Origin of the sequence: Lentzea sp. NEAU-D7 (assembly GCF_026242055.1) — a bacterium.
Lineage (GTDB): Bacteria > Actinomycetota > Actinomycetes > Mycobacteriales > Pseudonocardiaceae > Lentzea.
Map to the genome: position 1 here is coordinate 112,038 of NZ_JAPJDL010000019.1, position 106,968 is coordinate 219,005.

Annotated in this window: 106 protein-coding genes and 2 pseudogenes (1 of these 108 cut by a window edge); 62 read left to right on the forward strand and 46 right to left on the reverse strand. The window is 69.7% G+C overall.

What is annotated here, in order from left to right:
* The 3 genes from uvrB to ORI60_RS32220 all read left to right on the forward strand — a co-directional run.
* Positions 1 to 1,649: the 3' portion of an excinuclease ABC subunit UvrB gene (gene uvrB / locus ORI60_RS32210; RefSeq protein ID WP_323055964.1), read on the forward strand. The gene continues 514 nt to the left of window position 1, outside the view; only the last 1,649 of its 2,163 coding nucleotides appear in the window; its start codon lies beyond the left edge, outside the window; it ends in the stop codon at positions 1,647 to 1,649.
* Positions 1,650 to 1,882: 233 nt separating this feature from the next.
* A complete protein-coding gene (locus tag ORI60_RS32215; RefSeq protein WP_266041768.1) occupies positions 1,883 to 2,335 on the forward strand; it encodes a MarR family winged helix-turn-helix transcriptional regulator in 453 nt (150 codons plus the stop codon).
* A 7-nt stretch (positions 2,336 to 2,342) separates the two neighbouring features.
* A complete protein-coding gene (locus ORI60_RS32220; RefSeq protein ID WP_266041769.1) occupies positions 2,343 to 2,693 on the forward strand; it encodes an MmcQ/YjbR family DNA-binding protein in 351 nt (116 codons plus the stop codon).
* Here ORI60_RS32220 and ORI60_RS32225 read toward each other — a convergent pair.
* Complete coding sequence (locus tag ORI60_RS32225) at positions 2,690 to 3,070, reverse strand: VOC family protein (protein WP_266041770.1); 381 nt, start codon at positions 3,068 to 3,070, stop codon at positions 2,690 to 2,692. The two genes, ORI60_RS32220 and ORI60_RS32225, sit on opposite strands and share 4 nt — an antisense overlap.
* 56 nt (positions 3,071 to 3,126) lie before the next feature.
* On the opposite strand from ORI60_RS32225, the gene ORI60_RS32230 reads away from it, so the two are divergent.
* Positions 3,127 to 3,519, forward strand: a complete 393-nt coding sequence (locus tag ORI60_RS32230; RefSeq protein WP_266041771.1) for a VOC family protein — start codon at positions 3,127 to 3,129, stop codon at positions 3,517 to 3,519.
* On the opposite strand, the gene ORI60_RS32235 is transcribed toward ORI60_RS32230, so the two are convergent.
* The 3 genes from ORI60_RS32235 to ORI60_RS32245 are packed head-to-tail and all read right to left on the reverse strand — an operon-like array spanning position 3,512 to position 7,462.
* Positions 3,512 to 4,438, reverse strand: a complete 927-nt coding sequence (locus ORI60_RS32235; protein WP_266041772.1) for an ABC transporter permease — start codon at positions 4,436 to 4,438, stop codon at positions 3,512 to 3,514. The genes ORI60_RS32230 and ORI60_RS32235 overlap by 8 nt on opposite strands.
* Positions 4,435 to 4,623, reverse strand: coding sequence for a hypothetical protein (locus ORI60_RS32240; RefSeq protein ID WP_266041773.1), 189 nt, complete (start codon positions 4,621 to 4,623; stop codon positions 4,435 to 4,437). The genes ORI60_RS32235 and ORI60_RS32240 overlap by 4 nt, the downstream gene beginning before the upstream one ends.
* Positions 4,616 to 7,462 carry an alpha/beta fold hydrolase gene (locus tag ORI60_RS32245; RefSeq protein ID WP_266041774.1) on the reverse strand — a complete coding sequence of 949 codons (2,847 nt, stop codon included), beginning with the start codon at positions 7,460 to 7,462 and terminating at the stop codon, positions 4,616 to 4,618. Before ORI60_RS32245 ends, ORI60_RS32240 begins: the two co-directional genes overlap by 8 nt.
* Positions 7,463 to 7,819: 357 nt before the next feature.
* Between ORI60_RS32245 and ORI60_RS32250 the strand changes: the two genes are divergently transcribed.
* Positions 7,820 to 8,824 (forward strand): TerC family protein, encoded by a 1,005-nt coding sequence (locus ORI60_RS32250; RefSeq protein WP_266041775.1) that lies wholly within the window; start codon positions 7,820 to 7,822, stop codon positions 8,822 to 8,824.
* Here the strand turns inward: ORI60_RS32250 and ORI60_RS32255 are convergent, their stop codons facing one another.
* Entirely contained in the window at positions 8,825 to 10,027 is a 1,203-nt protein-coding gene (locus ORI60_RS32255; protein ID WP_266041776.1) for a metal-dependent hydrolase family protein, read from the reverse strand.
* A gap of 89 nt (positions 10,028 to 10,116) precedes the next feature.
* On the opposite strand from ORI60_RS32255, the gene ORI60_RS32260 reads away from it, so the two are divergent.
* Together ORI60_RS32260 and ORI60_RS32265 are read left to right on the forward strand one after the other, a co-directional pair.
* Complete coding sequence (locus tag ORI60_RS32260; protein WP_266041777.1) at positions 10,117 to 11,976, forward strand: alpha/beta hydrolase family protein; 1,860 nt, start codon at positions 10,117 to 10,119, stop codon at positions 11,974 to 11,976.
* 130 nt (positions 11,977 to 12,106) lie between these two features.
* Positions 12,107 to 14,098, forward strand: coding sequence for an ATP-binding protein (locus ORI60_RS32265; protein ID WP_266041778.1), 1,992 nt, complete (start codon positions 12,107 to 12,109; stop codon positions 14,096 to 14,098).
* Here the strand turns inward: ORI60_RS32265 and ORI60_RS32270 are convergent.
* Entirely contained in the window at positions 14,076 to 14,732 is a 657-nt protein-coding gene (locus ORI60_RS32270; RefSeq protein WP_030466547.1) for an RES family NAD+ phosphorylase, read from the reverse strand. The two genes, ORI60_RS32265 and ORI60_RS32270, sit on opposite strands and share 23 nt — an antisense overlap.
* A 28-nt stretch (positions 14,733 to 14,760) precedes the next feature.
* Positions 14,761 to 15,345 (reverse strand): DNA-binding protein, encoded by a 585-nt coding sequence (locus ORI60_RS32275; protein ID WP_266041779.1) that lies wholly within the window; start codon positions 15,343 to 15,345, stop codon positions 14,761 to 14,763.
* A 156-nt stretch (positions 15,346 to 15,501) separates the two neighbouring features.
* On the opposite strand from ORI60_RS32275, the gene ORI60_RS32280 reads away from it, so the two are divergent.
* Positions 15,502 to 16,671: a glycosyltransferase 87 family protein gene (locus ORI60_RS32280; protein WP_266041780.1), complete on the forward strand. Its 1,170-nt coding sequence runs from the start codon at positions 15,502 to 15,504 to the stop codon at positions 16,669 to 16,671.
* On the opposite strand, the gene ORI60_RS32285 is transcribed toward ORI60_RS32280, so the two are convergent.
* The 7 genes from ORI60_RS32285 to ORI60_RS32315 all read right to left on the reverse strand — a co-directional run bounded on the left by ORI60_RS32285 (position 16,613) and on the right by ORI60_RS32315 (position 25,197).
* Positions 16,613 to 17,158 (reverse strand): HdeD family acid-resistance protein, encoded by a 546-nt coding sequence (locus ORI60_RS32285; protein WP_266041781.1) that lies wholly within the window; start codon positions 17,156 to 17,158, stop codon positions 16,613 to 16,615. The genes ORI60_RS32280 and ORI60_RS32285 overlap by 59 nt on opposite strands.
* 290 nt (positions 17,159 to 17,448) lie before the next feature.
* Positions 17,449 to 18,351, reverse strand: a complete 903-nt coding sequence (locus ORI60_RS32290) for a hypothetical protein (RefSeq protein ID WP_266041782.1) — start codon at positions 18,349 to 18,351, stop codon at positions 17,449 to 17,451.
* Positions 18,352 to 18,613: 262 nt separating this feature from the next.
* Positions 18,614 to 19,474 carry an immunity 49 family protein gene (locus ORI60_RS32295; RefSeq protein WP_266041783.1) on the reverse strand — a complete coding sequence of 287 codons (861 nt, stop codon included), beginning with the start codon at positions 19,472 to 19,474 and terminating at the stop codon, positions 18,614 to 18,616.
* A 21-nt stretch (positions 19,475 to 19,495) separates the two neighbouring features.
* Complete coding sequence (locus tag ORI60_RS32300) at positions 19,496 to 23,749, reverse strand: hypothetical protein (protein ID WP_266041784.1); 4,254 nt, start codon at positions 23,747 to 23,749, stop codon at positions 19,496 to 19,498.
* Complete coding sequence (locus ORI60_RS32305; protein WP_266041785.1) at positions 23,749 to 24,057, reverse strand: type VII secretion target; 309 nt, start codon at positions 24,055 to 24,057, stop codon at positions 23,749 to 23,751. Before ORI60_RS32305 ends, ORI60_RS32300 begins: the two co-directional genes overlap by 1 nt.
* A 35-nt stretch (positions 24,058 to 24,092) precedes the next feature.
* Entirely contained in the window at positions 24,093 to 24,626 is a 534-nt protein-coding gene (locus tag ORI60_RS32310) for a YbaB/EbfC family nucleoid-associated protein (protein ID WP_266041786.1), read from the reverse strand.
* Positions 24,627 to 24,822: 196 nt separating this feature from the next.
* Positions 24,823 to 25,197, reverse strand: coding sequence for an FKBP-type peptidyl-prolyl cis-trans isomerase (locus ORI60_RS32315; RefSeq protein WP_266041787.1), 375 nt, complete (start codon positions 25,195 to 25,197; stop codon positions 24,823 to 24,825).
* A 169-nt stretch (positions 25,198 to 25,366) separates the two neighbouring features.
* Here ORI60_RS32315 and ORI60_RS32320 point away from each other — a divergent pair, with 169 nt between their 5' ends.
* Both ORI60_RS32320 and ORI60_RS32325 read left to right on the forward strand, forming a co-directional pair.
* Positions 25,367 to 26,173 (forward strand): S1 family peptidase, encoded by an 807-nt coding sequence (locus ORI60_RS32320; RefSeq protein WP_266041788.1) that lies wholly within the window; start codon positions 25,367 to 25,369, stop codon positions 26,171 to 26,173.
* Between the two features lie 55 nt (positions 26,174 to 26,228).
* The gene (locus ORI60_RS32325) at positions 26,229 to 28,193 is read left to right on the forward strand and encodes a beta-propeller domain-containing protein (protein WP_266041789.1); all 1,965 of its coding nucleotides are present in this window, start codon (positions 26,229 to 26,231) and stop codon (positions 28,191 to 28,193) included.
* Here the strand turns inward: ORI60_RS32325 and ORI60_RS32330 are convergent.
* On the reverse strand, positions 28,183 to 28,938 hold the full coding sequence (locus ORI60_RS32330) for an EI24 domain-containing protein (protein ID WP_266041790.1): 756 nt from the start codon (positions 28,936 to 28,938) through the stop codon (positions 28,183 to 28,185). The two genes, ORI60_RS32325 and ORI60_RS32330, sit on opposite strands and share 11 nt — an antisense overlap.
* A gap of 98 nt (positions 28,939 to 29,036) precedes the next feature.
* Between ORI60_RS32330 and ORI60_RS32335 the strand changes: the two genes are divergently transcribed.
* The 4 genes from ORI60_RS32335 to ORI60_RS32350 all read left to right on the forward strand — a co-directional run bounded on the left by ORI60_RS32335 (position 29,037) and on the right by ORI60_RS32350 (position 31,244).
* Positions 29,037 to 30,296 carry a helix-turn-helix domain-containing protein gene (locus tag ORI60_RS32335; RefSeq protein ID WP_266041791.1) on the forward strand — a complete coding sequence of 420 codons (1,260 nt, stop codon included), beginning with the start codon at positions 29,037 to 29,039 and terminating at the stop codon, positions 30,294 to 30,296.
* 84 nt (positions 30,297 to 30,380) lie between these two features.
* Positions 30,381 to 30,542 (forward strand): hypothetical protein, encoded by a 162-nt coding sequence (locus ORI60_RS32340; protein ID WP_266041792.1) that lies wholly within the window; start codon positions 30,381 to 30,383, stop codon positions 30,540 to 30,542.
* The gene (locus tag ORI60_RS32345; RefSeq protein WP_266041793.1) at positions 30,539 to 30,793 is read left to right on the forward strand and encodes a hypothetical protein; all 255 of its coding nucleotides are present in this window, start codon (positions 30,539 to 30,541) and stop codon (positions 30,791 to 30,793) included. Before ORI60_RS32340 ends, ORI60_RS32345 begins: the two co-directional genes overlap by 4 nt.
* Positions 30,794 to 30,878: 85 nt before the next feature.
* Entirely contained in the window at positions 30,879 to 31,244 is a 366-nt protein-coding gene (locus ORI60_RS32350; protein ID WP_266041794.1) for a hypothetical protein, read from the forward strand.
* Here the strand turns inward: ORI60_RS32350 and ORI60_RS32355 are convergent.
* Both ORI60_RS32355 and ORI60_RS32360 read right to left on the reverse strand, forming a co-directional pair.
* A complete protein-coding gene (locus ORI60_RS32355) occupies positions 31,215 to 32,135 on the reverse strand; it encodes a YihY/virulence factor BrkB family protein (RefSeq protein WP_266041795.1) in 921 nt (306 codons plus the stop codon). The two genes, ORI60_RS32350 and ORI60_RS32355, sit on opposite strands and share 30 nt — an antisense overlap.
* Positions 32,122 to 32,307, reverse strand: coding sequence for a hypothetical protein (locus ORI60_RS32360; protein WP_030476799.1), 186 nt, complete (start codon positions 32,305 to 32,307; stop codon positions 32,122 to 32,124). Before ORI60_RS32360 ends, ORI60_RS32355 begins: the two co-directional genes overlap by 14 nt.
* A gap of 81 nt (positions 32,308 to 32,388) precedes the next feature.
* On the opposite strand from ORI60_RS32360, the gene ORI60_RS32365 reads away from it, so the two are divergent.
* Entirely contained in the window at positions 32,389 to 34,002 is a 1,614-nt protein-coding gene (locus tag ORI60_RS32365) for a hypothetical protein (protein ID WP_266041796.1), read from the forward strand.
* Here the strand turns inward: ORI60_RS32365 and ORI60_RS32370 are convergent.
* Genes ORI60_RS32370 through ORI60_RS32385 form a run of 4 tightly spaced genes read right to left on the reverse strand, consistent with a single transcriptional unit; the run spans position 33,995 to position 37,572 of the window.
* Positions 33,995 to 35,137 (reverse strand): cysteine desulfurase-like protein, encoded by a 1,143-nt coding sequence (locus ORI60_RS32370; RefSeq protein ID WP_266041797.1) that lies wholly within the window; start codon positions 35,135 to 35,137, stop codon positions 33,995 to 33,997. The genes ORI60_RS32365 and ORI60_RS32370 overlap by 8 nt on opposite strands.
* Before the next feature lie 4 nt (positions 35,138 to 35,141).
* Entirely contained in the window at positions 35,142 to 35,738 is a 597-nt protein-coding gene (locus ORI60_RS32375) for a TetR/AcrR family transcriptional regulator (protein ID WP_266041798.1), read from the reverse strand.
* A complete protein-coding gene (locus ORI60_RS32380) occupies positions 35,726 to 36,391 on the reverse strand; it encodes a hypothetical protein (RefSeq protein ID WP_266041799.1) in 666 nt (221 codons plus the stop codon). The genes ORI60_RS32375 and ORI60_RS32380 overlap by 13 nt, the downstream gene beginning before the upstream one ends.
* 38 nt (positions 36,392 to 36,429) lie before the next feature.
* Positions 36,430 to 37,572: a GNAT family N-acetyltransferase gene (locus ORI60_RS32385; protein ID WP_266041800.1), complete on the reverse strand. Its 1,143-nt coding sequence runs from the start codon at positions 37,570 to 37,572 to the stop codon at positions 36,430 to 36,432.
* Between the two features lie 54 nt (positions 37,573 to 37,626).
* Between ORI60_RS32385 and ORI60_RS32390 the strand changes: the two genes are divergently transcribed.
* From ORI60_RS32390 to ORI60_RS44645, 3 genes are all read left to right on the forward strand, one after another.
* The gene (locus tag ORI60_RS32390) at positions 37,627 to 38,130 is read left to right on the forward strand and encodes a DinB family protein (protein WP_266041801.1); all 504 of its coding nucleotides are present in this window, start codon (positions 37,627 to 37,629) and stop codon (positions 38,128 to 38,130) included.
* A 79-nt stretch (positions 38,131 to 38,209) separates the two neighbouring features.
* The gene (locus ORI60_RS32395; RefSeq protein ID WP_266041802.1) at positions 38,210 to 39,115 is read left to right on the forward strand and encodes an NADP-dependent oxidoreductase; all 906 of its coding nucleotides are present in this window, start codon (positions 38,210 to 38,212) and stop codon (positions 39,113 to 39,115) included.
* Positions 39,116 to 39,186: 71 nt separating this feature from the next.
* Positions 39,187 to 40,338 (forward strand): endonuclease, encoded by a 1,152-nt coding sequence (locus ORI60_RS44645; protein WP_323055965.1) that lies wholly within the window; start codon positions 39,187 to 39,189, stop codon positions 40,336 to 40,338.
* On the opposite strand, the gene ORI60_RS32410 is transcribed toward ORI60_RS44645, so the two are convergent.
* Positions 40,319 to 40,771 (reverse strand): NUDIX domain-containing protein, encoded by a 453-nt coding sequence (locus ORI60_RS32410; RefSeq protein WP_416234525.1) that lies wholly within the window; start codon positions 40,769 to 40,771, stop codon positions 40,319 to 40,321. The genes ORI60_RS44645 and ORI60_RS32410 overlap by 20 nt on opposite strands.
* A gap of 26 nt (positions 40,772 to 40,797) precedes the next feature.
* On the opposite strand from ORI60_RS32410, the gene ORI60_RS32415 reads away from it, so the two are divergent.
* Positions 40,798 to 41,859 (forward strand): DNA polymerase IV, encoded by a 1,062-nt coding sequence (locus tag ORI60_RS32415; RefSeq protein ID WP_266041804.1) that lies wholly within the window; start codon positions 40,798 to 40,800, stop codon positions 41,857 to 41,859.
* A gap of 28 nt (positions 41,860 to 41,887) precedes the next feature.
* The gene (locus ORI60_RS32420; RefSeq protein WP_266041805.1) at positions 41,888 to 42,100 is read left to right on the forward strand and encodes a hypothetical protein; all 213 of its coding nucleotides are present in this window, start codon (positions 41,888 to 41,890) and stop codon (positions 42,098 to 42,100) included.
* Here the strand turns inward: ORI60_RS32420 and ORI60_RS32425 are convergent.
* A complete protein-coding gene (locus ORI60_RS32425; protein ID WP_266041806.1) occupies positions 42,079 to 42,819 on the reverse strand; it encodes a class I SAM-dependent methyltransferase in 741 nt (246 codons plus the stop codon). The genes ORI60_RS32420 and ORI60_RS32425 overlap by 22 nt on opposite strands.
* A 250-nt stretch (positions 42,820 to 43,069) precedes the next feature.
* On the opposite strand from ORI60_RS32425, the gene ORI60_RS32430 reads away from it, so the two are divergent.
* The 3 genes from ORI60_RS32430 (at position 43,070) to ORI60_RS32440 (ending at position 46,157) form a co-directional block, all read left to right on the forward strand.
* Positions 43,070 to 43,249 (forward strand): DUF397 domain-containing protein, encoded by a 180-nt coding sequence (locus ORI60_RS32430; RefSeq protein WP_266041807.1) that lies wholly within the window; start codon positions 43,070 to 43,072, stop codon positions 43,247 to 43,249.
* A gap of 171 nt (positions 43,250 to 43,420) precedes the next feature.
* Positions 43,421 to 44,275, forward strand: coding sequence for a helix-turn-helix domain-containing protein (locus tag ORI60_RS32435; protein WP_266041808.1), 855 nt, complete (start codon positions 43,421 to 43,423; stop codon positions 44,273 to 44,275).
* A 412-nt stretch (positions 44,276 to 44,687) separates the two neighbouring features.
* Positions 44,688 to 46,157, forward strand: a complete 1,470-nt coding sequence (locus tag ORI60_RS32440; RefSeq protein ID WP_266041809.1) for a hypothetical protein — start codon at positions 44,688 to 44,690, stop codon at positions 46,155 to 46,157.
* A gap of 54 nt (positions 46,158 to 46,211) precedes the next feature.
* On the opposite strand, the gene ORI60_RS32445 is transcribed toward ORI60_RS32440, so the two are convergent.
* From ORI60_RS32445 to ORI60_RS32455, 3 genes are read right to left on the reverse strand one after another with little or no spacing between them, the layout of a single operon-like run.
* The gene (locus tag ORI60_RS32445; protein WP_266041810.1) at positions 46,212 to 47,093 is read right to left on the reverse strand and encodes an SRPBCC domain-containing protein; all 882 of its coding nucleotides are present in this window, start codon (positions 47,091 to 47,093) and stop codon (positions 46,212 to 46,214) included.
* 2 nt (positions 47,094 to 47,095) lie between these two features.
* Positions 47,096 to 47,407, reverse strand: coding sequence for an ArsR/SmtB family transcription factor (locus tag ORI60_RS32450; protein ID WP_266041811.1), 312 nt, complete (start codon positions 47,405 to 47,407; stop codon positions 47,096 to 47,098).
* The gene (locus ORI60_RS32455; RefSeq protein ID WP_266041812.1) at positions 47,343 to 47,816 is read right to left on the reverse strand and encodes a GyrI-like domain-containing protein; all 474 of its coding nucleotides are present in this window, start codon (positions 47,814 to 47,816) and stop codon (positions 47,343 to 47,345) included. The genes ORI60_RS32450 and ORI60_RS32455 overlap by 65 nt, the downstream gene beginning before the upstream one ends.
* Between ORI60_RS32455 and ORI60_RS32460 the strand changes: the two genes are divergently transcribed.
* Positions 47,815 to 48,951 carry a PLP-dependent aminotransferase family protein gene (locus tag ORI60_RS32460; protein WP_266041813.1) on the forward strand — a complete coding sequence of 379 codons (1,137 nt, stop codon included), beginning with the start codon at positions 47,815 to 47,817 and terminating at the stop codon, positions 48,949 to 48,951. The genes ORI60_RS32455 and ORI60_RS32460 overlap by 2 nt on opposite strands.
* A gap of 734 nt (positions 48,952 to 49,685) precedes the next feature.
* Here ORI60_RS32460 and rnhA read toward each other — a convergent pair.
* The 4 genes and pseudogenes from rnhA to ORI60_RS44790 form a co-directional block, all read right to left on the reverse strand.
* A pseudogene (gene rnhA, locus ORI60_RS32465) lies at positions 49,686 to 50,129 on the reverse strand (ribonuclease HI); the annotation flags it as partial.
* Between the two features lie 11 nt (positions 50,130 to 50,140).
* Entirely contained in the window at positions 50,141 to 50,518 is a 378-nt protein-coding gene (locus tag ORI60_RS32470; protein ID WP_266041814.1) for a DUF1801 domain-containing protein, read from the reverse strand.
* 44 nt (positions 50,519 to 50,562) lie between these two features.
* Positions 50,563 to 51,216 (reverse strand): hypothetical protein, encoded by a 654-nt coding sequence (locus ORI60_RS32475; RefSeq protein WP_266041815.1) that lies wholly within the window; start codon positions 51,214 to 51,216, stop codon positions 50,563 to 50,565.
* A 44-nt stretch (positions 51,217 to 51,260) separates the two neighbouring features.
* Complete coding sequence (locus tag ORI60_RS44790) at positions 51,261 to 52,223, reverse strand: amidase family protein (RefSeq protein WP_416234526.1); 963 nt, start codon at positions 52,221 to 52,223, stop codon at positions 51,261 to 51,263.
* A gap of 10 nt (positions 52,224 to 52,233) precedes the next feature.
* Between ORI60_RS44790 and ORI60_RS32490 the strand changes: the two genes are divergently transcribed.
* Both ORI60_RS32490 and ORI60_RS32495 read left to right on the forward strand, forming a co-directional pair.
* Positions 52,234 to 52,815, forward strand: coding sequence for a hypothetical protein (locus ORI60_RS32490; protein ID WP_266041816.1), 582 nt, complete (start codon positions 52,234 to 52,236; stop codon positions 52,813 to 52,815).
* 48 nt (positions 52,816 to 52,863) lie between these two features.
* On the forward strand, positions 52,864 to 54,156 hold the full coding sequence (locus ORI60_RS32495) for a hypothetical protein (RefSeq protein WP_266041817.1): 1,293 nt from the start codon (positions 52,864 to 52,866) through the stop codon (positions 54,154 to 54,156).
* Here ORI60_RS32495 and ORI60_RS32500 read toward each other — a convergent pair.
* The gene (locus ORI60_RS32500) at positions 54,087 to 54,764 is read right to left on the reverse strand and encodes an MBL fold metallo-hydrolase (protein WP_266041818.1); all 678 of its coding nucleotides are present in this window, start codon (positions 54,762 to 54,764) and stop codon (positions 54,087 to 54,089) included. The genes ORI60_RS32495 and ORI60_RS32500 overlap by 70 nt on opposite strands.
* Positions 54,765 to 54,902: 138 nt before the next feature.
* Here ORI60_RS32500 and ORI60_RS32505 point away from each other — a divergent pair.
* Positions 54,903 to 55,862, forward strand: a pseudogene (locus ORI60_RS32505) (acyltransferase family protein); the annotation flags it as partial.
* A gap of 47 nt (positions 55,863 to 55,909) precedes the next feature.
* Here ORI60_RS32505 and ORI60_RS32510 read toward each other — a convergent pair.
* Positions 55,910 to 56,662 (reverse strand): maleylpyruvate isomerase family mycothiol-dependent enzyme, encoded by a 753-nt coding sequence (locus tag ORI60_RS32510; RefSeq protein WP_266041819.1) that lies wholly within the window; start codon positions 56,660 to 56,662, stop codon positions 55,910 to 55,912.
* Positions 56,663 to 56,886: 224 nt separating this feature from the next.
* Between ORI60_RS32510 and uvrA the strand changes: the two genes are divergently transcribed.
* The 3 genes from uvrA (at position 56,887) to ORI60_RS32525 (ending at position 60,542) form a co-directional block, all read left to right on the forward strand.
* Positions 56,887 to 59,766: an excinuclease ABC subunit UvrA gene (gene uvrA / locus ORI60_RS32515; RefSeq protein WP_266041820.1), complete on the forward strand. Its 2,880-nt coding sequence runs from the start codon at positions 56,887 to 56,889 to the stop codon at positions 59,764 to 59,766.
* Positions 59,766 to 59,948: a hypothetical protein gene (locus ORI60_RS32520; RefSeq protein WP_143027994.1), complete on the forward strand. Its 183-nt coding sequence runs from the start codon at positions 59,766 to 59,768 to the stop codon at positions 59,946 to 59,948. The genes uvrA and ORI60_RS32520 overlap by 1 nt, the downstream gene beginning before the upstream one ends.
* 129 nt (positions 59,949 to 60,077) lie before the next feature.
* Entirely contained in the window at positions 60,078 to 60,542 is a 465-nt protein-coding gene (locus ORI60_RS32525; RefSeq protein ID WP_266041821.1) for an SRPBCC family protein, read from the forward strand.
* On the opposite strand, the gene ORI60_RS32530 is transcribed toward ORI60_RS32525, so the two are convergent.
* Complete coding sequence (locus ORI60_RS32530) at positions 60,543 to 61,139, reverse strand: TetR/AcrR family transcriptional regulator (protein ID WP_266041822.1); 597 nt, start codon at positions 61,137 to 61,139, stop codon at positions 60,543 to 60,545.
* A gap of 75 nt (positions 61,140 to 61,214) precedes the next feature.
* Between ORI60_RS32530 and ORI60_RS32535 the strand changes: the two genes are divergently transcribed.
* Complete coding sequence (locus ORI60_RS32535) at positions 61,215 to 62,372, forward strand: FAD-dependent oxidoreductase (protein ID WP_266041823.1); 1,158 nt, start codon at positions 61,215 to 61,217, stop codon at positions 62,370 to 62,372.
* A 71-nt stretch (positions 62,373 to 62,443) separates the two neighbouring features.
* Positions 62,444 to 63,607, forward strand: a complete 1,164-nt coding sequence (locus ORI60_RS32540; protein WP_266041824.1) for a hypothetical protein — start codon at positions 62,444 to 62,446, stop codon at positions 63,605 to 63,607.
* A 49-nt stretch (positions 63,608 to 63,656) separates the two neighbouring features.
* On the opposite strand, the gene ORI60_RS32545 is transcribed toward ORI60_RS32540, so the two are convergent.
* The 4 genes from ORI60_RS32545 to ORI60_RS32560 form a co-directional block, all read right to left on the reverse strand.
* Positions 63,657 to 65,747, reverse strand: a complete 2,091-nt coding sequence (locus ORI60_RS32545) for an alpha-galactosidase (RefSeq protein ID WP_266041825.1) — start codon at positions 65,745 to 65,747, stop codon at positions 63,657 to 63,659.
* 98 nt (positions 65,748 to 65,845) lie between these two features.
* Positions 65,846 to 67,243, reverse strand: a complete 1,398-nt coding sequence (locus ORI60_RS32550) for a GntP family permease (protein WP_266041826.1) — start codon at positions 67,241 to 67,243, stop codon at positions 65,846 to 65,848.
* Positions 67,240 to 68,823 carry an N-acyl-D-amino-acid deacylase family protein gene (locus ORI60_RS32555; protein ID WP_266041827.1) on the reverse strand — a complete coding sequence of 528 codons (1,584 nt, stop codon included), beginning with the start codon at positions 68,821 to 68,823 and terminating at the stop codon, positions 67,240 to 67,242. Before ORI60_RS32555 ends, ORI60_RS32550 begins: the two co-directional genes overlap by 4 nt.
* A gap of 13 nt (positions 68,824 to 68,836) precedes the next feature.
* Positions 68,837 to 70,117, reverse strand: a complete 1,281-nt coding sequence (locus tag ORI60_RS32560) for an amino acid deaminase (protein ID WP_266041828.1) — start codon at positions 70,115 to 70,117, stop codon at positions 68,837 to 68,839.
* 97 nt (positions 70,118 to 70,214) lie between these two features.
* Between ORI60_RS32560 and ORI60_RS32565 the strand changes: the two genes are divergently transcribed.
* The 5 genes from ORI60_RS32565 (at position 70,215) to ORI60_RS32585 (ending at position 73,780) form a co-directional block, all read left to right on the forward strand.
* A complete protein-coding gene (locus ORI60_RS32565) occupies positions 70,215 to 71,180 on the forward strand; it encodes a sugar kinase (RefSeq protein ID WP_266041829.1) in 966 nt (321 codons plus the stop codon).
* A complete protein-coding gene (locus tag ORI60_RS32570) occupies positions 71,181 to 71,927 on the forward strand; it encodes an IclR family transcriptional regulator (protein WP_266041830.1) in 747 nt (248 codons plus the stop codon).
* Between the two features lie 12 nt (positions 71,928 to 71,939).
* On the forward strand, positions 71,940 to 72,320 hold the full coding sequence (locus tag ORI60_RS32575; RefSeq protein ID WP_030481733.1) for a RidA family protein: 381 nt from the start codon (positions 71,940 to 71,942) through the stop codon (positions 72,318 to 72,320).
* A gap of 219 nt (positions 72,321 to 72,539) precedes the next feature.
* Positions 72,540 to 73,130: a hypothetical protein gene (locus ORI60_RS32580; protein WP_266041831.1), complete on the forward strand. Its 591-nt coding sequence runs from the start codon at positions 72,540 to 72,542 to the stop codon at positions 73,128 to 73,130.
* The gene (locus ORI60_RS32585; protein WP_266041832.1) at positions 73,127 to 73,780 is read left to right on the forward strand and encodes a hypothetical protein; all 654 of its coding nucleotides are present in this window, start codon (positions 73,127 to 73,129) and stop codon (positions 73,778 to 73,780) included. The genes ORI60_RS32580 and ORI60_RS32585 overlap by 4 nt, the downstream gene beginning before the upstream one ends.
* 234 nt (positions 73,781 to 74,014) lie before the next feature.
* On the opposite strand, the gene ORI60_RS32590 is transcribed toward ORI60_RS32585, so the two are convergent.
* Entirely contained in the window at positions 74,015 to 74,356 is a 342-nt protein-coding gene (locus tag ORI60_RS32590) for a DUF1844 domain-containing protein (protein ID WP_090012317.1), read from the reverse strand.
* A gap of 298 nt (positions 74,357 to 74,654) precedes the next feature.
* Between ORI60_RS32590 and infC the strand changes: the two genes are divergently transcribed.
* The 5 genes from infC to ORI60_RS32615 all read left to right on the forward strand — a co-directional run bounded on the left by infC (position 74,655) and on the right by ORI60_RS32615 (position 77,740).
* Positions 74,655 to 75,266 carry a translation initiation factor IF-3 gene (gene infC, locus ORI60_RS32595; RefSeq protein ID WP_266041833.1) on the forward strand — a complete coding sequence of 204 codons (612 nt, stop codon included), beginning with the start codon at positions 74,655 to 74,657 and terminating at the stop codon, positions 75,264 to 75,266.
* Positions 75,267 to 75,315: 49 nt separating this feature from the next.
* Entirely contained in the window at positions 75,316 to 75,510 is a 195-nt protein-coding gene (gene rpmI / locus ORI60_RS32600) for a 50S ribosomal protein L35 (protein ID WP_089950337.1), read from the forward strand.
* A 76-nt stretch (positions 75,511 to 75,586) separates the two neighbouring features.
* Complete coding sequence (gene rplT, locus ORI60_RS32605) at positions 75,587 to 75,976, forward strand: 50S ribosomal protein L20 (RefSeq protein ID WP_266041834.1); 390 nt, start codon at positions 75,587 to 75,589, stop codon at positions 75,974 to 75,976.
* Positions 75,973 to 76,815 (forward strand): TrmH family RNA methyltransferase, encoded by an 843-nt coding sequence (locus tag ORI60_RS32610; RefSeq protein WP_266041869.1) that lies wholly within the window; start codon positions 75,973 to 75,975, stop codon positions 76,813 to 76,815. Before rplT ends, ORI60_RS32610 begins: the two co-directional genes overlap by 4 nt.
* Positions 76,816 to 76,852: 37 nt before the next feature.
* Positions 76,853 to 77,740: a S41 family peptidase gene (locus ORI60_RS32615; protein WP_266041835.1), complete on the forward strand. Its 888-nt coding sequence runs from the start codon at positions 76,853 to 76,855 to the stop codon at positions 77,738 to 77,740.
* Here ORI60_RS32615 and ORI60_RS32620 read toward each other — a convergent pair.
* Together ORI60_RS32620 and ORI60_RS32625 are read right to left on the reverse strand one after the other, a co-directional pair.
* Entirely contained in the window at positions 77,737 to 80,439 is a 2,703-nt protein-coding gene (locus tag ORI60_RS32620; RefSeq protein ID WP_266041836.1) for a hypothetical protein, read from the reverse strand. The two genes, ORI60_RS32615 and ORI60_RS32620, sit on opposite strands and share 4 nt — an antisense overlap.
* Positions 80,440 to 80,441: 2 nt before the next feature.
* Positions 80,442 to 82,199, reverse strand: coding sequence for an HSP90 family protein (locus ORI60_RS32625; RefSeq protein ID WP_266041837.1), 1,758 nt, complete (start codon positions 82,197 to 82,199; stop codon positions 80,442 to 80,444).
* 93 nt (positions 82,200 to 82,292) lie between these two features.
* Here ORI60_RS32625 and ORI60_RS32630 point away from each other — a divergent pair, with 93 nt between their 5' ends.
* The 8 genes from ORI60_RS32630 to ORI60_RS32665 all read left to right on the forward strand — a co-directional run bounded on the left by ORI60_RS32630 (position 82,293) and on the right by ORI60_RS32665 (position 88,739).
* Entirely contained in the window at positions 82,293 to 82,472 is a 180-nt protein-coding gene (locus tag ORI60_RS32630; RefSeq protein WP_266041838.1) for a hypothetical protein, read from the forward strand.
* 62 nt (positions 82,473 to 82,534) lie between these two features.
* Positions 82,535 to 83,602, forward strand: coding sequence for a phenylalanine--tRNA ligase subunit alpha (pheS, locus tag ORI60_RS32635; protein ID WP_266041839.1), 1,068 nt, complete (start codon positions 82,535 to 82,537; stop codon positions 83,600 to 83,602).
* A gap of 5 nt (positions 83,603 to 83,607) precedes the next feature.
* Positions 83,608 to 86,085, forward strand: a complete 2,478-nt coding sequence (gene pheT, locus ORI60_RS32640; RefSeq protein ID WP_266041840.1) for a phenylalanine--tRNA ligase subunit beta — start codon at positions 83,608 to 83,610, stop codon at positions 86,083 to 86,085.
* A gap of 222 nt (positions 86,086 to 86,307) precedes the next feature.
* The gene (locus ORI60_RS32645; protein ID WP_266041841.1) at positions 86,308 to 86,748 is read left to right on the forward strand and encodes a hypothetical protein; all 441 of its coding nucleotides are present in this window, start codon (positions 86,308 to 86,310) and stop codon (positions 86,746 to 86,748) included.
* A gap of 3 nt (positions 86,749 to 86,751) precedes the next feature.
* The gene (locus ORI60_RS32650) at positions 86,752 to 87,141 is read left to right on the forward strand and encodes a hypothetical protein (RefSeq protein ID WP_266041842.1); all 390 of its coding nucleotides are present in this window, start codon (positions 86,752 to 86,754) and stop codon (positions 87,139 to 87,141) included.
* Positions 87,138 to 87,602 carry a hypothetical protein gene (locus tag ORI60_RS32655; protein ID WP_266041843.1) on the forward strand — a complete coding sequence of 155 codons (465 nt, stop codon included), beginning with the start codon at positions 87,138 to 87,140 and terminating at the stop codon, positions 87,600 to 87,602. The genes ORI60_RS32650 and ORI60_RS32655 overlap by 4 nt, the downstream gene beginning before the upstream one ends.
* Complete coding sequence (locus tag ORI60_RS32660) at positions 87,599 to 87,958, forward strand: hypothetical protein (RefSeq protein ID WP_266041844.1); 360 nt, start codon at positions 87,599 to 87,601, stop codon at positions 87,956 to 87,958. Before ORI60_RS32655 ends, ORI60_RS32660 begins: the two co-directional genes overlap by 4 nt.
* Before the next feature lie 283 nt (positions 87,959 to 88,241).
* Positions 88,242 to 88,739 carry a hypothetical protein gene (locus ORI60_RS32665; RefSeq protein ID WP_266041845.1) on the forward strand — a complete coding sequence of 166 codons (498 nt, stop codon included), beginning with the start codon at positions 88,242 to 88,244 and terminating at the stop codon, positions 88,737 to 88,739.
* Here ORI60_RS32665 and ORI60_RS32670 read toward each other — a convergent pair.
* Positions 88,736 to 89,410 (reverse strand): DNA alkylation repair protein, encoded by a 675-nt coding sequence (locus ORI60_RS32670; RefSeq protein ID WP_266041846.1) that lies wholly within the window; start codon positions 89,408 to 89,410, stop codon positions 88,736 to 88,738. The genes ORI60_RS32665 and ORI60_RS32670 overlap by 4 nt on opposite strands.
* 146 nt (positions 89,411 to 89,556) lie before the next feature.
* Between ORI60_RS32670 and ORI60_RS32675 the strand changes: the two genes are divergently transcribed.
* On the forward strand, positions 89,557 to 90,561 hold the full coding sequence (locus tag ORI60_RS32675) for a hypothetical protein (RefSeq protein WP_266041847.1): 1,005 nt from the start codon (positions 89,557 to 89,559) through the stop codon (positions 90,559 to 90,561).
* 10 nt (positions 90,562 to 90,571) lie between these two features.
* Positions 90,572 to 91,987 carry a Si-specific NAD(P)(+) transhydrogenase gene (gene sthA, locus ORI60_RS32680; RefSeq protein WP_266041848.1) on the forward strand — a complete coding sequence of 472 codons (1,416 nt, stop codon included), beginning with the start codon at positions 90,572 to 90,574 and terminating at the stop codon, positions 91,985 to 91,987.
* Here sthA and ORI60_RS32685 read toward each other — a convergent pair.
* Genes ORI60_RS32685 through ORI60_RS32695 form a run of 3 tightly spaced genes read right to left on the reverse strand, consistent with a single transcriptional unit; the run spans position 91,974 to position 95,591 of the window.
* Positions 91,974 to 92,615, reverse strand: coding sequence for a response regulator (locus ORI60_RS32685; protein ID WP_266041849.1), 642 nt, complete (start codon positions 92,613 to 92,615; stop codon positions 91,974 to 91,976). The two genes, sthA and ORI60_RS32685, sit on opposite strands and share 14 nt — an antisense overlap.
* Positions 92,616 to 92,625: 10 nt before the next feature.
* Positions 92,626 to 94,098 carry a sensor histidine kinase gene (locus ORI60_RS32690; RefSeq protein ID WP_266041850.1) on the reverse strand — a complete coding sequence of 491 codons (1,473 nt, stop codon included), beginning with the start codon at positions 94,096 to 94,098 and terminating at the stop codon, positions 92,626 to 92,628.
* Positions 94,095 to 95,591, reverse strand: coding sequence for a sensor histidine kinase (locus tag ORI60_RS32695; protein ID WP_266041851.1), 1,497 nt, complete (start codon positions 95,589 to 95,591; stop codon positions 94,095 to 94,097). Before ORI60_RS32695 ends, ORI60_RS32690 begins: the two co-directional genes overlap by 4 nt.
* Before the next feature lie 117 nt (positions 95,592 to 95,708).
* On the opposite strand from ORI60_RS32695, the gene argC reads away from it, so the two are divergent.
* Genes argC through ORI60_RS32740 form a run of 9 tightly spaced genes read left to right on the forward strand, consistent with a single transcriptional unit; the run spans position 95,709 to position 103,580 of the window.
* Positions 95,709 to 96,725, forward strand: coding sequence for an N-acetyl-gamma-glutamyl-phosphate reductase (gene argC, locus ORI60_RS32700; RefSeq protein ID WP_266041852.1), 1,017 nt, complete (start codon positions 95,709 to 95,711; stop codon positions 96,723 to 96,725).
* Positions 96,722 to 97,894: a bifunctional glutamate N-acetyltransferase/amino-acid acetyltransferase ArgJ gene (gene argJ, locus ORI60_RS32705; protein ID WP_266041853.1), complete on the forward strand. Its 1,173-nt coding sequence runs from the start codon at positions 96,722 to 96,724 to the stop codon at positions 97,892 to 97,894. The genes argC and argJ overlap by 4 nt, the downstream gene beginning before the upstream one ends.
* Complete coding sequence (gene argB, locus ORI60_RS32710; protein ID WP_266041854.1) at positions 97,891 to 98,760, forward strand: acetylglutamate kinase; 870 nt, start codon at positions 97,891 to 97,893, stop codon at positions 98,758 to 98,760. Before argJ ends, argB begins: the two co-directional genes overlap by 4 nt.
* A gap of 20 nt (positions 98,761 to 98,780) precedes the next feature.
* Positions 98,781 to 99,914, forward strand: coding sequence for an acetylornithine transaminase (locus ORI60_RS32715; protein WP_266041855.1), 1,134 nt, complete (start codon positions 98,781 to 98,783; stop codon positions 99,912 to 99,914).
* Positions 99,911 to 100,843 (forward strand): ornithine carbamoyltransferase, encoded by a 933-nt coding sequence (gene argF, locus ORI60_RS32720; RefSeq protein ID WP_266041856.1) that lies wholly within the window; start codon positions 99,911 to 99,913, stop codon positions 100,841 to 100,843. Before ORI60_RS32715 ends, argF begins: the two co-directional genes overlap by 4 nt.
* Positions 100,840 to 101,325 (forward strand): arginine repressor, encoded by a 486-nt coding sequence (locus ORI60_RS32725; protein ID WP_266041857.1) that lies wholly within the window; start codon positions 100,840 to 100,842, stop codon positions 101,323 to 101,325. The genes argF and ORI60_RS32725 overlap by 4 nt, the downstream gene beginning before the upstream one ends.
* Positions 101,318 to 101,584, forward strand: a complete 267-nt coding sequence (locus ORI60_RS44795; protein WP_402904957.1) for an argininosuccinate synthase — start codon at positions 101,318 to 101,320, stop codon at positions 101,582 to 101,584. Before ORI60_RS32725 ends, ORI60_RS44795 begins: the two co-directional genes overlap by 8 nt.
* A 12-nt stretch (positions 101,585 to 101,596) precedes the next feature.
* The gene (gene argH / locus ORI60_RS32735; RefSeq protein WP_266041858.1) at positions 101,597 to 102,988 is read left to right on the forward strand and encodes an argininosuccinate lyase; all 1,392 of its coding nucleotides are present in this window, start codon (positions 101,597 to 101,599) and stop codon (positions 102,986 to 102,988) included.
* The gene (locus ORI60_RS32740; RefSeq protein WP_266041859.1) at positions 102,978 to 103,580 is read left to right on the forward strand and encodes a DNA-3-methyladenine glycosylase; all 603 of its coding nucleotides are present in this window, start codon (positions 102,978 to 102,980) and stop codon (positions 103,578 to 103,580) included. The genes argH and ORI60_RS32740 overlap by 11 nt, the downstream gene beginning before the upstream one ends.
* On the opposite strand, the gene ORI60_RS32745 is transcribed toward ORI60_RS32740, so the two are convergent.
* On the reverse strand, positions 103,572 to 104,615 hold the full coding sequence (locus ORI60_RS32745; protein WP_266041860.1) for a toll/interleukin-1 receptor domain-containing protein: 1,044 nt from the start codon (positions 104,613 to 104,615) through the stop codon (positions 103,572 to 103,574). The two genes, ORI60_RS32740 and ORI60_RS32745, sit on opposite strands and share 9 nt — an antisense overlap.
* Positions 104,616 to 104,627: 12 nt before the next feature.
* The gene (locus ORI60_RS32750; protein WP_266041870.1) at positions 104,628 to 105,020 is read right to left on the reverse strand and encodes a hypothetical protein; all 393 of its coding nucleotides are present in this window, start codon (positions 105,018 to 105,020) and stop codon (positions 104,628 to 104,630) included.
* A gap of 112 nt (positions 105,021 to 105,132) precedes the next feature.
* Between ORI60_RS32750 and tyrS the strand changes: the two genes are divergently transcribed.
* Positions 105,133 to 106,407, forward strand: a complete 1,275-nt coding sequence (tyrS, locus tag ORI60_RS32755; RefSeq protein ID WP_266041861.1) for a tyrosine--tRNA ligase — start codon at positions 105,133 to 105,135, stop codon at positions 106,405 to 106,407.
* Positions 106,408 to 106,968: the final 561 nt, after the last annotated feature.

Consider the following 106,968-nt stretch of genomic DNA (forward strand, 5'->3'; position numbering starts at 1 on the left):
GCATCTACGGCCTGGGCACGCCCCAGTCGTACCTCGACCGCTCGATCCCGCTGGAGACGGGCGTGGAGGTCGACCGTGACGCGTTCCTGCGCCTGCTGGTCGACGTCCAGTACACCCGCAACGACATGTCGTTCACCCGCGGCTCGTTCCGCGTGCGCGGCGACACGGTCGAGATCATCCCGTCCTACGAGGAGCTCGCCGTCCGCGTCGAGTTCTTCGGCGACGAGATCGACAAGCTCTACTACCTCCACCCGCTCACCGGCGACGTGGTGAAGGAGGTCTCCGAGCTCCGGATCTTCCCCGCGACGCACTACGTGGCGGGCCCGGAGCGCATGGAGCGCGCGATCCGCGACATCGAGGCCGAGCTGGAGACGACGCTCGCGCAGATGGAGCGCCAGGGCAAGCTGCTCGAGGCCCAGCGCCTGCGCATGCGCACCCAGTACGACCTGGAGATGATGAAGCAGGTCGGCTTCTGCAACGGCATCGAGAACTACTCGCGCCACATCGACGGCCGCGGGCCGGGGACGGCGCCGGCGACGCTGCTCGACTACTTCCCGGACGACTTCCTGATGGTCATCGACGAGTCGCACGTGACCGTGCCGCAGATCGGTGGCATGTACGAGGGCGACGCGTCCCGCAAGCGCAACCTCGTGGAGCACGGCTTCCGCCTGCCCTCCGCGCTGGACAACCGCCCGCTGACCTGGGAGGAGTTCGCCGACCGGATCGGCCAGGTCGTGTACCTGTCGGCGACCCCGGGCCCGTACGAGATGGGGCAGACCGGCGGGGAGTTCGTCGAGCAGGTCATCCGCCCCACCGGCTTGGTCGACCCCGAGGTCGTCGTCAAGCCGACCGAGGGCCAGATCGACGACCTGGTGCACTCCATCCGCGAGCGGGCCGAACGCGACGAGCGGGTCCTGGTCACGACGCTGACCAAGAAGATGGCGGAGGACCTGACGGACTACCTGCTGGAGCTGGGGATCCGGGTCCGGTACCTGCACTCCGAGGTCGACACCCTGCGCCGGGTGGAGCTGCTGCGCCAGCTCCGTCTCGGCGAGTACGACGTGCTGATCGGCATCAACCTGCTGCGGGAGGGCCTCGACCTCCCCGAGGTGTCGCTGGTGGCGATCCTCGACGCCGACAAGGAGGGGTTCCTGCGGTCCGGGACGTCTCTGGTGCAGACGATCGGCCGTGCCGCTCGCAACGTGTCCGGTGAGGTCCACATGTACGCGGACCGGATCACCGACTCGATGCGGCACGCGATCGAGGAGACCAACAGGCGGCGTGAGAAGCAGGTCGCGTACAACGTCGAGCGCGGCATCGACCCGCAGCCGTTGCGGAAGAAGATCACCGACATCCTGGAGGCGGTCTACTCCGAGATCGAGGACGAGGTTCCGGTCGGCGGGTCCGGGCGCAACCAGTCCCGGGGCAAGCGGGCCGCGGGGGAGAGCGGGCGGTCCTCCGGCGTGGTGGCTTCGGCCGAGCGGGCCGGGATGGCCCGGTCCGAGCTGGCCGATCTGGTGCAGTCGCTGACCGACCAGATGATGAACGCCGCCCGGGATCTGCAGTTCGAGCTGGCCGCCCGGCTGCGGGACGAGATCCAGGACCTGAAGAAGGAGTTGCGGGGGATGGACGCGGCCGGGGTCAAGTGACCCCAAGGCCGGTCTGCGTGCGATGGGTTCGCGTTGGCTGAGGGCTTTGCCCTCAGCCTCCCGGCTCTCTCGCGGCGCCGCGCGTGGTCGGCGTGTCCACTGTGGAGGCGCGTTGCGTGCGGTGGGTTAGATCGCCGTCTCGGTGCGTAATCTCGTGCGCTTGTAACGATTTGCGCGCTTCCCGTAAATCGCCCTCTGGGGTGAGATGTGCGCGGACTGCTTTCGTCAGGGCCGTGGCCCGCCATGATCTCGGGGTGGATGTGGACTCCCACCTCGCCGCGGTGGAGCAGGCGCTGATCGCTGTGCGGCGCAGTCAGTCTCGTCGGGCCTTGGCCGAGTTGGCTGTGCCTGCCTTCGACGTGCTCGATGTCGTGGAAACAGCTGAGCGGACCGGTGCTCAGGCCACGGTTTCCAGTGTGGCCTTGGCTTTGCACGTTGATCAGCCCCGGGCCAGCAAGCTCGTCACGAGTGCGGTCGAGGCCGGGCTGGTGGCCCGTGTCGCCGACAAGGCCGATGGACGGCGGGTGTTGCTCGTGCGGACGCCTCGGGGGCGGGCCACGTCCGCTGAGCTGCACCGGGCCCGTCAGAGTGCCTGTGCTGTCGCCATGGCGGACTGGACCGAGGAGGAGCGGGTGGTGTTCGCCCGGCTGCTCACTCGTTTCGTCGCGGTGTTCGGCGCGCGATAATCCTGTTGTGACACTGGATGAGTTGATCGTCTACTGCGCCGGCAAGCCCGGTGCCGAGGAGACGTATCCGTGGGGCGAGGCCGAGCTGGTGTGCAAGGTCGGTGGCAAGGCGTTCGCCTTCATCGGGCTCGACGCGCACACCGTCGGGTTGAAGTGCGGTGCCGACGCCGAGGCCGCCTCGGTGTGGCGAGAGCGCTTTCCCGGTGACGTCACGGTGAGCGGGTACGTCGGCCGGTACGGCTGGAACACCATCTCGCTCAAGGGGTCCGTGCCCGACGACGACCTGCTGGAGCTGGTCGACGGCTCCTACGAGGCCGTCGTCGCGCGGTTGCCCAAGGGGAGGCGGCCCGCCGTCTAGCGTTCTTCCGGCTGGAGGATGCCGAAGATGTTGTTCTCGGTGTCCTTGTAGTACGCGAGCAGGCCGACGCCGGGCATCTTGTCCTTGGGCAGGGCCACGGTGCCGCCGTTGACCTCGATGGCGGCGATGGTCACGTCGATGTCGGGCACGCTGATCGTCATGACGTAGCCGTGGACCGGTGCGTCCGGGGCCGGGTCCGGGCCGCGGCGGGGGAGCAGGCCGCCGTTCACGCCGGGCTGGTCGTCGTCGCCGGTCACGATGGTCCAGTAGGGGATGTCGCCCCACTGCTCGATCTTCCAGCCGAAGACCGAGGAGTAGAAGTTCCGCGCCCGCTCGGGATCTGCGGCGTGGATCTCGAAGTGCACAGGACGTGACATGAGAGGGCACGCTACTCCGGACAGTGGTTGTCCGCATTGGTCTCTACGGTGTCCGCATGGCAACCGAAATCCAGATCTCGTTCGACGCCGGTGACCCGCCCAAGCTCGCGGACTTCTGGGCGCAGGCGCTCGGGTACGTCCAGCAGCCGCCGCCTCCCGGCTTCGCCACGTGGGAGGAGTTCGCGGTGAAGAACAACATCCCGTTCGACTCGGTGGACGACTACGCGGCGATCATCGACCCGGAAGGCAAGGGACCGCGGTTCCTGTTCCAGCGGGTGCCCGAGGGCAAGACCGCGAAGAACCGCGTCCACCTCGACATCCGGCCGGGTCTCGACGCAGTGGCCCGCCTGGTTTCGCTGGGCGCCACGCGGGTGCGTGAGCACAACGACCAGACGGGCCACTGGGTCGTGATGCTCGACCCGGAGGGCAACGAGTTCTGCGTCAGCTAGTGATGTCCTTCGTCTTGAACCGCCGTGCCGCGAGCAGCGTGAAGATGCCGCCGAAGGCGAGCGCCGAGAACGTGCCGCGTGCCATCTCCGACCAGTCGATGTCGGTCGAGAGCAGGTCGGCCCACGCCATCGCGTAGTGCGTCGGCAGGTAGTTGCGCAGGTCCCCGAGCGGCTCGATCTGGTCGAGGATCTGCGACACGATCGAGACGAGCACCGTGCCGCCGACCGCGCCGAGAGGCGCGTCGGTGGACACGGACAGGAACATCGCGAGGCCCGCGACCCAGAACAGGTTGATCGAGATGTAGACGACCGCGAACGCCATGGCGAGCACGCCGTCGCCGAACGGGGCCGCCTCGCCGGTCGGGCTCACGACCTCGCCCGTGCCGTACCAGGCCACGCCGACGCCCAGTGCCACGGCGGGCAGCAGGGCGAGGGCGAAGACGCTGAGCAGGCCGCTGCTGATGGCCTTCTGGCGCAGCAGGCGGTGTCGCGGGATCGGCGCGGCGAGCAGGTACTTGAGGCTCGACCACGACGCTTCGGACGCGATCGTGTCGCCGAAGAACAGCGCCACGATCATCGGCAGCAGGAAGCTGCTGCTCACGAACAGCGTGAGCACCACGAAGTTGATGCCGCTGGCGGTCGCGAGGTCCACGAAGCCGCCGGAGCGGCGGTTCGGGTCGGACTGCCCGATCTCGAAGCTCGCCGCGAGGATGAACGGCAGCAGCACCAGGAAACCCAGCACGAGCTGGGTCCTGCGGCGGCGGATCTGCCGTTGCAGCTCCACGTGGATGCGGAGGGTGCGGCGCGCCTTGTAGCCGACCGACGAACCGTCCGGAGCCACCTTGGTGTGCTGCTGGGCGGCCGCGTCGGTGAGGTCCTCGAGCGCGCCCGGATCGGTGTGGACGCTGTTGTCGTTCATCGGTCCACCTCCTGCGGGACTGGTGCCTTCGTGCGGTTCGGGTTCGCGGTCCGCACGGGGGCGAACGCGGGCGTGACCGCGATCTCGTCCGCCACGTCGAGGCCGGCCTCGGCCAGCACCTCGACGGCGGCGGGGTTCGGGGCGTCCGCCGTGGCGGACGCCGCTGCCATCAGGAAGTCATTCACCGACCAGCTCCAAGAACGCGTCTTCCAGCCTGCGCCGCGGGCCCGCCTGGTCCACCGCCACGCCGGCCGCCACGAGGGCGGACAGGGCGGCGGCGCGCGGGACGCCGTTCATCGACGCGTGCACGGCACCCTCGTCCTCGTGCACGTCGTGCACGCCTTCGAGGCCCCGCAGGACATCGGCTGCCTTCGAGGGGGAGTCGACGCGGAACGTCGCCTCGCCGCCTCCCGCCGCGATGTCGGCCACTTCGCCGGCGGCGACGAGCTGGCCCTTGTGCATCACGACCACGTGCGAACAGGTCTGCTCGACCTCGGCCAGCAGGTGCGAGGACACGACCACCGTGCGTCCCGCCGCCGCGTAACGGCGCAGGACCTCGCGCATCTGGTGGATCTGGGGCGGGTCGAGCCCGTTGGCCGGCTCGTCCAGGATCAGCAGGTCCGGGAGGCCGAGCATCGCCTGGGCGATCGCCAGCCGCTGGCGCATGCCCTGGCTGTACGTGCGCACGCGGCGGTGCACCGCGTTGCCGAGGCCCGCGATCTCCAGCGCCGCCTCGACGTGCGCCTCCTCCTCGGGCCGGCCCGTCGCCGCCCAGTACAGGCGCAGGTTCGCGGCGCCGGAGAGGTGCGGCAGGAAGCCGGAGCCCTCGACGAACGAACCGATCCGCGACAGCACCGGGGCGCCCGGCGTGACCTTGTGGCCGAAGACCCGGATGTGGCCCTCGGACGGGTGAATCAGGCCCATCACCATGCGCAGCGTCGTGGTCTTGCCGGCGCCGTTGGGGCCGAGCAGGCCGAGGACCATGCCGTGCTCGACGCGGAACGACAGGTCCTTCACGGCGGTCACGCCACCGGGGTAGGCCTTCGTCAGGTTCGAGATGACCAGCGGCACGCCGGCGAGGTCGGGATCGGAGTCCTGGGCCATGCGGCGGCGGAACATCGCGATGACGCCGGAGCCGATCAGCACGAGGAGCGCGATCGCGATGCCCCACAGGGCTCCCGTCGGGAAGCCCTCGGTGACGTTGCGGCCGGGCACGACGGGCACCGAGATCTCGTCGGAGGCCAGCGAGATCCGGTACGCGGCGGGCTGCTCGGCGTTCGCGAACGCCTGGTCCGTCGTCGACACCACGAGAGCCAGCTTGTGCTCGCTCTCGACGGGACGGACCGTGCCGGGCAGCGTCACGGTCACCTCGGCCGCGGAACCGTCCGGCGGCAGCGCCACGCGGAACGGCGCGACGATCGAGCCGGGCAGCGTGCGGGTGCCGTCCCCGGAGACGTCGTAGAGCTTCGCGAACAGGATCGCCTCACCGGAGGTCTGGTCAGCGCGCGCGACGCGCAGCTTCACCGTGGACGAACCGGTCAGCAGCACCTGCGAGTCCAGGACGTCCGAGGTGAACACCGCGGCCTGGCCCGGCATGTCGAGCGAGAGCCGCGACGAGATCGCCGACGACCGCGACAGCGCCGAACCCAGGCCCGGCAGGTTGCTGATCGACGCCGGGTTGCCGCCCGCCGGGTTCACCACGACCTGCTCGCGTCCGCTGAGCTTCAGCGTCTTGCGCTCGGTCGAGGAGCCCGGGGCGAGGCCGGGGTACGACGGCGCCACGACCGTGCGCAGCGACGGCTGGCCGGACGAGCGGAACGCGCCCTGCACCGTGTACTCGAAGCCCGTGCCGGGGTCGGTGCCCTTGCCGCGCAGGTGGAAGTCCATCCAGTCGGCGATCTCGCCGCGCAGCGCGGTGCCGGGGTTGCCGCCGTCGTGGCCGCCCGCGTACCAGACCATCTTGACCTGGGCGCCGGCCGCGGCGATCTGACGCGCGGTGGCGTCGGACTGGTCGAGGCCGAACAGGGTGTCCTGCTCGCCCTGCACCAGCATCGTCGGCTGCTTGATCTTGTCGGTCACGGCGACGGGGGACGACTTGCGCAGCAGGTCGAGCGTCTGCTGCGAGGCGCGGCCCGTCGTGGCGACCTCGGTGTAGGCGGCGCAGACCTCGGGCGTGAAGCGGCCGCACGCGCCCAGGGACGGCGTGGGCGGCTGCAGGCCCTGGGCGCCGGAGTTGCCGCCCGGCTGCTGCTGAGGTGCCTGGACGGAGTTCTGGCTCGGCTCCCGCTGGCCCTGCTCGGGCGCGTCACCCGTGGGCGACGAGAGGTCGATCGACGTCATGCCCGCGGAGAAGAAGATGCCCGCCCACGAACGCTTGAAGACGCCGTCCTCGCCGAACGCCGTGGCGGACGGGGTGGCGTCCGCGCGCGGTGTCGCCAGTGCCGAGTTCGGCAGCAGCGCCTGCGCGAGGTCGTTGTAGGTGATGACGGGGACGAGTGTGTCGACGCGCTTGTCGACACCCGCGAGCAGCAGTGACAGCGCACCGCCGTACGACGCGCCTGTCACGCCCACGCGGGGGTCGCCGCCGCTGTCCTTCTCCACCTCGTCACGTGTGCCGAGGAAGTCGAGGAGCTTCTGCGCGTCGCGGACCTCGCGGTCGACGGAGTTCAGCGCGATCTGGCCCGTGCTGCGACCGAAACCACGTGCGGACCACGTCAGGACGACGAATCCGCGCCGGGCGAACTCCTCGGCCTGCGTGTGCACGCTGCGCAGACTGCCGCCGAAGCCGTGCGCGAGCATGATCGCGGGCGCGGGCGTCTGCTGGGGGAGGTAGAGGCGGGTCTCGATCGTCACCGTCTGGGCGCTGTCAGCGCTCTCGGGTGCGTCGATGTTCGCTTCTTTGAAGGAAACGGCTACGGGGTCGTCTCCGGATCGAGTGAAGTACACGCCACCTGCGACGAGGGCGAGTACCACGATCAATGCGGGGATCGTCCACCTGCCGCGAAGGCGGGAGAGGCGGGACACGTCGATGACGATATGCGAGTTTCGCTGAGAACGACCTGTTGGGATCCGCCCGCGGTCTCAGCATCAGTGGATCTTCAGCAGGCCTTCAGGTAGTGGTCGGTTCAACCCGAACGACACGCTGCGTATTCCCATCGCACCTGGTTGCGTGGGTCTGCTCACCCTGTGTGGCGCTAACCGCTCCTCGTAGAGCACAATATTGACGCAGCATGGAGGGGAGTACTCCCTAAGCAGCGGTGTCGTCAGTACGGAGCTCGGCGTGGAGCTCCCGGTGCCGTTGGTCGTTCGAGAGCTCGTCTCGGCGGCGGAGGAGACCTCCGGGTTTATCTGGCATGCGCTGAGAATCCCGGAGGTTGGGTTGTGAACGTCCCCGCATGGATGTGGATCGCGACGATCGGTGGTCTGCTCGTTCTGCTGGCTGTGGACCTCGTGATCGTCGATCGAAAGCCCCATGAGGTGACGATCGGTGAAGCCGCCCGCTGGGTGATCTTCTACGTGGCGATGGCCGCGGTCTTCGGTCTCGGCATCTGGTACTTCTCCGGTGGGCAGTACGCCACTGAGTTCTTCGCCGGGTACATCACCGAGTACTCGCTGAGCGTCGACAACCTCTTCATCTTCTTGATCATCATGACGACGTTCAAGGTGCCCGCGATCCACCAGCACAAGGTGCTGCTGATCGGCATCCTGCTCGCCCTCGTCATGCGCGGCATCTTCATCGCGGCCGGCGCGGCGCTCATCGCCAAGTTCAGCTGGGTCTTCTTCATCTTCGGCGCGTTCCTCATCTACACCGGCTGGCAGCTGGCGCGGGAGAACCACGACGAGGAAGAGGAGTACAAGGAGAACCTGATGCTGCGCATGGTGCGCAAGGTTTTCCCGGTGACCAACGACTTCCACGGCTCCAAGTCGTTCATCAAGATCGACGGCAAGCGCTTCGTGACCCCGATGTTCATCGTCATGGTCGCGATCGGCTCCACCGACCTGCTCTTCGCGCTCGACTCGATCCCCGCGATCTTCGGCCTCACCAAGGAGCCGTTCCTGGTGTTCACGGCCAACGCGTTCGCGCTGATGGGTCTGCGCCAGCTGTACTTCCTGCTCGGCGGACTGCTCGCGAAGCTCGTCTACCTGTCGATCGGCCTGTCGGTGATCCTCGGCTTCATCGGTATCAAGCTGATCCTGGAAGCCCTGCACACCAACACCCTGCCGTTCCTCAACGGCGGCGAGCCCTTCCACGTGCCGACGATCGGCATCGAGGTCTCCCTGTCGGTGATCATCGGCGTGCTGGCGATCACGACGATCGCCAGCCTGCTCAAGGTGCGCCGCGACCCGGACTCCGCGAAGCACATCGGCGCCGACGCCAACCACTAGCTACAACTGGGAGACGCCGTTCTGGTAGACGGCGCGAACGGCCTGCTTCAGCGTTCCGGCCTTCACGTGCTGTTCGGCGTCACCCTCCACGAGAACGAGATCGGCGAGCTTGCCAGGGGCGAGCTCGCCGAGTTCGTTTCCGAGGCGCATGAGCTCCGCGGCGGACGTCGTGGTCGCGTGGAGCGCCTCGGCCGGGGACATGCCGTACTCGACCATCAGCGTCAGCTCCTTGAGGTTGTCGCCGTGCGGGCCGACACCGGAGTCGGTGCCCATCGCGATCTTCACGCCCGCCTCGTACGCCTTCTGGAACGACTGGAAGTGCTGCGAGACAACGGCGTTGGCCTTGTCGAGGATGACGTCCGAGATCGCCACGCCGGCGGCGGCCTGGTCGAGCACCATGCGCGGGGCCATCAGCGTCGGCACGAGCCACGTGCCGTTCTTGAGCATCTCCTCGACGCCCTCGTCGGTGAGGAACACGCCGTGCTCGATGGACCGCACGCCGTTGCGCACGGCCGTGAGGATGCCGTCGCCGCTCATGGCGTGCGACATCACCGCGATGCCCGCGGCGTTGGCCTCCTGCACGATCATCGCGATCTCCTCGTCGCGGAAGTGCGCGTGCCTGGGGTTGCTGCGCGGGGACATCACGCCGCCGCTCGACGCGATCTTGATGATGTCGGCGCCGTGGCGGACGAGCGTGCGGATGACCTTGCGCAGCTCCTCGGGACCGTCGGCGACGGTGTCCGGCAGGCCGGGGTGCAGGGGCGGTGAGATGTGGGCGCCGCACTGCATCCAGTCGTCGTTGTGGCCGCCGGTCTGCGAGACCATGTTGACCGCGATCTGCATGCGCGGGCCCTGGACCAGACCGCGCCGGACCGCCTCGGCGACACCGAGGTCGGCGCCGAGCGCGTCGCGGACGGTCGTGATGCCGCACTGCAGCGTGGCCTTCATGTTGCCGATCGCCTCGTAGAACGGCAGCGAGAACGGCGTGTTCAGCGACCTCACCAGGTCGGCGCCGCTGAACATGAAGTGCACGTGGCAGTCGAACAGCCCCGGCAGGATCGTGTGGCCCGTCGCGTCGACCTTGGTGTCGCCGTCGAGCCCGATGCCGACGTCGACGATGCGGTCGTTCTCGACCACCACGTCGCCGGGCTCTGTCGCCCGGCCGGTGAAGACCCTGCCCCCGGAGAACACGATGCGCGTCATACGCGGGAATCTATGCGCTGAGTCAATTTTTGTGATCGGTCAACAAATAACTCTGAGCGTTGCTAACAAGTTCTGTTAGCGTCCACGCCGTGCGCCCTGAAGACCTGCAGCTGCTCACCACGCCCGGCACCGTCGCCGTGTCCGGAGACCTGGTGCTGGTCAGCATCACCACGCCCGACCTCGACAAGAACACCTACCGGGGCGGTCTGCACCGGGTGTTCCCGGACGGCACGACAACACCGTGGACGCACGGTGATCGTGACAATGCGCAGCGCATTTCTCCCGACGGCAGGCTGGTCGCGTTCTTGCGCGTCAGCGGAAAGTCGAAGCCGCAGCTCTACGTCGTTCCGGTGGACGGCGGCGAGCCGCGCCGGCTGACCGATCTGCCGCTGGGCGCCGGTGCCCCCGTGTGGTCGCCGGACTCGTCACGGCTCGCCTTCGTGGCCCGCGTGCCCGAGGCCGGCCGCTACGGCACCACGGACGACGGCCCCGAGTCCGAGCCGCCGCGCCGCATCACGCGCCTGGACTACCGCGTCGACGACGTCGGCTTCCTCGCCGACCGCCGCCCGCGCCTGCACGTCGTCGACCTGGACGGTGCCGTCTCCGAGGTCACCGACGGAGCGCACGACGTCTCCGACCAGGCCTGGCTCGACGACTCGACGCTGGTGTTCGTCGCCCCGCGCGACCTGGGCGTCTCCGAGACCCTGCACTCCGACCTGTACACGGTTCCCGCCACCGGCGGCGAGGTCTCGCTGCTGGTGCGCGGCGCCGGTGAGGTCTCGATGCCGTTCGTGGCCAACGGGTCGCTCTACTGGCTGGGCACCGAGTTCACCGGGATCGACGCGGTGGCGCGCAACCACGGCCTGTGGAAGTCCCCGGTGGACGGTTCCGCTCCCGTCCGCCTCACCGACGTCGAAACCGTCGACGTGGAACGGCTTTCGGGTCAGCCCGTGGCCGACTCGTCCGGCGTGCTCCTGGTCGTGCGCAACCGCGGTGCGCTGGAGCTGCGGCGCATCCCGTTCGACGGCGGGCCCGGCGAGGTCCTGGCGGGTTCCTCGGCCGCTGTCCGGTCGTTCGCCACCGACGGGTCCACCCTCGTCGCGGTCGTGTCCACTCCGGACAGCCCCGGTCAGGTCGAGTTCGTCGGAACCGGTGTGCGCACGGCGTTCTCGTCGGTCTCCACGCGCCGGGTCGTGGAACTCACCGGCTCCGCCTCCGACGGCTACCCGGTGCACGGCTGGCTCGTGCTGCCTGAAGGCGACGGCCCGCACCCGGTCGTCATGGCCGTGCACGGCGGCCCGTTCATGTACCACAGCTGGGGTTTCTTCGACGAGGCCCAGGTCTACGCCACCGCCGGCTACGCCGTCGTGCTGCCGAACCCGCGCGGCTCGGCGGGCTACGGCCAGGCCCACGGCCAGGCGGTGGTCGGCAGGTTCGGCACGGTCGACGTGGACGACGTCCTGTCCCTTTTGGACGTGGCGCTCGCGCGCGAGGACTGCGACGCCGATCGCGTCGGCGTGATGGGCGGCTCCTACGGTGGCTTCATGACGTCGTGGCTGTCCGCGCACCACGGCGAACGCTTCAAGGCGGCCTGGAGCGAGCGCGCGGTGAACGCCTGGGACTCGTTCGGCGGTTCCTCGGACATCGGCTACTTCTTCGCCGACGCCTACTGCGGCACCGATCCCGAGGCGCAGCGCGCGATGTCACCGCTGACCTACGCCGAGAAGATCAACCTGCCGTTCGCCGTCGTCCACTCCGAGCACGACTGGCGCTGCCCCCTGGAGCAGGCGCAGCGCATGTTCGTGGCGTTGAAGCGCCGCGGCGTCGAGACGGAGATGCTGATCTTCCCGGGCGAGGGGCACGAGCTGACCCGGTCCGGGCAGCCGCGGCACCGCAAGCAGCGCTTCGACGCGGTGCTGGAGTGGTGGGACCGCTACCTCAAGGCCTGAAGGCCGGGCTGAGGCTGCTCCGATCTCCCGCCGGAGCAGCCTCACCCGGCGGTGCTTGCAAGGCGCACGTCAGGAGGCCTGACCCGTTCGGCCGCTGGATCGCCGGCTTGTCCGGAGTGAAGGTGGTCGGGTGGAGAACACACCCTCCAGGGCAGTGGTGCGGGCCAGTTGGCAGGGCGGCCTGCCACCGGTGTCGCCGGACGGTGCGGTGCCCCGTCAACTGCCGGCGGTGGTCGCGACCTTCAGCGGGCGGCGCGAGGAGCTGTCGCAGCTCGATTCGGCACTGAGCTCGGGTGCCGTCGTCATCTCGGCGGTCAACGGCACGGCGGGGGTCGGCAAGACCGCCTTGGCGCTGCACTGGGCGCACCGGGCGGCCGACCGGTTCCCGGACGGTCAGTTGTACGTGAACATGCGCGGGTTCGATCCGGACCGCGAACCGATGACGGTCGCCGAGGCGGTCCGGGGCTTTCTCGACGCGCTCGGGGTGCCGAGTGACGCCATCCCGGTCAGCCTGGACGCCCAGACGGCCCTGTTCCGCAGCAAGATCGCGGGACGTCGGGTCCTGCTCGTGCTCGACAACGTCAACAACGCCGCGCAGGTCCGGCCTCTGCTGCCGGGGGACTCCTCCTGCTTCGTCCTGATCACCAGTCGGAACAGCCTCGCGGGACTGGTCGCCGAGCACGGCGCGCGACCGTTGCGCCTGGATCTGCTCTCCGACGACGAAGCCGCCGCGCTGCTCCGTGACCGGCTGGGTGACGTGGACACCGACGCGCTGGTCGAGCTGTGTTCCGGCCTGCCGCTCGCGCTGAGCATCGTGGCCGCCCGTGTCGCGCTGGAGCCGAACACGTCGATCGCGGAGTTGCGCGCGGAACGACTCGAAGCGCTCGATCTCGGTGAGGAGCACGTCAACGTCCGGTCGGTCTTCTCGTGGTCGTTGCGGGCGTTGAGCGAGCCCGCGGCGAGGCTGTTCCGGCTGCTCGGACTGCACCCCGGTCCGGACATCGACGCCCACGCCGCGGCCGCCCTCGCCGGTCGTGGCGACTGCAGGAAGCTGTTGCGTGAGCTGGTGAGCGCCTCGCTGCTGGAGGAGTACCTGCCCGGGCGGTTCCGCTTCCACGATCTGTTGCGGCTGTTCGCCCAGGAGCTGGCGGGTTCCGATGACGAGGCCCGGCACCGGATGCTCGGCTTCTACCTGCACACGGCATGGGCAGCGGACCGAGCGCTGGTGACGCAACGGATAGGTGTCGACCTGCCGCCGCTACGCCCCTCCGTCGTGCCGTTGAGGTTCACCGGCCCGTCCGATGCACGCGAGTGGTTCGTAGCCGAGCACGCCGTGTTGAAGGGTCTGGTCGGGCACGCTGCGGCGGCCGGATTCGACCGGTACGCGTGGCAACTGGCGCTGACGATGCGCAGTTACCTGGACACGCAGGGACATTGGCGCGACTTCGCGTCGGTGTACCGGACAGCGGTGGGGCCGGTGAACCGGCACGCCGACCTGGTCGCTCGCGTTCGTGTCCACAGAGGACTTGGTCGCGCGCTTTCCCGCCTGTCGCAGTGGGAGGAGGCGGAGTACGTGCTGCGGTTGGCGCTCGGCCTCGCCGAGGAATCCGGTGACCGCACACAGCAAGCGCACTGCCACGAGGCGTTGTCCGCGTTGTGCTCGGCTCAGGGCAAACACAAACGCGCGTTGCAGCATGCGAACGGATCGCAGAAGTGGCATCCCCGGCACGACGACGCCTGGCTGGCGTCAGCCTGGGTGCTGAAGCCCCGTTGCTACGCGGCGCTGAACCTGTTCGACGAGGCGCTGGTCGCCGTCGCCACCGGGTTGAAGCTGCATCGCGGTCTCGCGACACCCGACGAGACGGGCGAGGCCGAGGCGTTGAACTGCGCGGCCCACATCTACCTCCGCAAGAGCGAGTTCGGCCTGTCTCTGGAAAGCGCGACGAGCGCGCTCACGCTGCACCGGTACCTCTGCAACAGGCCGGGAATCGTCGAGGCGTTGTTCCACATCGGTGATGCGTGCGAGAAGCTCGGCCGGCACGACGACGCGCGCCTCGCGCGGGAAGAAGCGGCAGCGATCCAGGCGGACCTCACCGGCATCAGCCCAGAAGTGTGTAGTTGAGTTCCTCGCACACGCGCGCCAACGGCAGATCCAGACCCGGATGGTCCAAAGGCAGCAGCACGTCCGGCGCCGCGGGCAGCCCGGAAGCGCCGGGCGGGTCCCACAGGCAGATCGCCGGGTCGCCGGAGTCCATCGACGACCGGTACCAGAGCCCGTCCAGCTCCGGGTAGGCCGCCCGGATTGCCCGCGACCACGCCTGCGTCACCAGCTTCGGCCCGGTCGAGATCTCCTGCGAGGCCCCGACGCGCGTGGGCCACAGCCCGCCCAGGTCCAGCAGCCTCAAGGTGCGTCGCGGGCGGAGCACCACCAGGAACGGCGAGCGGGTGCGGCGGTCCACGATCGACGTGGCCTGGAAGACCTCGGCGATCGAGGTGCGGACGGACAGGCCGAAGTAGAGGACGCCGTTCTCGTGGTCCTGGACCGGGCTGCCGTCGTCCGCCGGTTGTTGCGCGTCGAAGCGTGCGTGGGGGAGTGGGCCCGTGTAGCGGAACGTGTTCCAGCGCTGGGGGTGGGAGCCCTTCGCGGTGAAGACGCGGACCAGGCGGGTCGCCCGATGCACCGCCACCACGTCCTCGGTGCGGCGCAGGTGCGCTTGGAGCACGGCAGGGGCAGGCGGCTGCGGAAGCCGTGACATTCGGGTCCTGTCGGGTGTTCGGGAACGCTCAGGCAGGTGTGCCGAGCGTGGAGGCCAGGGTGGCGACGCGACGCGGGTCCCCTCCGGCGAGGAGCCAGTCGCGCGGGGTCGCGGGCTTGCCGTCGACGGGCAGGTCCTCCTGGAGGGTGGTCATGAACGCGGCGACGACGAGTGCCGGTTGGTCGGACGGGATGTCCGCCAGGACGGTTTCGAGGCCCGGCAGCACGCCGGTGCCCGCGAACTGCCACGCGGGCAGGCGCCAGCTGCCCCTGTCCTTCCAGCCCACTAGCCTGCCGACGCCGAGGCGGTGCCGGATGCGGCTGGTGTCGACCTGGAGCTGGCGCGCGGCCTCGTTCACCGTCAGCGCCGAGTCGCGGAGCACCGCGTGGGCGACGACCGTGCGGGTGCGCGGCTTGGCGTCCGAAGGGCCCGCCGGTGAGAGGTCCAGGCCCACGTCGGTCAGCGCCGCCTGCTGGTCGGGCGTGAAGTAGGTGGCCGGTTCCGGGTGCGGCGGGGCCAGCCTCCGTGCCGCGTCGGCCACGAGGGCCAGGAACTCGTCGGGGCTCACCTGCAGGCCGGCCTTGGCCAGCACCGTCTCCAAGGCTGGACTCATGCGCACAGAATAGCTCGTGCGTGCGCATCTGTGCGCCCTACGAACGGTTTAAGCAGGAACGATCGACGTTGTGCGCTCACGCGACGACGCTACGTGAGAATTCCCGGTCCGGACCGGTGACGTGGGCCTCATGTGGCACATCGATACCATTCCCCGATGCAGCTCGACCGCACCGCCAAGCGGGTCGTGGTGGCGTGGTCCGCCGTCATGGTCGCCACAGTCACCTACGTCATGCTCCGCCCGCCGGGGTGGTCGCTCGACCTGCGCGTCTACCGCAACGGCGGCGCGGCGTTCCTCCAGGACATCCCCCTCTACGTCGAAGGCTTCGCCAAGCCGCTCGGCGGGCCCGACCTGCCGTTCACGTACCCGCCGATCGCCGCGGTGCTGTTCAGCCTGCTGGCGCTCGTGCCGCTCGGTGTCGCGATCTTCGCGGTGGCGGTGGCGAACCTCGCGATGCTCACGGGCCTGTGCCTGATCGCGGCGGGACGGGTGGTCGGCTGGGGCCCGGACGCGGTGAAGTGGGGCCTGGGTGCGGCGGCGGTGTCGTCGATCTTCGACCCGCTGCGCGAGACGCTGTGGTTCGGGCAGATCAACCTGCTGCTGGGCCTGCTGGTGATGGCCGACTGCCTGCTCGAACGCACCCGCTGGTGGCCTCGGGGCGCGCTGATCGGGCTGGCCGCCGCGATCAAGCTGACGCCGGCGTTCTTCGCGTTGTTCTTCGTGGCACGCCGGCAGTGGAAGCCCGTGTTCGTGTCCATCGGGTCGTTTTTCTTCTTCGTGCTGGTGGGGTTCCTCGTGTCGTTCGGCGACGCGAAGGAGTACTGGACGCACGCGCTGCTCGATCCGAGCCGCGTCGGCCGCCTCACTTACGCGTCGAACCAGGCCATCCGCGGCACGCTCGCCCGCTTCGGCCTGGAGAACGGTGCCCAGGTCGGCGTGTGGCTCGTGCTGGCGCTGCTGGTCGTCGGCGCGGTGTGGTGGCTGGCCTCGCAGTTGGGGGAGATCGAGGCGTTCTTCGTCGTGGCGATCGGCGGCTTGCTGATCTCACCCGTGTCGTGGGGCCACCACTGGGTGTGGATCGCGCCCGCGCTCGTGCTGCTGTCCCGGCCCGCGCTGCGCCGCCACTGGGCGTCGTGGGCGATCGTGGCGGTGTTCGCCGTCGGGCCGCACTGGCTGTTCCCGCGCGACAACGACGTCGAGCGGGACTGGGCGTGGTGGCAGCAGGTGATCGGCAACCTCTACGTGTTCGTCGGGGTCGCCGTGCTGGTCACGCTCGCGGTGCGCGTGGTGCGAGACCGCCGTCGAGCTGCTTCAACCGCAGGCTGAACAGCACCAGCACCACACCCCACAGGATCGCGAACACGCCGATCGTGATCACGAACGCCAGCGCGCCCGCGGCCGGGTTCACGAGCAGGATGACGCCGAGCAGCACCGTCAGCGCGCCGGTGACGACGTAGAACCACTCGTTCGTCATCACCTTGCGCAGGCGGACGGCGTCGACGATCTGCAGCACGCCGGCGACGAGCGCCCACACCGCGATGAGGAGCAGCAGCGCCGTCGCGGTGATGCCCGGCCAGAACAACGCGACCAAGCCCGTGACCAGGCCGAGCACGCCGATGAGACCGAGCGCCCAGCGCGCGGGCCACTCCTCGTGGGTCAGCGTCAGGTAGAGCATCATCGCGCCGTCGAAGAGCGTGTAGGCGCCCCACAGGATGATCAGAGCCAGCAGGGTGAGGCCGGGCCAGACGAGGGCGGCCAGCCCGAACAGGACGGCGAACACCCCGCGCACCGTGAAGAGCCACCAGCGTTGCATGGTCTGGGATCGTCTCGGCTGTCGCCGGTGTCTGCAACCTGAGACCGGCCGAGTTCCCGACCGTGAAGGCGCTGAAGTCCTCAGTGGAGGGACGGGAGGGCTCGCTTCACCGGATCCGCCTGCGTTTCGTGGGCGAGGACCCGCGCGTCGAGCTGCGTTCGTCGTCCGATGTGGACGGATTGGAGCTGAGGGCGGACGTCCGCAAGCCCAAGGCCGAGGGGCTCACCGAGTCGCTCGAAGTGGGGTATCGCCTCTCCCCGCGGGGAGAGGCGATACCTGCGGACCCTCGGCTAGTTCTGGCCCGTGATGATCGAGACCGCGCGGTCCTGCGTCTGCTCGTTCACCTCGGCGACCTGGAAGCCGCGCGCCACCACGTGCGCCACCAGCTCCGGCTCCGGCGGCAGCCCGTACTTGCGCAGGTAGTGCGGCACGGCGCCGGCCCAGATCCACGTGCCGTCGGTGCGGAAGTTGAGCGGCACGTCCTGCTCACCGCTCTGCGAGAACTCGTCGAGGTCGTAGCTGCGCGCGGCCAGCACGACCGGCGCCGACTCGAGGTAGTTCAGCAGACCGTCGAGCAGCTGCGGGTCGACCGGCTGGCGGTTCACGACGATGCGACCGTCGTCGTTCTTGCCGTCGTACACGCGTGCCGTGCGCAGCTCTCCCGGTCCGGCCTGCGGCTGGGCCGCCGGGACCTGGTACTCCTGCTGCTGAGGCTGCGGCGGCTGCTGGGGTTCCGGCTCGGGTGCCGGCAGCGGCGGCAGGCCGATGCGCTGGCGCCACCAGTCCGGGATCTGCCGGTCCGGCCTCGGGAACGTCTGCAGCTCGTCGCGGAAGCCGATCGGCGGCGGCGCGTTGCGCCAGCGCGGCTCGTCCTCGGCGTTGAAGTCCACCGTGAACGCCGCCGGCGCCTCGATCTCGTACGTCGCGCTCAGCCACGTGCCGCGCTCGGGGTGGTACATGCCCCCGCGCAGGTGCCCGAACATCTGCACGACGTCCATCGGCGGCCGCACCGGTCGCAGCTGGCCATCGGGCCCGGCGAACGCCAGGTCGACCTCGATGTGCCTGCCCGCGGCGCGGTACTCGGCCCGGATGCGCTGCCAGCCCTGCGGTACGGCCGGCAGCATGGCACGGCCGATCTGCCGCACCAGCTGCTGCTGGTCCTGCTCGCTCAGCGGTGTAGCCGGCTGGCTCATGTGGTTCTCGCCCCTCTCCCCGTGAAAGCCCGCTGATCTTATCGGGCCACCGTGACGCGCGCGGGCCGGTCGGACACCCCGCGTCGTTCACCACACTCTGAGTGGGCGTCCGGCCCGGTGGTTCCAGTCGACGTCCCACTTCATCCGGCCCCGGCGACTCGTCGAAGCCGGTGCTCACAGCGGCGATGAACGCACAGCCGTCAAGGGGACGGGTGCGTGCGCGTGCGGCGATCGCCGGGAACGAGACGAGCCGGCCGGCGCCTCAGAGTTCCTTCTCGCCGACCCAGGTCCCGTCGAGGAGGTTCCGGGGGAGGTAGTCGGACTCGACGGTGATCTCGACGCCGGCGTCCTTCGCGAGGCAGGCGACGGCGAGCACCCGCCAGGCGACGAACCCCTCGGGGTCGTTCGTGCGTTCCGAGGTCTCGGTCCAGTAGCTGCTGTGGAGCTCGAGGGCCTTGGCGAGCGAGTCGTTGAACCTCGCGTCCTCGCGCTGGGTGAGCAGGTAGAAGAGCTCCATGGGCGGGTAGAGGAGCTTCGCGACCATCTCCGCGCCCGCGATGGTGTCGGCCTCCGGGTCGGCACCCTGCATCGCGCGCAGCAGCGTGTCGATCAGACCCTCTTCGGCGCGCCAGTAGAGCTGGAGGGTCTTGATCCAGTCGTACTGGAACTCGTCGGCCTGGCCGCCGGAGGCGCGCAGCACGTCGACGGGGAACCCGGCGAGGAGATCGATGCGCGGCCGGTCGCGGCAGATCATGGCCAGCGCCATCGCGGTGGTCCACTCGCCGGCGTTGGCCGAGGACTTGGGGCCGGTCGCGGGGAGGGTGATGTCGGTGTCCCCGATCCGGAAGGTCACCTCGCCCTCGGTCTGCCCGGTCAGCGCGAAGATCGCGCCGCCTGCCTGCATGGACAGCGCCACGGCGTTCCACGTCGTGGCGCCGGCGGCGAGAGGATCACCCGCGGTGCGGCAGGCCGCTTCGTTCTTGGAGTCGCGGTGCAGGAACGAGAAGACGACGTGCGGGTTGCGGTCGATCCCCACCAGGCGGTCGTCGAGGGGATCCGCGTAGTACTCCGCCTGCGCTTCTGCCTTCGCGACATCGATCTGATGCCGGGCGATGGTGACCACGGGTCCGGACCGTCCTCTCGTTCACAGCGACATGTCGAAGTGCTTCTCGTTGTAGCCACCGTACTCGGCCGTCGGGCCGCTGCCGTTGACCCTCGCTTTGACCACCGTGAAGTCGAGCTGGCCGCTGGCCATGGCCCTCTTGAGCTCCTTGGCGAGCGCCTTTTCGGTATCGGTGCCGTGCTGGGCCATGTGCTGGATGACGCTTTCGACGTACTTGGGATGGCCCTGCTCGTAGTTCTGCCCGTCGAGGCCCTTGCGCGTTCCGAGGTCGGCGTTGGGGCCCTTGGCCTCCACCACGACCATCCGGGTCTCGCCCGTCTTCTTGTCGGTGACCTCGTAGACCTGGTCGAAGCGGCCGGAGCCCTTCACGTCGGGATCGTGCCTCGGGGTGACGTCGAAGTCCTCCGCCGGGAACCTGTCGCGCATCGCGTCGGCCGCGGCGTGCTCGCCGAGCTCCTCGCCGACCTCCGTGCGTTCGTGGTGCGCCGCACGACGTTCGTCGACGGTGGCCGGGTCGGCTTCGCGCCCGCCCGCGATCTCCTTCTGGTAGTCGCCTTCGGCGGTCCTGGTGCGCTCGAGCGACGCCTCGCGGCGTTCGATGATGTCCTTCGCGGCGGCCTTCTGCTCCGGGGTGGCCGCGTGCTCGACCTCGGGCATGTCGTCGCGGAACTTCGCGGGCGTGTAGGCGTCGGTGGACGCCTCGAAGTTGCCGGAGCCCCTCGGGTTCTCCACCAGCTTCGGCACGTCCTCGCCGTTGGCGTCGACCTGGTTGGCGTTCTTGCGGCTGTAGTCGCCGTTCTTGTCCGGGCCGTCGTAGTACTTGTCGCGGTAGTCCTTGTCCTTGAGCTTCTCCTCCATCAGGGCAGGAGGGTTGCGGGTCTCGATGTCGACCGGCGTGTCGGGGATGTTGCGCTGCGCCATGCGGTCGCGCGCGTCGGACGGGTCGACGTCCTTGTCCTTGTCGTGCGTGCCGGGGGCGAAGCCGTCGTCGCCGGTCCTCGACCTGGAGCCGTCGGGGTGGTGGGTCTCCCACTCGCCGTTCGGCGGGATCCTGGGCTGACGGGTGCCGTCTGGCAGGACGTCGGCGTCGCTCGAGAAGACGCGGCCGTGGCTGTCGGTCCAGGCCGGCTTGGTGGGGGCGAGGACCGGGGCGTCGAGGTGCCGGGAGAGCTGCTGCGCGAAGTCGTTGCTGCCCGCGTCGCAGCCGATCAGCCGGACGGGCCTGCTGCCGTCGTAGCCGGAGCGCCGGAGCATGTCGGCGTACTCGGCGGGCGTGTAGTCGTGGCCGCCGATGCGGGCCCTGCCGTCCGGGGTGATGTGGACGTCCGCGGTGAAGTAGCGCGGATCGTTGGGCACGCGGTGCGGCAGGTCGCCCATGTCGGGGTCGCCGCCGTGGTGCGAGACACCGGCCGGGGTGCTTTCCGCGTGCCGGGCGTGCGCTTCCGCCGGGCTCGGGCGGTCCGCGGGCGGGGCGTCCGGGTCGCGGCCGTCGGGGCTGTTCGGGTCGTTGTCGTGCGGCTTGTCCGGGGTGGTGTCGCGCGGCTTGTCGGCGTCCGGGCCGTGACCGGGTGCGTCCGGCTTGTGCGGGGCGTCCGCGTCGGGGCGGTGCGGGGGTGCCGCCGTGTCGGCGCCGCGGGAGCGGGCGGTGTCCGGGCTGTGCGGCCGCGATCCGTCCGGACGGGAGCCGCCGTCCGGACGGGAGCCGTCCGGACGGTTGCCGGGGCCGCTGCCGTCCGGACGCGACGGGGCGTCGGGGCGGTGGGGAGCGTCCGGGCGCGACGGCGAGTTGGGGCCGCCGTGTGGTGCGTCCGGGCGTGACGGGGTGTTGGGCCCGTGCGGGGTGTTCGAGCCGTGGGGCGTGTTCGGGCCGTTGTGGGGAGCGTTCGGCCCGTGCGGCGCATTTGGTGCGTCGGGGCGCGACGGCGCGTGTGGTGCGTCGGGTCGCGACGACGGCGCCGTGGTGCCGCTGTGGGGCGCGTCGGGGCGCGAAGGGCCGCCGTGTGGTGCGTCCGGGCGGGACGGCGTGTTCGGGCTGTGCGGTGCGTCAGGGCGCGACGGCGCGTGAGGACCGGCGTGTGGCGCGTTGGGGCTGTGCGGTGCGTCCGGACGGGACGGCGTGTTCGGGCCGTGGGGTGCGTCAGGGCGCGACGGTGCATGGGGACCGTTGTGCGGCGCGTTGGGGCCGTTGTGAGGGCCGGACGGGCCGGTTGGGCGGCCCTGCGGTGCGTCCGGCCGGGACGGCGTGTTCGGGCCGTGGTGTGGCGCGTCCGGGCGGAACGGGGCGTTGGGGCCGCCGTGGGGACCGGACGGGCCGGTGGGACGGCTCTGCGGGGCGTCCGGGCGCACTGGAGGTGCCGAGGGGGAGTGCGGTGCGTTCGGTGTCCCTGCCGAGGGAGCGTGCGGGGTTGGGGTGGACGGTGCCACCGCCGAAGGAGAGGTGGCGCGGCTCGGAGGAGTCGCGTCGGGGCGGCCCGCGTGCGGGGCGTTGGCCGACGGGGCGTGCGGTGCGCCTGCCGAAGGCGCGTGCGGCATGCCGCCGGACGGTGCGCCGCTCGAAGGCATCGACGGCGACGACGGCATCGACGGCATCGACGGCATCGAAGGGACCGAAGGTGCCGAAGGGGCCGACGGGCGGGCCGGCGCGTCCGCGCGGGCCGCCGACGTCGATGCGTCGGGGGTGCGCGGTGCCGGGGCTCCTGAGCCCAGGTCACCGCGGCTGCCAGGGGTGCCGGTCCAGCCCTGGCCACCGGCCGGGGGACGACCTGCAGCCGGGGACGACGGGGCGCCGCCGCCCGCGTTCGGGGCGCCGCCGCCCATCGGGCCCGCCTGGGCCGGGGTCGAGGGCGAGCCGTCCGGGGTGCGCGGCGCGGACGGGGCGTGCGGGACGTCCGCCCGCGGCGGGGCCTCGGGCGGTGCCACGGACGACTGGACGGTCTGGCCCGCGTTGCGGGGCGGCGCGTCCGGCGTGGACGAGGGGGACGGGGCGTGCGGCGGTGCGCTGGGACCCGACGGCGCGGACGAGGATCCGTCCGGTGTGCGCGGGGCCGACGGCGCGGCGGCGTTGTCGGGCGTCCGCGACGGTGAGGGCGCGTCGGGAGCGGAGCCGTCCGGGGTGCGCGACGGGGCGTCCGGCGCCGACGGGCTGTCGGGCGTGCGCGGGGCCGACGGCGCGGAAGGGGGCGTCGCGGACGACGGCGACGAGCTGTCGGGAGCCCGCGAAGGCGCGTCCGGCGTCGAGGAGGGCGACGAAGGCGAGGAGGGCGACGACGGCGAACTGTCCGGAGAGGACGGTGACGACGGCGACGAGGGGGAAGACGGGGAGGACGGCGAGTTCGACGAGGGCGAACTGTCCGGAGTGGACGAAGGGGAGCCGTCGGGGGACGAGGGCGTGCCGCCGGCGTTCGGGAGGTCCGGCGTTCTCGTGGACTGGAACAGGCCACCGGGCTTGATGGACTTCGTCGAGATGACGTCCAGGCCGGTCACCTTGCCGACCAGCTTGCCGACGACCTTCATGATCTTCGTGAAGATCTCCACCAGCCTGCCCAGCAGCGGCGAGACCTTCTTGATGGTCTTGATGAGCTTCTGGATGAGCTCACCGATGCGGGTGGCCCACTTGGAGATCGCGGTGACGGCCTGCGCCACGATCACCGGCGTGCCGAACCCGAGCGTGAACACGGCTTCGAGCACCCAGGTGATCAGCTTCGCGACCAGGTCGGCGATCAGGTCGCGGACCATCTCGCGGACGAAGCCGACGACCATGCCCATCACGCCGACGACGGTGCCGACCGAACCCGCGGTGGAGGCCGCGCCGGACAACGCGTCGAGCTGCTCGCCCGCGGACCTGCGGTAGGCGTCGGCCGCGGCACCCGTCCACTCGCCGGTGCCGTCGACGGCGGCCTTGTAGTCGCCCGCGATCTTGCCGAGCTCCTGCGAGACGTTGCCCCACGTCGTCGAGTACGACTGGATCACCGGCGGGTCACCCGCCAGCCAGTCCAGGGCCTCCTTCAACGGCTGCATGTGTTCCATGAGGAACGAGGCCGCGGACGACAGCAGCGTGCCGAACGGGTCGATCGCCATCGACGCGGCGTCCGCGACGAGGCCCACCATGCCCAGGCCGCCCTCGACCCAGTTGCCCTCGGAGATGCCCTTGTACGCGTCCACCGCCGAGTCGGCGATGGAGAAGCCGGTCGCCCAGCCGTTGTCACCGGTGCCGGCGTTGAAGAACCCGGACGGCTCGGCCGGGGCCTGTGCCACCAGCGGGTTCGGTGACGACATCAGGCGCCGCCCTTCAGCGTGCGCGAGATCTGGTCTTCGACTTCCTGGTAGTGCTTGGCGGTCTCGGTGACCTTCTTGGCCGTGGCCTCCATGGCCTGCGCCGCACCCTTCAGCGCGTCCAGGCCCCACTGCTCGACGGGGTCGAGCAGCATGCGGAACGGCTGGCAGATGATGCCGTACGCGTCAGTCGGCATCGACACGGTGTTCGCCGCGTCCACTGCTCCCTGCAAGCGCCCCTGCAGACCCTCCAGGGCCTTGGCGTGCGCTTCCAGCACGTCCGAGGTGACGTTGAAACCACCGGCGGTCATCGAACCCCCTCAAGTTCGAGCAACGGACAGGAAGATCAGGAGAGCACGGACTCGCCGCCGAAGTCGTCGTCGTCATCCGACGGACGGCGGCGGCGCGGGGGAGGCGGTGGCGGCGCCGGCCGCGACGGCGGCGGTGCGTCCTCCTCGACCCGGAAGTTGATCTCGTTGCGGTCGTACGGCGTGCGCGCAGGCTCTTCTGCGGGCGGCGCGGGGAAGTTCTTCTTGGCCTCGTTGAACAACACGTTGGCCGTCTCGTCCTGCGTGCCGATGGTCTCCGCCATGGCTTCCTGCAGCAGTTCGGGAATCCGCGACTGCGCGCGCTGCAACAGCCTCATGATCTCGCCGCTCACCTCGGACATGCGCTTGCCGGAGGCGGACTCGGCGATCACGAGGTTCTGCAGGATCCCGTTGGACCCGACCAGGATCTCGATGGAACCGTCCGAGGACCGCTCGGAGATCGTCATCCCCTGCACGCGCGTCGCCATCTCCTGGTAGCGCGCGGCGCGTTCCTGGATCTTCTGGTTCCAGTTCGCGAGCATCTGCTCGGATCCGGCGATGTCCTCGGGCACCGGTGTTCCCTCCTGAGGTGACGGCGGACTTCAAAGGATGACGCAGCCCGATCCGGTCCAGTTCCACCCCGGGACCAAATCGGCCGTGAGAAGCAGCGGCGTTCCACCGATCGGACCAGTGGAACGCCGCTGTGTCAATCACACGAGCACAAGGACCGGGCGGGGCGAGCCTGCTCGTCCCGCCCGAGTCGACGAGCTAGTTCACACCCAGCAGGTCGACGACGAAGATCAGCGTCTCGCCGGGCTTGATGACGCCACCGGCGCCGCGGTCGCCGTAGCCCAGGTGCGGCGGGATGACCAGCTTGCGGCGGCCACCGACCTTCATGCCCTGCACGCCCTTGTCCCAGCCGGCGATGACACGGCCGCCACCGAGCGGGAACTGGAACGCCTCGCCGCGGTCCCAGGACGCGTCGAACTGCTCGCCGGACGAGTGCGACACACCGACGTAGTGCACGGAGACGAACTGACCGGCCGTGGCCTCCGCACCGTCGCCAACGGTGATGTCCTCGATCAGCAGGTCGGCGGGCGCCGGGCCGTCGTGCGGGTCGACCTCAGGCTTCGTGGGGGCCATCACAACTTCCTCTCGGAACGGGGTTGTTCGCGGTCGATCCAATCACGCGCGGGTGTGCGCGGCCGAATGGCCTACGCGGACCAGCCCTACCCCGTCCGGATGGACTCATGTCTTTCTTTAATCACCACCGGCCCTGCAGCCGGCGGCACAACAGAAGAAGGAGACGATCATGGCGGCAACCCTGCACCGCCTCCGGTCACTGCTCGGCGCGGCACTGGCGGCGGCAACGCTGTCCCTGGCCTGCGTCAGCGTGGCCGAAGCAGCTCCGGAACCCACGGCCGACGGCGAGTTCGGCACCCAGATCGTCGGTGGCACGCGCGCGAGCACGTCCACCTACCCCTGGGTCGTCTACCTGGCCACGAGCAGCGGTTTCCAGTACTGCGGCGGCACCCTCGTCGCTCCCAACAAGGTCGTCACCGCCGCGCACTGCACCCAGGGCGACTCCGCGTCCGCGGTGCGGGTCGTGGCGGGCCGCGACGACAAGAACTCCACCGCCGGCACCGTCGCCCGCGTCACGAGGATCTGGATCCACCCGAGCTACCGCGACGTGACCCTCGGCTACGACGTCTCGGTGCTCACGCTCGACCGCAACCTGTCGCAGACCCCGATCCCGTTCGCCACCTCGGCGGACAGCGCGCTCTACGCCGCGGGCACCAGCTCGACGATCCTCGGCTGGGGCACCACGTCCTCCGGCGGCTCGGCCTCGCGCTACCTGCTGCGGGCCACCGTGCCGCTGACCAGCAACTCCAGCTGCTCCAGCTCGTACGGCAGCGACTTCAACGCCACGCACATGGTGTGCGCCGGCTACCCCCAGGGCGGCACCGACACGTGCCAGGGCGACTCCGGCGGCCCGCTCGTGGCCGGCGGCAAGCTGATCGGCATCACGTCGTGGGGCGAAGGCTGTGCGGCCGCCGGTTACCCCGGCGTCTACGCCCGCGTCTCCGCCTACGCGGCGCAGATCCAGGCCCAGCTGTAGAGAAAAGGCCGGGAAGGGCGGCAACCCTTCCCGGCCTCGCTTACGTCCTGATGACATGAACGGCAAGAAGCTGTTGGCCGGTGCCGCCGTGCTGGCCGTCGCCGGAGTGTGCGTGAGCTCCGCGGTGCGGGACGAAACCCCCGCGCCACCACCGATCGTGGACTACGGGCCCGTGCGTCTCGTCGCGTTCGACTCCTGCGACAACGCCGTGGCCGAACTGCGCCGTGCCATGGCCCCTTACGTCAGCGCGTACGGCCTCGGGGGCGGCAACATCATGTTCGCCGAGGGCATGGCGACGGACAGCAGCGCGGGGGTCGCGCAGAAGAGCACGCCGGACGCGCCCACGGCCGCCACGCCGCCCGCTCAACAGCAGGGCCACTCGACGACGAACGTCCACGAGCAGGGCGTCGACGAGCCGGACATCGTGAAGACGGACGGAAAACGCGTCGTCTCCATCGCCGACGGCAAGCTGCGCGTGATCGACGTCGCGAGCAAGGCCCTCACCGGCACCGTCGACCTCGGCGAGCGCCGCGCGAGCCAGTTGCTGGTCTCCGGCGACCGCGCGCTCGTGGTCACCGAGGGCCCCATGCCGGTCCTGAAGCCGACGCCCAGGCCCGAGCCCCCGTCGTTCATCCCCCAGTCCGGCACCGAGCTGATCCTCGTGGACCTCAAGGGGCTCAAGGAGATCAGCAGCCTCAAGACCGACGGCTTCTACCTCGACGCCCGCCAGATCGGCGGCACCGCCCGCGTCGTCGTCCGCTCGCAGCCGCGCATGCCCTGGGTGTACCCGGACCAGACGACGAACGAAGCAGGGTCGTTGCGCCGCAACAAGGAGATCCTGCAGAGCGAGCCCATCACGTCGTGGCTGCCGCGCTACGAGCTCAACGAGGGCGGCGCCAAGTCCAGCGGAACCCTGGTGGACTGCGCGAACGTCAGCCACCCCGTCGTGCACTCGGGCACCTCGATGCTGACCGTGCTGACGTTCGAGCTCTCCGGCGAGCTCGGCACCGGTCAGCCGGTGTCGATCGTGGCCGACGGCGACACCGTCTACGGCACCGACCGCAGCCTCTACATCGCCGACGACCACCGGTTGTTGCCCGAACTCCCGTCCCGGCCACCGGTTCAGCGCCCGATCACGACCGCGATCCACCAGTTCGACATCAGCGCGCCCGGACCGCCGAAGCACGTCGCGTCCGGGGACGTCAACGGCACGCTGCTCAACCAGTACTCGCTGTCCGAGCACGACGGCGTGTTGCGCGTCGCCACCACGACGGGCACCGAGACCCGGTGCTGCCGGCGGATGCCGACGGAGCTGCTGCCCCAGCAGCAACCCGCACCGCGGCAGTCGGAGAGCTTCGTCACCACGCTGCGCCGCGAGGGCAACCAGCTCGCGAAGCTCGGCCAGGCGGGCGGACTGGGCAAGGGCGAGCGGATCTACAGCGTGCGGTTCATCGGCAGGATGGGCTACGTCGTCACGTTCCGGCAGACCGATCCGCTCTACACGCTCGACCTGAGCGATCCCAGGCAGCCCAGGGTGCTGGGCGAGCTGAAGATCAACGGGTTCTCCGCCTACCTGCACCCGGCGGGGGACGGCAAGCTCATCGGCGTCGGCCAGGAGGCGACCGACCAGGGCCGGACGACGGGCACCCAGGTGTCGCTGTTCGACGTGGCCAACCCGGCGTCACCGCAGCGCGTCGCGCAGTACCACCTGCCCGGCACCAGCTCCGAGGCCCAGTTCGACCCGCACGCGTTCCTCTTCTGGCCGCAGGACGGCACCCTGGTGATCCCCGTGGCGTCGAACAAGACCTACTACGAGGTCTCCTCGCTGGTGCTGCGCGTCGACGGCAACCAGTTGCGCGACAGCGGGAAGATCGTCGAACCGTCCAGTCAGGACTACGGCGGCGGGCAGCGGCGCACGATCGTGATCGGCGACCAGCTGTGGTCGATCTCGAACGCCGGCGTGCAGGTCAACGCGCGCAACGGCCTCGCCCAGCAGGCCTGGCTGCCGTTCACGCGGTAGCGCGGTTCCCGTTGAGCAGGCGGTGCGACAACACCGTGCCGCCTGCCATCGCCGCCGGGATGACGACCAGGGCGGCGAGCGGGACCAGGCACAGCAGGTAGGTGGGCACGGCGAGCCCGAGCACCAGCCCGCGCCGCGTCGCGAGGATCTGCCTGCGCTGTTTGAACGACCGGCCGCGGCGGGTGAACGGTATGCCGGTGAGCTCGATGCCGAGCAGGTAGCCGTTGATGCACACGGCCAGCACGGGCACGACCGTCTGCCCGATGACGGGGATGAACCCGCAGAGGAACAGCGGGACGGCGAACAGGATCGACGTGCCGACGAGCAGAATCGTGCTGCGCAGCCCCACGACGAACCCGCGCCACCAGCCGATCTGCTCCGCCTCCGGCACACCGCCGAGCTCGTCCTCGACCTCTTCGGAGATGTACTCGTAGAACGGGCCGCCGATCATGATCGTGATCGCGGTGAACAGCAGCACGCTCAGGCCGAGCCCGGCCGCGATCACCGAAATTCCGACGGCGACCTCGACGACGCTCTTCCAGGTGCCGCTCCACGAGTCCGCGAAGCCCGTCAGCCAGTCGGCGATCGAGTCGATGTTCGTGAACAGGAACACCCACCCGGTGATCATGAGCACGGCGGTGATGACCGCGGGCAACGCGCCGACCAGCACGCGCTTGGGGGAGCTGAACACCAGTCTGAACCCGCGCAGCAGCAGTCCGACACCGGCACCGAAGTCCTTGATCACGGGCGCAGGATAGTCGGTTTCGCCGGCTGCCGAGACGAGGTGGAGCGATTTCGCCGCGAGCGGCATGATGGCGGACCCGACCGTGGGAGGCGTTGAGGTTGAGCAACCCCGCTGTGAACGGCGTCGTCGTCCCGGACGGACCGCTGCCGGTGCTGCCGCCGTCCACCTGGGAGTCGCAGGCCGTGCGGGACGCGGTCGCCGCGGAGTCGCCCGGCGCCGTGATCGCGATCGCCCGCAAGGCCCACGGTCTGCGCCAGGACGAGCTGGGGGCGCTGGCCGGGTTCTCCCAGTCGGCGATCTCGCGGCTCGAGTCCGGCAGCAACATCGCCTACGACCTGCGTGTCCTGCGCACGTTGCAACGACTGCTCGGCGTTCCCGCCCACCTGCTCGGGCTGACCGACCGCACGGTGCCGATGCGGTCGGGCGACCTGGTCGTCGGCATGGAGGGCAAGGCGCTCATGACGTTGTGCGCCTCCGCTGTCTTCAACGCGGACAGCGATGACGACGCGGTGAGCCAGCTGCTCGTGCTGCGCCGGATCGTCAACGACGCGCACAACTGGCGTGCGACCGGCGCTCTCATGCCCGCTGTCCGCAGCATGTACGACGTCATCGACGCGTTGCGGCGCAACGCGCGTGGCGAAATCCGCCGGCGTTTGCTCGGCACGGGCGCGATGTACGCGGAGTTCTACGGCTGGCTCCACGAAGAGGTCGGCGACATGCGCAACGCGACCGCGTGGACGTCGCGGGCGCTGGAGCAGGGGCAGGCCGCGGACGACAGGGACGTCGTCGCGTACTGCTACGTGCGGCTGAGCCAGCTCGCGGAGGCGGACGGCGACGACGACCGCGTCATCGGCCTGGCGCGCGCCGCCCAGCGCGAGACCGGGGTGAGCCCGGTCGTGCGCGCGATGGCGTTGCGGCAGGAGGCGCGCGGTCTCGCACGGGCGGGCCAGGACGCGTGCATGGCGCGGTTCGACCTCGCGCAGGCGTTGGTGCTGGACGTGCGTCCGCCACAGTCCGACGAGTACTCGATCGGCTACTGCTTCACCGGCCTGCACGTCCAGCTGCAACGTGCCGCGAGCCTCGTCGACCTCGCCGACCACCGCCGCGCCATCGACGTCTACACGCAGCTCATGCCGCGGTGGGGCAGCGCCTGCCAGTGGGAACAGGGCGTGCACACGGCCACCCTCGCCTACGCCCACGCCGCCAGCGGTGACGTGGACCGGGCCGTCGAGCTGGGGTTCGTCGCGCTGGACCTGGCCCGTGCTACGGGGTCGAAGCTCATCGTGAACGAGCTGGCCAGGCTCGGGCCGTGGGCCGCTGCACCGGCGATCGCCGAACTCACCGCCCAGCTCCGGTAGCCGCTGTATGCGGGTTCCGCATACAGCACCCGCAAATCGTATAGAACCCTCCCCATTTCGTCGGGAGGCCCGCACGATGCAGGGATGATCGACCTGGCAGAGCGAACGCCGCGCTCGGACGAGGTCAGCCCCGAACTGTTCTGCGCGGCAGCGGCAGAGAAGAACTCCGGCCCGTACAGGCTCAAGTTCTACGCCACCACGCACGCCGTCGTGTGTGTAGTGGACGACGCTGAGGTGAAGACATGAGCATGCCCGTCTTGCTGGTCCGCAAGCGTGCGGGCGTCGTAGGAGAGACGCAACGCACCTGCCACCTCGTACCGGTGCCCGACAACGACACGCACGTGGCGTTGACCGCGTACTGCGGCGAGCTCATCCACGAGGGCGAAGCCGAACTGCTGGACCAGCCCTCCGGGATGCCGTGCGTCGGCTGCCTGTTCCGCGTGCCCGCGCCTCGCGACACCTCAACGGGAGATCCCGGTCGGGCCACAGAGTCGTAAAGCTCTTCCGGAACACCCCCGCACGGAAGATCACCCTGGCTACCTTTGGCGGTATGAGGCACGGCAATTCCCGCAGCGAACCGTCATGAGGGCCTTGGCGGCGCTCGTCGCCCTGCTCCTGGTCCTCACCGGCTGCGGTGGCGACGGCGAGGACCGGTTCGCGAGACCGGGCGCGCCCAAGCAGTCGCCGAGCGGGAAGTTCGTCGCGCACGCCGAGAGCTCCAGCGAGGTGCGGGTCACCGACCGCAACGGCGGCGACGTGTTCCGCAAGTCCTACGAGTACGCGACGAGTTCCCGGGCCGACGGCATCGGCGTCGTGTGGCTGTCCAAGGAGGACCAGCTGTGGGTGCTGGTCCCCGGAGACACCAGCGAGCGCATCGAGCCCGGGCCCGACGGGGTGTGGACCGCGGTCGAGGCCGAGCTACCCGGGGAGATCACGCGGCTCGGGTGAGGGGTCCCTCTCGCCCTGCGCGAGCCTCCTGCCGCGCTCCAGCTCCGCGTCGAACTCGGCACCCAGCAGCACGGCGATGTTCGAGATCCACAACCACACCAGGAAGACGATCACACCACCGAGTGAGCCGTAGGTCTTGTTGTACGACGCGAAGTTCGCCACGTAGATCGCGAAGCCGACGGTCGCGAGCGCCCACAGCACGATCGCGAGCAGGCTGCCGGGGCTGACCCAGCGGAAGCCGGGCTGCCGCACGTTCGGCGCCGCCCAGTACAGGATCGCGAACGCCAGGCTCACGAGCAGCAGGATGACCGGCCACTTCGCGATGTCCCAGACCGTGACCACGGTGTCGCCGAGGCCGATCGCGTTGCCGACCGCGTCCGCGACGCCGCCGGTCAGCACGAGCGCGCCGAGCGTGAGCGACACCAGCACCACCGAGCCGAGCGTCAGCGCGAGGCGCAGCGGCACGGTCTTCCAGATCGGCCGGCCCTCTTCGACGTCGTAGACGGCGTTGCAGGCGCGCATGAACGCACCGAGGTAGCCCGACGCGGTCCAGAGCGCGGTCAGCAGAGCGATGATGCCCAGCAGGCTGGCGGCGTTCTGGCTCTTCTGCAGCTCCTCGATGGACGACTTGACCACGTCGCCGGCCTGACCGGGCGCGACCTGGTCGACGTACTTCATCAGCTCCTGCGTCGTCGAGTCGCCCAGCAGCGCGAGCACGGACGTCAGGACGATGATGCCGGGGAACAACGACAGCACCGCGTAGTAGGTGAGCGCGGCCGCCCAGTCCGTGAGGTTGTCGTCGTTGAACTCTTTGACAGTCCGCTTCAGAACGCCCCACCAGGCGCCTTTCGGCAACCTGGTGGGGCTGTTGACGGTCTTACCTGCGGGCACGGCGCCATCCAAAAGAACGAGTGCCGGTGCCGACACCGGCGAGGTGCAACGCGAGGAGCAACAGTCCGAGCACGACCAGGGTGTTGACCGTGATCACTTCACCGAGTGCTGCCTTCGCCAGGTCCAGGATCAGGGCGAGCCCGAACGAGACTGCGGCGATGATGGCCAGCATGTGTCCACCTCCGTGTTGGTTGAGCTGCGGATACCCACTTCGTTGCCGGGGAACCGCGCCGTTCGGAGCAATGGACGTGCCATGATCGGTCCCGTGGACGTCCAGCGCTGGCAAGCAGCCGCGGTTCCGTGGTGGGTGACCAAGGTCGGGCTCGTCGGTGGGTGGATCGCCGCCTTCTACTTCGCCGCGAGCGCGAACGAGGCGCCGTGCACCGCCGCGCATCCGTGCCCGCCGGACCCGCTGTTCTCCCTCGCGGTGGTGCCGTTGCTGGCGACACCGTTGCTGTTGTTGTTCAACCGCGTGCTCACCGGCTGTGCGATGGGCGTCCTGTTCGGCGTGCTGGACATCGCCCTCGACGGCAGCGCGGCGGCGAACCTGGCGTTCGGGCTGCACGCCGGCGCGTGCGCGTTGGTCGCGGTGTGGACGGTCCGGGCGCGTGCCGATCAGCACGACGCGGCCGGCGCGACGATCGTCTCCCTGCCGGACCGCCCGCCGCCGCGCGGAGTTCTGCGCGTGGTCGCCGTGCTGCTGGTCGTGTTCGGGTTCCTGACCTTCGTGCAGTACGGCCTCGCCAACGACGCGATCGAGCAGCACATCGCGAACGCCAGCCGTGTCGACGCCGAGGTCGTCGAGATCAAGGACGCCTACGAGGTGTGGGTGGAGCTGCCGGACAGCCGGCGCACCGCGTTCCAGCCGCTGGCACCGGAGTCCTACCGGGTCGGCGACGAGGTGCCGGTGCTCGCGGACGGCACCTGGGTGCGGATGGAGAACGAGCCCGAGGACGTCACGTGGTGGCTGACCATCGGGGGCGCCGCCGTGTTCTTCGCGATCATGCTGGCCGCCCGGGAACGCCGCCGCCGCGCGTTGTGGGCGGGCCCGGTGAAGGCGATCCGGGTGCAGGCGCGTCCGCTCGGGCCGCGCCGGATCCTGCTGCGGTACGGCAAGGACGACGTGGCCACGGTCACCACCCTCGCCGACCTCGGGCTGGAGGAGCCGCTCTACCACGACACCGAGCAGTTCGGCCGGGTGTGGCGCGGAGAGGAGGACCCGCCGCCGCGGCTCGACCCGGCCGAGGTCCTCGTCGCGGGGGAGTGGCACCACGGCGGCCAGGTGGCGTTGCTGGTCGAGGGCGAGGTCGTGGCGACGAGCACGCTGAACCGCGTCCGCCCGCGCCACACCGTCCACAGTGCACACCTGCCCGGCGTGCCGGTCACCGCGGGCACGCCGGTCGACCTGCCGCACGCGATCTGGCCGGGTGACCGGCGCCGGGTCGAGGGCGTGGCACTGCTGCTCGGCGCCGCCGGAGCGTTGATCGCGCTGAAGCACTACCCGGAGCTGATCGTGCTCGGGCTGATCGGCGTGCAGTGCGTGCTGTCGGCGGTGACGCGGTTCCAGCCGATGCTGCGCCTGGACCACAACTCGGTCGTGCTCTACACCGGCATCTTCACCTACCGGGTCCCGTGGGCGCAGCTGCACGGCGTGCGGCGGTCCGGCCCTCAGCTCATGCTCGCGTTCGGGCCGCACGGCGACGTTCTCACCACACCGCACCTGCCGGACGAGAAGGCGGGCGAGAAGCTGATGTGGGCCCGCGCCCGGTCGCTGGTCGCCGAACACCCCGGCGAACGAGTGACGCGCAAGCTCAACGTCAGCGTGCTCGTCGGCGCGGCCTACGCCGCGCTGGTCCTGTTCATCTGAGCCTGGCCACGGCCTGGAGCAGACGATCCACATCGGACTCGTCCGTGTACGGCCCGATGCCCGCCCGCACCGCGCCCTTGTCGCCCAGACCGAGCCACCGCGAGCACTCGATCGCGTAGAAGTGGCCGGCGGGCGCGTTGACGCCCTCGGCGCCGAGCCGGCGGTAGACCTCGGCCGGGTCCAGCCCGTCGACGGAGAACAGCACGGTCGGTGTGCGCGACGAGGCCTTGCTGTAGATGCGCACGCCGAGCTCCTGCAGCCCGGTCTCCAGCTGCTGGCGCAGGCCGAGCTCGTACTCCTCCAGACCTTCCAGCGACCGCATGAACTCGACCGCCGCGGTCGTCCCCGCGAGCAGTTCGTAGGGCAGCGTGCCCAGCTCGAACCGTTCCGGCACGGCGTTGGTCGACGGCAGCAGCTTGTCCGGCCGCAACGTCTCCAGCAGCTCCGGCGCCGCCGCCAGCACGCCGAGGTGCGGGCCGAGGAACTTGTACGGCGAGCACACGAAGAAGTCGGCGTCCAGCGCCTCGACGTCGACCGGCACGTGCGGTGTGTAGTGCACGCCGTCCACGTAGACGAACGCCGCCGCCTCGTGCGCCGCCCGCGCGATCTCCGCGATGTCCGGACGCGTGCCGAGCAGGTTCGACGCCGCCGTGATCGCGACGACGCGGGTGCGGTCGGACAGCAGCTTCGTCACCGCCTCGACGGGCAGCTCACCGGTCGTGCGGTCGAACGGTGCCCATCGCACCGTGGCCCGCGCGGCCTCGGCGGCCTGCACCCACGGCCTGATGTTCGCGTCGTGGTCGATCCTGGTCACGATGATCTCGTCGCCCGGCCGCCAGTTCTTCGACAGCGTGCGCGCGAAGTCGTAGGTCAGCTGCGTCATGCTGCGCCCGAACACGATGCTGCCGGCGTTGAGGAACTCCGCCATCGTGCGCCGCGCGGTCCGCACGATCTCCTCGGCCCGGCGCTCGGCGGCCGTGACGCCGCCCCGGTTGGAGACGGCCGAGATCAGGGTGTTCCTGACCGCGTCCGCCACGACGTCGGGCACCTGCGCGCCGCCGGGTCCGTCGAAGTGCGCGGCACCCTCGCGCAACGCGGGGAAGTGGGCGCGGACCGCAGCGACGTCGTAAGCCATGCCCTCATGGTGCTTGAGCACCCACGAATCGGGAAAGGATCAACCGGAGGGTGCTCACCTGTTCGTTCGGGTCGAAGTCGGGGTTGATCAGCCTGCCGTACAGGCCGTCGACCAGACCCTGGACCCAGCTCGCGGCCGTCAGCGCGCTCACGGGGAGGGCGATCTGGCCCTCGTCGTGCGCCTGTTGCAGCAGGGCGGCCAGCTCGTCGCGCACGACCTGCTCGTTGCCGCCGGCCAGCTCCCACAGCTCCGGGTCGCGGCTGGCCTGAGCCACGACCTCCAGCACCAGCCCGGCGACGGACCTGTCCAGGGCGGGTGCGCACAGATGATCGACCATCAGCAGCACACCGGCCCACGGGCTCAGCTCGCGGGCTCTGGCGAACACGGCCGCGTTGTCCTCGGCGTCCTGCACGAAGATCTCGCGGAAGATCGCCCGCTTGGTGGGGAAGTAGTGGAAGAGGCTGCCGGTGCTGATGTCCGCGGCCTTGCAGATGTCCGCGACGGTCGTGCGTTCGAAGCCCTTCTGGGCGAAGAGCCCCGCCGCGGTGTCGGTGATGTGCCGCTTCTTCTCCGCGTGCTTGACCGGATCTACCGTTCGCACCTGTAGTACTGCCTCTTCTTCTCGTCCCGCACGGAGACGCCGCGTTTGCGGATCTCCCGCGCCAATTCTGCGGCCTCCTCGTGCTCGTACTTCGAGATGGCCTTCCGGCGTGCCGTGAACAGCGCGTTCACCTCCGCCGGCAGTTCGGGGGCGTGCTCGACCCACATCCGGAACTCGCCCGCGAACGGGTCCGCGGCGCGCCACCGGTAGCCCTGCTCGGTGAACGCCCGTTCGAGCCTCGCCGTGCTCAGGTCGGACTTCTCGCGGGCCAGTTCGGTGCCGCTCGGGGAGAGCAGCACGAGGTGCTTGCCGTCGGCGAACACCGACTCGACCTCGTCGCGGCCGAAGTCGAACGTCTTGTCGTCCTTGCGCAGCGTGACCCGCGCGTGCGAGACCTCGACCGACATCATCTCGCTCGCCCAGAACAGCGCGAACACGAAGCCCGCGACCGCGCCGACGGCAAGCGCGCCGATCGTCCGCCACGGCTGCGCCACGTCCGTGACCAGCTCGAACACGCCCTGGAACGGGAACCAGCCCAGGGTCGTGACCCACCCGGCCACCAGTGAGAGCCCCCACGCCGCGGCGGCGCCGACGGCCGGGCACGCGACCCAGATGCCGTACCGGACCGCCGCGGCCTCCTGCACAGTCGTCATGCGGCCAATACTAGACCGAGCGCTCGGTTTATTTTGGGCTAGCCCAGGTAGAAGGTCAGCAGATCGCTCGTGACCGGCGGGAAAAGCCTGGTCATCAGGTCTTCGTTCGGGCCGGGGTAGACGTCGGAGAACCGCCGGCGCAGCCCGTCCATGCCGTGCGGGCCGAACAGCAGCGGCGCCAGCAGGTCCGGGGCGATTCCCGCGCCGCCCTGCGAGCCGGGGCCGAGCATCGTCCCGCCCCACTCGTACGGGCCGATCTCCTCGCCGTCCCAGCGGAAGCGGACGTGCGTGCGGTAGAAGCCGAGCACCACGTCGACGGGATCATGGCCGCGCAGGCGTTGCGTGAAGACCGGCCGCAGGTGCTCGAACAGCTCCGGAACGCTCGGGATGCGCACCAGGTACTGGTCGAGGTCGGCCCGCCTGGCGGCCAGGTGCTCCTCCAGCGCCGGGTGCCGCTCCCCGACTTCGGCCGGGTTCACCAGTGCAACCAGGGCCTTCACGGCGTCGTCGTCGATGCCCGCGATCTCGCCGAGCACGACGTCGCCCTCCTCCTCCGGAGTGCTGCGGCCCGTGGCGACCGCGGTGCCGTCGCGCTCGACGATCCACGTGGTCGAGCCGGTGCGGTCGATCAGCCAGCGCCAGCACGGCGTGTCGTGACCCATGCGCAGGTCCGCGGCCTGCTGGGCGGCGTCCTGAAGCCTGTTCATCACGGGGATGTCGTCTTCGGTCGCGGGCCGGATCGTGTGTCCCGCGACGGCTTCGGGCTTCGTGGCGAGAGCCCGGGTCTGCTTGATCGGGATCGAGTAGGTGTAGCCGAACTGGCGGTAGAAGTACGGGACGCCCATCACGAACTGGACCAGGTGGCCGCGTTCGGCGGACCTGTCGTTCGCCCAGCTCATCAGCTGCCGCACCAGGCCCCGGCCCTCGTACTCGGTGTCGGTGGCGACCTGTTCGACCTGGCCCGCCGGGATGTCCAGGCCGGCGAGCGTCATCGTCTCGTCCATCAGCGTGAGGGTGGAGACGATCCGGCCGTCGTCGTCGGCGACCCCGACCCAGTCGCACCCCGCGTCCGGGTCGGTCATCAGCAGGCGGGCGTCGACACCGTCGCTGGGGTCCATGCGCGAGACGAGGAGCTTCTCGATCTGGGGGAGGTCCTCCGGGCGCGAGGTGCGGATTTCCACGAACGGAGTGTTTCCAGGGCGGTGGTTGTCCGCAAACGGTTTTACGGTCGGGGCATGGACTGGAACAAGCAGTTGACGGACCAGCTCGAGTTCCACTGGACCGTGCAGGCGCGGCCGCGGCTCGAAGGGCTGACGGACGAGGAGTACTTCTGGGAGCCCGTGCCTGGCGCGTGGAACGTCCACGAGGACAACTCGATCGACTGGCAGTACCCGACGCCCGAGCCGCCACCGGTCACCACGATCGCGTGGCGGATGGCGCACATCATCGTGGGCGTGTTCAACGCGCGCACGGCGTCGCACTTCGGTGGCCCGCCGGCCGACTACGCGACCTGGCAGTTCGCTCGGAGTGCCGACGAGGCGTTGAAGCAGCTGGACGACGCCTACGAGGCGTGGATGGCCGGCGCGCGCACGGCCGATCTGTCGAAGGCCGTGGGTCCGGCGGAAGGACCGTTCGCGGCGGAGCCCATGGCGACGCTGGTGCTGCACATCAACCGCGAGGTGATCCACCACCTCGCAGAGATCGCACTGCTCCGCGACCTGTATCTGAGGGAGAGTTAGTCACCTTCAAGTGCCTACTTTCGATAAGTTGGCGCTAACTGCAGGATGGTGCCCATCGAGAACATCGAAGGGGATCATCGTGCGAGTCATCACGCAGAACACCGTCGGCGACGCGTCCGTGCTGGAGGTCGCCGAAGCGCCGGTGCCGGTGCCCGCACCGGGTCAGGTGCTGGTCAAGACGGGTGCGGCGGGCGTGAACCCGGTCGACACCTACATCCGCGGCGGCGGGTTCCCCGCGCTCGGCGAGCCGCCGTTCACGCTGGGCTGGGACGTCGCCGGCACCGTCGAGCAGGACGGTGAAGGGTTCGCGGCAGGCGACGAGGTCTACGGGATGCTCGACTTCCCCGGCGAGGGCGGCGGCTACGCCGAGTACGCCGTGGTGAAGGCGTCCAACCTGGCGAAGCGACCGTCGTGGCTGACCGTGGAGCAGGCGGGCGCGGTGCCGATGGTGGCGCTGACGGCGTGGCAGACGCTCGTCGGCCGGGCCGGGGTGTCGGCCGGCCAGCGGGTGCTCATCCATGCCGCGGCCGGAGGCGTCGGGCACGTCGCGGTGCAGATCGCCAAGGCCAGGGGCGCGTACGTGATCGGCACTGCGTCGGCCGCCAAGCACGACTTCCTGCGCTCGCTCGGCGCGGACGAGGTCGTCGACTACCGCCACCAGGACTTCACCGAGATCGAGCCGGTCGACGTCGTGCTGGACACGATCGGCGGGGAGTACGCCGAGCGGTCCGCCAAGGTGATCAAGCCCGGTGGGGTGCTCGTGTCGGTCGTTCCCGGCAACCCGGGTTTTGACGTTGACCGAGCTTCCGAGCTCGGGATCCGGTTCGAGCTGTTGCTGAGCGTCACCGCGTCCGGTGCCGATCTCGCCGCGTTGCCGCAGCTCAAGGTGCAGATCGATCACGCTGTGCCGCTGGCCGGGGCCGCGAAGGCCCACGAACTGGTCGAGTCCGGCCGGACGACGGGCAAGCTCGTCCTGGTGCCGTGACCCCTCGTTAACCATTCGTTGACCATGTACACCGATCGTGTGCGAAACATCCACACGATCGGGGAGTGCTCATGGCACGGTGGAGTCCACTTGCTTTAGTCGTCGTTCTGCTGGCGGCGGTCGGCCTGTACGGGTCGACCGCCGCTGTCGCAGCAGCTCCGCTCACCGTGGCGCAGGCGATCGCGACCCAGAACGGGTCGTCGGCCACCGTTCGCGGCTACGTCGTCGGCCAGCCCACGGCCACGACGACCGTCATACGTTCGGGTTATCCGAACGACTACGCGCTGGCCCTGGCCGACTCGGCGTCCACGACCAGCACTTCGAGCATGGTCTACGTGCAGATCCCGTCGGCCTTCCGCGCGGCGTGGGGCATGAGGACGAACCCGTCGCTGCTGGGCAAGCAGATCGACGTGACGGGCTCTCTGAGCGCGTACTTCTCGCACGCCGGGCTGACCTCGCCGACGGCGTTCGCGTTCGCCGGCACGACGCCGCCGACCAGCACGACCACCCCGCCGACCACCAGCGCTCCGCCTTCGGGCTGCATCGCCTACTACGCGACGGCCTGCGACAAGCAGGGTGCGGCGTTGAAGTCGGCGCTGAACTCGATCATCCGCAACCAGACCACGTTGAGCTACACCCAGGTCTGGGACGCCCTGAAGGCCACCGACCAGGATCCGAACAACTCCGCGAACGTCATCCTGATCTACAGCGGGATCTCGCGCTCGAAGTCGTTGAACGGTGGCGACGCGGGTGACTGGAACCGCGAGCACGTCTGGCCCCAGTCGCACGGCGGCTTCGACACCACGGACAGCATCGGCACCGACCTGCACCACCTGCGTCCCGAGGACGTGCGCGTCAACGCCGACCGCGGCAACCTCGACTTCGACAACGGTGGCTCGGCCTACCCGAACGCTCCCGGCAACTACTGGGACTCCGACTCCTGGCAGCCGCGCGACGCCGTCAAGGGTGACGTCGCGCGGATGCTCTTCTACATGGCGGTGCGCTACGAGAGCGGCGACCAGCTGGACCTCGAGCTGAACGACTCGGTGTCCAACGGCTCGCGGCCGTTGATGGGCAAGCTCTCAGTGCTGAAGCAGTGGAACCAGCAGGACCCGCCGGACGCCGCCGAGAAGCGCCGCAACCAGGTGATCTTCGACAGCTACCAGCGCAACCGGAACCCGTTCATCGACAACCACCTGTGGGTCAACTCCATCTGGCCGTGAGGCGTTCGAGGAAGGGGCGCTGCGCGGAGACGATCTTCGCGCTCGCCTCTTCCACACTGAACCACTGAACGCGATCGACCTCGGGGAACGTCTTGCGCTGACCCGACTTCGGCGGCCACTCCATCTCGAACGTGCCCGGCGTGACCGTCCCGGGGTCCAGGTCGCCTTCGAGCGCCCAGACCGTGATGACCTTGCCGGAGCCCTTGGCCTCGCCGAGCGGGACCAGCTCGCCGTCCGGCACGGGCAGGCCGAGCTCCTCCTCGAACTCCCTGCGCGCGGCGGCCTCGGGCGTCTCGTCCTCGGTGTACTCGCCCTTCGGCACGGACCACGCGCCCGCGTCCTTGCGGGCCCAGAACGGGCCGCCCATGTGCCCGAGGAGCACCTCCAGCTGCACGTTCTTTCTGAAGAGCAGGATTCCGGCCGACCGTTTCATGCTCCCCATTATCTATTCTGGCCAGCATGGCGGACTGGGTCCTGCACGTGGACCTCGACCAGTTCATCGCGGCGGTCGAGGTGCTGCGCGATCCGTCGTTGCGCGGCAGGCCCGTGGTGGTGGGCGGCAACGGCGACCCGACCGAACGCGCGGTCGTGGCCACCGCGTCCTACGAGGCGCGCGAGTTCGGGGTGCGCTCGGGCCTGCCGCTGCGGACCGCGTTCAAGAAGCTGCCCGACGCCGTCTACCTGCCGGTCGACCACGCGCTGTACGAGGCCGCGTCGGCGGACGTGATGGCCGTGCTGCGCTCGTTCCCCGTGGTCGTCGAGGTGATGGGGTGGGACGAGGCGTTCGTCGGCACCTCGGCGGACGATCCGGTCGCGTTCGCGCGGTCGCTGCAGGCGGCGGTGCTGGAGAAGACCGGTCTGCACTGTTCCGTGGGCGTAGGCGACAACAAGCTGCGGGCCAAGATCGCGACGGAGTTCGGCAAGCCCGCCGGCGTCTTCCAGCTCACTCGCGAGAACTGGGCCGAGGTGATGGGGCACCGGCCGACGTCCGCGCTGTGGGGGATCGGCGCGAAGACCGAGCGCAAGCTCGCCGAGCTCGGCCTCGTCACCGTCACGGACCTGGCGACGGCACCGGTCGACGCGCTGGCCGCCCGCTTCGGCCGGCGGATGGGCCCGTACTACCGGACCGTCGCCCAGGGCGCGGGCGACACGGTCGTGAGCGCGACGCCGTGGGTGGTGAAGTCCCGGTCCCACGAGAAGACCTTCCAGCAGGACCTGGCCTCGCTGGAGGACATCCGCCGAGAGGTCGTGGCGCTGGCGCACCAGGTGGCCGCGGACGTGGTCGCCGAGGGGCGTCCTGCCGTGCGCGTGGGCGTGAAGGTGCGGTTCGTGCCGTTCTTCACGAAGGTGCGGCTGATGAAGCTGCCCGCGCCGACGTCCTCCGCCGACGAGCTCGCGGCGGCCGCCCTGGTCGTGCTGGACCGCTTCGACCACGGCCGGGCCGTTCGCCTTCTCGGGGTGCGCGCGGAATTCTCCGGCGATGATGTCGAACCGAAACCTTCTCCTTCGACGTATCAGTAAGTAGAGGATTCACCGCTAGGAGAAGAAGATGACCGATTCATCGCTCACACACCGCGACCGGGCCGTTCTCAGAGCGGTCGCCGACGGCCGGTGCGAGATCGCCGGAAGCGCTCTGCTCGTCGACGGCCTGTGCTGTGCCGACCAGTTCGCGGGCCTGCGCCTGAGGACCGCGGGCCTGATCAGCACCCGTCCCGGGCCCGCGGCACTGACCTCGGCGGGCTACGAGATGCTCGCCGCCTGATCTTTGCGGAAGACCGACATCAGGTACTTGTTCGAAAAGCGATAGCCGCCGTCCGCGGTTCGGAACGGTTCCACCGCGGCCCTGATTTTTTCTGCGACTTCCTCCTCGCCCTCCTTCTCGATGATGCGCTGGTAGCTGCCCACGCTCAGGAAGCTGCGCAGCATCGTGGCCTCGTCGGGATGCACCAGAGGAATGTCGATCGTGAGTTCTTCCTGAGGCTCGGGCAGCTTCGCGCCCCTGCGCCCGCTCGTCCCGCGCACGGCCCTGCCGACGACCAGCAGATCGCTCGGGATCTCCGGGTGCCACTGGCACACGACCACGTGGTCCCTGCTGACCCGGACCGCCTCCGCGAACGCCTCGTCGGGGTCCTGCGCGAAGAACAGCGCGTTGAACGCCGTCACGACGTCGAACGTGCCGTCCTGCCAAGGCAAACGCCCCAGCGCGAGCTCGTGGAACTCGGCCGTGCTCGCCCGCCGCGCCAGCGCGATCATCGCCGGCGAGATGTCGATGCCGGTCGCCTCGGCGCCCGCTTCCGTTGCGGCTGCGCAGAACTCCCCGCTACCGCACGCCAGGTCGAGCACCCTGGTGCCCACCGTGATGCCCGTGCGTTCGATCGCGATCTTCCAGGCGGGCATGGACATCTTCGCGCCGAGTGCCGCTCGCTGCGCGGCCGCGCGGCCCCACAGTTCGCCTTCCCGGACGGCCTGGCTGTCGGTCATGGCCCCGACCCTTCTCGCTTTGATTCCAAGTGATGTCAACGAGTTTGCACGTGCGGTGTCCTTAATATCTCCTCTTTCCCTTGCTGCGGCGTACCTCTGGCGGTGTTGATGACCGTCCAAGTTGATTTACCCTGAGTCGTGGCCTCGTCGGGTTGGAGGCGTTCCCTCCGCCGCTCTCCCGGGGTGCGCGCGGGTGGGCCGGGCCGAGGACGGTGGGTTCGGTCGGGGACCCGTGCGATGGGAGCGGCGAATGGCTTCAGAGCTCAGGTGGATCCGTAGCTCGTACAGCAGCGGCGGTGCCGAGGCCTGTGTCGAGTGTGCGAGCAATGGCGCGGCCGTGTGGGTCAGAGACTCCAAGGATGCCCGTCGACGATTCGAAGTGTCGCTCTTCAGTTGGCTCGCGTTCGTCACAGCAGTAACCCGCACCTGAGTCAATCGCCTGAAAGTGTGGTCAATTCTTGATCACATATCGGTGCGCAGGCGCACTTTCCTGATATCTCTCCCTCTGCAGTCGGCCAAATGGTTGACTGCAGTACGAGTATGCGCTAAAAGCGCGCTACCATTCTGCTACCTCGCAGAATGAGGGGAGATGTGTACCGCCGTGAACAGTCCCGTTGTTCTGCAGAAACGCCTGCTCGACGAGCTCAGGCAGATGCGGGACGATCTAGAACTCACCCAGCAGGCCGTCGCGGACGCGCTCGACTGGTCGGTCTCGAAGCTGATCAGGGTCGAGAAGGGCGAGAACAAGGTCTCGGTCACCGACGTCCAGGCCCTGCTCTTCCACTACGGGGTGACGGACAAGGCGCGTGTCGACGAGCTCGTCGGGATGGCCAGGGCCATCAAGCGCTCGCGTTCCGCGTGGATGGACAAGTACAAAGGCTTCTTCTCGGAGCAGTTCGCCAGGTTTCTCGAGCTTGAGACGTCCGCGGTCCGGATTCGTCAGTGTCAGCTGAACGTCGTCCCCGGACTGCTGCAGATCTCGGACTACGCGCGCGTCCTGGTTGCGGCCAACGCCCCCAACGAGGACAGCGTCGCGCGGGGTGTCGAGATCCGCCTGCACCGCCAGTCCGTGCTGGAGGCCGGTGGTCCCGAGATCTTCATCATCATGGACGAGGCCGTGCTGCACCGGGTCATAGGCACCGAGGACGTGCTGCGGCGCCAGCTCGTGAGGATCAAGGAGATCGCCGCGTTGCCGCACGTGACGATCCAGATCCTGCCGTTCGCCAAGGGCATCCACCCGGCCATGAAGAACTCGTTCTCCATCCTCGACTTCTCCGAGGACGAGAACGACTTCGCGTTGCTGATCGAGCAGCCGTACAAGGACACCTTGTTCACCACGGGGCCGGAGATGAAGGAGTACCTGAGCTACTTCTACCAACTGGAGAAGTTCGCCCTGCCGGCGAGCGAGACCCCGAACGTGATCGACCGGCGACTGGAAGAGCTGGGAGGCGTTTGACCGATGTGGCCGGGCGGGTGGCTGCTGGAACAGCCACCTGCCCGATGGCAACCAATACCGACCCCAAGTCCCATGAGGCGAGGCAATGTCGCCGTCCGTCAGCCTATGACGTTCGACCCCTGATGAGTTCCGCCATCCAGGTCCCCTTCAGGTGATTGGCCCTCGCCGCACTGATCCAGCCCGGATCTGTTCGTCGACCCAGTCCCCAGGAGGCGCACGATGTGCAGCAGCACCAGAAATCCCATCCTTCCCCTCGTCCCCTGCGCGCGAGACGGGGGAGGTCACCGAGATGGGCATATTCGCTAGCTACAGCTGCAGCGACGGAGGACGGATCGCGGCCCCTCTGGTCGAAGTGTTGCGGGGCCACGGTTTCGACGTTCTCTGGGACGCCGATCTCAGTTCCACTCATCCCATGTCCATCCAGGCCTGGATGGAGAACGCGGTCCGGGAACGGATCGTCGTGGTCGTCGTGTCGGACTCCTACCTGAAAGCGTTGCTGTCCAACGACTTCATGGAACGCCTCGGTGTCCGGTACGAACTGGGGCTGATCCGGCAGAAGCTCTACCACCACGTCGGTGCGGACAGGTGTCCGGTGGTGGTGGTCGTGCCGCCGGGGACCGAGGTGAACTCGTTGCCGGCCCTGCTGCAACAGCTCGTGGTTCATCGGTTCGATCCGAACACCCGCGACGGGGAGGAGGAGCTGGTGCGGAGTCTCAAAGCGCTTGAGGAGGGCAACCGCGGCCGCCCGTCGCCCGTGGTGCAGGACGGCGACGAGGTGTACCGCACCCGCGCGGCGTTGAGCGCTCTGCAGGCCGAGCCCCTGTCCTCGGAGAAGGCTTACCTGCTGGCGCGGGAGCTGGTGGAGCGCGGTGCCGGTGACTTCGAACTGGTCAGGGGGTTCGAGTCGGTCGCGGCCGTGGCCAAGGCGCGCGGTGACGTCCGGCTGGTCCGGCGACTGTCCGAGGTGTGCCTGCGGACGCTGGCGTCCGGGCCACAGCTCAGGGGAGAGGAGGAGCTGAAGGCGAAGGTGCTCGTCGCGGGGCACGCGTGGCATCTGCTGCGCGAGCACCGTTTCAGCGAGGCGACCCTGATGGCCCAGGACGGGACGCACATCGCGGAGAAGGTCCGTGACCTGAAGACGGCCGCGCGGGGGAAGCGGGCCGAGGCAAGGGTCTTCCTGCACCTCGCCGCCGAGTCGGTCGGGTACGACCGCGTGTACTACCTCAGCAAGGGCGAGCACCTGTTGATGATCGCGCAGGACCTGTTCCGCTCCATCGGCGGTCCGACCAGCGAGGAGCTCGGGGTGTGCGCCTCGCTGCACGCGGAACTGCAACTGCTGCGCCACGAGTCGACGGGATGTCCCGAGGAGCTCGCGGCGGCGGTGCGGCGGGCTCAGGCGGCCGAGACGGTGCTGACGCCGGGAACGGAGCCCTACCACTGGCTCGCGGTGCTGCAGGCGCGGCTGTGCCTCGCGGACAAGAAGTACAACGAGGGCAAGGAGTTGGTCACGACCGTCATCGCCACCGCGGACTTCCCCGAGGTGGTGGCCAAGTCCCGGCAGGTGCGAGCCGATCTCCTGCTGGCCACGAGGGAGAAGGCCGCGGCGCTGCGCGACCTGCTCGCCGCCGAGGAGTCGTATAGGCGACTCGGCTGCGAGCGTGCCGCGGACACCTGCTGGTGGACGATCGCGAGGTACGACGCCTCGAAGGTGACCGACGTCCGTCTCACCCCAGCCGATCTCGACCGGCTCGAGGAACTCGCGCCGAACCCGGGAGATCGGCGGCGCGCGGTCCTGGAACACGAGTTGAGGACACCAAGACGGCTGGTCCGGCGGAGTGCGCCGGACTGGGTCTGCCTCGTCGACCGCGTGCAGCACGACTGACGTCCTCGGCGCGGCCGGACCCGGTTCGGGTGCGGCCGCGCTCGTGACGTCCGGTCACCGTCCGGCGTAGCGCCGGGCCAGTTCCTCCTCCCGGTCCGCGGGCCACGGGCAGCGGATCTCGCCCTGGGTGGCCGCGAAGAACAGCTCCAGGTGCACGTGCCAGGCCGCGAGCGCTTCGGGGCCGTGGGCGTTCTCCTGGACGAGCGTGACCGTCGTGCCCTGCAACGGCACGTGCTCGAACTCCCAGCGCACCTTGCCCTTCGGCTCGCCGTCCCGCAGCCACTCGTACTCCAGCAGGCGCGGTGCCTCGGACCTCGTGACCTCGCCCGGCGTGATCCCGGGATGCGCGGCGCGCACCGGCACACCGCTCTCGGTGCCCTCTGTGAGGACCTTCCAGACGTCGTCGAGCGGCGTCCACACCAGATCGCGTTCGAAGCGCACGCCTTCCGGTTCGTCGGTGCCCTCGTCGAGGCCGAAGAGCCTGACGTAGTGCTCGATGCGCGCCAGCCACTCCGCGGGTGGCTCGAACTCCGTGCCGTCGGCGCGGGCGACCAGGGCGTCGAGGCAGGTGGCCCAGCCGGGGGCGTCGCGGCCCACCGACAGCCTGTTCGTGACGACGGCCGTGAAGACCAGCAGGCAGCCGTCCTCGCGCGGCAGGATCTCGAAGCGCAGCACGTCGTCGAGCCAGCGGAAGGCGAACACCTTCGGCGGGTCGGACTCCAGCAGTTCGCCCTCGCCGCCGTCGGAGTCCACCGGTGCCTCGTCCGGGAACGTGAAGCGCATCTTCGTGCCGTCGACCTCGACCTCGGCCGGGAACCAGTGCTTCATCTCGGCCGGATCGGTGACGACCCGCCAGACCTTCTCCGGCGAGTGCCGCAGGGTGCGCTCGAAGCGCAGCACGGGCTTGCCCTCGATCATCCGCAGTTCGGCGTCCACGGTCAGTCCCCTTCGATCTCGTCGAGCCGGCGCTCCAGTGCGTCGAGGCTCTTCTCCCACATCCGCCGGTACGGCGCGAGCCAGGCGTCGATCTCCGCCAGCGGCCCCGGCGAGACCCGGTACCAGCGCTTCTGGGCGTCGGTGCGCACCTCGACGAGACCGGCCTCGCGCAACACCCTGAGGTGTTTCGAGACGGTCGGCTGGGTGAGTGTCAGCCGGTCGACGAGGTCGCCGACCGGCCGCTCGCGTTCACGCAGCAGGTCGAGGATCTCCCGGCGACTCGGATCCGCCAGCACGGCGAATGTAGATGCCATGCCAGCAATATAGCTCGATCGGAATATAGGCGCCACTCAGCCCGCGAGGCGGATCGCGACCTCCGTCGTCCACCTGCTCGGTGACGGCCGCCAGCCCGGCCGTGAACACCTCACCCCCACCGGGCACCTCGGCGACGGTCGGAATCCCGGCCTCCACCTCGAACTCGTCAGCGCTCACGCGTGAGCAGCGCAGGAACGGCGCTCCGGTGGCCAGTAACTTGCGATCGGCCAGCCACCGCATGACCTCGGGAAAACGATCGGCGATCTTGCCGGACGACTTCGGCGTCACCGTCCCCCGGACGGCTGCGCAGGGCTGCTTCGCACGTGTCTCGATGTCCATGCCCGCCACGCCCACCGACAGAAAAATGGGCGTCCGGACCGGGAGAGCCCCGATTAACGTGAAGTTCATGCACCGCACCCTCTCCGTGGCCAGCTCCCCGGTGCGCGACCTGCTCGCGCTGACCTCCCGCCCCGAGGTCATCTCGTTCGCCGGCGGTCTTCCCGCCCCCGAACTGTTCGACCTGGACGGTGTGCGCGCCGCCTACGACCTCGCCCTGCGGGACCGCTCCGTCCTGCAATACGCGCCCACAGAAGGAAACGCGGCGCTGCGCGAGCTGGTCTCGGCGCGCCTGACCGCCCGCGGACTGCCCACTTCGGACGTCCTGATCACCACCGGCTCCCAGCAGGCGCTCGCACTCGTGGCCACCGCGATGCTCGGGCCAGGCGCCGTCGTGGCGGTCGAGGAACCGACGTACCTGGCGGCACTGCAGTGCTTCAAGATGACCGGCGCCCGCATCGTTCCCGTCGAGAGCGACGCCGACGGCCTGGTGCCCTCGTCGCTGAGATCCGTCGTCGCCACCGAGAAGCCGGACCTGCTCTACCTGGTGCCGACGTTCGCGAACCCGACCGGCCGCACCCTCTCCGCCGCGCGCCGCGTGGAGATCGCGGAGATCGCCGCGGCGCACGACCTGTGGATCGCGGAGGACGACCCGTACGGCGAGCTCCGCTACCGCGGCACCGCAGTGCCCCCGCTCGCATCGATCAGCGACAGAACCATCTACCTGGGCAGCTTCTCGAAGATCGGCGCCCCCGGCATGCGCCTCGGCTGGCTGAGGGCGCCCGCCGACCTGCTGCGCACCCTGACGATCGTGAAGCAGGCGGCCGACCTCCACACGTCCACAGTGGACCAGGCCGCCGCCGCAGTGTACCTGGCGGACAACGACCTCGACGCCCACGTCGCCCGCCTGTGCGCCGAGTACGGCGCCCGCCGCGACGCGATGCTCGCCGCACTGCCCGCCACCACGCCCGCCGGCACGACGTGGAGCGACCCGGACGGCGGCATGTTCGTGTGGCTGCGGCTACCAGGCGACGTGGACAGCGCCGTGCTGCTGAAGGACGCCCTGCTGCACGACGTCGCTTTCGTGCCCGGTGCGGCCTTCTTCGCGACGACGCCGGACCACGCGACGTTGCGGCTGTCGTTCACGACCAACACGGTGACGGAGATCGAGGAGGGCATGGCGCGCCTGGCGAAGGTGCTGCTGTGAACGTGGACGGCGAGGACTGTCAGACCCCGTGAGTACGTTGAAACGCAGGGGTTCCCGATTCGGGGGTACCCCTGCGCGAGCGTGCTCGAAGCGGCAAACCCATGCGTGGCGAGCCGCGGGGAACGTGTCCGCGAAGTGGCTTGGCCTGCCGTGGACGGTGTGATCGCCACCGGGGCGGCTTCGAGGCGACCTCGGTGCGACCGCACTGTGCCGACGCGTGGCGAGCTGGGTTTCTGCAGAGTGCCGACGGCCAGGGGGGAGACCACGGACCTGCGCTCCGGTCGGCGCAGGCACACGGACGCGGCTGTTCGGCGGCGCCGCGCGGCAGCGGCGAAAGGGCCTGCCCAAGGCCGTTACGAGGCACCGGGGCCGACGCGCGCCACGCGGTCGACCTTGACGCGCGCGGCGAACCCCGGCGGCGGGTCGTCCATCGGCGGGAACCTCAGCTCCGGCCCGAGCACGGCGGCGCTACGCCGGTTCGCTCACCCGAACAGTTCGAGCGCGTTCTGGTGGTGGTCGCACCGGCCGCCGCCGGTCGCGATGGTGCAGGGCGTGCCCTTCTTCGTCGTGGCACCGCACTGCAAAGCCGGGTCGTGGATGTGGCACAGGCCGTTCGAGCCCGCCGTGATCGGGCACGGCGTGCCCTTCTTCGTGGGCGCGCCGCACGGTTCGCCGCTCAGCTCGCGCGGCTGCCTGGGCTTCGCGGCCTTCTTCGGCTTCGCCTGCGGCTGCTTGACCTCGCGGCCCGTCACCTCTTCGACGCCGCGCACGGCGAGGCGGTCGGCGCGCTCGTTCTCCGGGTGACCCGCGTGGCCCTTGACCCAGTGCCACTCGACCTTGTGCCGGTCGGCGGCTTCCTCCAGGCGGCGCCACAGGTCGGAGTTCTTGACCGGCTCGCGGGCCTTGGTGAGCCAGCCGTTCGACTTCCAGCCGTGCACCCACGACGTGATGCCGTTCCGGACGTAGGTGCTGTCCGTGTACAGGTTCACGGTGGACGGGCGCGTGAGGCTCTCCAACGCCATGATGGGCGCCATCAGTTCCATGCGGTTGTTCGTCGTCGGGCCGATGTCACCGCCGTACATGTCCTTCTCGTGCGCGCCGTAACGCAGCACAGCACCCCAGCCACCCGGTCCGGGATTGGGGCTGCACGCACCGTCGGTGTAGATCTCGACCTCCATGCGGCATGAGGCTACCGACGCGGTCCGGCGGCCTTGCGCTGACGGTTGTTGGCGATGATGCAGCGGAACATCTCGACGAGCGCGGGCCCGTTGATCGGCTGGTCGCGGTACACGGAGATCATGCGTGCGGTCTTGTTGCCGTGGCCGCTCGTGATGATGTTGTGCGGGTCCGGCACGATCGCCTTGTCGTAGAGCATCACGTTCACGTGGTCCTTCGTGCCGAGCAACGCGCACACGTTGCCGTCCAGCACGAAGTACGGCCGGTTCGTGAACTTGATCGTCTCCTCGACGTCCGGGTCGGCCTCGTGCACGAGCCGGCGCACCTCGCGGCAGATGTCCTGCTGCCAGTCCGGCAGCCCGGCGATGTAGTCGTCCACACGTGTGTCCATGACCCTATGTCGCAGCCCTTCGCCGGTTCTCGACATCGTGCCCCCTAGCGCGGCAGCCAGCTCGCCATGTCCGCCATGGCGTCCAGCGTCTCGCGGCTCACCCGCCCCGACGCGGACTCGGTCTCCGCGATCACGACCGTGGTGCCGTCCGTCCGGGAGTGGTAGTTCAGCCCGGTGAAGCGGATGTCCGCCAGGCCGAGCAGCGGGGTGGCGAGCGGGCTGATGTCGCCGGTGCCGTGCACGTCGATCAGCCTCTTGAACTCTCCCGCGTCGCGCCGGTTCCGGAAGCCGACCCACGCCACGGACACCACCGCCACGTTGCCCCGGTCGTCGCCGACCGCGAAGAGCGTCCGGTCGAGCGACCTGCACGGGTTGCGGACGAAGTGGTCCCGCACCTGACCGAACGAATGCGACACGCACTCCAGTGCGGGTTTGGCCGTGCGCTTGAGCGTGCGCATGTTCAGCTGACGCCACGCGCCGTCCGCGTCACCGTTGCGCGCGGACTTCCTGCCCTCCGACTTCGCCCTGGTGAGGTTCACCCCGGCCGACTCGGCGACGGTGGTCGAGGCCCCGCCGCCGAGCGACAGCCCGCCGCCGGCGGTGAGCGACACCGCCAGCACCCCGGCCGCCACCACCGCTCCCGCCTTGCCCGTCCCCGGATCCGATCCGCCTCCGGCACCGCCGATTCTGCGCCCCATCAGTCCCCCTCCTCCGGGCGACGAGGACACCGCACCGACCGTGATCAACGAGGTGGATTGGGGCCAAAGCACTCGATCGGGTGATTCCGCAGAACGGCGCGGGCGGCGGCGACCAGGTCCGCTTCCCGGCCGTGCCGCGCCACGGCCTGCAGCCCGACCGGCAGGCCGCACGAGTCGAACCCGGCCGGAATGCTGATCGCCGGATGCCCGCTGAGGTTGAACGCCCACGTCAAGGCGGTGTTGATGCGGGACCCCGGACCGTCGTGGCCGTGCGGCGGGCCGGGTGTGGTCGGGGTGAGCAGCAGGTCGGCGGTCTCGAACACCGCGTCCAAAGCCGGATTCGGGCCGCAGCGCCCCGCGAACCAGTCGGGCGCGGGGTCCTCCAGGGACAACGACACGGGCCGTGGGCGCAGGGCGGTGGCCGCCTGCCAGGCGATCGACGCCTGTTCGTCGTCGACCTCGGCGAAGCCCAGGTCCGCGGACCAGACGGCGGAGGGCGAGCCGGTCTCCGCGATGCCGAGGTAGGTCGCGAGCAGGGACGGGTCGCGGGTGAAGACGCCGACCGCGGCACGCTCGGCCGAGGTCGTCTTCAGGCCGAGGACGCCGCACCACGCGGCCGGGATGCGGATCGAGCCCGCCCCGTCCACGCCCGTGGCCAGCGGTACGACGCCGGACGCCACCGCGACCGCCGAACCCGCTGACGACCCGCCCGGTGTGCGGTCCAGGTTCCACGGGTTGCGTGTGACACCGCGAGAGTTGCGGCCCCACGTCTGCCACGGAGTGCTGCCATCGGGCGTGGTGGTCAGGCCAATGGGCACGCAACCCATGGCCACCAACGCTTCCCGGTGGCTTCGGCGTTCGCCTCGCTTCACCGCGATGGGCATGCCCGCGAACGGCAGCGAAGAGTCCACCTTGAGAGAGGGTGGGCGGAAGACCTCGTGGAACGCACACAGCGCGGGTTCCACGAGAGCCAGCCGTGCCAGCGCCCCGGCCACCCGGTCAGGCATGATCCACCCCGTGAAGTGGACTCGTGCTGTGCACCACCTGGCCGAACTCGCTGAGAAGTGCGGCGAGCTGCCGGCTTCGTTCTTCCGGTTCCAGGTGGTCGAGGTGTGGGTCTTCGGCGCGCTGCTCGACGTTCCCCGGGACGTGGACGCCATCGAGGTCGCGCTGGTCACGGACCTGCCGGTCGACGAGGTGCCGTGGCTGACCGAACCGGTCGGGGCCGAGCACTGGGCGAACTCGACGCGGCTGTCGCGCAACCCGTTCGAGGCGCGGTGGCGGTCCGGGGACGCTCCGGTGTGGAACCACCGCATCGAACGGCCCGCGCTGGTCTGGAGCGCGGCGGACGGCGTCAACGAGGAAGCGCTCGTGGCGGTCAGCGACGGCACGGGTGAGCTGGTGCGCCAGGCCGCGCCGTCGCCGGAGGAACTGAGCCGGCGCGTCCAGGACGAGTTCGAGGTGAGCCTGAGGGCGTTGCGCCGCGTGAACCAGGCCTACACCGACCACCGCTGGAGCCCCGGCAAGCTCACGCCGCACTCCGACGCGCTGTGGCGCACGACCACCGGGTACCTGGACCTGCTCGACGTGGTCAACTGACGCCGAAACCACCACGGGCGAGCCGTGCGCCGCGCTAGGTTGCGCGCTGTGCAGAACAACCGCCGCGAGCTCGCATGGATCTGGGGCCCGGTGACGCTGGCGCTCCTCGCTCTTTTCAACGTCAGCGACCACGCCCTGCTGTCGACGCACGGCGCGCACTTCAGCGTCAGCAAGTACTCCGTCGCGGCGCTGGCCCTCCCGGCGCTGGCGGTGATCGTCGGCGTTTGGCTCACGAGGCACTGGCAGTGGCTGCTCGTCCTGGGCAGCGCCGGTGTGCTGGTCGCGTCGGTCGAGTCGCAGGCGCACCTGTTCAGCCTGAGGCCGGGCACCTCGGGCATCATCGACTCGCTGGGCACCGCCGGTGCGGTGCTGATCGTCATCGGGGCGCTGGCCGTCACCCGCGACGCCGCGATGGCCGCGACCGCGGTCGGCGTCCAGGTGCTGGCCGCGCTGTTCCGCGGCATGGACTGGCTGGACGGCACGATCTTCCCGGCGCCCGTCGTGTTCGCGCTGGCAGCCCTCGGCGTGCTCGGCGCCGCCCTCGCGGTCCACGCCGTGCGCACCGGCAAGGCGCCGAGGTCCGAACCCGTCAGCCGAGGTGCCGCGATCGCGGGAACCGCGGCGGCGCTGGTGCCGCTCGTGCTCCTCGGAGCCGGGATCCTGCTGCGGCAGGCGCTGGTGCTGCCGCTGGCCCAAGCTGCGGCAGGCGTGGCACTGCTGCTCTGCACCGCGGGGCTGACGCTCGCCCTGGGCAGGGGAGCGTTCCTGAAGACCGCGACCGCGGGCTTCGTCCTGCTCGCCGTCGCCGCGCCCCTCAACTTCGGGCTCTACTTCTCCGCGAGCCAGCTCGGCACGTACGCGCCGGCCGCCCTGGTCGGCCTGGGCGCCGGGATCCTCGCCGCCCGGTTCGGCCGGTCGGCCGTGGCCGGTGCCGCTGCCTGCGCCGCGCTCGCCGCCGTCATGGGCCTGGTCGTCGAGGTCACCGGCACGCACGCCGACATGACCCACAGCGCGCTCGGCTCGCTGATCGTCGCGCTGGGCGTGCTGGCCGTGACCTCCGCCGTCGCCGCGGCCACCCCCGCACTCGTGGACCTCCGCGCGCTGCCCGTGGCGCTCGGGCCGTTGCTGATCGGCTTCGAGCTGGCGTTCCGGCAGCTGATCCAGCCGTGGCTCGCGTACGAGAAGAGCACGACCCAGTTCCCGGAGCAGTACTACACCTCCGTGTGGGTCGTGCTGCTCGTGCTCGCCGTGCCGGCGCTTCTGCTCGGTCTCTACCAGCCGCGCGAACGCCACTCCGGAAGCGTGGGGCGCTCCTTGCCGAGCGTCGAGTCGTCACCGTGACCGGGGTAGAACCACGTGTCGTCGGGCAGCACCGCGAACAGCCGGTCCTCGACGTCGTTGATCAGCGACGCGAAGTTGTCCGCGGACGTGGTCTTCCCCACACCCCCCGGAAAGAGTGAATCTCCGGTGAAGAGGTGCGGGTGGCCGTTCGGGTCGTCGTAGACGACCGCGATCGAGCCCGGGGTGTGGCCGCGCAGGTGGATGATCGACAGCGGGACTTCTCCCACGTTGACGGTGTCGCCGTGCTCCACGAGGACGTCCGGCGCGACGGGGAGGACGGGGGCGTCGAGCTCGTGGGCGACGGTCTTCGCGCTGTGGGCGCCGGTGAGGGCTTCGAGTGCCTGCCAGTGATCGGCGTGCTGGTGCGTCGTCACGATCGTGCGCAGCCGCGGGCGCTCCGGGAGGGAGTCCAGGAGGTCCGACAGGCGCTCGTGGTCGTTCGCCGCGTCGATGAGCAACGCTTCGTTCGTGGACCGGCAAACCAGCAGGTAGGCGTTGTTGTCCATCGGACCGACGGAGATCTTCGTGATGGTCAGCGCGTCCAGGGTGCGGCGGGCCGCGGGACCCTCTGGATCGACGTGACCGGTGTAGTTCTCGTGTACGTCCACGGTGGCAGACGGTAGTCGGTCGAAGCGGTCCAGCGCACACCTTCAGGTTGCATACAGGTTGCACTCATAGGGTAAGTAAAGGTCAACACCCAGTCGCCGCTTACCCCGAAAGCACCAACGAACAGGTCCCCGCCTCTCGTGATTCCAGAGCAACGACAGAAGCCCCGGACGGCCCGCAGGGTCAGCTGGGACGTCCTCCGCGTCGTCGCCATCGGGTGCGTGTTGCTCCACCACGCCACGCTCACGAGCGTCAGCAGCCATCCCGACCTCGGGCCGTTGCCGTTCACCTTCCCGATGTCGATGGGCGCCAGCACGTTGATGGTCGTCTCGGCGTTCTTCGCCTGCGTGTCGCTCGACAGCGGCAAGCCAGGACGGTTCCTGTGGAGAAGACTCGCCAGACTGCTGCCCGCGTACATGGCGGCGGTCCTGCTCACGTATTCGGTGCAGAGGTGGATCGCGCCGGAGGGGTGGAGCCAGCTCGACGGCAGAGACGTCGTCTACAACCTGTTGCTGATCAACCAGTGGATGCCGGACGTCGACATCGTCGACTTCGCCTACTGGACCGTGCCGGTGCAGCTCGCCGCGTTCATCGCCGGTGCCGTGCTCGTGAAGTTCCTGAGAGGCACGCGGCTGCGGGTCTTCCTGTGGGCGCTCGTCGTCGTGCCGCTGCTGCTGAGGCCGTTGCTGGACCACTCGCACGGGCTGTTCGTGGTCTACAACGGTCTCGCGCTGCACAGGGCGCAGCTGTTCGCGGCCGGCATCGCGATCTGGCTGTGGCACAAGGACAGGCTGAGGACGCCGCACCTCGTCGCGCTCCTGACGGCCGCGCTGGTCGCGCAGGCGGTGCACACGACCGAGTACGGGTCGACGCTCGGCTTCGCCGTGCTGCTGCTCATGGTGTGCGCGGCCGCCGCCGGCCCCGACTGGCTGTTCTTCGAACCGGTCGCGCGGCCCGTCACGTGGCTCGCGGGCATCTCGTACGGGGTCTACCTCGTGCACCAGCAGATCGGCACCGTGGTAATGGACCGCATGCACGCCGTTGGGCTGCGGTCCTGGTGGCTGCTCGCCGGCTTCGTCACCTCGGCGCTGGTGCTCGGCTGGGCGATGACGAAGTTCGTCGAACGCCCCGCCTACAGGCTGCTCACTCAGATCCAGTCGGGCAGGTCCGGCAACTCCCCGCGCAGGTCCGAGCCGTCGGTCCTGCCGGTCAGCCACCCCAGGACGGCGGTCGCCGACCCGCTGACGGAGCTGCGGCTCGCCGGGCCGTTGAGCGTCCAGCTGCGCTGAGTGCCGTCGGGCAGGGTCACCTCGACGCCGAACGGGTCGACCCTGCCCTCGAACTGCTTCACCGCGTCGTCGAGGAACTCCTCCACGAAGTCGGCGGGCAGGTCGTCGAACCCCACACCGGCGTTCAGGTCGATGAGGTGGATCCAGATCTCGCGCAGGCGGAACAGCGGCACGACGGACGCCGGGATCGGCTGGCCCTTGGGCGCCGTCACCTCCGAACGCCACGCGTGCGCGGGGAACTCGCGGCACGCGACGTCGAACCGCTGGCACGCGGAGTCCAGGTCGGCCTTGATCACCTGCAGCAGCCGGTGAGAGCCCTCCTCGATGTCCGCGTCGCGGTCCGCGCGAGAGGTGTAGGCCTGGTGCTCGACCCCGGTCTTCGCCCACGTGAGCAGGTTCACCAGCGCGTCGGCGTTGCGCGCGAGGTGGGTGATGACGTGTCCGCGGGTCCAGCCGGGCAGCAGGCTCTGGCCGCGCACCGCGGCCTCGTCCAGCTCCTCGACGACCTCGTACAGCACGTCCGTCGCCTCCCGCACCGCCGTGATGTGCCGGTCAGGCACCCCTCGCGGTGCAGGTACGGACGTGTGCTGCGTGGACGGCGTGTAGGTCATGTGCTGCCTCTCCCCGACGTTGAGGCTCTGATCGAAGTGACCAGCCTATGAGTAAACCCAGCTCAGGGGAATGCGATAGGCCTCGGAACCGTTTTTGTCAGGGGTCCGCCCTAGCATGGTCGGCGGGTCGGTCGCAGCCTCCGAACCGATGCTAGTACTCTTCGAACGCTTGTTCGGAAGAGTGTGGCGTGAGTGACCCGCCAATCGCAGCCGAAGGGACCCCAGTGGCAGACCGTCTTGTTGTTCGCGGCGCCCGCGAGCACAACCTGCGCGGCGTGGATATCGACCTGCCGCGGGACAGCCTGATCGTCTTCACGGGGCTGTCCGGCTCCGGCAAGTCGAGCCTGGCTTTCGACACGATCTTCGCCGAGGGGCAGCGCCGCTACGTCGAGTCGCTCTCGGCCTACGCGCGCCAGTTCCTCGGGCAGATGGACAAACCGGACGTCGACTTCATCGAGGGCCTCTCGCCCGCGGTCTCGATCGACCAGAAGTCCACGAGCCGCAACCCGCGCTCGACCGTGGGCACGATCACCGAGGTCTACGACTACCTGCGCCTGCTCTACGCCCGCGCCGGCAAGCCGCACTGCCCGCAGTGCGGCGAGGCGATCGGCAAGCAGACTCCGCAGGAGATCGTCGACCAGGTGCTCGCGATGGAGCAGGGCACCAAGTTCCAGGTGCTCGCGCCGGTCATCCGCGGCCGCAAGGGCGAGTACCTCGACCTGTTCCAGAACCTGCAGACGCAGGGCTACTCGCGCGCGAAGGTCGACGGTGTCGTCTACGCGCTCGCGGAGGTGCCCAAGCTCAAGAAGCAGGAGAAGCACCACATCGCGGTCGTCATCGACCGGCTGTCGGTCAAGGCCTCCTCCAAGCAGCGCCTCACCGACTCGGTGGAGACGGCGCTGCGGCTCGCGGACGGCCTGGTCGAGCTGGAGTTCGTCGACCTGCCGGAGACCGACCCGAAGCGGATCAGGGGCTTCTCGGAGAACCTGGCGTGCCCCAACGGCCACCCGCTCGCGATCGAGGACCTGGAGCCGCGGTCGTTCTCCTTCAACTCGCCCTACGGCGCGTGCGTGGTCTGCACGGGCATCGGCGTGCGCAAGGAGGTCGACCCGGAGCTCGTGGTCCCGGACGACGAGCTGAGCCTCGAGGACGGCGCCATCGCGCCGTGGGCCGGTGGGCAGACCGCGGAGTACTTCACCCGGTTGCTGCAGTCGCTCGGCGAGACCATCGGCTACCGCATGGACACGCAGTGGCGGCACCTGCCCGCCAAGGCGCAGAAGGCGATCCTGCACGGCATCGACGAGCAGGTGCACGTCCGCTACAAGAACCGCTACGGCCGTGAGCGCTCCTACTACGCCAACTACGAGGGCGTCATCCCGTTCCTCGAGCGGCGCCAGGAGCAGACCGAGTCCGACTACATGCGGGAGAAGTACGAGGGCTACATGCGCGAGGTCCCGTGCCCCGCGTGTGCCGGTACCCGCCTGAAGCCCGAGATCCTCGCCGTCACGCTGCACCACGGCCGCAAGGGCGACAGGTCCATCGCCGAGGTCTGCGCGATGAGCGTCTCGGAGTGCTCCGACTTCCTCGACGGCCTGAAGCTCGGCAAGCGCGAGTCGATGATCGCGGGCGCGGTCCTCAAGGAGATCCAGGCCCGCCTGCACTTCCTGCTCGACGTCGGCCTCGACTACCTCTCGCTCGACCGCGCGTCCGGCACGCTGTCCGGCGGCGAGGCGCAGCGCATCCGGCTCGCCACCCAGATCGGCTCCGGCCTGGTCGGCGTGCTGTACGTGCTGGACGAGCCGTCGATCGGCCTGCACCAGCGCGACAACCACCGGCTGATCGAGACGCTGACGCGGCTGCGCGACCTGGGCAACACGCTGATCGTCGTCGAGCACGACGAGGACACGATCCGCACGTCGGACTGGGTGGTCGACATCGGCCCCGGTGCCGGCGAGCACGGCGGCAAGGTCGTGCACAGCGGCCCGTACAAGAAGCTGCTGACGAACAAGGAGTCGATCACCGGCGCCTACCTGTCCGGCCGCAAGTCGATCCCGATGCCGGCGAAGCGCCGCAAGATCGACAAGAAGCGCCAGATCACGGTCGTCGGCGCGCGCGAGCACAACCTGCGCGGCATCGACGTGTCGTTCCCGCTCGGCACCCTCACCTCGGTCACGGGCGTGTCCGGTTCCGGCAAGTCGACGCTGGTCAACGACATCCTGGCCACGGTGCTCGCGAACAAGCTCAACGGCGCGCGTCAGGTGCCGGGCCGCCACACCCGCATCAACGGCCTGAACGAGGTCGACAAGCTGGTGCGCGTCGACCAGTCGCCGATCGGCCGCACCCCGCGGTCCAACCCGGCCACCTACACCGGCGTGTTCGACCACGTCCGCAAGCTGTTCGCGGCGACCACGGAGGCGAAGGTCCGTGGTTACCAGCCGGGCCGCTTCTCGTTCAACGTCAAGGGCGGCCGCTGCGAGGCGTGCGCGGGCGACGGCACGATCAAGATCGAGATGAACTTCCTCCCGGACGTCTACGTCCCCTGCGAGGTCTGCAAGGGCGCGCGGTACAACCGCGAGACGCTGGAAGTGCACTACAAGGGCAAGACGATCTCCGAGGTCCTCGACATGCCGATCGAGGAGGCGGCCACGTTCTTCGAGCCGATCAACGCGATCCACCGCCACCTGCGCACGCTGGTCGACGTGGGTCTCGGCTACGTGCGGCTGGGCCAGCCCGCGCCGACGCTGTCCGGTGGTGAGGCGCAGCGCGTGAAGCTCGCGTCGGAGCTGCAGAAGCGCTCGACGGGCAAGACGGTCTACATCCTCGACGAGCCCACGACGGGTCTGCACTTCGAGGACATCCGCAAGCTGCTGGGCGTGATCAACGGCCTGGTGGACAAGGGGAACACCGTCATCGTCATCGAGCACAACCTCGACGTCATCAAGACGTCCGACTGGATCGTCGACATGGGTCCCGAAGGAGGCTCCGGCGGCGGTATGGTCGTAGCAGAGGGCACGCCCGAGCAGGTCTCTCAGGTCGAGAAGAGCTACACGGGGCAGTTCTTGCTGCAGGTGCTCGAAAATGAGGAGGTGTCAGCAGCAGGGTGATGATCCCACTCGATGCGCTGGCCCACCGCGAGCGCGCCCTTCAGGCGTCGCGCGGCGAGCCCACGGCGTACCCCTTCAGCCTCGTTGAGGTGCTCGACTCGTCGGAGCAGGCACTCCGCCGCGTCGCGGCTGTCGGTTGGTTGCGGGCCCTGGAACGGCTTCCTCATCTAGTCGACAAGTGAACCCGGTCGGCCTGGTGTGACGGTGGAGTCCCGCTAGAGCCGCAGTACACGCGGTGAGGAATTCCCGGTTCCCTGTGAGATGTGCCCAGGAGCTGTCACTCGGGCGAGGGATCCGGGATGATGGCGGCCGTGTCACTGAACCGCTATCGCTTCCGCAGCGTGTGGCACGTCGACGCGTCCCCGGACGATGTGTACGAGGTGCTGTCCGACATCGCGAACTACCCGCTGTGGTGGCACGAGGTCCGGAAAGCCACGAAGATCGACGATGAGACCGGCGAGCTCAGGTGCCGGTCGTTCCTGCCGTTCGACCTGGTCGTGCAGGTCAGGCACAGCATCCGCAACCAGCAGGCGGGCCTGCTGCGGGCGACGTTGTCCGGTGATCTCGAGGGCTATGCGAGCTGGGAGATCATCGGCCGCGACGGCGGCACCGATCTCGTGTTCGACCAGGAGGTCGTGGTCAACAAGCCGTTGTTGCGGCGCCTGGTGCTCATCGCCAAGCCGTTCTTCCGCGGCAACCACGACCTGATGATGCGCGGTGGCTTCAAGGGCCTGAAACAGGTCCTCGAGGCGAAGGCCGCGAGCCACGAGTCCTGATCAGGCGCGGCCGGACAGGTGCCGCACCAGCAACGCCAGCTGCTCCGCGTACTTCGCGGCGAACTCGGGCGTGGCCGGGTCCTGGCCGGTGATCTGGCCCGCGCTCTGCCGCAGCGTCAACGGCGCTGAGGCCGCCGCCATGAGGGCCAGCAGCAGGAACGCGGGGTCCAGGTCCGCGGGCAGTTCGCCGGCGGCCTGACGGGCCCGCATCTCCTCCACCTGGCCCTGGAAGAACTCCCCGTCGGTCGGCGGGCTGTCACCCGCCAGGTTCGCCCACGCCCACATGCGGCTGTGGTCTTTGAGCGTGGTCATGACGAACCCGGCCACCACCTCGTCCAGCGGCTGGTGCTGGCTCGCGAGCTCGGCGGCGGAGGAGTGCCAGCTCGTGGCGAGCTCCTTGTAGATGCCTTCCTTGCCGCCGAAGTAGTACGAGATCAGCTGCTTGTTCACGCCTGCCCGCGCCGCGATGTCCGTCGTGCGCGTGGCCGCGTACCCCTTCGCGCCGAACTCCGCCGCGGCCGCCTCCAGGAGCAGGGCCCGCGTGCGTTCCGGGTCGCGCTTGCGTTCCGAGGCGCGGGGAGAACGGCGTTGATCCACGGCGACACGGTAGCCGACCGGCTGTTTTCAACCAACGGGTTGACTTAATCAACCAAGCGGTTGAAACTTGTCGGCATGAGGATCGCAGTGATCGGTGGGGGAATCGGCGGGCTGTGCCTGGCGCACGGGTTGCGCGGGGCCGGCGTGGACGTGGCGGTGTACGAGCGCGACCTCTCGCGCACGGATCGCCTGCAGGGGTACCGGGTGCACATCAACCCGGACGGTGCCGCTGCCTTGAGGGAGTGCCTGCCCGCGGCGAACTGGGAGCGGTTCGAGCGGAGCGCGGGGACCGGCGGCAACGGCTTCGGGTTCCTGACCGAGCAGCTCAAGCCGCTGCTCGTGCTCGAACCGGACGAGGAGAAGCACTACTCGGCCAGCCGGATCACGCTCCGGCAGGTGTTGCTCGACGGACTGGACGTCCGGTTCGGCAAGCGGTTCGAGCGCTACGAGCAGGGCGACGACATCAAGCTGCACTTCGAGGACGGCACGACCGAGTCCTGTGACGTGCTGGTCGGTGCGGACGGCATCCGGTCGCGGGTGCGCGCGCAGTACCTGCCGCACGCGGGCACGGAGAAGATCGGCGTCACCGCGATCGCGGGAAAGCTGTTCCTCGACGACAACGACTGGGTGCCGCGGGAGCTGGTCGACCGGGCCAACACGGTCGTCCCGACGTCGCGGGCCGGCATGTTCCTGGCCGCGCACGACGGGCTCGGCGTGACCGACCACGACGACCTGTTGTTCGACAACGCACGTCCCTACCTGATGTGGGCCTACGCGGCCGCGGACCTGACCGTCCACGAGGGACAGGACCTGCAACGCGAGGTGCTCGCCAGGATCGCGCGGTGGAGCCCCGAGCTGACCAGGATCGTCGCGGACTCGCCCGCCGAGACGATCAGCGAGTGGCGCATCCGGTCGTCCAGGCCGATCGAACGCTGGCAGCCGACGAACGTCACGTTGCTGGGCGACGCCGTCCACGCGATGACGCCGATGAGGGGCATCGGGGCGAACATCGCGCTCAGGGACGCGCAACTGCTCGCGCGGTGCATCGCCGAGGGTGGCGACGCCGTCGCCAGGTACGAGAAGGAGATGTACGACTACGGCTTCGCGGCGGTGCGCGACTCGCTCCGGGCCGCCCGCCAGTTCGCCGACGGTGGCCCGGTCGCGCGGACGATCTTCAAGACCGTGCTCAGGACCGCGAGCGCCGTGCCCGCCCTGAAGCGCGCGATGTTCTGAAAATCAGTTTGAACCGTTCTGGCCCGCTCTGCGTGTGTTGGGCGTCGGAGGCACTAGCCAGGAGGTGCAGGATGATCCGCAAGCGTGTCGCGGTCGTCGCGCTGGGGTTGATCTCGCTGACCGCCTGCGCGGGTGCGCCGGAGAGCAAGCCGGTGGCACAGCAGCAGCAAGAGGGCGTCGTGGCGTTGAAGACCGCGGAGATCGTGGACCTCGGCCCGGTCGTCACCGACGACAAGGGCTTCACCCTGTACCGGTTCGACGGCGACAAGCCGGGTGAGTCCACTTGCGACGGTGAGTGCGCGGCGGCCTGGCCTCCTGCCACCGTGCCGGGCGAGAACTTTTCGGTGAACGGCGTCGACCAGGGCCTGGTCGGCTCGATCGTCCGCAAGGACGGCAGTCGTCAGATCACCGTCGGCGGCATGCCGCAGTACCGGTTCGCCAAGGACACCAAGCCCGGTGAGACCAAGGGGCAGGGCCTGCAGGGCAAGTGGTTCGCCACCGGCACGGACGGCACCCGCACCCAGCTCGCCGCCCGGACGGGGGTCGTCGCGGGGCTCGGCGCGGTGCTGACCAACAACGCGGGCCTCACGCTCTACCGGTTCGACGACGACACGGCCCAGCCACCGGTGTCCAATTGCGACGGTGGCTGCGCGGAGAACTGGCCTCCGGTCGTCGTGGAGGGCGACACGCCGAGGGTGAAGGGCGTCGACCCGAAGCTGCTCGGCACGGTCACCCGCAAGGACGGCAAGAAGCAGCTCACGGTTGCGAACTGGCCGCAGTACACCTTCAAGAACGACGGCAAGCCCGGTGAGGCCAAGGGCGTCACGGTGCCGAAGTGGTCCGCCACCGCCACCGACGGCAAGAAGGCCCAGCAGAACAAGGCGATCGCGCTGACCAGCGCGACTGTCGCGGACCTCGGCGTCGTCGCCACCGACTCCGACGGCATGACGCTCTACCGGTTCGACGACGACACCGCGGAACCGCCGGCGAGCAACTGCTCCGGCGACTGCGCGGTGCAGTGGCCGCCCGCTTTCGTCAGCGAGGGCTTCCAGGTGCAGGGCGTGGACGCCGCACTCGTGGGGACGATCGAGCGGGACGGGAAGAAACAGCTCACCATCGCGGGGTGGCCGCAGTACCTGTTCGCAGGGGACGAGGTCTGCGGTGATGCCAACGGGCAGGGCGTTGGCGGAAAGTGGTGGGCGACCAAGGCCGACGGAAGTCGCGCCGGCCGGTAAAAGGGGAGAGGAGGAGCCCCGGCGGGATGCGTCCCGCCGGGGCTCTTCTTTACTTGAGGCGCAACAGAAGTGCCTGCTCCGGTTCGAGCACCGGCAGCTGGATGCCGACCTCGGACAGCACGGAACCGGGCAGCTCCACCGGCTCCCAGTCCGGGGCAAGCCGCTGGGTCAGCCCGGGCCGCCCGGCCGGAGCGTCGAACGACAGCCGGTACGTCCGGGAGGGGTCGAGCCCGGGCAGCCGCACCCGGCGCGGCTTGTTCTGCACCGAGGTCGTGAGCTGCACGTACCCGAACAGGGCCTCGGACCGGTCGGTGGCGACGACTCCGTGCACCCACGCCGAGGGGTCCGGGTGGTCGGAGTGCACGGTGACACCGGTGTGCACCAACGACCGCACGTCCTTGTAGTACTCGATCGCGGCCTGCAGCCCGGCGCGTTCCTCGTCCGTGGCCGAGTTGATGTCCCACTCGATCCCGAAGTGCCCGAACATCGCCGTGACCACGCGGAACGACAGGTCGTGCACGCGCCCGGTCGTGTGCGACTTCGTGGGGCCGACGTGCGCGCCCATCAGCTCCGGCGGCAGGAACACGCCGGTCCACCGCTGGATCAGCTGGCGTTCCAGGGCGTCGTTGCAGTCCGACGTCCACACCCGGTCGGTGCGCGAGAGCACGCCGAGGTCGATCCGCCCGCCACCGGACGAGCAGCTCTCGATCTCCACGTGCGGGTGCCGCAGCCGCAGCTCGTCGAGCAGCCGGTAGAACGCGGCCGTCTGCTCGTGCACGCGCGAACCGATCAGGTCGCGGTTGTGGTCCCACTTCACGAACGCGATGTCGTTGTCCGACAACACCGACGACACGCGATCCAGGATGTAGGTGTACGCCTCGGGGTGCGCGATGTTCAGCACCTGCTGGTTGCGCGACGGCGGAGGCAGCACGCCGGGACGCGGCCCGAGCACCCAGTCCGGGTGAGCGCGGTAGAGGTCGGAGTCGGTGTTGACCATCTCGGGCTCGAACCACAGCCCGAACTCCATGCCGAGCGCGCGGACGTGCTTGATCAGCGGCGTCAGCCCGTCCGGCCACACCGTCTCGTCGACGTACCAGTCACCGAGGCCGGCGGAGTCGTCGCGGCGGTGCCGGAACCAGCCGTCGTCCAGCACGAACCGCTCGACGCCCATCGCGGCGGCGGTGTCGGCGAGCGAGGTCAGCCGCGCGAGGTCGTGGTCGAAGTAGACGGCCTCCCACGTGTTGAGCACGACCGGGCGAGGCCGCAGCGCACGCTCCCGCAGCTGCTGGTGGAACGCGGCGCTGATGCCGTCGATACCGCTGGACGAGTAGGCCGCGTAGAGCCACGGCGACTCGTACTCCTGGCCCGGTGCGAGCGTGATCTCGCCCGGCAGCAGCAGTTCGCCACCGCCCAGGACGGGCAAGCCGTCGACCAGGTTCTCCGCGTACGTCACGTGGTTGCCGCTCCACGCCACGTGCAGTGCCCACACCTCGCCGTCGCGGAACGAGAACCCCGGCGTGCCCGCCAGCAAGCCGATGGTCGCGTCGTGCCCGGTGCGGCCCCGCCGGCTCTCGCGCACCCACGACCCGTACTGCAGCGCCTGCCGCTGCGGTGAGCGCTCGCGACTCCAGCGTCCGGTGAAGTCGAGCAGTTCGGTGGCCTGCGAGGGGACGGGGAGCGCGGTCTCCAGGCCCTCCAGCGAGTACGGCGTCTCGCCGTCGTTGCGGACGACGTGCCGCAGCCGGAGCATGCCGGACGGCAGCAGCTCCACGGTGCCCATCACGGTCAGCCCGGCGGCCTCGTCCGACGCGACGTAACGGAAGATCGAGCCGTCCTCGCCGGAGAACGACGTCACCTCCAGCGCTGGCGCGAAGTGCTCGCCGCCGCGGTGGCCGCGCAGTCCGGGACGGCCGACGTACCCGGCACCGGCGTCGGGCAGCAGCGCGAGCGGGACCGGCACGTCCGGCGCGTTGTTCGGGTTGGTCCACGAAACGACGTCGACCAGGCCGCGCAGTGCGGCCTGGTCGAGGTCTCCGAGCGTGCGACCCCAGTGCGTCACGACCGGCAGGCTCGCGCCCTCGAGGGTGATGACGACGCTGGAGGTGTCGTCGTGCAGGTGCACGACCTCCGTGTTGCTCATGCGGGCCCCGTCCACATCAAACACAAATGAACATTGCGCCGATCCTCAGATGCGGGCGGGGTGTTGTCAAGCGTTGGGGAATGTTGAGTTCTGTCTGGTCAGACGACCAGGCTGAGCACCGCGGCGACCACGAAACCGACCACCGAGAGGATGGTCTCGAGGACCGTCCACGACTGCAGCGTCTCCTTCACCGACAGCCCGAAGTACCGCGACACGATCCAGAAGCCGCCGTCGTTGACGTGCGAGGCGATGATCGAACCGGACGCGATGGCCATCACGACCAGCGCGAGCTGCGGCTGCGAGTAGTTCAGGTCCGCCAGCACCGGTGCGACGATGCCCGCGGTCGTCACGATCGCGACCGTCGCCGAACCCTGCGCGATGCGGATGACGCAGCTGATCACGTACGCCAGGGCGATCACCGGCAGGCCGATGCCGGACAGCTCGCTCGCCAGCGTCTTGCCGATGCCCGTCGCGGCCAGCACGGCGCCGAAGAAGCCACCGGCACCGACCACGAGCAGGATCATCGCGACCGGCTTCAGCGAGGCGGCGGACAGTTCCGCGACCTTCTCGCGCGTCATGCCGCGCCGGAAACCCAGCAGCCAGAACGCGAGCAGCACCGAGATGGTCAACGCCACCGCGGGCGTGCCGAAGAACGTCGCCACCGAGTACAGCCGCGTGCCCTTGGTCAGCAGGATCGAGCCGAACGTGCCGGCGAGGATCAGCACCAGCGGCAGGCCGATGATCGAGAGCACCAGGCCCAGCGACGGCGGTTCGCGGTCGCCGTTGTCCTCGCGCGCGGCCTCGGCCGCCGCCAGCATCTCCTCCGGCACCGGCACGTTGATGCGCTTGCCGATCCAGTACGAGTACAGGACACCGCCGACGAACCACGACGGGAGCGCCACCGCGAGACCCATGATGATGATCCAGCCGAGCGACACGCCCAGGAGACCGGCCGCCGCCACCGGTCCGGGGTGCGGCGGCATGAACGCGTGCATGACCGAAAGGCCTGCCAGCAGGGGCATGCTGAACAGCACGATCGACTTGCCGCTGCGCTTGGCCGCCACGTAGACGAGCGGTGCGAGCACGAAGATGCCGATGTCGAAGAAGACCGGCACGCCGAAGATCAGGCCGGCGAGGCCGATCGCGACCGGCGCCTTCTTCTCGCCGAACGCGTGCATCAGCTTGTCCATCAGGACCTGCGCGCCGCCGGACGCCTCGAGGATCGCGCCCAGCAGCGTGCCGAGCCCGATGATCGCGGCGATGTGCCCGAGGATCGAGCCGAAGCCCTTCTCCAGCAACGAGTCCGAGGCCTTCTGCGCCGACCCCACCAGCTGGTCCACCGGCACGCCCGCCAGCAGCGCGACCAGCAGCGCGACGACGATCAGCGCGATGAACGGCTCCACCTTGAACTTGATGATCAGCAGCAGCAGCACCGCGATGCTGACCACGGCGAGGGTGAGCAAGCCCCCTGTTGAATGTTGCAACCAGTCGATCACGGGCGGCTCCTGAGTGAATGGCCTGGCAATGAGCCGGTGGCGGTTCCGTCGTCGATCACCGTCACCCCGTTGCAGAACACGTACGGGATGCCGGTGGCCTGCTGTCGCGGCTCGTCGAACGTCGCCGTGTCGGCGATCGTCTCGGGGTCGAACAGCACCAGGTCGGCCGCGTAGCCCTCGCGGACCAGACCTCGGTCGGTGAGCCGCAAACGCTTGGCGGCGCGGCCGGTGAGGTGCTCGACGCACTCCTCCAGGCTCAGCACGCCCAGTTCGCGGACGTAGCGCGCGAAGTACCGGGGGAACGTGCCCCACGCGCGCGGATGTGGCCGGTCGCCTACCAGCAGCCCGTCGCTGCCGCCGGTGTGCGCCGGGTGCTTCATGATCGCCTGCACGTTCTCCTCGTGGCCCACGTGCATGAGGCAGGACGTACCCATCCGCTCGTCGATCAACACGTCGAAGTACAGGTCGGCCGGTGCGCGTCCGAGTCGCAGCGCGGAGGCGTGGACGCTGGCGCCGACGAGGTGCGCGTTGCGGTCATTGCGGACGCCGTTGATCTCGATGGAGTCCCAGTCGACCGGCACGCCGTGGCAGCCGTCCGAACCGGTCTCCTCGATCTCGGCCCGGATGCGCTCACGGGTGTCCACATCGGACAACCTCGCCAACGCCCTGTCCGGCCCGCCCTCCGTGGCCCACGACGGCAGCAGCGCGCTCAGGTACGTCGCCCCCGGCAGGTACGGGTAGGTGTCGAGCGAGATGTCGGCGCCGCCGGCCATGGCGTCGTCGAGCAACGCCAGCAGTTCCGGTGCCTTGCCCTTGTTGACCGGGAAGTTCATCGTCGCGTGCGCGAGGTGCAGCGCGCAGCCCGAGCGCTTCGAGACGTCCACCATCTCGGCGTAGGCCTCCAGCGCGCCGGCGCCGTAGCTGCGGTGGTGCGGGCTGTAGAAGCCGTTGTGCTGCCCGACGACCTCGCAGAGCTGCACGAGCTCGGACGTGTCCGCGTACATGCCGGGCGTGTAGGTGAGCCCGGACGACATGCCCATCGCACCCTCGGCGAGGGACCGCGCGAGAACGGACTTCATCGTGTCCATTTCGGACTCGGTCGGCCGCCGGTCGTCCCAGCCGACGACGAGCATCCGCAGCGTCCCCTGCGGCACCAGGTACGCGGCGTTCACCGCGATGCCCCGGTCGAGCCGGTCGAGGTACTCGCCGACCGAGCGCCAGTTCCAGTCGAAGCCCGGCGGGTCGTCGTTCCACCCGGCGAGCTGGCCGCGCAGCGTCGCGAGCACCTCGTCGTCCACCGGCGCGTAGGACAGGCCGTCCTGACCGAGCACCTCGGTCGTGACGCCCTGGGAGACCTTCGCCAGGTGGCCGGGTTCGGCGAGCACCCGCAGGTCCGAGTGCGAGTGCATGTCGATGAACCCCGGCGCGAGCACCAGCCCGTCCGCGTCGATCGACCTCGTGGCGCTCACCGGAGTCCCGATGGACGAGATGACGCCGTCCTTGATCCCCACATCCGCCTGGTAGGCGGGTGCGCCCGTGCCGTCGGCGATCAGCGGGCCGCGCAGGACGACGTCGTCCATCGGTGCACTCCTTCTAGAAGTAGGTGCGGATGAGGTCGACCACGGTCGTGCCCTGCACAACCGGGATCAGCTGCCACTTGTCGAACACCGTGCAGGGGTGCGACAGGCCGAGCCCGACCCAGTCGCCGACGCGGACCGTGGCCTCCGCGCCGAGCTGGAGGAACGCGTGCTGGTCGTTCAGCGCGGTGATCCTCGCCCCGGCCAGCGGGGCGATCGCGCCGTCGCCGCGGCGGACGAGCCGCGGTTCCGGCAGGCCCTCGTCGAACGACGCGTCGCGCTTGCCGATCGTCAGCAGCGCCAGGTCGCGCTGCGGCCGTGACGTCACCTGGGCCCAGGCGCGCAGCGCGGAACGGAACGGCTCCACGCCGTCGATCCGCGCGAACGGCGAGATCCCGCGGTAGAAGCCGTCGTCGTGCGTGATGTACGCGCCGCTGCGCAGCACCGGGGTCACCGGCATCGGCCACGGCTGCGACAGCGTCGCCGCCACCTGGTCGAAGTACGCGCTGCCGCCCGCGGTGACGATCACCGAGTCCAGCTCGTCGAGCAGCCCGCCGTCGGCCAGGCGCAGCACGAGCGTGCGCAGGTCGGTCAGGTAGCGGTCCACCACGGCCTGCGACGACTCGGACGCGTCGTGGGCGAGCGCGCCCTCGTAGCCGCCGGCGCCCACCAGGCGCAGCACCGGGCTCTGGTCCACCGCCCGTGCCACGGCCAGCGCGGTCTCCAGGTCGCGCGCGCCCGTCCGGCCACCGGGGGCGCCGAGCTCGACCAGCACGTCGACCGGCCGGGACGGCTGGAGCTCCTGCAGCGTCTCGGTCATCAGCGCGACTCCGGCCTCGGAGTCGGCCCAGCAGCTGAACTCGAAGCCGGGGTCCCGGTCGAGCTCGCGGACCAGCCAGCGCAGCGCGGCGGGGTCGAGGAGCTGGTTCGCCAGCAGGATCCGGTTCACCCCGAACGCCCGGTAGACCCGCAGCTGCGACGCGTTGGCCGCGGTGAGGCCCCAGACGCCGTGCTCGACCTGCCGCTGGAACAGCTGCGGAGCCATCGTCGTCTTGCCGTGCGGCGCCAGCTTGACCCCGTGGTTGTCGCACCACTTCGCCATCGTTGTCAGGTTGTGCGCCAGCGCGTCCGCGTCGAGCACGACGAGCGGCCCGACGAACTCGTCGCCGAACAGGTCGAGTCGCTGGTCGGCGACCTCGCCGATGGTCGAGCCGAACGTGCTCGACGGCAGGCCCTTGAAGCGCCAGCTGACCTGTTCCGACCTGATGTCCGCGACGGCCGCTAGGTCCATCTCCATCAGATGTTGCATATTTTGCAACTCCCATTGCGCGATGTGATGCTGAGTTGTGTAGCATTCGGTCTCGCCGCCGTCAACGAACACCTCTGGAGCGCGCATGCGGTTCGATCACGTCGGCGGTGTCGTGTGTCTCGGCGAGACCATGGTGATGATGGTTCCGGCTGAACCCGGTCCCGTGCACCTGGTGCGAACCTGGCACAGGGCCGTCGGTGGCGCCGAGTCCAACGTCGCCGTGCACCTGACGCGCCTGGGCGTCCGGTCGTCGTGGGTCAGCGCGGTCGGCGACGACTCGTTCGGCCTGGCGGTGCTCGACGCGGTGGGCGGCCTCGGCGTCGACGTCTCACGCGTCCGGGTCGACCCGGTGCGTCCGACCGGCCTCTACGTCAAGGAGGCCTCGCCGCACGGCAGCCCGGTGCGCTACTACCGGCGCGGATCGGCGGCGTCGGGCATGGGGATGGAGATGATCGACCGGCTCGGCCTCGGCGAGGTGGAGCTGGTGCACCTCAGCGGCATCACGGCCGCCCTGTCCGACTCGTGCCTCGCGATGATGCGCGAGCTGCTGCGCCGGCCGCGGCACGGGTTCCGGATCTCGTTCGACCTGAACTGGCGGCCCGCGCTGTGGACCGACCGCGACCCGCGCGTGCTGCGCGAGCTCGCCGACATGGCGGACGTCGTGCTGGCGGGCTCCGACGAGGCGGAACTGGTGTGGGGCACCGGTGATCCCGCCCGGTTGCGGAAGCTGCTGCCCGGTCCGGCGTCGCTCGTGGTCAAGCAGGGTGCGGACGGTGCGACGCTGCTGGAAGGCGGTTCGTCGTACTTCGAACCCGCCCTGGAGGTCGACGTCGTGGAACCGGTCGGCGCGGGCGACGCGTTCGCGGCGGGCTTCCTCGCGGCCACCCTGGCGGGGGAGTCCCCGTCGGTCCGGCTGCGCGCCGGGCACCTGCAGGCGGCCTCCGCTTTGCTCACCGCCGAGGACGTCGGAGATCCTTTGCCGGACGACGTGACGGTACCGCTGCTGCACGCCGACCCGCAGACCTGGGCGTCCGCCCGCCTGGAGGTGTAGATGAGCCAGAGTCTCGACAGAGCGCTCACCCTGGTGAGCCAGCTCGCGACGGGCCCGAAGACGCTGGACGAGCTGTCCGGCGTGATCGACGTCCACAAGTCGACGACGCTGCGGCTGCTGCGCACGCTCGAGTCGCACCGCTTCGTGCAGCGCGACGGCGTGCACCACTACCGCCTGGGCACGGCGCTGTTCGACCTCGCCAACCGCGCCCTGGAGGAACGCGACGTCCGCCGCGCCGCCGAGCCCGCGTTGCGGGACCTCAACTCCCGCCTCGGCCACACCGTCCACCTCGCGTCCTACGAGGACGGTGAGGTGATCTACATCGACAAGTACGAGTCCAGGCACCAGATGCGCATGTACTCGCGCATCGGCCGCCGCGCACCGCTGCACTGCACGGCCGTGGCGAAGATCCTGCTGGCAGACCTGCCCGCGGCCGCGCTGCAGAAGGTGGTGTCCGGCATGGAGTTCCCGCGCCTGACCGACAACACCATCCTCAGCCCGGCCGCGTACCTGGCCGAGCTGGACCGCGTGCGCGCCAACGGGTACGCCGTCGACAACTCCGAGCACGAGGACTTCATCCACTGCATCGCGGCCCCGATCAAGGGCGCGCGGGGCGAGGTGCTCGCGGCCGTGTCGATGTCCGTGCCGAAGGTGCTCCTCGACTACGACGGCCTGCTGTCACACCTGCCAGACCTGCTCGCCACCGCCGAAGCTGCATCAGTCGAATGCGGTTATGTTCCAAGGTAAAGGGGAAATCCGTTGTCCAAGGTAGAGATCAAGACCGCTGACGCTCCGCAGCCGGTGGCCCGCTTCTCGCAGGGTGTGCGCAAGGGCAACATCCTGCAGGTGGCAGGACAGGTCGCGTTCGACCCGAAGTCGGGCGAGATCGTCGGCACCACCGTCGCCGAGCAGACGCGCCAGACCTTCGCGAACCTGCACGCCGTCCTCGCCGCCGGCGGCGCGTCGATCGACGACGTCGTGATGATCCGCGTCTACCTCACCGACACCGCGCACTTCGCCGAGCTGAACGAGGTCTACGGCGAGTTCGTCACCGACCCGGCGCCCGCCCGCACCACCGTCTACGTCGGGCTGCCCGCCGGCCTGCTGGTGGAGATCGACGCCCTGGCCGTCGTCGACTGATCGTGCGCAGGAAGGCGACGGCCCCGCGGAGCGATCCGCGGGGCCGTCGTCGTGCTTCGTGCCGGGTGCGCGTGATGTTCCGCAGTGCCAGCGAAAACGATCGAAGACCAATGCGTCGTCATCACGGAGTTTCTCCGGCCGCGACGAGAAGCGCTGACAGGCTCAGCTCGGGGTGAGCCGTTGCATCGCGGCGGCTCACCCCGTGAAACCATCGGCCACATGAAGTGGTACGCGGACAGACCGGCAAGGTTCACGCGTCAGCTGATCGCCGACCTCCTGGCCCTGGCCTGGGTCGCCCTCTGGATCTGGGTGGCCACCACCGTCCACGACTGGGTCCTGCAGCTCAGGGCCCCGGGAGACGGCCTGGTCAACGCGGGCGGCGACATCCGCGACGTCTTCACCAACGCCGCCGCCAAAGCCAGGGGCGTGCCCTTCGTGGGCGAGGACCTGGCGGGTGCGCTGGGCAACGGCACCAAGGCCGGCGAAACCCTGACCAGTGCGGGCAACGCGCAGATCAGCGTGGTGCAGGACAGCGCTTTCTGGCTCGCCACCGCCCTCGTCGTCGTCCCGGTCCTGTTCCTGCTCATCACCTGGCTGCCGGTGCGGCTGCGGTACGCGCGCAAGGCGGCCAACACCGCGCGGCTGCGCGACAAGCCGGATCTGCTGGCCTTGAGAGCGCTCACAAGCCTCAGCCCCAGGCAGTTGAGCAAGTTCGACGGGGATCCCGCCGTGGCGTGGCGGACCGGGGACACTGATGTCATCGACGAGCTGGCACGGCGTCAGCTGGCCTCGGTGGGGGTGAAGGCATGATCGCGATCGCGGTGATCGCCGCGGTGGTGGCGATGGGAGCCATGGCCGTCGCCTTGTGGCAGGCACGTGAGGCCAAGCACGCGCAGGCGGCCGCGAAGGCCGCCGAACTGGCCGCCACGAAGGCGCAGGAAGAGGCGCAGGCCGCGCGCAAGGCCGTCGAGCAGGCCACGGCCAGTGCCTTCCAGGCCAAGAACGCCGCCGAGGAGACCAAGAAGGCGGCGGCGAAGGCCGAGGAGGCCGTCGGGAAGGCCGCCGAGGAGGCCGCGGCGTCCCGGATGCTGGCGGACGAGGCCCAGTTCACGGCGCAGCAGATGACGGCTCAGATCAACGGGATCACCGAGCTGCTGGCCGTCGAGCGCAGCAAGCGGGGCATGCCGACGTTCTCGATCACGCCCAACGCGCCGGACGAGTTCCGGCTCAGCTACTTCGGCGGGCCCGCCGTCATCGAGCAGCTCACCGTGTCGGTGGTGCCGGGGTCGCGGGTGCTCGGGCTCTCGCAGTACGACGAGCCACCGGCCGAGCACCTCGACGTCGGGCCGCTCCACAACGGCTCCGCCATCACCTTCCGGGCCGCCACCGGGCAGCGGGCCAGCGCGGTGTTCCAGGTCAGGGCGGAGCCGTGGGAGCCGGTCGTGGTGCGGGCCGAGTGATCAGCCAGGCGCCGGAGCTCGACGCGCTCTGCGGGACCTGCGGTGGGAGCGGGACGGGGAGTGCGCGGAGTGCCGCGCCGCCTCGTGCGACCGGGAGCAGGTGCGCCCGCGACGCGCCCGGGTTCTCCGTCGAGGAGGCTCGGGAAGCGGCGCGAGCGTTGAGAGGCGCCGGCTACGAGGGCACCTGCGTGGAGCCGACGCTCGTAGCCGGCGTCCTGAACCTGGAAGCGCCGATCAGTAGACGGGGCCGGTGAACTTCTCGCCGGGACCCTGGCCGGGCTCGTCCGGCACGGCGGAGGCCTCGCGGAACGCGCGCTGCACCGACTGCAGGCCGTCCTTCAGCGGGGCGGCGTGCGGGCCGAGGTACTCGGACGTCGCCGTGACCAGGCCGGCCAGGCCGGTGATCAGGCGGCGGGCCTCGTCGAGGTCGCGGCGCGGGGAGTTGTCGGGGTCCGGGTCTGCGAGGCCCAGGCGCTCCGCGGAGGCGGACAGCAGCATCACGGCGGCCCGGCTGATCACCTCGATGCTGGGGACATCGCCCAGGTCGCGGATGCTGTCTTCAAGCGGATCGGTCACGCCCCATTCAAGCAAGCCGCCGGGGAGGGCCTACGTCACAGGCCCGCGATTCGGGGGTTGACAAGAGCGTCTGCTAGTATTTCGGACGCGACCAGCTCTCGTTAGTGCGAGAGCGGCAAGTGGAGCCCCGCTCCCACCCGCGTTCACCGCTTCTTGAGGTGGCCGGGTCCGGTCCTCCAGGTTACTGGCACACGGGTGTCCGTAGTCCTGAGGTGCGATCGGTCGGAAGCGGGCCCCTTCACCGGGAGACGGTGACGGGGCTCTTGTTTTTGGCGCAACCGAGTCTCAAAGGACGTGAATGACAAGTCCCTCGAACCGCGGTGCACCCGTCAGCACCGAGCCGCGCATCAACGACCGCATCCGGGTGCCGGAAGTTCGTCTGGTCGGGCCTAATGGTGAGCAGGTCGGGATCGTTCGCATCGAGGACGCGCTCCGACTCGCGCAGGAAGCGGATCTCGACCTCGTCGAGGTCGCCGCTCAGGCTCGCCCGCCGGTCTGCAAGCTCATGGACTACGGCAAGTTCAAGTACGAGACCGCGCAGAAGGCTCGCGAGTCGCGTCGGAACCAGCAGCTGACGGTCATCAAGGAGCAGAAGCTCCGCCCGAAGATCGACCCGCACGACTACCAGACGAAGAAGGGCCACGTGGCCCGCTTCCTCTCGCACGGGAACAAGGTCAAGGTGACCATCATGTTCCGCGGTCGCGAGCAGTCGCGCCCCGAACTCGGTTACAGGCTTCTGCAGAAGCTGGCGGAGGACGTCGCGGAGCTGGGCTTCGTCGAGTCGAACCCCAAGCAGGACGGCCGCAACATGATCATGGTGTTGGCGCCGCACAAGAACATCAAGCCGCGCGTGGTCAAGCACGACGACGACGCGCCCGAGGCGGCCGACACCGCTTCGGAAGAGGCGTAGGACGCACGCCCGCCCCCGACCCGGTGGGTAGCACGAGACGAGGACGGAAATGCCGAAGAACAAGACGCACAGCGGGACCTCGAAGCGCTTCAAGGTCACCGGCAGCGGCAAGATCCTCCGGGAGAAGGCCGGCAAGCGCCACATCCTGGAGAAGAAGTCCAGCAAGGTGACGCGTCGCATGAGCGGCACCGCGGTCGTGTCCGACAACGACGCCCCGCGCATCAAGAAGCTGCTCGGTCTCTGACCCGCTTCGAATCCCCTAGCTAATTCGGGAACCGGCCCCCGACGCCGGTTCCCCATGAGATCGACAGGATGGACCCGTGGCACGCGTCAAGCGGGCTGTAAACGCCCAGAAGAAGCGTCGTACCACCCTTGAGCTGGCCAGCGGTTACCGCGGTCAGCGCTCGAGGCTGTACCGCAAGGCCAAGGAGCAGGTGCTCCACTCGCTCAACTACGCGTACCGCGACCGCCGTGCGCGCAAGGGCGACTTCCGCAAGCTGTGGATCCAGCGCATCAACGCTGCGTCCCGTGCGAACGGCATGACCTACAACCGCCTCATCCAGGGCCTGCGCCTGGGCGGTGTCGAGGTCGACCGCAAGATCCTCGCGGACCTCGCCGTCCACGACGCCACCGCCTTCGCGGCGCTCGTCGAGATCGCCCGCGCGGCGCTCCCGGCCGACGTGAACGCTCCTGCCGGGGACCAGGCCTGAGCCAGCACCCTCGCGACAGCAACCGACCCGAGGCAGCTCCGTTCACCGAACGGACACCTCGGGTCGTTGCTGCTCGCCACCTGACCCGCCGCCAGGGCCGCGACAAGGCAGGCCGCTTCCTCGTCGAGGGCGCCCAGGCCGTGCGCGAGGCACTCGCCTGGCAGGGCGGCGAGGTGCACGAGCTCTTCGTCACGGCGACGGCCGCGGAACGCAACACCGAGCTGCTCCAGAGCGCCTCCGAGCGAGGCATCCGGATCAGCGAGGTCACCGACAAGGCCGCCGAGTCGCTGTCGGAAACCGTGACGCCCCAAGGCATCGTCGCGGTGTGCGACGCGGTCCCGCAGTCCCTCGAAGCCGCCCTGCAGGGCACGCCGCGGCTCGTCGCCGTGCTCCACGGCGTCTCCGACCCCGGCAACGCGGGCACCGTCACGCGCGTGGCCGACGCGGCCGGAGCGGACGCGGTCATCTTCGCGGGCGACACGGTCGACCCGCACAACGGCAAGTGCGTGCGCGCCTCCACCGGCTCGCTCTTCCACCTGCCGATCGCTCGTTCCCGGGACGCCGACGAGGTCTTCGCCGCGTGTCGCCAGGCCGGGCTGAGGCTCGTGGCCGCCGACGGCTACGCGAAGCAGGACCTGGTCGAGGCATCGGCGAACGGCGACCTGCGGCAGCCCACCGCGTGGGTCTTCGGCAGCGAGGCGCACGGCCTGCCCGACGCCGTCGTCGCGAAGCTGGACACCTCGCTGAAGGTGCCGCTGTACGGAGCCGCCGAGAGCCTGAACCTCGCGACGGCCGCCGCGGTGTGCCTCTACGCCTCCGCGCGGGACCAGCGGAATTGAGCTGACGGGCGCCGGGCGCGCGGCTACTGTGCGCCCCGTGCGCGAACCCGAGATCGAAACCCTGTGCTCCCAGCTCTCCGCCTACTACGTCTTCCCCGACACGGCCGAAGAGATCGCGAAGGTCATTCGCGCCCGCCTCGCCGAGGGCGCCTACTCCGATGTGGACGACGAGGAGTTCGCGGCCAGGGTGACCGCGGACCTGCAGAGCGTCAACGGCGACAAGCACCTCCGCCTGCTCCACAGCGCTGAGGAGGTCCCCGAGACCGGCCAGGAGTCGGCCTGGGACCCGGTGGCGTACAAGAAGGAAGCCGAGCTCGACGCGTTCGGCGTGCGCAGGGTCGAGCGGCTCGAAGGCAACGTCGGCCTCCTCGAGCTCCGCCTGCTGCACGACGCCGAGATCGCCACCCCGGCCGTCGTCGCGGCCATGAACCTCATCGCGCACACCGACGCGCTGATCATCGACCTGCGCAACAACGGCGGCGGCGACCCGCACACGGTCGCGTTGATCTGCAGCTACCTGTTCGACGAACCGGTGCACCTCAACGACATCTACAACCGGCCGAACGACACCACCCAGCAGTTCTGGACGCTGCCGCACGTGCCGGGCCCGAAGTTCGGCGGCAAGAAGCCCGTCTACGTCCTCACGAGCAGCCGCACCTTCTCCGGCGCCGAGGAACTGAGCTACAACCTCCAGCAGAACGAGCGCGCCACCCTCATCGGCGAGACCACGAAGGGCGGCGCCCACCCCGGCGACCGCTACCGGGTCGGCCCGCACCTCAAGTCCGCCGTGCCCAACGGCCGCGCCATCAACCCGATCTCCGGCACCAACTGGGAGGGCGTCGGAGTGGTCCCGCACATCCAGGTGCCCGCGGAGGAAGCGTTCGAGGTCGCCTACGAGAAGGCGACCTCGAACAAGACCGGCTAGTCCAGCCGGGCGGTCAGCTCGCGCACCAGCGGATCGGTGCCAGAAGGCTTGTTCTGGCGCCGCAACGCTTCCGACAACATCGAGAGCACGTTGGAGACCTGGCTGTCGTCGGGCAGCAGCGATGCCGCCCGGCGTGCCTCGGCCTCCGCGCCCGCGGCGTCGTCGGCGATGAGCAGCACGTGCGCCGCCTTCAGCACGACGAACACCCGCCAGCCCTCGTCGCCCAGCGACACCACCAGCGCCTCAGCGTCGCGGTACTGCTTCATCGCCAGCGCGAACTCACCGGCCTGGCCGTGCACCCACGCGCGGATGGCGGCGATCTCCGCCTGGCGCCGGGTGACCTCGGCCGGCTCGTCCAGCGACGGCAGCAACGCCTCGGCGTCGTCCACGGCCGCACGGGTCTCGGTGATCTCGTCGTCGGGCAGGCTCGACGCCAGCTCGACCAGCGAGCCGATCGCCTCCGAGAGGTTGCCCTCCTGCTGCCACAGCGCGGCACCGGCGCGCCAGGACGCGATGGCCTCGTCGTGCTTGTCCAGCCGGCCCTGCACCGAGGCGAGCGCGTCGAGCAGGAACGCCCGGCGGCCCGTTTCCTCGGGCGGCAGCAGGTCGGCCGCCTCGCGCAGGTAGCGCTCGGCCGCCGGGAGCTCGCCCAGCTTGCGGCACACCTGACCGAGCCGGAACACCACCTGCAGCCGCAGGTCCTCCTGGCCTTCCTGCAGCAGCCGCAACGACTCCTCCAGGACCTCGGCGGCCTCGACGAACCGGTCCGTCTGCACGTAGCCGCCGCTCAGCGCGAAGCAGAAGTGCGCGGTGTGGCCGGGGGAGAGGTGCACGCGGGAGATCGCGACGGCCTCGCGCAGATCACCCAGGCAGGCCCCCTCCTGGTCCAGCTCCTGGATCGTCGCGACCTGGTACCAGCGGGCCTCCGCGGACTCCGGCAGCGGGAACGCCGACACGAACGCCCGCGCCGTCGCCACCGCCTCGGGCACCTTGTGCAGCAACGTCTCCAGCCGCAGCTGCAGCCGATAGCCCTCGAACCGGGCGTTCAGCGGGAGCTTGCCCGCCATGACCGTCAGGACGTCCGCGTACGCGCCTTCGAGGTCCTGCTGCCGCGCCTTGTGCTCGGCCGTCTCGACCGCGACGCGGCCACGCAGCTCCGGAACGTCCAAAGAGGACGCGAGCGCGATCATCTCGTTCGCCTGCTCGTGCGCGTGCGCGTTGTCGTACAGCTCGGCCAGCGACAGCGCCGCGACCGTCCGCGTGTAGTCCGTCGTCGCCTCGGCCAGGCACCGCTCGGCGAGCGCCTGGCCTTCCGGAAGCCCCATCGCGAGCCGCGCCTGGTAGCGCAGCGCGAGGTCGGCGGGCAGCGCCGTCAGCAGCTCCTCGAACACGGCCGGGTCGAACGGCACGAGTCCGGTCGTCATCCGGCGGATGCCCGCGTGCGCCGCGAGATCGGGCGGCAGCAACGAGTCCATGTCCGCGGGCAGCGAGTCGAGCATCCGCCGCGCCTTCACGAAGTCGCCCTGCTCGTACAGCGCCACCATCGACTCGGCGATCTCCACCGGGTCGCCGGACACGACCGGCTCCTCGGCGGTCGCGGAGACGGGTGCGGCCGGCACCGCGAGCTCCACCGCCGGGTAGTCCTTCTGCTCCAGCGACTTCGTGATCCGGTCGAGCCACGCCGGCGTGCCGTTGCGCTCGTCGAACTGCTTCGCCAGCTGGATCGCCCGCTTCGACAGCCGGTCGAGGAGCTCGGCGGCCGTCCGCGACCCGACGGCGGGGACCTCGAACACCGTGTCGGCCGGAAGGCGCTGCAGCAGCACGGAAGCGCACTCGGCGAACGACATCTCGTCGGCCGGCAGCTGCACGGCCGTCACCTTGTGCAGCGAGCGGCGCAGGATGTCCTCGCCGCGCGAGAGGTTGCCCGTCAGCGCGCAGAACCGGATGTGCTCGTGCACGTACGAGGTGATCTCGTCGTCCTTGATCAGCCGGTACGCCGTGGTGTGCGCGTGCGCGGCCTTCTCCAGCTCGCCGATCTCCAGCAACGGCCACAGCAGCGCGGACAGGATGCCCTGCGGCTGCGTGGCGCAGCCGGAGTCGCCCGACAGGCCCTCCCAGCCGTGCGCGGCGGCCTCCTGGTGGCGGCCGAGGCGCGCCAGCATCCAGACCTGCTCCTCGATCACGCAGGCCTCGCAGTCCGCCATCGGCCCGCGTTCCGTGGCGAGGTAACGGCCGAGGTGCTCGGCGAGGCCCGCCATGTCACCGACGTGGTAGGCGTACTCGGCGCGGGCGCCGTGCACCGGCTGCACCGAGAACCCGAGCCTGCCGTAGCGGTCCGCGAGCTGGCCGATCACGGCCTGCAGCTGTTCCAGCGAGAACTTCGGGTCGCGGCGCAGCCCCGTCGCGATCCACTTGTGCGCCCAGTTCAGCGAGTGCACCTCGTACTCGTTGAACGCCTCCGGGTCCTTCTCCTCGGCGGCCCGCACCCACGCGAACGGCGCGAGCATCAGGTCGTAGCGCGAGAGGTAGTACGCCGAGTCGATCAGCGCGGTCCGGCACGAGACGCCGAGCGGCAGGTGCCCGAGCGCGTCGGACATGCGCGCGGCCCGTTCCAGCGCCTCGTGCTTCGGCATGCCCGTGGGCATGTTGTACGCCTCCAGGAACGCCCGCTCCGCGTCCTCTGCGGTGAAGTCGGCCATGTTCACTTGCCCCCAACGGCGCGGTCCAGCAGTTCCAGGAACGAGCGGTTCAGCGCCGCCGTGTCCTTCGGTCGCATCGCTCGCCGAGCCTGCAGAACGGCGTGCACGTACAGAGATTCGAGCGTCAGCTCCACCAGGGCGGGGTCGGTCAGCCGCGCCAGCCGCTGCACCAGCGGGTTGCGGCAGTTGAGGACCAGTTGCTCGGCGCGCGACGAGCCGGAGCCCGCGGTCAGCTGCCCGAGCAGCTCCGCCCACAACGGGTCCGTCACCTCCTCCGCGGTCTGCTCGGTGTCGAGCTTGCGCTGCTGCTCCGCGTTGGTGATCAGCAGGGCGGGCAACGAGACCGGGTCGAAGTCGCGGATCACCGCGTCGCAGTCGTGCCGGTCCAGCGCCGCCGCGCCCTCGGAGAGCCGCAGCCGCAGCGCCGTCTCGATGTCCGGCTCCGGATCGGCCAGCGCCGCCAGCAGTTCCGACGGCGCGACCCGGCGTGCGACGGCGGGGCCGTCCAGCGCGCTCAGCCGGTTCAGCAGCTCCATGTCGTAGGCGTAGCCGGCGTTCACGAGGCCCAGCCCCTGCGCGGCCGCGACCGGTGCGAGCTGGTGGAACTCGTCGACGTCCGGGATGTAGAGGATCGCGCCGTGCTTGCGCTTGAACTGCCGCAACGGGATCGCGCCCTCGGTCGTCTCGAACGGCAGCCACCGCTCGACCAGCCGCAGCATCTCGTCGTCCGACCGCGCCAGCGACTTGATGCCCAGGTGGTGCGCGGCCAGCAGCTCACCGGCCCGGCGCGGTTCGATCGCGTCCAGCCGGATCAGCCAGTCGCGGATCTGCTCGCCCAGTTCCTCGCGCACCGCCAGCAGCATCTCGTCCTGGTAGAGCGACTCGCGGGACGCCGTGGGCCGGATCGCGGACGCGTCGACCACGCACCGCACGAAGTACGCCCAGTCCGGCAGCAGACCCTCGACGTTGTCGCCGACCAGCATCCGCTTCAGGTACACCCGGTGCGTCTGGCGCGTGCCGGGGTGCACCCCGGACGGCAGCACGAACGCGACACCGGTCAGTCCCGCCGCCTCGACCTCGATCGGGATCGCCTCGAAGGGCTTGAACCCGAAGACCTGCTCGCAGTACTCGGAGAGGTCCGCGTCCTCGTCGTCCCAGGGGCGTTCGCCACGGGTGACCGCCGCGCCGTCCAGCGTCACGACGGCCGGCAGCAGATCGCCGTAGTCGCTCACCAGCGGCCGCACGACGTCGGCTTCGAGCCAGTGCTCGTTGCCCCGCGACGCGCTCAGCCGCACCGTCGTGCCGACCGGCGCACCGTCCGCAGTGTCTACTTCGGACACCGTGTAGTTGCCGGAGGAGTCCGCCTCCCACCGCACGGCAGGACCGCCGCGGGCAGACCGCGTGACGACCGTCACCGACGAGGCGACCAGGAAGCACGACAGCATGCCGACGCCGAACTGGCCGAGGAACCCCTCGCGGGCGAAGCCCAGGTCGTCCCTCTTGGACGTGCGGCCGAGCGTGGACAGCAGCTCGTGGACCTCGTCCTCGGTGAGCCCCACGCCGGTGTCGGTGATCGTCAGCGCGGAACCGCAGGTGATCGTGATGTCGGCCGGGCACGACGGGTCGAGCTCGCGCCGCGCCGTGATCGCGTCGACGGCGTTCTGCAGCAGTTCGCGCACGTAGACGCGCGGACTGCTGTAGAGGTGGTGGCTCAGGAGGTCGATGATGCCGCGCAGGTCGACGCGGAAGGTGTGCGACATGATGCCGCCCATCCTAGGTACGACCGCGTGGTTGATGCCGCTTTTTATGAGCACCTGGGGGACGCGATGTGGTTCTGGGCGTGGAGATCGGCAGTGCTCCTGGGCTGCGTGACGGCGACGGTGCTGCTGGGCCGGCTGCTCGGGGATCCCTGGGACGTGTACCTGCTGCTCGCGGTCTCGCTGGTGGTGCTGCCGCCCGTCGTGCAGCGCTGGCGAGCGCGGTACAGGGCCGTTAACGGAAGCGGCCCGAGCGGTCAAGACGGTACCGACTAGGATCGGCCTGTTCATTACCGAGGTCCGCTGTGTGGATCAAAACTGGGAGCTGTCCACAAACCATGTCCGGAGCCAACGACCCGTACGACCCGAAGCAGGTCGCGGCGCTGTCGGCCGAGCACCTCGACGCCGCCGTGCAGAAGGCGCGCGAGGCGTTCGCCGGAGCAGCCGACCTGGAGGCACTGGCCGCGGTCAAGCCCGGCCACCTCGGTGACCGGTCGCCCGTGCTGCTGGCCCGCCGCGAGATCGGTGCCCTGCCTCCCAAGGCCAAGGCCGAGGCGGGCAAGCGGGTGAACGAGGCGCAGTCCGCGATCAAGACCGCGTTCGAAGAGCGCTTCGCCGTGCTCCAGGTCGAGCGCGACGAGCGGGTGCTGCGCGAGGAGTCCGTCGACGTCACGCTGCCCTGGGACCGCTTCCCGCGCGGCGCGCGCCACCCGATCACCACGCTCGCCGAGCGCATCGGTGACGTCTTCGTGGCCATGGGCTACGAGATCGCCGAAGGCCCCGAGCTCGAGACCGAGTGGTTCAACTTCGACGCGCTGAACTTCGGCAAGGACCACCCGGCCCGCTCGATGCAGGACACGTTCTACATCGCGCCGGGTGACTCGCAGCTGGTCCTGCGCACGCACACCTCTCCCGTGCAGGCCCGCACGCTGCTGGAGCGCGACCTGCCGGTGTACGTCGTGTGCCCCGGCCGCACGTTCCGCACCGACGAGCTCGACGCGACGCACACCCCGGTGTTCCACCAGGTCGAGGGCCTCGCGGTCGACAAGGGCCTGACGATGGGCCACCTCAAGGGCACGCTCGACGCGTTCGCCCGCGCCATGTTCGGCGAGGACTCGAAGACCCGCCTGCGCCCGAGCTTCTTCCCGTTCACCGAGCCGTCGGCCGAGGTCGACGTCTGGTTCCCGGAGAAGAAGGGCAGCGCCGGCTGGGTCGAGTGGGGCGGCTGCGGCATGGTCAACCCCAACGTGCTGCGCGCCACCGGCGTCGACCCGGACGTCTACTCCGGCTTCGCGTTCGGCATGGGCCTGGAACGCACCCTGCAGTTCCGCAACGGCCTTCCCGACATGCGCGACATGGTCGAGGGCGACGTCCGCTTCACCCAGCCTTTCGGAACGGAGGCCTGATCCGGATGCGCGTCCCGGTCAGCTGGCTGGTCGAACACCTCGGTTTCGACGAAGTCCCCACGCCCGACGAGCTCGCCGAGGCGTTCACGCGCATCGGCATCGAGGTCGAGGAGGTGAGCCCGCTCGGTCCCGTGACCGGCCCGATCGTCGCCGGTCGCGTCGTCGAGATCGAGGAGCTCACCGAGTTCAAGAAGCCCATCCGCTACTGCAAGGTCGAGGTCGGCCCCGAGCAGGTCAACCAGATCATCTGCGGTGCCACGAACTTCGTCGAGGGCGACTCGGTCGTCGTCGCGCTGCCCGGCGCCGTGCTGCCCGGTGGCTTCGCGATCTCCGAGCGCAAGACGTACGGCCGCGTGTCGCAGGGCATGATCTGCGCCTCCGACGAGCTCGGCATCGGCGACGACCACTCCGGCATCCTCGTGCTGCCCACCGGCACCGCGCAGCCCGGCGACGACGCGCTGGAGCTGCTCGGCCTGAACGACAGCGTCATCGAGCTCGCGCCGACCCCGGACCGCGGCTACGCGTTCTCGGTCCGCGGCCTCGCCCGCGAGATCGCGTGCGCGCTGGACGTGCCGTTCGGAGACCCCGGCGTGGTCGAGATCCCCGAGCCCGAGGGCGAGGCGTGGCCGGTCCACGTCGATGACCGCCCCGGCTGCTCGCGGTTCGTCGCGCGCCGCGTCACCGGTGTCGACCCCACGGCGCCGACGCCGTGGTGGATGCGCCGCCGCCTGATGCTCGCGGGCATGCGCTCGATCTCGCTGCCGGTCGACGTCACGAACTACGTGATGCTCGAACTGGGTCAGCCGCTGCACGCGTTCGACGCGTCTTCCCTGTCCGGCGCGCTGACGGTGCGCCGGGCGCTGGCGGGGGAGAAGCTCACGACGCTGGACGACCAGGTCCGCGCGCTCGACACGGACGACATCGTGATCGCCGACGACTCCGGCGTGATCTCGCTGGCCGGTGTCATGGGCGGTGCGTCGACCGAGGTCGGCGACGCCTCCTCGGACATCCTGCTCGAAGCCGCGAACTGGGACCCGGCGTCCATCGCGCGCACGGTCCGCCGGCACAAGCTGCCGTCCGAGGCCGCGAAGCGCTTCGAGCGCACGGTCGACCCGGCTCTCGCGCCCGTCGCGCTGGAGCGGGCCGCGAAGCTGCTCAACCACTACGCCGAGGGCCAGATCAAGCCCGGCCGCACGGACGTGGGCACGCCCGCGCTGCCCGAGCCGGTGTCGATGCCGATCGACCTGCCGGACCGCATCGCCGGCGTCCGCTACGCGCGGGGCGTCACGGCCCGCCGTCTCGGCCAGATCGGCTGCCAGGTCTCGGTGACCACCTCGGAGGAGGGCCAGACGATCGTCACGGCCGTGCCGCCGACGTGGCGTGCCGACCTCGTGCAGCCCGCCGACCTGGTGGAGGAGGTGCTGCGCCTGGAGGGCTACGACACGATTCCGTCGGTGCTGCCGCCCGCTCCCGCCGGTCGCGGCCTGACCGAGCAGCAGCGCCGTCGCCGCACGGTGTGGCGCACGCTGGCCGAGGACGGGTTCGTCGAGGTCAAGCCGTTCCCGTTCATCGACCCGTCGGTGTTCGACGCCTTCGGCCTGCCGGCGGACGACATCCGCCGCAACGCGGTCGGCGTGCTGAACCCGTTGGAGGCGGACAAGAACGTCCTGGCGACGACGCTGCTGCCGGGCCTCCTGGAGACCCTCCAGCGCAACCTCGCCCGTGGTGTGAAGGACGTCTCGCTCTACAACGTCGCCCAGGTGACGCTGCCGCGCGCCCAGCAGGTTCCCGTGCCGTCGCTGGGCGTGGACCGCCGGCCGACCGAGGCCGAGGTGGCCTCGCTGCTGGCCGCGCTGCCGAACCAGCCGCTGCACGTCGCGGGTGTCCTCACGGGCCACCGCGAACTGGCCGGCTGGTGGGGCAAGGGCCGCATCGCCGACTGGTCGGACGCCGTCGAGGCCGCCCGTCGCGCCGCTCAGGCCTACGGCGTGCAGCTGCGCGTCGTGGCGTCGGACCTGCTGCCCTGGCACCCCGGCCGCTGCGCCGAGCTGCGGGTCGGCGACTGGCCCGTCGGCCACGCCGGTGAGCTGCACCCGAAGGTGGTCGAGGCGCTCGGCCTGCCCAAGCGCACCGTGGCGTTCGAGCTCGACCTCGACGCACTGCCGCTGGACGACCACCGCCCGGCCCCGATGGTGTCGGCCTACCCGCCGGTGCTGCTGGACGTGGCCCTGGTCGTGGACGCCTCCGTGCCGGTGCAGTCGGTGTCCGAGGTCCTGGGCGCGTCCGCCGGCGACCTGCTGGAGGACATCCGCCTGTTCGACGTCTACACCGGTGAGCAGGTGGGCGAGGGCAAGAAGTCGCTCGCGTACTCCTTGCGCTTCCGCGCGCCGGACCGCACGCTGACGGTGGAGGAGGCGACTTCGGCCCGCGACGCCGCCGTTGCCGCCGCCGGCGAGCGCCTGGGCGCGGCTCTCCGCGCCTGATCAGTCACACCGCGTGAGGCCCGGGATTCTTCGAGAATCCCGGGCCTATTCGCGTAAGGACAGTCCTGACCTCCAGTCCGCGTGCGCATGTAACCGATCCATGCTGGTTGACAACAGTGCCTCCCGGGTCCTCGTTCTTGTGTCTTGTGCACGCTGTGTAGTGATTGAAGGTTCTCCAAACTTGGTGCCGTCCCACCGAGCACCACGCCTCAGGAGAACAACATGCGCAAGCGCACCACCGTCATCGCCGCAGTCGCCATCGTCGCCGTGGGTGGCGGGATCGCCTACGCCGCATGGTCGAGCAGCGGTTCGGGCTCCGGTTCCGTCGGCTCCACCACGAGCGTCAACTCGACCATCAACCCGGTCGACGGCGCGGGCGGCCTGTACCCCGGCAGGACCGTCAGCTTCTCGGTGACGATCAACAACCCGAACGGCTACCCGGTCAAGGTCACGTCGATCAGCGCGGGTGAGTCGCAGGAGATCGGCGGTTGCGCCGAGGCCACCGTCACCAGCGTCGCCGTGAGCAACCCCGCGGGCACGATCGCCACCGGTGAGTCCGGCACCTACGTGCTCCAGGCCACCATGAAGGCCGACGCCTCCGACGCCTGCCAGAACAAGGCCTTCTCGCTGCCCCTGACCGCAACGCTCGTCTCGGCTGCCTGAGCCATGCGCCGCGCCCTGATCGTGCTCGCCGTGCTGCTGGTCCTCTCACCGGTCAGCAGCGCGGCGGACAACCCCGCCAAGGCGTTCACGATCGCGGACGCCGGCGCGGCGACGGGGTTGGTCCCCGGTGGGACGGTGACCCGCGCGGTGCGGGTCACCAACCCCAACAACCAGGACATCAAGGTCACCCGGCTCGACACCTCGGTCGGGCGGCCCTCCCCGCACTGCCCGGCGAAGACCGTGACCGTCGACGCCCTCAAGGCGCCGGTCCTCGTCGTCAAGAACGGCTACGCCGACGTGCCGCTGACCGTCCGGATGGCCTCGTCGGCACCGGATGCCTGCAAGAACCTCACCTTCCCCCTCACCTACTCGGGAACGGCGATCAAGCCATGATCAGCTTCAGGGAACTCGTCCGGCGGCGGTACGTCCGCCGGGGCGTCATCGTCCTCGCGGTCGCGACGGCCGCACTCGGTTCCGGCGTCGCCTACGCGGCCTGGACGAGCTCCGGGACCGGCAGTGCCACCACCAAGGCGGGCACCGCACTGGCTCCGGTGGTGACCGGTGGCGCGGTCACCACCGGTGTGCTCTACCCCGGCACCTCGGGCAACGCGGTCGTCACGGTGGCGAACCCCAACCCGTACCCGGTGACGGTCACCTCGATCGCGCCGAACGGCGCCGGCACGTGCGGCGTCTCGTTCGCCGAGCGGTTCCCCGGCACGCAGCTGGCCGCGAACAGCGCTCCGGTGACCATCACGTTCAGCGTGTCGATGGCCTCGAACGCGCCGAACTCCTGCCAGGGCGCCTCGATCGACGTGCCCGTCGTCGTGACGATCGCGAGCGGGACCGGGGCATGAAGCGCCCGGTGATCGCGGCGGCGGTGCTGTGCCTGCTCGCGGCGCAGCCCGCCTCGGCGGCCTGGCAGACGTCGAGGACGGGGACGGCGCAGGCCAAGGCGGGCACCGTGGAGCCGTTGGTGATCACGTCCTGCGTGAAGGCCGGCAACTCGACCACCGTGAGGTGGGAGGCGGTGCCGGGCGCCAGTTTGTACACAGTACTGTGGCAACAGGGGAACGGGTCCAACGCCGATTTCAGGAACAGCGCCACGACCCCCGACCTGACCTACAACGTGCCCGCGCCGATCGACCGCGTACGAGTCCAAGCCACGGTCGGCAGCTGGTCCACGAGTCACACTCAGATAAATTGCCCGTGAAAGTTCGCTCGATCGGCTGAGTCCCGGACATCGGGATTTGGGATCAAATCAGCAGGTGGTAGCCCTGCGTAGCTGTCAAGGTGCCAAAAGTCCCTCATTACAAGGGGAAATCGGCGCCCGTCAGACGCTTGCGCAGTACGTGAAGCTTCTCCAAGATTGGCGGCGCGGCCCGCTAGGGCCGAGGGGCGAAGCGATGAACCACCGGGCGAGTCTGGTCGCCGGTCCGGTGGGGAGCTAGAGGCGAACCCACCGCCTGGGAGCAACAACTCTGGAGAGTTGCGCCATGCGTAGTCTGGGTCCGCGCCTTGAGATCGCCGTGTCCTTGACGATCCTCATGGTCGGCGCGGCGGTCGTGGCGGCCATGCACCTCACCTGGCCTGAGCCGCAGTCGCCCGCCATGGCGTATTCCGTGAGCAGCGGCGAGTCGGGCATGCAACAGCTCAAGCCGTTCGAGATCAACGACATCTCCGGCGCTCCCGTGGAGCTCACGCCGGGTGCCGTGGGCGAGCGCAAGGTGCGGCTGTCCAACCCCAACCCCGTCGTCATCATCGTCGAGAGCCTCTCGGCGGTGCCCGGCCAGCCGCTCGACGGCACGCAGCAGCGCGTCGAGGGCTGCCCGTCCGGTGTGCTGACGGTCGTGCCGCTCACCGACATCGTGGAGATCCCCGCCGGAGGCGCGGTCGAGGTCGCCATGAAGGTCGAGGTCGCCGCGGACGTCCCGGCGGCGTGCGCCGAGCTCGTCTTCCCGCTCACCTACTCGGGTCGCGCGAAGCACGGCTAGCCGTGCAGGTGTTTGAGGGCCTCGCGCCGCGACAGCGGTGACAGCCCCGGCCGCGCCTCGACGAACGCGCGCACCCAGCCCGGCTCGGTCTTCGCGAACTCCCGCAGTGCCCAGCCGATGCCCTTGCGCAGGAAGAAGTCGGGATCGTCCACGTTGGCGTCGATGCACGCCGTCAGCAGTTCCACGTCGGTCGCGCCCTTGAACCCGAGCTGGCAGATCACCGACGTCCGGCGGCGCCACCTGTCCGTGTCGGCGGACCATTTCAGCATCAACGGCCGCACGACGTCAGGCGTTGAACGCAGCAACGGCCCGATCCGTTTCGACGCGATCTCGTCGACGTAGTCCCACCACGCGCCGGTCACGATCATCTCGTCGAACCACGGCAGCAGATCGACGGACTGGAATCGGCGATCACCGCTCAGCGACAACGCGATGTAGCGCTCCTCGCGATAGGTCGCCTCGCGCCACAACGTCCGGATGGCGTCGAACCACGCGTCCCGGTCGTGCAACTGGGGCAGCGACTTCAGCAGTGCGACCCGTCCCGGTTTCTGCACGCCCAGGAACGGCATGCCGGACTTCATGTACGCCTGCATCTCCAGTGCCTTCACCGGATCCGCGCGTTCCTGGAGTCCCGCTCGAACCGCCTCGATCAAGGAAACCTCAAGAGTCACGCCCAAACGTTATAGGCATAAGGAGTAGCCCTGTTGAGATTTATGGCCCCATCGGTACCGGAAGTGCTAACGAATGCGCAAAGCATCACTTGACCGGGTGTACATGTGAACGGAAAGGCTGCTTGATCCGGATACAGTTCGCGTTCATGCGCGTGCTCATGGTCGTGGCGGCGCTCGTGCTCGGCAGCATGGGTGCCACCAAAGCGGACACGGTGGATTATCTCGATCTGCCGCTGGTGAACGGAAACGGCGAACAGCGGGGTGGAGTGCACCCCGATCTGCCGTCCGACCGCGCCGCGATCGAGCAGGCGCTGACCGCGTACCGGGCCAAGGGCATCGCGCCGACGCGGTTCAGGGCGTTGCTGTGGCAGTACTGGATCGTCCGCGCCGCCGAGGACGCGGGCGTCGACCTCGCCGAGTGGGACCCGCAGCGCCCCGCGGACTCGAACCGAGCGGTGATCTTCGCCGTTTACGACTTCTACGCGAAGCTCTACCTGACGCACCCGGACACGTTGCGGTGGATGGGATTCGCGAACATCGGCGCGCCCGCGTTCGCCGCCGGCATGCTCGACCTCGGCACGCTCCCGGAACTGCGCTGGTTCTCGTCGATGCTGATGTCGATGCAGAAGCACATCTTCATGGACTTGGGCGCGATGCACGCCGCCTATCTGCACGGTGGCGTGAAAGCCGTGGAGGAGCTGCGCGACGCGGGCATCATCGACGCCGACACCACGGCGGCGTGGGCGGATCCGGCGCAGGCGGTGATGGAGTTCTCGTCGCGCGAGCAGAACCTGGTGATCGCGGACCAGTTCGACCGGATGCGGTCCCGCTTCCTGCCACCCGGCGAGATGGTGACGTACGCGATCACGGTCGCCGGGCCGATGCCCGTTCCCGGTGGCAAGACGCCCGCGCAGTACCGGCCGTTGTTGGGCGGTCCGCTGCCCGCGTTCAACTACGCGGACCGGGTGGCGCGCTGGGACTTCCTGAGCAACGACACGGTGCCCGCCTACGAGCGGCTGAGCAGGGACGCCGTGCACAGGATCGTGCAGCGGCCGTTCGCCGAGCGGGTCGCGGACTACCGGGCCACCGCCCGCCTGCTGGATCTGCTGCCGTTCAGGAGTTCCGGAGTGGAATCGCATCCGTCGAAGTAGTCTGACGACCATGACGTCGTACGACTACGACCTGATCGTCATCGGCTCTGGTCCTGGCGGCCAGAAGGCGGCGATCGCGGGTGCGAAACTGGGCAAGCGCGTTGCGATCATCGACAAGCAGGAGATGGTCGGCGGTGTCTGCGCGAACACGGGCACCATCCCGTCGAAGACGCTGCGGGAAGCCGTCATGTTCCTGACGGGCATGAGCCAGCGCGAGCTGTACGGCGCCAGCTACCGCGTCAAGCAGGACATCACGATCACCGACCTGATGGCCCGCACGCAGCACGTGATCGGCCGCGAGGTCCAGGTCGTGCGCGCGCAACTGCACCGCAACGGCATCGACCTCCTCAACGGCTGGGGCCGGTTCGTCGACGAGCACACCGTCGCCGTCGACGGGAGCCACCGCGGCGACCACACCACCATCACCGGTGAGTACGTCGTCATCGCGACCGGCACGACACCGGCCCGTCCCTCCGTGGTGGACTTCGACGAGGAGCGGATCCTCGACTCGGACGAGGTCTTCGCGCTGCAGGAGATCCCGGCGTCGCTCGTGGTCGTCGGCGCCGGCGTGATCGGCATCGAGTACGCCTCGATGTTCGCCGCGCTGGGCACCCGCGTGACGGTCGTGGAGCAGCGCGAGCGGATGCTGGACTTCTGCGACCCCGAGATCGTCGAGTCGCTGAAGTTCCACCTGCGCGACCAGGCCGTCACGTTCCGCTTCGGCGAGAAGGTCGTGAACGTCGAGGTGTCCAAGGGCGGCACCATCACGACGCTGGCGTCGGGCAAGCGCATCCCGGCCGCCGCCGTCATGTACTCGGCTGGCCGGCAGGGCACGACCGACAAGCTGAACCTCGCCGCCGCCGGGATCGAGGCCGACAACCGCGGCCGCCTGTCCGTCGACGAGCACTACCGCACGCCGGTCGAGCACATCTACGCCGTCGGCGACGTGATCGGCTTCCCCGCGCTGGCCGCGACGTCGATGGACCAGGGCCGCCTGGCCGCGTACCACGCGTTCGGCGAGCCTGTGCACGAACTGACCTCGCTGCAGCCGATCGGCATCTACACGATCCCCGAGATCTCCTACTGCGGCGCCACCGAGGCCGAGCTGACCTCGTCCGCGGTGCCGTACGAGGTCGGCATCTCGCGCTACCGCGAGCTCGCGCGCGGCCAGATCGTCGGCGACGCGTACGGCATGCTGAAGCTGCTGGTGTCCACTGTGGACCGGAAGATCCTCGGTGTGCACGTCTTCGGCACCGGCGCCACGGACCTCGTGCACATCGGCCAGGCCGTGATGGGCTGCGGCGGCACCGTCGACTACCTGGTCGACACGGTCTTCAACTACCCGACGCTGTCCGAGGCCTACAAGGTCGCCGCACTGGACGCCACGAACAAGATCCGCGCACTGGACCGCTTCACGACCTCGTGAGGCCGGCCTCGTGGGCCACGATGGCGGCCTGCACGCGGTTGGAGCACTCCAGCTTGGGCAGGATCCGGCTGATGTGCGCCTTCACCGTGCCGGTCGCCATGAAGAGCTGCTCGCCGATCTCGGTGTTGGACAGCCCCTCGCCCACGAGCTTCAGCACGCCTCGCTCGGTCTCGGTGAGCGCGTCGATCTTGCGGCGCGCCTCCGGGCCTTCGTTCGGCGCGATGAGGTGCTTCTCGATCAGGCGCCGGGTGATCTGCGGGGCCAGGATCGGCTCGCCCCGCGCGGCCTTGCGGACGGCGTTGATCAGCTCCTGCGGCGGGGTGTCCTTGAGCAGGAACCCGGTCGCGCCGACCTTGAGCGCCTGGGCCACGTAGGAGTCCTCGCCGAACGTCGTGAGCATGACGACGTTGGCCCTGGCCGCGATCTGCTCGGCGGCCTTGAGCCCGTCACCACCCGGCATGCGGATGTCGAGCAACGCGACGTCGATCGTGTGCTTGAGGGTCAGCTCGACGGCCTGCCTGCCGTCGCCGGCCTCGGCGACCACGGTGATCTCGGGGTCGTTCTCGAGGATCAGCCGGATGCCGGCCCGCATGAGCGTTTCGTCGTCAGCGATGAGAACTCGGATCACGACCAGCAGCCTACGGGCGCTCCTGCTCCTTCGAGGACAACTTGCCGTCGCGGAAGCACAGCTTGTAGGCGAGGTCGGGGTTGTGCGACGTCCGGAACCGCGAGCACCCGTCCACGCCGAGCTGCCCCACGCCGAACTCCTCGTAGACGTCCCCTTCGGACGTGACACCCACCCGCAGCGAGTCGAAGTACGGCGCGTTCATCTGCGTCGGGTTGAACAACGCGAAGAGCAGCAACACGGTCAGGGCGCCCACGATCGGCAGCAGAGCCAGCATCCCGAGGCAGCCGCCGCCCAGCACGCGCGGCACGGTCAGCACCTCGGCGGCGAGCGGCGGAGGCACCTCCACGACCTCGGCGGTGGCGAGCTCCGCCTGGGCGGGCGGGTTCAGCGGCACGTCCGCCGCCACCCGGAAACCGCCCTCGACCGGCGCACCCGCGCTGAACGACCCGCCGAGCAGCCCGACTCGTTCCTCCAGACCGATCAGGCCGCGCCGGGTGCCCTGGCCGGGAGGGGCGGCCGACGGGCCGTTCACCACCTGGATGCGGGCCCGGCCTCCCTGCACCGCGACCTGCACCCGCGTGCGGGCGGACGGTGCGTGCTTGGCGACGTTGGTCAGGGCCTCGCGGACCACCCGGTGCACCGCGCGGCGGGTGCGCTGGTCGGCACCGTGCAGGTCGTCACCGGACCAGTCGAGCGTCGCGGCGAGTCCGGAACCCTCGACCAGCGCGGTGATGTCGGAACGGGTGCCGGTGTCCTCGTCGAGCGACTCGGGCTCGGGGTTCGTCCGCAGCACGCCGAGGATCTCGCGCAGCTCGGCCATCGCGAGCGACGACGTGGTGCGGATCAGCTCGGCCTGCTCGTGCAGCTGGGGCGCCTTGCGGGCGGTCGTGAGCTCGAGCGCCCCGGCGTGGATGGAGATGAGGCTGAGCCGGTGGCCGAGCATGTCGTGCATCTCGCCGGCGATGTGCGCGCGTTCGTCGGCACGGGCGGACGCGGCGGTCAGGGCGCGGGCGCGCTCGAGGTACTCGTTGCGTTCCTGCAGCAGCCGGACCATCGGCCTCCGGCGGCCGAGCAGCATGCCCGAGACGGCGGGGAACAGCACGAAGAACACCGAACTGATGATCGCGCCGACCACGGCCTCCCAGAGCGGCATGCTCCGGTAGCTCTCCTGGAACTGGCTGAACGCGGTCTGCAGCAGCGTCATGATGCCGAGCAACGCCCACAACCGGCCCAGTCGCGGGAGGCGGCGGCACGCGGCGAAGACCACGAACGTCGTGATGGCCTGCGCCCACAGGTTGTTCACCGCGAAGAGCGGCGCGGTGAGCAGCAGCGCCCACTCGGGCCTGTCCGGAGCGATCCACACCAGCGCGGCGATCCACAACGCGGTCGCGACCGTCAGCGCGGTGTGGGGGACCGGCGCGAGCGGGGCGATCAGCGGCACCAGGCCGACCAGGAACGCGAGCAGCGACCAGACGTACCTCATCGGGCGAGCTCCCTCTTCGCGGTCATGAGCGCGCTGTTCCGGTCGAAGCAGACCTCGAAGTCGCGGTCGTCGGAGCCCTCGACGTGGTAGCGGTAGCACCCCGTGTGGTCCGAGGGGACGCCGAACCCGAACTTCTCGGTGACGTCCTCCTCGTGCGTGACCGACACCTGGAACTTCTCGAACTCCTCCGGGCTGATCTCGCTGCGGCTGAAGACCGCGACCGCGAGCAGCACGAGCACCGTGCCGAGCGCCGGAACCAGCGAGAGCGTGGCCAGACAGCCGCCGCCGACCACGCGCGGCATCGTCAGGACCTCGGCGGTGATCGGCGGCGGCGCCTCCGCCACCGCACCCGCAGCACCGGTCTCCTCCTGCACGACGGGGTGCGACGGCAGGTCGGCCAGCACCCGGAACCCGCCGCCCGCCGGTACCCCGGCGAGGAACGAGCCGCCGATCAGCTCGACGCGTTCTTCCAGGCCGATGAGCCCGCGCCGGGTGCCGGCACCCCTCGGTGCCGCGCTGGGACCGTTGACGATCTCGACCCGCACCCGGTCGGCGACGGTCACGGCCACCCGAGTCCGGGCTGACGGGGCGTGCTTGTGCACGTTCGTGAGTCCCTCGCGCACGACCCGGTGCACCGCCCTGCGCAGGCGTGCGTCGGCATCGGCCAGGTCATCGCCTGACCAGTCGAGGTGCACGGACAGGCCTGCCGCGGAAGACGCCGCGACGAGTCGTTGGACGTCCGCGCGCGTGCCGGCGTCCTCGTCGTGCTCGGAGGAGGTGCCCAGCACGCCGAGGATCTCGCGCAGTTCCTCCATCGCGACCGCGGACGTCTTGCGGATCAGTTCGACCTGCTCGCGCAGCTCGGGCGCGTGCTCGGCGGCGGACTGCTCCAGCGCGTCCGCGTGCGTGGTCAGCTGCCGGAGCCGGTGGCTGAGAGTGTCGTGCATCTCGCTGGCGATGTGTGCGCGTGTGGCCGAACGAGCGGTGCTCGCCGTCAACGCGCGCGCGTGTTCCAGGTAGTCGTTGCGCTCCATCAGCACCTGCGTCAACGGCTTGCGCCGCCCGATCAGCGCACCGGACACCGCGGGGAAGATCAGCAGGAACACGACCGAGAACAGCGTGCCGAGCACGTATTCGAAGAAGCTGTCGCCCGCTCGCCACGCGTGCAGGCCGCCGAACGCCGCCTGCAGCACCGCCGTGACGCCCACCAGCGCCCACAGCTGCCCCTGCGACCGGATCGACCGCGCCGAGCGGAAGACCACCAGCGACGTCGGGGCGATGGCGAGCAGGTTGTTGACCCCGTTGAGGGGAGCGGTGAGCACGATCGCCCACCGCGGCCAGCGAGCGCTGATCGGCACGAGCGCCGCCGCCCACACCGCGGACGCCACGACGAGCCACCAGTGCACTGGCCTGCCGAGCGGCGCGAACAGCGTCACCAACGCCAGCAGGAGGGCACCTGCCGCCCACCACCCGTCGCGCACCTTCACGTTCACGCGCAACATCATCGTCGACCGCGTTCAGCGCCCCACAGCGCCAGGTGGCTCCGATCGGTTCGCCAGGTGGCCAAACTCCTGTTGAGTGAGTTTGCATGTCTGTGCATAATCATGCGTATGACAGTGAGGATCGCGGTCGCGGGCGCCAGCGGGTACGCGGGTGGCGAGCTGCTCCGCCTGCTACTCGGCCATCCGGACATCGAGATCGGCGCGCTGACGGCCAACAGCAGCGCCGGTGACAGGCTGCTCAAGCACCAGCCGCACCTCCTGCCGCTCGCCGACCGGGAACTACAAGACACCACAGCCGAGACGCTCAAGGGCCACGACGTGGTGTTCCTCGCACTTCCCCACGGTCACTCAGCCGCGCTGGCCGAGCAACTCGGCGACGACGCGCTCGTGATCGACTGCGGCGCCGACCACCGGCTGACCAGCGCGGACGACTGGAAGCGGTGGTACGGCGGTGAGCACGCGGGCACCTGGCCGTACGGACTTCCCGAACTTCCCAACGGGCGGGACGCGCTCGTCGGCGCGCGCCGCGTCGCCGTTCCCGGCTGCTATCCGACGGTGTCCTCGCTGGCCCTGGCCCCGGCCGTCGACCTCATCGAGGACGAGGTCGTCATCGTCGCCGTGTCGGGCACCAGCGGTGCCGGCAAGTCGCTGAAGACGAACCTGCTCGGGTCCGAGGTCATGGGGTCGGCCAGCGCCTACGGCGTCGGCGGCGCCCACCGGCACACGCCCGAGATCACCCAGAACCTGAGCGCCGCCGCGGGCCGGCCGATCAAGGTCAGCTTCACGCCGGTGCTCGCCCCGATGTCCCGGGGCATCCTCGCGACCTGCACGGCTTCGTTGAAGACCGACGGCGCAAACGTTCGCGCGGCCTACGAGAAGGCGTACGCGGACGAGCCGTTCGTGCACCTCCTACCCGAAGGCCTCTGGCCGACGACGAACGCCGTTCTCGGTTCGAACGCCGTCCAGCTGCAAGTCACCGTCGACGAAGACCTCGGCCGGCTCGTGGTCGTGGCCGCCGTCGACAACCTGGCCAAGGGCACCGCGGGTGCCGCTGTCCAGTGCATGAACCTCGCTCTCGGACTGCCGGAAACGACCGGCCTCTCGACCGTTGGAGTCGCTCCGTGAACCGCAACAAGGGCGTCACCGGACCCCAGGGCTTCCGGGCCGCCGGGATCGCCGCCGGAATCAAGGAATCCGGCGCTCTCGACCTGACGCTCGTCGTGAACGACGGGCCCTCCGACGCCGCCGCGGGCGTGTTCACCACGAACAAGGTGAAGGCCGCGCCGGTGTTGTGGTCGCAGCAGGTGATCCAGTCCCGGCGGCTGACCGCGGTGGTGCTCAACTCCGGCGGCGCCAACGCGTGCACCGGTCCCGAAGGCTTCCAGGACACCCACGCCACCGCGGAGAAGGTCGCCGAGGTGCTCGGCACCGGCGCCGTCGACGTCGCGGTCTGCTCGACCGGCCTGATCGGCGAGCGCCTCCCGATGGACAAGGTCCTGACCGGCGTCGAGAACGTCGCGAAGGAGCTGGACTCCACGGTGGAGGCCGGGCTCAACGCCGCCACCGGCGTCATGACCACGGACAGCCGCCCCAAGCAGTCGTGGAAGGCCTCCGAGCAGGGCTGGTCGGTCGGCGGGTTCGTGAAGGGCGCGGGCATGCTCGCCCCGAACATGGCCACGATGCTGTCGGTCATCACGACCGACGCCAAGATCTCCGGCGACTCGCTGGACAAGGCGCTGCGCCTGGCCACGGGCCGCACGTTCGACCGGCTCGACGTCGACGGCGGCACGTCCACCAACGACACGGTGCTGGTGCTGGCCTCGGGCGCCTCGGGCGTCGAGCCCTCGTTCGACGACTTCGTCGCGTTGCTGACCGAGGTCGCGGGCGACCTGGTCAAGCAGCTCCAGGGCGACGCCGAGGGCGTCACGAAGGAAATCAGCATCACCGTCAAGCAGGCCGCCACCGAGGCCGAGGCCGTCCTCATCGGACGGACCGTCGCCGAGGACAACCTGGTGAAGACGGCGCTGTTCGGCAGCGACCCGAACTGGGGCCGCATCGCGATGGCGCTCGGCCGCGCGGACGCCGAGATCGACCCGGACGTGCTGCAGATCCTGATCAACGGCGTGTCGTTGTACCGCAACGGGACCCGCGACCGGGACCGCAGCGAGGCCGACCTGTCCGGACGTGACATCGAGATCGTCATCGACCTCAACGTCGGCGAGGCCGAGGCCACGGTGCTCACCACGGACCTGTCCCACGACTACGTCGAAGAGAACAGCGCTTACTCCTCATGAACGCACAAGAGAAAGCGGCGGTCCTCGTCGAAGCGCTGCCGTGGCTGGAGCGCTTCCGCGGCGCGCTCGTGGTCGTCAAGTACGGCGGCAACGCCATGGTCGACGACGAGCTGAAGAAGGCGTTCGCCGAGGACATGGTGTTCCTGCGGCTGTGCGGCCTGCGCCCGGTCGTCGTGCACGGCGGCGGCCCGCAGATCAAGTCCATGCTGGACAGGCTCGGCATCCACAGCGAGTTCCGCGGCGGCCTGCGCGTCACGACGCCGGAGGCCATGGACGTCGTGCGGATGGTCCTGGTCGGGCAGGTCGGGCGCGAGCTCGTCGGCCTGATCAACCAGCACGGCCCCTACGCCGTCGGCATCTCCGGTGAGGACGCGCACCTGTTCACGGCCACCCGTCGTGGTGCGATCGTCGACGGCGAGGAGGTCGACATCGGCCTCGTCGGCGACATCACCGAGGTCAACCCGGACGCGGTGCTCGACATCGTGCGCGCGGGCCGCATCCCCGTCGTGTCGTCGGTCGCCCCGAACATCCACGGCGTGCCGCACAACGTGAACGCGGACACGGCGGCCGGCGCTCTCGCGGTCGCTCTTGGTGCCGAGAAGCTCGTCGTGCTCACGGACGTCGAGGGCCTGTACTCGAACTGGCCGGACAAGTCGTCGCTGGTGGACCAGATCCGCGCCGCCGAGCTGGAGAAGATCCTGCCGGACCTGGAAAGCGGCATGGTGCCGAAGATGGAGGCCTGCCTGCGCGCGGTGCGCGGCGGGGTCCCGCAGGCGCACGTGATCGACGGCAGGCTGGCCCACTCGGTGCTGCTCGAAGTCTTCACCACTGAAGGTGTCGGAACGATGGTTCTGGGGGACAAGTGACCACGCGGTGGCAACAGTCCATGATGGACAACTACGGCACACCTTCGCTGCAACTGGAGCGAGGTGAGGGCGCGCACGTCTGGGACGCCGACGGCAACCGGTACGTAGACCTGCTGACCGGTCTCGCGGTCAACGCCCTCGGCCACGCCCACCCGGCGATCGTCGAGGCCGTGTCCACGCAGATCGCGAAGCTCGGCCACACCGGCAACCTGTACGTCAACGAGCCCGCGCTGAAGCTCGCCGAACGCCTGCTCGACCTCGCGGGGGAGCCCGGCAAGGTCTTCTTCTGCAACTCCGGCGCCGAGGCCAACGAGGCCGCGCTCAAGATGGCCCGCCTCACCGGCCGCACCAAGATCGTCTCCACGATCGGTGGGTTCCACGGCCGCACGATGGGTGCGCTGACGCTCACCGGCCAGGAACCGAAGCGCGCACCGTTCGAGCCCTTGGTCCCCGGCGTCTCGCACATCCCGTTCGGTGACGTGGCGGCGTTGGAAGCGGCGATCGACGACGACACGGCGGCGTTCATCGTCGAGCCGATCCAGGGCGAGCAGGGCGTCGTGGTGCCGCCGGCCGGCTACCTCCAGGAAGCCCGCCGGATCACCTCCGAGCACGGTGCGCTGTTCATCCTCGACGAGGTGCAGACCGGCGTCGGCCGCCTCGGCACGTGGTTCGCGTTCCAGCAGGCCGGGATCGTGCCGGACGTCATGACGCTCGCCAAGGGCATCGGCGGCGGCCTGCCGCTGGGCGCCACGATCGGCTTCGGCGCGGCGGCGGAGCTGTTCAAGCCGGGCCACCACGGCACGACCTACGGCGGCAACCCGGTGTGCTGCGCGGCCGGGCTCGCGGTGCTCGACACGATCGCCTCGGAGGGCCTGCTGGAGCACGCCTCGTCCGTGGGCAAGGAGATCGCCGCCGGTGTGGAGGCGCTGCACCACCCCGCGATCACCGGTGTCCGGGGAGCAGGCCTGCTGCTCGGCATCACGCTGCGCGAAGCGGTCTCGGCCAAGGCCGCGGCGGCCGCGCAGAAGGCCGGTTACCTGATCAACCCGATCCAGCCCGACGTGCTGCGGCTCGCCCCGCCGCTCGTGCTGGAGGAGTCCGACGCGCAGGCCTTCGTCGCCGCGCTCCCCACCTTCTTCGAGGAGACGCCGTGAGCCCGAGGCACTTCCTGCGCGACGACGACCTGACCACCGCGGAGCAGGCCGCCGTCCTCGACCTGGCGGACACCTACAAGGCGGACCGCTTCACCGCGAAGCCGCTGGCGGGCCCCAAGTCCGTCGCGGTGATCTTCGAGAAGAACTCCACGCGCACCCGGCTGTCGTTCGAGGTCGGCATCGCGCAGCTCGGCGGCAACCCGGTGATCATCGACGGCCGGTCGATGCAGCTGGGCCGCGAGGAGACGATCGAGGACACCTCGCGGATCCTGTCCGGGTACGTGGACGCCGTGGTGTGGCGGACGTTCGCCCAGGCCCGCATGGAGGCGATGGCCTCCGTGTCGCGCATTCCCGTGGTGAACGCGCTGACCGACGAGTTCCACCCGTGCCAGGTGCTCGCGGACCTGCAGACGATTCGCCGCCGGTACGGCAAGCTGGCCGGCCTGACGCTCACGTACCTGGGCGACGGCGCCAACAACATGGCGCACTCGTTGCTGCTCGGCGGTGCCACGGCGGGTATGCACGTTCGCATCGGTGCACCGGCTTCCTTCGTGCCGAACCCGCAGTTCCTGGAGGACGCCAAGAAGCGGGCCGCCGAGACCGGCGGTTCGGTTGCGTTGATCAGCGACCCGCGCGAGTCGGTCGACGGGTCGGACGTGCTGGTCACCGACACCTGGACGTCGATGGGGCAGGAGAACGACGGCAAGGACCGCGTCGGCCCGTTCCGCCCGTACCAGGTGAACGCCTCGTTGCTGGAGGCGACGGGCAAGCCCGACTCGACGGTGCTGCACTGCCTGCCCGCGCACCGCGGCTGGGAGATCACCGACGAGGTGCTCGACGGCCCGCAGTCGCTGGTGTGGCAGGAAGCGGAGAACCGGCTGCACGCCCAGAAGGCGTTGCTCGTGTGGTTGCTGGAGCAGTCGTCGTGACCCGCACCGCCCGCCAGGGCCGCATCGTCGAGGTGGTGTCGCAGCGAGCCGTGCGCAGCCAGTCCGAGCTCGCGAAGCTGCTCGCGGCGGAAGGCATCGACGTCACGCAGGCCACCCTGTCTCGCGACCTCGACGAGCTCGGCGCGGTCAAGCTGCGCGGCCCTGACGGCGGTGCGCCGGTCTACGTGATCCCCGAGGACGGCAGTCCCGTGCGCGGTGTTCAGGGCGGCACGACGCGCCTGGTCCGCGTGCTGGGGGAGCTGCTGGTGTCGACGGACCACTCCGGAAACCTCGCGGTGCTGCGAACTCCGCCGGGTGCCGCGCAGTTCCTGGCCTCCGCACTGGACCGCGCGGCGTTGCACGAGGTCGTCGGCACGATCGCGGGCGACGACACGATCCTCGTCGTGGCCCGCGAGCCGATGACCGGAGCCGAGCTCGCCGACCGGATCACCGCGCTGGCCTCGGGTTCGGTCGATGAATGAGCCCGTGCACGCCGTTCTGACGTTCGACGCGGGTGTCCCGGTGGCGGTGGACGGCGAGACCGTCTCCGTCGCCGAGGCCGTCCGCGAGCTCAACTTCCGCGCCGGCGTCGTCAGGTCCAGCCTCGGCTCGGTCGCCGTACGCGTCGCGCGGATGGCTTTGCCGTCGGGTTCCGGTGAGGTCGACGTCGCGCTGTACCAGGGGCGCGTCGTCGGGCTGGTGGCCCGTTCGGAAGAATCTCTCTACGACTTCGCCAGCTGAAAGTTGCGTGTGATGAGTTCTTTGTGGGGTGGCCGGTTCGAGTCGGGACCGGCCGAGGCGATGGCGCGGCTGTCGCTGTCGACGCATTTCGACTGGCGGCTCGCGCCGTACGACATCGCGGGCTCGCGCGCCCACGCCCGTGTGCTGCACGCCGCGGGCCTGCTGTCGGACGAGGAGCTCTCCGGCATGCAGAAGGCGCTGGACGAGCTGCTCGCCGACGTCGAGTCCGGCGCCTTCACCCCGGTGCTGGAGGACGAGGACGTCCACACGGCGCTGGAGCGGGGCCTGATCGACCGCGCCGGCACCGAACTCGGCGGCAAGCTGCGCGCGGGCCGTTCCCGCAACGACCAGGTCGCCACCCTGTTCCGCATGTGGCTGCGCGACGCCGCCCGCCGGGTCGCCGCCGGTGTGCTGGACGTCGTGGACGCGCTGGCCGCGCAGTCCGAGACGCACTTCGGTGCCGTCATGCCGGGCCGCACGCACCTGCAGTCCGCCCAGCCCGTGCTGCTCTCGCACCACCTGCTGGCGCACGCCCACGCGTTGCTGCGCGACGTCGACCGCCTGCACGACTGGGACAAGCGCGCCGGCTTCTCGCCGTACGGCTCCGGTGCCCTGGCCGGCTCCTCGCTGGGGCTGGACCCGGCGAAGGTGGCCGCCGACCTGGGCTTCTACGCCCCGGTCGAGAACTCGATCGACGGCACCGCCTCCCGCGACTTCGCCGCCGAGATCGCGTTCGTGCTGGCCATGATCAGCGTGAACCTCTCCCGCGTGGCCGAGGAGATCATCATCTGGACCACCGCCGAGTTCCGCTTCGCGGTGCTCGACGACGCCTGGTCCACCGGCAGCTCGATCATGCCGCAGAAGAAGAACCCGGACGTCGCCGAACTCGCGCGCGGCAAGTCGGGCCGCCTGATCGGCAACCTGGCGGGCCTCCTGGCCACCCTGAAGGCCCAGCCGCTGGCCTACAACCGCGACCTGCAGGAGGACAAGGAGCCCCTGTTCGACTCGGTCGAGCAGCTCGAACTGCTCCTCCCGGCCTTCGCGGGCATGGTGGCGACCCTGAAGTTCGACGTCGACCGCATGGCGTCGCTGGCCCCGGCCGGCTTCACGCTGGCCACGGACATCGCGGAATGGCTTGTGCGCCAAGGCGTTCCGTTCCGCGTGGCCCACGAGGCAGCCGGTGCGTGCGTCCGCGCGGCCGAGACCCGCGGCGTCGGCCTGGAAGACCTGACCGACGACGAGTTCCGCGCCATCTCGCCCGCCCTGACCCCCGAGGTCCGGTCGGTGCTCACCGTCGAAGGCTCGATCGCGTCGCGCGACGCCCACGGCGGCACGGCACCCGCGCGCGTCCGCGAACAGCTCGACGCACTCGTGGCGAAGGCTGCTTCAGCACGTGAGTTCTAGGCTCCTGACCAAGGAGGAGCTGGCCGTCGACCCGGTCGACGCGTCCCGGCTCCTCCTCGGTTCCTTCCTCGAAGCAGGCGGCGTGCGCGTGCGCATCGTCGAGGTGGAGGCGTACCGGGGAGGCGACGACCCGGCGTCCCACTGCTACCGCGGCAAGACCCCTCGCAACGAGGTGATGTTCGGCCCGGCCGGCTTCCTGTACGTCTACTTCGTCTACGGCATGCACTTCTGCGCCAACGTCGTGACGCTGACCGACGGCGTACCGGGCGCCGTGCTGTTGCGCGCGGCCGAGGTCGTCTCGGGCGAGGACATCGCCTTCTCCCGCCGCCCCGCTTCGCGTTCCGCGGCCGAACTGGGCAAAGGGCCCGCACGGCTGTGCAAGGTCCTCGGACTGGACCGTTCGCAGAACGGCGTCGACCTGACCTCTCCTGACTCGCCCGTGCGGTTGTACGCGGGTGAGCCGGTGGAGAAGGTGCACGCGGGTCCGCGCGTGGGTGTCGCCGTGGCGATGGACGTGCCTTGGCGGTTCTGGATCGACTCACCGGCCGTGTCGACCTACAAGAGAGGCGGCAAGCGCCGCTCGTCAGCGTGAGAGCTTGGCCATCGCCGCCGTGAACTCCCGTTCCAGCGACGGCTCCACCTCGAACACCAGCGGCACCGTCATGTCGATCTGTTCCCCGGCGGTCAACCGCTCGACCAGCGTGTCGGCCACCTCGCGCAGATCCCGCGCCACCGCGTGCATCGCCTCCAGCTGCCGGTCCGCGAACCGCGCCTGCACGCGAGCGGCGGCACGGGCGGGCCCGTTCGCGTAGCTGGTGCCGTAGATCCCCCGCGCCCAGTCGAGGATCTCCTCGAAAGTGCGCACGAACAGCTCGCCGAGGTGCACGATCTGGTCCGCGTCGCCCGGAACCCCGGACCTGCCGAACGCGGCTTCCTGCGTGCCGGAGGTGAAGACGGACTCGACGGCGACCTTGATGATCTCGCTCAGCAGCACGTTGCGGTCGCGGATCAGGTCGATGCCGTCGCCGTGCTCGACGATGCCGTTGCGCGGGGCGTAGCGCAGGAAGTGCTCGCGGTACTTCTGCTGGAGATCGGCGAGCCCTTGTGCCACAACGGTCGCGTAGAGGAGATATTCCCAGCCGCGCGGCTTCTCCCTGACCAGAGCGGCCACCGACTTGGCGGTGACCGGGGTCGACGGGGTGAACTCGGCGCGGTGCTGGGCGAGCTTCTGCACGACGGACTGCGCGATCACTTCGGGATCGTGCACGCGGAGGTCCAGGTAACCGATGCTGGGCAGCAGGCCCGGCACCTCGGTGTCGTCGAGCTTGATGGGCAGCAGGTACTCGTTCTGCTGCCCAAGAGCCCGTGCCTGCGCGGTCTTGCGTTCGTGCCGCGCCCAGTTGTGTTCGACGTAGTGCTTTGAAGCGAACATCAGCACGTAGCGAACCTTGTGCGTCAACGTCTCCGCGGTGTGCTCGATCAGGTCGAGGCCCCACCGCGTGACGAGCTGGTCCTCGTCGTAGTAGACCTTGACGCCGAGGTCCTCCAACCGTCGGACGATCGGCTCGACCTCGGCGCGGTCCTGCTCGGCGAACGAAGGGGCGACGTCGAACTCGTACTCGGCCACCCCGTCATTCTTCTAGCCGCGCATCGTCCTGCGGTACCAGGCGCGCCGGTGGCCGGAGGGCAGTGCGACTCGGGTGATCAGGTTGGTCAGCAGCGCACCGATGATCAGCCACAGGAGAGCGGCCAGGCCCTCGTTGAGGAGCGTCGCCGCGGAGGCGTTCTCAGGTGTGAAGAGACCGTCCAGGCCGAGCGTGATCCCGTCCGCCCAGCCCGCGACGAACTGGAAGAACCCGTTGCCGGCGTTCGCACCCGTGATCACCAGGAAGATGTGCACCAACAGCACGATGGCGAACGTCCAGCACACGATGTCGATGACTGCGCAGACGGTTCGCACCGTCCGCACCCTGCGGTAGTCGTCGTCGCGCTCGACGACTTCTTCGACCACCGGTTCGTTCACGCGCGGCATCCGCTCGGTAGGTCGGCGTAACTCCGAGTCACGTGGGTCAGTCATGGCCTCCGCATACCCGTCCGCCTACCAGGTCGAAACCCGTTGGACCAGGTAGGCGACAATGAGAGCCGTGAGCGAGCACATCCTTGACGAACTTTCCTGGCGCGGCCTGATCGCGACGTCCACCGACCTCGACGCACTCCGGAAGGACCTGGACGCCGGCCCGCTCACCCTCTATTGCGGTTTCGACCCGACGGCGCCGTCGCTGCACGCCGGCAACCTGGTGCCGCTGCTCATGCTCAAGCGCTTCCAGATGGCAGGTCACCGGCCGATCGTGCTGGCCGGCGGGGCCACGGGCATGATCGGCGACCCGCGCGACACCGGTGAGCGCACGCTGAACTCGCTCGACACCGTCGCCGAGTGGGCCGACCGCATCCGCGGCCAGCTGGAGCGGTTCGTGCACTTCGACGACTCGCCCACGGGCGCCGTCGTCGAGAACAACCTCAACTGGACCGGCCAGGTCAGCGCGCTGGAGTTCCTGCGCGACGTCGGCAAGCACTTCTCGGTCAACGTGATGCTGTCGCGGGAGACGGTGAAGCGCCGCCTCGAGACCGACGGCATGTCGTACACCGAGTTCAGCTACGTGCTGCTGCAGTCGAACGACTACCTGGAGCTCAACCGCCGCTACGGCACCGCGCTGCAGATCGGCGGCTCGGACCAGTGGGGCAACATCGTCAGCGGTGTCGACCTGGTGCGCCGGGTCGAGGGCAAGCACGTGCACGCGCTGACCGCGCCGCTGGTCACCGACGCCGAGGGCCGCAAGTTCGGCAAGTCCACCGGCGGCGGGCGCGTGTGGCTCGACCCGGAGATGACCTCGCCGTTCGCCTGGTACCAGTACTTCGTGAACGTCGACGACGTCACGGTGCTCAAGTACCTCCGCCTGTTCACGTTCCTCACCCGTGAGGAGCTCGACGAGCTGGAGAAGCAGACCGCCGAGGCACCGCACCAGCGCGCCGCGCAGAAGCGCCTCGCGCAGGAGTTCACCGACCTGGTGCACGGGGAGCGCGCGACGCAGCAGGTCATCCTCGCGTCGTCGGCGCTGTTCGGCCGGGGCGAGCTGCGTGATCTCGACGCGTCCGTGCTGGAGGCGGCGCTGGCCGAGGCGCCCAAGGGCAAGGCGCGGCTGGCGGACGAGCCCACGATCGTCGACCTGCTGATCGCGTCGGGCCTGGCCGAGAGCCGAGGTGCCGCGCGGCGGACGGTCAACGAGGGCGGTGCCTACGTGAACAACGCGAAGGTGACCGACGAGGAGTGGAAGCCGGCGTCGTCGGACCTGCTCCACGGCAAGTGGCTGGTGCTCCGTCGCGGCAAGCGGAACAACGCCGGCGTCGAGGTAGAGCTCTGACCTGCGAGTTCAGGTCTCTGAAGGCCGTCGGTCCCACTCGGGACCGGCGGCCTTCGACGTTTCTAACTGTGATCGCGGTCACAGTGTGCGGCGATCTGGCCTGCGATAGCTTGGTCCTGAGTCCTGTACGGGGCTGCTGACCTGCGGTTTCTAATCGCAGGCGGCCGTGGTGCCCCCGATTTGACCCTGCGTTGGCGTGCGTGTAACTTTCTCCATGTCAGCGAGGAACGGGCCGGGAACACCGGAACGGAGCGCGACACAGATCACGAACCAAGCTTCCACGGACTGTGGTAGAGTGGGTGACCTGGAAACGACGAAGACCCAGCCGGTAGCTCGTCTGAGCTCAGAGGCCAAGGGCGTCGGAAGTTTCAAACACAAAGCTTAAGTACGACACAGCCCCGGAAGTGACTCTCTTCGGAGATTAGCTGCGGTGTGCGCGTGTTCTTTGAGAACTCAACAGCGTGCCGAAACACAGCCAGTAATATATGAATTACCTCCTCGTCGAGGTAGTTCCTTTGAGGCAAGACTAGATTGATGCCAGACATATTCCGTCTGGAGCGA

What these genes read in the sequence shown, in the direction of transcription:
- ORI60_RS32390 (WP_266041801.1), top strand. Translation starts at nt 37,627, where the DNA reads ATGGACTGGAACAAGCAGTTGACGGACCAGCTCGAGTTCCACTGGACC.
- ORI60_RS32540 (WP_266041824.1), top strand. Translation starts at nt 62,444, where the DNA reads ATGATCCGCAAGCGTGTCGCGGTCGTCGCGCTGGGGTTGATCTCGCTG.
- ORI60_RS32470 (WP_266041814.1), bottom strand. Translation starts at nt 50,518, where the DNA reads ATGGACACACGTGTGGACGACTACATCGCCGGGCTGCCGGACTGGCAG.
- argC (WP_266041852.1), top strand. Translation starts at nt 95,709, where the DNA reads ATGACAGTGAGGATCGCGGTCGCGGGCGCCAGCGGGTACGCGGGTGGC.
- ORI60_RS32690 (WP_266041850.1), bottom strand. Translation starts at nt 94,098, where the DNA reads ATGAGGTACGTCTGGTCGCTGCTCGCGTTCCTGGTCGGCCTGGTGCCG.
- ORI60_RS32365 (WP_266041796.1), top strand. Translation starts at nt 32,389, where the DNA reads ATGATCGGTCCCGTGGACGTCCAGCGCTGGCAAGCAGCCGCGGTTCCG.
- infC (WP_266041833.1), top strand. Translation starts at nt 74,655, where the DNA reads ATGACAAGTCCCTCGAACCGCGGTGCACCCGTCAGCACCGAGCCGCGC.
- ORI60_RS32650 (WP_266041842.1), top strand. Translation starts at nt 86,752, where the DNA reads ATGCGCCGCGCCCTGATCGTGCTCGCCGTGCTGCTGGTCCTCTCACCG.
- ORI60_RS32455 (WP_266041812.1), bottom strand. Translation starts at nt 47,816, where the DNA reads ATGAACTTCACGTTAATCGGGGCTCTCCCGGTCCGGACGCCCATTTTT.
- ORI60_RS32580 (WP_266041831.1), top strand. Translation starts at nt 72,540, where the DNA reads ATGAAGTGGTACGCGGACAGACCGGCAAGGTTCACGCGTCAGCTGATC.
- ORI60_RS32520 (WP_143027994.1), top strand. Translation starts at nt 59,766, where the DNA reads ATGATCCCACTCGATGCGCTGGCCCACCGCGAGCGCGCCCTTCAGGCG.
- ORI60_RS32370 (WP_266041797.1), bottom strand. Translation starts at nt 35,137, where the DNA reads ATGGCTTACGACGTCGCTGCGGTCCGCGCCCACTTCCCCGCGTTGCGC.
- ORI60_RS44645 (WP_323055965.1), top strand. Translation starts at nt 39,187, where the DNA reads ATGGCACGGTGGAGTCCACTTGCTTTAGTCGTCGTTCTGCTGGCGGCG.
- ORI60_RS32275 (WP_266041779.1), bottom strand. Translation starts at nt 15,345, where the DNA reads ATGAGTCCAGCCTTGGAGACGGTGCTGGCCAAGGCCGGCCTGCAGGTG.
- ORI60_RS44790 (WP_416234526.1), bottom strand. Translation starts at nt 52,223, where the DNA reads ATGCCTGACCGGGTGGCCGGGGCGCTGGCACGGCTGGCTCTCGTGGAA.
- ORI60_RS32545 (WP_266041825.1), bottom strand. Translation starts at nt 65,747, where the DNA reads ATGAGCAACACGGAGGTCGTGCACCTGCACGACGACACCTCCAGCGTC.
- ORI60_RS32230 (WP_266041771.1), top strand. Translation starts at nt 3,127, where the DNA reads ATGGCAACCGAAATCCAGATCTCGTTCGACGCCGGTGACCCGCCCAAG.
- argH (WP_266041858.1), top strand. Translation starts at nt 101,597, where the DNA reads ATGAGTTCTTTGTGGGGTGGCCGGTTCGAGTCGGGACCGGCCGAGGCG.
- ORI60_RS32475 (WP_266041815.1), bottom strand. Translation starts at nt 51,216, where the DNA reads ATGGGGCGCAGAATCGGCGGTGCCGGAGGCGGATCGGATCCGGGGACG.
- ORI60_RS32660 (WP_266041844.1), top strand. Translation starts at nt 87,599, where the DNA reads ATGAAGCGCCCGGTGATCGCGGCGGCGGTGCTGTGCCTGCTCGCGGCG.
- ORI60_RS32315 (WP_266041787.1), bottom strand. Translation starts at nt 25,197, where the DNA reads ATGGCCCCCACGAAGCCTGAGGTCGACCCGCACGACGGCCCGGCGCCC.
- ORI60_RS32320 (WP_266041788.1), top strand. Translation starts at nt 25,367, where the DNA reads ATGGCGGCAACCCTGCACCGCCTCCGGTCACTGCTCGGCGCGGCACTG.
- pheT (WP_266041840.1), top strand. Translation starts at nt 83,608, where the DNA reads ATGCGCGTCCCGGTCAGCTGGCTGGTCGAACACCTCGGTTTCGACGAA.
- ORI60_RS32325 (WP_266041789.1), top strand. Translation starts at nt 26,229, where the DNA reads ATGAACGGCAAGAAGCTGTTGGCCGGTGCCGCCGTGCTGGCCGTCGCC.
- ORI60_RS32620 (WP_266041836.1), bottom strand. Translation starts at nt 80,439, where the DNA reads ATGGCCGACTTCACCGCAGAGGACGCGGAGCGGGCGTTCCTGGAGGCG.
- ORI60_RS32510 (WP_266041819.1), bottom strand. Translation starts at nt 56,662, where the DNA reads ATGACCTACACGCCGTCCACGCAGCACACGTCCGTACCTGCACCGCGA.
- ORI60_RS32645 (WP_266041841.1), top strand. Translation starts at nt 86,308, where the DNA reads ATGCGCAAGCGCACCACCGTCATCGCCGCAGTCGCCATCGTCGCCGTG.
- pheS (WP_266041839.1), top strand. Translation starts at nt 82,535, where the DNA reads ATGTCCGGAGCCAACGACCCGTACGACCCGAAGCAGGTCGCGGCGCTG.
- ORI60_RS32560 (WP_266041828.1), bottom strand. Translation starts at nt 70,117, where the DNA reads ATGGAGATGGACCTAGCGGCCGTCGCGGACATCAGGTCGGAACAGGTC.
- ORI60_RS32565 (WP_266041829.1), top strand. Translation starts at nt 70,215, where the DNA reads ATGCGGTTCGATCACGTCGGCGGTGTCGTGTGTCTCGGCGAGACCATG.
- ORI60_RS32460 (WP_266041813.1), top strand. Translation starts at nt 47,815, where the DNA reads ATGCACCGCACCCTCTCCGTGGCCAGCTCCCCGGTGCGCGACCTGCTC.
- ORI60_RS32300 (WP_266041784.1), bottom strand. Translation starts at nt 23,749, where the DNA reads ATGTCGTCACCGAACCCGCTGGTGGCACAGGCCCCGGCCGAGCCGTCC.
- ORI60_RS32420 (WP_266041805.1), top strand. Translation starts at nt 41,888, where the DNA reads ATGACCGATTCATCGCTCACACACCGCGACCGGGCCGTTCTCAGAGCG.
- ORI60_RS32360 (WP_030476799.1), bottom strand. Translation starts at nt 32,307, where the DNA reads ATGCTGGCCATCATCGCCGCAGTCTCGTTCGGGCTCGCCCTGATCCTG.
- ORI60_RS32655 (WP_266041843.1), top strand. Translation starts at nt 87,138, where the DNA reads ATGATCAGCTTCAGGGAACTCGTCCGGCGGCGGTACGTCCGCCGGGGC.
- ORI60_RS44795 (WP_402904957.1), top strand. Translation starts at nt 101,318, where the DNA reads ATGAATGAGCCCGTGCACGCCGTTCTGACGTTCGACGCGGGTGTCCCG.
- argB (WP_266041854.1), top strand. Translation starts at nt 97,891, where the DNA reads ATGAACGCACAAGAGAAAGCGGCGGTCCTCGTCGAAGCGCTGCCGTGG.
- ORI60_RS32255 (WP_266041776.1), bottom strand. Translation starts at nt 10,027, where the DNA reads ATGACGCGCATCGTGTTCTCCGGGGGCAGGGTCTTCACCGGCCGGGCG.
- ORI60_RS32570 (WP_266041830.1), top strand. Translation starts at nt 71,181, where the DNA reads ATGAGCCAGAGTCTCGACAGAGCGCTCACCCTGGTGAGCCAGCTCGCG.
- ORI60_RS32715 (WP_266041855.1), top strand. Translation starts at nt 98,781, where the DNA reads ATGATGGACAACTACGGCACACCTTCGCTGCAACTGGAGCGAGGTGAG.
- ORI60_RS32450 (WP_266041811.1), bottom strand. Translation starts at nt 47,407, where the DNA reads ATGGCATCTACATTCGCCGTGCTGGCGGATCCGAGTCGCCGGGAGATC.
- ORI60_RS32225 (WP_266041770.1), bottom strand. Translation starts at nt 3,070, where the DNA reads ATGTCACGTCCTGTGCACTTCGAGATCCACGCCGCAGATCCCGAGCGG.
- ORI60_RS32285 (WP_266041781.1), bottom strand. Translation starts at nt 17,158, where the DNA reads ATGCAACGCTGGTGGCTCTTCACGGTGCGCGGGGTGTTCGCCGTCCTG.
- ORI60_RS32555 (WP_266041827.1), bottom strand. Translation starts at nt 68,823, where the DNA reads ATGGACGACGTCGTCCTGCGCGGCCCGCTGATCGCCGACGGCACGGGC.
- ORI60_RS32430 (WP_266041807.1), top strand. Translation starts at nt 43,070, where the DNA reads ATGGCTTCAGAGCTCAGGTGGATCCGTAGCTCGTACAGCAGCGGCGGT.
- ORI60_RS32415 (WP_266041804.1), top strand. Translation starts at nt 40,798, where the DNA reads ATGGCGGACTGGGTCCTGCACGTGGACCTCGACCAGTTCATCGCGGCG.
- ORI60_RS32585 (WP_266041832.1), top strand. Translation starts at nt 73,127, where the DNA reads ATGATCGCGATCGCGGTGATCGCCGCGGTGGTGGCGATGGGAGCCATG.
- ORI60_RS32675 (WP_266041847.1), top strand. Translation starts at nt 89,557, where the DNA reads ATGCGCGTGCTCATGGTCGTGGCGGCGCTCGTGCTCGGCAGCATGGGT.
- ORI60_RS32270 (WP_030466547.1), bottom strand. Translation starts at nt 14,732, where the DNA reads ATGTCACGGCTTCCGCAGCCGCCTGCCCCTGCCGTGCTCCAAGCGCAC.
- ORI60_RS32665 (WP_266041845.1), top strand. Translation starts at nt 88,242, where the DNA reads ATGCGTAGTCTGGGTCCGCGCCTTGAGATCGCCGTGTCCTTGACGATC.
- ORI60_RS32290 (WP_266041782.1), bottom strand. Translation starts at nt 18,351, where the DNA reads ATGAGCCAGCCGGCTACACCGCTGAGCGAGCAGGACCAGCAGCAGCTG.
- ORI60_RS32535 (WP_266041823.1), top strand. Translation starts at nt 61,215, where the DNA reads ATGAGGATCGCAGTGATCGGTGGGGGAATCGGCGGGCTGTGCCTGGCG.
- ORI60_RS32380 (WP_266041799.1), bottom strand. Translation starts at nt 36,391, where the DNA reads ATGACGACTGTGCAGGAGGCCGCGGCGGTCCGGTACGGCATCTGGGTC.
- ORI60_RS32425 (WP_266041806.1), bottom strand. Translation starts at nt 42,819, where the DNA reads ATGACCGACAGCCAGGCCGTCCGGGAAGGCGAACTGTGGGGCCGCGCG.
- ORI60_RS32410 (WP_416234525.1), bottom strand. Translation starts at nt 40,771, where the DNA reads ATGAAACGGTCGGCCGGAATCCTGCTCTTCAGAAAGAACGTGCAGCTG.
- ORI60_RS32350 (WP_266041794.1), top strand. Translation starts at nt 30,879, where the DNA reads ATGAGGGCCTTGGCGGCGCTCGTCGCCCTGCTCCTGGTCCTCACCGGC.
- rpmI (WP_089950337.1), top strand. Translation starts at nt 75,316, where the DNA reads ATGCCGAAGAACAAGACGCACAGCGGGACCTCGAAGCGCTTCAAGGTC.
- ORI60_RS32340 (WP_266041792.1), top strand. Translation starts at nt 30,381, where the DNA reads ATGATCGACCTGGCAGAGCGAACGCCGCGCTCGGACGAGGTCAGCCCC.
- sthA (WP_266041848.1), top strand. Translation starts at nt 90,572, where the DNA reads ATGACGTCGTACGACTACGACCTGATCGTCATCGGCTCTGGTCCTGGC.
- ORI60_RS32345 (WP_266041793.1), top strand. Translation starts at nt 30,539, where the DNA reads ATGAGCATGCCCGTCTTGCTGGTCCGCAAGCGTGCGGGCGTCGTAGGA.
- ORI60_RS32750 (WP_266041870.1), bottom strand. Translation starts at nt 105,020, where the DNA reads ATGCCGCGCGTGAACGAACCGGTGGTCGAAGAAGTCGTCGAGCGCGAC.
- ORI60_RS32305 (WP_266041785.1), bottom strand. Translation starts at nt 24,057, where the DNA reads ATGACCGCCGGTGGTTTCAACGTCACCTCGGACGTGCTGGAAGCGCAC.
- ORI60_RS32280 (WP_266041780.1), top strand. Translation starts at nt 15,502, where the DNA reads ATGCAGCTCGACCGCACCGCCAAGCGGGTCGTGGTGGCGTGGTCCGCC.
- ORI60_RS32440 (WP_266041809.1), top strand. Translation starts at nt 44,688, where the DNA reads ATGTCCATCCAGGCCTGGATGGAGAACGCGGTCCGGGAACGGATCGTC.
- ORI60_RS32625 (WP_266041837.1), bottom strand. Translation starts at nt 82,199, where the DNA reads ATGTCGCACACCTTCCGCGTCGACCTGCGCGGCATCATCGACCTCCTG.
- ORI60_RS32235 (WP_266041772.1), bottom strand. Translation starts at nt 4,438, where the DNA reads ATGAACGACAACAGCGTCCACACCGATCCGGGCGCGCTCGAGGACCTC.